The sequence below is a fragment of the Pseudomonas fluorescens genome (assembly GCF_000968015.1).
Lineage (GTDB): Bacteria > Pseudomonadota > Gammaproteobacteria > Pseudomonadales > Pseudomonadaceae > Aquipseudomonas > Aquipseudomonas fluorescens_W.
Map to the genome: position 1 here is coordinate 172239 of NZ_LACH01000001.1, position 111390 is coordinate 283628.

Sequence of the window (111390 nt, forward strand, 5' to 3'; positions counted from 1 at the left end):
CCTCGCTCAAATGCACTTCGGCCCGGTAGTAACGACGGTTATTGAGTTCCTTGGAACCCATGCCGCCACGGGCGAAGGACGGCGTGAAGTAGCCGCGCATCTGCACCTGATATATGAACGGATGCTCCTCGCCATGACCGATTTCCAGGCTGACGTTGTCATTGGCTGGGTCAGGCTGAGTGACCACGTTCAAACCCTTCTCGACGAACACCGCCGAGACCTCTTCAATTGCCGGACGCACCGTCGTATCGAGGAAACGATAGACCTCATCCCGTGACGGGAAATGCACGGCCTGACTCAGGCGTTGACGCCAGCCGCCACGCCGCGATCCGGACACCGGCGCCAGGGAATGCAGCTGCGCGATCTGCTTCTGCGACTCCAGGTAGAACGCCTTGTGCAGCCCCCACATCATCAACAGCAAGATCATCGAGAACGGCAACGAGGTCAGCACCACCGCGGACTTCAGCGCATCGATACTGCCGGAGAACAGCAGCGCACTGGTCACCAAAGCAGTCATTGCGCCCCAGAACACTCTCAGCCATTTCGGCCCGTCTTCATCGGGATTGCCGCCCTTGGCGGAAAGTGTCGACAGCACCACCGTGCCAGAGTCAGCAGACGTCACGAAGAACACGAAGCTGATGAACACTGTGACCGCGATGACGGTTTTGCTCCACGGGTAGGTTTCCAGCAGCAGGTAAAGGGTCATCGATGGGTTATCGATGGCCGACATGCCGAGCGCGCTCATGCCGTGATTGAGGACTTGATCGATGGCGCTGTTGCCAAAGATCGACATCCACGCCAGGGTGAAACCGAGCGGAATCAACAGCACGCCGAAGACGAATTCGCGGATGGTCCGGCCACGGGAGATCCGTGCGATGAACAGGCCCACGAACGGCGACCATGCAATCCACCAGGCCCAGTAGAACACCGTCCAACCGCCCAGCCAGTCGCTCGGTTTGTCGTAGGCGTACAGGTCGAAACTCTTCATCGGCAAGGCGCCGAGGTAGTCGCCGATGTTCTGGATCAGGGTGTTGAGCAGGTGCTGGGTCGGGCCGGCAAACAATACGAACAGCAGCAGCGCGCAGGCCAGCAGCATGTTGATGTCGGACATCACGCGTACGCCTTTATCGACGCCAGACACCGCGACGATGATCGCCGCGCCCATCATCAGCGTGATCAGGCCGACCTGAATCCACTGGGTGTGGGCGATGCCGAACAGGTAGTCCAGACCCGAGTTGAGGTGCAACACGCCAAAGCCCATGTCGGCACCGAGGCCGAACACCGTGGCGATGATGCCGAAGCCGTCCACCGCGTAACCAATGGGGCCGTTGATGCGCTTGCCGATCAGCGGATAGAGCGCCGAACGCAGGGCCAGCGGCAGATTATGTCGATAAGCGAAGTAGGCCAGCGCCATGCCGACAAAGGCGAACACGCCCCAGCCGTGCAGGCCCCAGTGCAGAAACAGAATCTGCATCGCCTGACGCGCCGCATCCGCCGTGCCGGCTTCGCCTTGTGGTGGTTGCGCCAAATGGGTCAGCGGTTCGGACACGCAAAAGAAGAACAGCGTGATGCTGATGCCAGCGGCGAACAGCATGCCGGCCCAGGACAGGTAACTGAATTCGGGTTCGTCGTGGTCGGCACCGAGCTTGATCTTGCCGTAGCCGGACAAGGCGGTGACCACCACGAAGACCAGATACAGAGTCATCGCGAGCATGTAGTACCAGCCGACCGTGTTGGCCGCCCAGTTTTGCGCTTGCAGAAGCCAGGCGCCGGCCTGTTCAGGCATGGCGATGACGATGATGCCGAACAGCAAAATAAACGTCGCCGAGAAGTAAAACACCGGCGGATTCATGCGGACCTGGCCGCTGGCGGGGGTGGGCGATGCACTCATGAAAGGTGCACCTCGAGGGGGTAAAACAGGGCAATCAATAACGGACTCGGCAAAGGCAAGCCTCCTGTTGTGAGCGGGCAGCAAACCGACGGTTTAACTTGAATGAGCGTTCAAGTTAAACATGAATAGGGTGCTAAGGACTAATCGCAAGGCTCGGCGGTACTGTTCGTACGCTAGCTCAAGGATGGGTATGACGCGGGGTTTGGGGGATTCGTTCAGTGGGAAATTAGCTAAATGCCAGTATTCGTGTTCGCCTTAAAACCAATCGCGAGCAAGCTCGCTCCCACATGGTTTTCTGTCGTTCACACATTTTGTGTTCGCCGCAGATCCACTGTGGGGGCGAGCTTGCTCGCGATGAGGCCCACTCAGTCAGCCAGGATTTTGAAACTTACTTCTGCGTCCCGTCATCATGCTGCAGATTCGCCTGAGTCAGGTTGCTCCCCGCCGGCACGCTGCGGGTCAGCCAGACATTACCGCCAATGGTCGAGCCCTTGCCGATGGTGATCCGCCCCAGAATCGTCGCACCGGCATAAATCACCACGTCATCCTCGACAATCGGATGTCGCGGTTGCCCCTTCTGCAACTGACCGTCTTCATCCGCCGGGAAGCGCTTGGCGCCCAACGTCACGGCCTGATAAATCCGCACACGTTCGCCGATGATGGCGGTCTCGCCGATCACCACACCCGTCCCGTGATCGATGAAGAAGCTGCGGCCAATCTGCGCGCCAGGGTGAATGTCGATGCCGGTGGCCGAGTGCGCGATCTCCGCGCTGATCCGTGCCAGCAGCGGCAATCCGGCCCTGTACAAATGATGGGCCAGGCGATGGTGAATCACCGCCAGAATCCCCGGATAGCACAGCAACACTTCATCGACACTGCGAGCCGCCGGATCGCCGTGATAGGCCGCCAGCACGTCGGTGTCGAGCAGACTGCGCAGCCCCGGCAATGCGAGGGCGAAGTCCTGAATGATCTGAATAGTCTTGGCTTCGACTTCAGTGTCGGCCTGGGCACTGTGGCGAGCGGCGTAGCGCAATTCGAGTCGCGCCTGAGCCAGCAACGCGTTCAATGCAACGTCCAGCGTGTGGCCGACGTAGAAGTCTTCACTCTCCTCACGCAAATCCACCGGCCCCAGGCGCATCGGGAACAACGCGCCACAGAGGGCTTCGAGAATCTCTGCCATGGCCGCTCGGGAAGGCAACTCACGGCCGCCCTGTTCGGTGCTGGCGCGGCCATTTTGTAGCCGCCACTGATCACGCGCCGTGCGCAGTTGGCTGACGATGGTCTGCAGTTGCCAATGACTGGAACGCTCGCTCACGGTAAAAACTCCTCACGGGCGGCCGGACTGTCTGGCCGCGTTAACCGCGATTACTTTACGGCATGGTCTGGAAGCCGAATTAAGAACCGATTGTGCTGTGCTCAGCACTTTTGGGCATAAGGCGATTGGCAGTTGCCCCGCTAAATAGGCGTGCCTATAGTCCTGTCATCTCCCTCCGCCAGTACGGACCCCATGATCAAACAACAGCTTGCCCGCTTTAACCGCCTCGACCTGCTCGGTCATCCTACCGCCCTGGAAAAACTCGAACGCCTGTCGGCCTGGTTGGGCCGTGATGTGTACGTCAAGCGTGATGACTTGACGCCGCTGGCGATGGGCGGCAACAAGCTGCGCAAGCTCGAATACCTGGCGGCCGATGCACTGGCACAAGGCGCCGACACCTTGATTACTGCTGGCGCGCTTCAGTCCAACCACGTGCGCCAGACTGCCGCCATTGCGGCCAAGCTTGGTCTGGGCTGCGTTGCGTTGCTGGAAAACCCTCTCGGCACCGACGACGCTAACTATGTCGGCAACGGTAATCGGCTGTTGCTGGACCTGTTCGATGCCAAGGTCGAGTTGGTGGAGAACCTCGATAATGCCGACGAGCAATTGCAGGCTCTGGCCGACCGTCTGCGCAACAACGGCAAGAAGCCGTATCTGGTGCCGATTGGTGGCTCGAACGCCTTGGGTGCTTTGGGTTATGTGCGTGCCGGGCTGGAATTGGCCGAGCAGATCAAGGACACCGGGCTGACATTCGCGGCCGTAGTTTTGGCCTCGGGCAGCGCCGGGACCCATAGCGGTCTGGCGTTGGCGTTGAGTGAAGCACTGCCGGATTTGCCAGTGATTGGTGTCACGGTGTCTCGCAGTGATGAAGACCAGCGCCCGAAAGTCCAAGGTCTCGCCGAACGCACTGCCGAGCTATTGGGCGTGAGCCTGCCAGCGAGTTTCAAGGTCGAGTTGTGGGACGAGTATTTCGGCCCGCGCTACGGTGAACCGAATGCCGGGACGTTGGCCGCCGTGAAGCTGGTGGCGAGTCAGGAAGGTTTGCTGCTGGACCCGGTTTACACCGGCAAGGCCATGGCGGGTTTGCTCGATGGCATCGGCCGCCAGCGCTTCAATGACGGCCCGATCATCTTCCTGCATACCGGTGGGGCGCCGGCGTTGTTTGCCTATAAAGATTTTCTGTAAGCGGTCAAACGAAGATCAAAAGATCGCAGCCTTCGGCAGCTCCTACTGGTGTCCGCCGATTCCCCTGTAGGAGCTGCCGAAGGCTGCGATGTTTTCAACAGACACCGCATATCTCTAAAAAGAATAACAAAACTAATATTTAGTATTTTCCTATCTAACAACACCATCATATAGTCACGCCGCAGGCGAATTTGCAGCGAGACGCATACGATGCTTTAGGGCAGGATATTGCAGTCGTTCAAATCCCGAATTTGCCAACATTCCTAAAAGCGTCTTCATAAGAAAACACAGGGGCTTGTCATGAATTTTTCCGCACTACGACGAAATCTGCTGGTAGGTTCGCTGGGTCTGGCGCTGAGCGCCGGCCTGTTGGGGCAAGCGGTTGCCGGTGAGCAGCTGCAAAAAATCAAAGACGCTGGCGTGATCAACGTTGGCCTGGAAGGCACTTACCCACCGTTCAGTTTCGTCGACGCCGACGGCAAACTGGCCGGCTTCGAAGTCGAGTTCTCCGAAGCCCTGGCCAAAGAGCTGGGCGTGAAGGTCAAACTGCAACCGACCAAATGGGACGGCATCCTCGCGGCGCTGGAATCCAAACGTCTGGACGCCGTGATCAACCAGGTGACCATTTCCGAAGAGCGCAAGAAGAAGTATGACTTCTCCGAGCCGTACACCATTTCCGGGATTCAGGCACTGACCCTGACCAAGAACAAAGACACCATCAAGACCGCCGCCGATCTGGCCGGTAAGAAAGTAGGCGTAGGTCTTGGCACCAACTATGAGCAGTGGGTGAAAGAGAATGTGCCTAAGGCTGACATCCGCACCTACGAAGATGACCCGACCAAGTTCCAGGATCTGCGCGTCGGCCGCATCGACGCCATTCTGATCGACCGCCTCGCCGCGCTGGAATACGCCAAGAAGGCCAAGGACACTGCCGCCGCTGGCGAAGCCTTCTCCCGCCAGGAAGCCGGTATCGCCCTGCGCAAAGGCGAGCCTGAGTTGCTGGCAGCAGTGAACAAGGCCATCGACAAGCTGCGTGCCGACGGTACGCTGAAAAAGCTTTCGGAAAAATACTTCAGCGCTGACGTCACTCAATAATGGAAGAAGCTTTCCAACTCGCGCTGGATTCCGCGCCCTTCCTGCTGAAGGGCGCGTACTACACGGTGATCTTGAGCCTGGGCGGGATGTTCTTCGGCCTGGTGATGGGCTTCGGCCTGGCATTGATGCGCCTGTCGCGCTTCAAACTGGTGAGCTGGATTGCCCGCATCTACGTGTCGTTCTTTCGCGGCACGCCGTTGCTGGTGCAACTGTTCGTGATCTATTACGGCTTGCCGCAATTGGGCATCGAACTTGATCCGCTACCGGCGGCCCTGATCGGCTTCTCGCTGAACATGGCGGCTTATGCCTGCGAAATCCTCCGCGCCGCGATCAGCTCCATCGAGCGCGGTCAGTGGGAAGCCGCCGCGAGTATCGGCATGACCCGCGCGCAGACCCTGCGCCGGGCCATCCTGCCGCAAGCGATGCGCACGGCTCTGCCACCGCTGGGCAACAGCTTCATTTCGCTGGTGAAGGACACCGCGCTGGCAGCCACTATTCAGGTGCCGGAACTGTTCCGTCAGGCGCAGCTGATTACCGCCCGTACCTTTGAAATTTTCACCATGTACCTTGCCGCCGCGCTGATCTACTGGATTCTGGCCACGGTGCTTTCGCACCTGCAGAACCAGTTGGAAGCACGGGTCAATCGGCACGACCTGGAGTCCTGACCCAATGATTGTCGTGGAAAAACTGACAAAGCAGTTCAAGGGTCAAGTGGTGCTCAACGGCATCGATCTGCAAGTGAAGGAAGGCGAGGTCGTGGCGATCATCGGGCCTAGCGGCTCGGGTAAAACCACGTTCCTGCGCTGCCTGAATTTTCTGGAAGAACCCACCAGCGGCCGGATCAAGGTCGGTGACATCGAGATCGATGGCAGTCGTCCGTTGAACCAGCAGCAAGGCCTGGTGCGACGTTTGCGCCAACACGTGGGCTTCGTGTTCCAGAACTTCAATCTGTTCCCTCATCGCACCGCCCTGGAAAACGTTATCGAAGGCCCGATCATCGTAAAGAAGATCCCGCACGCCGAAGCCGTTGCCCTGGGTAAAAAGCTGTTGGCCCGGGTGGGTCTGGCGGGCAAGGAAGACGCTTACCCGCGACGCCTGTCCGGTGGTCAGCAACAGCGTGTGGCGATTGCCCGCGCGCTGGCGATGGAGCCGGAAGTGATTCTGTTCGACGAACCCACCTCAGCCCTCGATCCGGAGCTGGTGGGTGAAGTGCTGGCGACCATCCGCAGCCTCGCCGAAGAGCGACGCACCATGGTCATCGTCACCCACGAAATGGGCTTTGCCCGGGACGTGGCGAACCGCGTGGTGTTCTTTGACAAGGGTGTGATCGTTGAACAAGGCGAAGCCAAGGCGCTGTTTGCCAACCCGAAAGAAGAGCGGACGAAGCAGTTCCTCAGCAAGTTCCTCAATAACGCTCACCACTGAAACATCGCCTCACTACTTGTTAACTTCCATGGATGGAAGTGACAACTATCCCCACTAAGAAAATACTTCGCCACGCTCTCTTCTCTTATTCATCCATCCGAACAATAGATAATTTTTTATTGCTGCGTGCGGTACATATATATGTCCTGCAACAGAATAACCTCGCCTAAAATCCGCCAAACCCAGCGCCCTCACCGAACCGGCCTTCGCCGTCAGCAACGCACTAAAAGCCCGTAAAACAACGTCAAGTTCGACAGAGCGGTGCAGCTTATTAACTTCAATGCGTAGGATTTTTCTGAATAGCACTAGATCCAACACTTAACTAGCCTGCTCTATTGACACCTATTCAAGCGCACTCTTATCTAGTCTCAACAGGCGTTTACCCTTGCACTCACTCATTATTTAATCCCGCAAATAGTGCACAGTTTTGTTGCTCGATAATTCACGCCTTTCGAACTTTCAGAAACGGACTTTCGCTGCAAGGCTTCAAGGAGAACCCCCATGACAAGCACTTCGAACAAACCCGAACTTGCGGCCCCGACCCTGGCGCAATCTCACAAGACCTGCATCAACATCACCTCGGCGGCGCACCTGTTGATCGATGTGGCGCCTTACTCCGGCATGGACGAAGGCGACCTGATCGAACTGTTCTGGGACAACTGCTACGTGGCCTCCAGAGTGCTGACGGCCGACGATGTCGGTCAACCGGCCCAACTGCGTGTACCCGAGAGCTTCATCGCCAATGGCACCTCACGCATTCACTACCGGATCATGCAGATCGGGCAAGGGCCAACCCTTTCAGCCGCCAGACGGGTGCAAATCAAACTCGATTGCCCCGGCGGCCAACCGTCGGCGCTGTGCGGTGACGAAAACCAGCGTCTGGAGCCGGTGAATATCCCCGAGACCATTCGCCGTCAGGGAGTCAATCCGAACCAGATCAAGCGTGGCGTTCCGTTGACCATCGAACCTTATCTGAACATGGCCGCCGACGACGAAATCACCCTGCGCTGGGGCGATGTGCGCATGGATCTGCCACGACTCAAGGCCGGCGATGTCGGCCAGCCGATCCAGGTCTGGGTGCCGCCGGCGATCATTCTCGAAGCCGGCGAAGACCTGCGGCTGGAAGTGACTTACTGCATCCTCGACCGGGTGGGTAACAACTCTCGCTGGGCACCACCGCGCAAGCTGAAGATCGGTTGCGCCAATCCGTATTTGAAGGCCCGGCCAAGGGAGATACTCATGGTCGCCGAACCCCGCAAGGAGTGAAAACACCGCCCACAGGGGCCGCGCTCAGCCTATTGAAGCCCCTTCTATGCATATTCCTAAAAGTTAGTTTATTTATTTTTTATACACGTTTAGGGTATATGCACCGGACCACCGGACATTCTTGTTTTCGTTCGTCGCAACCATCGCGACGTTTCCATGAGATGTGAGGTAGGTATGGTCCGGAACACAATCACCCCAGTGCAGATCGCCAGGGCATTGCGTGCAGCCAAGGAGCGGCACTGATGTCCAGTCTGGCAGATGCAATCGTCCAGAGTGATCTGGACATCGCCCCGTTGTTGTTGCCCGCGCAGGTCTTGCGCAACGACGCACAAGCCATCAAGGCCGCCCATGAGCTGGCGCAAGTCGCCCGCCTACAAGCAGCCAAACGCGACCAGCAGCGCAAGCTGCCGTGGTCGGAAATCGAACAGTTCACCCGTAGCGGCCTGGGCAGCATTGCCATCCCGCGCGAGTACGGTGGCCCGCAGGTTTCATTCGTCACCGTTGCCGAGGTCTTCGCGATCATTTCCGCGGCCGACCCGGCACTGGGACAGATCCCGCAGAACCAGTTCGGCATTCTCAACCTGGTACTCGGCAGCGCCACTGAATCGCAGAAAAAACAGCTGTTCAAAAGCGTACTCGACGGCTGGCGGATCGGTAACGCAGGACCTGAACGCGGCACCAAAAACACCCTCGAACTCAAGGCACGAATCACCGCCAGCGGCGACGGCTTCGTCCTCAGCGGGCAGAAGTTCTATTCCACCGGCGCCCTGTTCGCCCACTGGGTCGCGGTCAAGGCGCTGAACGACGATGGCAAGCAGGTTCTGGCCTTCGTCCGCCGCGGTACACCGGGCCTGCGCATCGTGGATGACTGGTCGGGCTTCGGCCAACGCACCACCGCCAGCGGCACCATTTTGCTCAACAACGTGCAGGTCGACGCCGAGCTGGTGGTGGATAACTGGAAGATCAATGACAACCCGAACATTCAGGGTGCCGTGTCGCAGCTGATTCAAGCCGCCATTGACGCCGGCATTGCCCGGGGCGCCATCGACGACGCCATCGCGTTCGTGAAAACCCGTGCACGGCCGTGGATCGACGCCAAGGTCGAACGGGCCAGCGACGACCTCTATGTGATCGCCGACATCGGCAAGCTGAAGATCGAACTGCACGCCGCCGAAGCGCTGCTGCGCAAGGCCGGGCAAGTGCTCGATCAGGTCAACGCCGTACCGCTCACCGCCGAGTCCGCCGCCCGCGCCTCGATTGCCGTGGCCGAAGCCAAAGTCCTGACCACCGAGATCTCGCTGCTGGCCAGCGAAAAGCTTTTCGAACTGGCTGGCAGCCGCGCCACCATCGCCGAATTCAACCTCGACCGCCATTGGCGCAACGCCCGCGTGCACACGCTGCACGACCCGGTGCGCTGGAAATATCACGCCGTCGGCACCTATCACCTGAACGGCACGCTGCCCGCCCGGCATTCCTGGATTTAACGACCAGAACACTTTTGACCAGATCTCTGGAGAAACACATGACTCTTTCTCACCACGTCGCGGTCATAACCAGCGATGAGCAAGCCCTGATCGTCGCCAGTGACCTGGCCGAAGATTTCAAACGCGACAGCGCCCTGCGCGACCGCGAACGCCGTTTACCACACCCGGAACTGGAAGTGTTTTCCCGCTCGGGTCTTTGGGGCATCAGCGTGCCAAAAGAATACGGCGGCGCTGGCGTTTCCAACGTCACGCTGGCCAAGGTGATCGCGCTGATCGCCCAGGCTGACGGCTCCCTCGGCCAGATCCCGCAGAACCATTTCTACGCGCTCGAAGTGTTGCGGGTGAATGGCAGCGAAGAGCAGAAAAAACGCCTGTACGCGGAAGTGCTGGCGGGCCAGCGCTTCGGCAATGCCTTGGCAGAACTGGGCACCAAAACCGCCCACGACCGCGTCACCAGCCTGAGCCGCGACGGTGACGGCTATCGCATCAACGGCCGCAAGTTCTACGCCACGGGGGCGATTTATGCCCAGCGCATTCCGACGTCGGTCGTGGATGAACACGGCGTGCAGCAACTAGCGTTCGTCCCGCGCAACAGCAAAGGCCTGACGGTGATCGACGACTGGAGCGGCTTCGGCCAGCGCACCACCGGCAGCGGTTCGGTGGTGTTTGAAGATGTCTACGTCGCCGCCGAAGACGTGATCCCGTTTCAGAGCGCGTTCGAGCGCCCGACCACCGTCGGCCCGCTCGCGCAGATTCTTCATGCCGCTATCGACACCGGTATCGCCCGCGCCGCTTATGAAGATGCGCTGCATTTCGTGCGCACCAAGACCCGGCCGTGGATCGATTCCGGCAACGACAAAGCCACCGAAGACCCACTGACCCTCAAGAGCTTCGGCCACTTGAGCATTCGTTTGCACGCCGCCGAAGCCTTGCTGGAACGCTCCGGTGAATTCCTCGACAAGGCTCAGACCACGACCAACGCAGAGACCGTCGCCGCCGCGTCGATTGCCGTCGCCGAAGCCCGCGCCATCAGCACCGAGATTTCCCTCGCCGCGGGCAGCACGCTGTTTGAACTGGCCGGCAGCCAGGCAACCCTGATCGAACATGGCCTGGACCGTCACTGGCGCAACGCTCGGGTACACACGCTGCACGACCCGGTGCGCTGGAAGTATCACGCGGTCGGCAATTACTACCTCAACGATGAAAACCCGCCATTGCGGGGGACGATCTGATGGCCGATGCCAAAAAGAAGATCCTGCTCAACGCGTTCAACATGAACTGCATCGGGCACATCAACCATGGTCTGTGGACGCATCCACGGGATAACTCCACTCAGTACAAAACGATCGAATACTGGACCGAACTGGCGCAATTGCTGGAGCGTGGGCTGTTCGACGGTCTCTTCATCGCTGACATCGTCGGCGTGTACGACGTCTATCAAAACTCGGTAGACGTGCCGCTCAAAGAGTCGATCCAACTTCCGGTCAACGACCCGCTACTGCTGGTTTCGGCCATGGCCGCAGTGACAAAAAACCTTGGCTTCGGCCTCACCGCCAACCTGACTTACGAACCGCCGTATCTGTTCGCACGACGCATGTCCACGCTCGATCACCTGAGTCGCGGCCGGGTCGGCTGGAACATCGTCACCGGCTACCTCGACAGCGCCGCCAAGGCCATGGGTTTGAGCGAACAGGTAGAACACGACCGTCGTTACGACCAGGCCGATGAATACCTGCAAGTGCTCTACAAACTCTGGGAAGGCAGTTGGGAAAACGGCGCGGTGCTTAACGATCCGCAGCAGCGGATCTACGCGCAGCCCGAGAAAGTGCACAAGGTCGAGCACAAGGGCGAGTTCTATCAGGTCGAGGGTTATCACCTCTGCGAGCCCTCGCCGCAGCGCACGCCGGTGCTGTTCCAGGCCGGCAGTTCGGATCGCGGTTTGCTGTTCGCCGGGCGACATGCCGAGTGCGTGTTCATCAGCGGCCAGAACAAACCGGCGACCAAGGTTCAAGTGGACAAGGTGCGCGCCAGTGCCGTCGAGGCCGGGCGCAACCCCGAGGACATCAAGGTGTTCATGGGTTTGAACGTGATTGTCGGCGCCACCGAAGAGCTGGCTTGGGCCAAGCACGCCGAGTACTTGAGCTACGCCAGTGCTGAGGCTGGCGTGGCGCATTTCTCGGCCTCCACCGGGATCGATTTCTCCGAGTACGAAATCGACGAGCCGATCCAGTACGTAAAGAGCAACGCTATCCAGTCCGCCACCAAGAATCTGCAAAACAACGACTGGACCCGCCGCAAATTACTCGAGCAACACGCCCTCGGTGGTCGCTACATCACCGTGGTGGGTTCGCCTGAGCAAGTCGCTGACGAGCTGGAATCGTGGATCGCGGAAACCGGTCTGGATGGCTTCAATTTGACGCGGATTGTTACGCCGGAAAGCTATGTGGATTTCATCGATTTGGTAATTCCGGAGTTGCAACGCCGAGGGTCGTACAAGACCGCCTACGACAGTGGCAGCCTGCGGGAAAAACTGTTTCACGGGGAGGCGCATTTGCCTGAGCAACATACCGGATCCGCGTTCCGCCGCTAAAAGCATCGCGAGCAAGCTCGCTCCCACAGGGGTTGTGTGAACACCCGAGATCCAATGTGGGAGCGAGCTTGCTCGCGATGAGGCCCTACCAAACACCACAAATCTAATGCACTGACTGGAATAAATATCATGACCAAGAACTACCTCTCTCACCCAGTCAAAGCACTGGCCCTGGCCCTCGGCCTTTTCAGCTCCATCACCTTCGCCGCCGACACGCCGCTGAAAGTCGGCACCACCGCCGCTTTCGCCATTCCCCTGGAAGCCGCCGTCGAAGAAGCCAAGAAACAAGGCTTGCAGGTCGACCTGGTGGAGTTCAGCGACTGGATCGCGCCCAATGTCAGCCTCGCTGCCGGGGACATCGACGTGAACTACTTCCAGCACGTCCCATTCCTGGAAAACGCCAAGGCCGCCGCCGGTTTTGACCTGGTGCCGTTCGCGCCGGGGATCATCAACAACGTCGGCCTCTACTCGAAGAAATACAAAAGCTTCGACGAGCTGCCGGAAGGCGCCAGCGTGGCGATCGCCAACGACCCGATCAACAGCGGTCGTGGTTTGCAACTGTTGGCCAAGGCCGGGCTGATCACGCTTAAACCAGGTGTCGGCTACAAGGCCACCGAAGAAGACATCATCGCCAACCCGAAAAAAATCAAAATCCTTCAGGTCGAAGCCGTGCAACTGGTACGCGCTTATGACGACGCCGATCTGGTCCAGGGTTACCCGGCCTACATTCGCCTGTCGAAGACCTTCGATGCCGGCTCCGCCCTGCTGTTCGACGGCCTCGACCACAAGGAATACGTGATCCAGTTCGTGATCCAGCCGAAAAGCAAAACCGACCCGCGCCTGATCAAATTCGTCGACATCTATCAACATTCGCCGGCCGTTCGTGCCGCGCTGGATAAGGCCCACGGCAAGCTCTACCAAGCCGGTTGGGAAAGCTGAATATGACGGCAGCCACCCAACTGCGACTGGAAATTCCAGAGCCTCATAACGCCATACAAACCGAACTGCACCCGGACCTGAATCGCGCCCACGTGCGCTTCATCGGTCTGGGCAAAACCTACAACGGCCAGCAAGGTCCGGTCGCCGCGCTGCACGGCATCGACCTGGCGATCCAGCGCGGCGAGGTGTTCGGCATCATCGGCCGCAGCGGCGCCGGCAAGTCGTCGCTGATCCGCACCATCAACCGCTTGGAACAACCGAGCACGGGGCGCGTGCTGATCGATCAGGTCGACATCGGCGAGTTCGATGAAGACCGCCTGGTGGCGCTGCGTCGGCGCATCGGCATGATCTTCCAGCACTTCAACCTGATGTCGGCCAAGACGGTTTGGCAGAACGTCGAGTTGCCGTTGAAAGTCGCCGGCGTGCCCAAGGAAAAACGCGAGCAGAAAGTCCGCGAATTGCTGGAACTGGTGGGCCTGCAAGAGAAACACAAGGCCTACCCGGCGCAGCTTTCCGGCGGGCAGAAACAGCGCGTCGGCATCGCCCGCGCCTTGGTGCATGACCCAGCGATCCTGCTGTGCGACGAAGCCACTTCGGCGCTGGACCCGGAAACCACACAATCGATCCTCGGCCTGCTGCGCGAGATCAATCAACGCCTGGGCCTGACCATCGTGCTGATCACCCACGAGATGGCGGTGATTCGCGATATCTGTGATCGGGTCGTCGTGCTGGAACACGGGAGAATCGTCGAACAAGGACCGGTCTGGGAAGTCTTTGGCAACCCGCAGCACGAGGTCAGCAAAACCTTGCTGGCGCCGTTACAACACGGATTGCCAGAAGAACTGCAAAGCCGCTTGCAGGCACATCCACAGTCTTCGGACGCCGCTGTTGTGCTGCGTTTGCAGTTCACCGGCAGCACCAGCGACGAGCCCGACCTGGCCGCGTTGTTCAGCGCCCTCGGTGGTCGCGTGCGTTTGCTGCAAGGTGGCGTGGAACGGATTCAGGGCCATGCCCTCGGGCAATTGCTGCTGGCGGTGACCGATTCGCCCCTCGGCGCAGAGGAATTGCGTCAACGCGCCGGCCACTGGGCGCAACAGGTGGAGGTGCTGGGCTATGTGGTTTGATCGCTTGCTGCAAGGCTTCATCGACACCTTCCTGATGGTCGGCGTGTCGTCATTGATCGCGCTGCTGGCGGGCATTCCGCTGGCGGTGATTCTGGTCACCAGCTCCAAGGGCGGTATCTACGAAGCACCGGCGCTGAACCGCGCGCTGGGTGCGTTCGTGAACCTGTTCCGCTCGATTCCGTTTCTGATTCTGATGGTGGCGCTGATTCCGTTTACGCGGCTGATCGTCGGCACCACGTATGGCGTTTGGGCGGCCGTGGTGCCACTGACCATTGCTGCTACACCGTTCTTTGCGCGCATTGCCGAAGTCAGTCTGCGGGAGGTCGATCACGGGTTGATCGAAGCGGCGCAGGCGATGGGTTGCCGGCGTTGGCATATCGTTTGGCATGTGTTGTTGCCTGAGGCATTGCCGGGGATTGTCGGTGGTTTCACGATTACGTTGGTGACGATGATCAACTCGTCGGCCATGGCCGGGGCGATTGGTGCCGGTGGGTTGGGCGACATCGCTTATCGGTACGGATATCAGCGGTTTGATAGCCAGATCATGTTGACGGTGATTGTGTTGCTGGTGGTGTTGGTGGCGGCGATTCAGTTGGGCGGGGATCGGTTGGCTCGGGGATTGAACAAGCGTTGAGTCTGGCTCAAGCCTTTGGGCGTCAGTGATATTGCTATCGCGAGCAAGCTCGCTCCCACATTGGATCTCGGGTGTTCACACAATCCCTGTGGGAGCGAGCTTGCTCGCGATGGCTGCGAAGCAGCCACCGGCGCCTTGGCGTATATTCGGCAAACTCACATTGCCTGCGCAGCCGACCATGAAACAGACCCCCACCGACCTTGAGCAGATCACCTCCACCACTCTGAGCCATTACAACTCAGTGGCTGAGAGTTTTCGCGAAGGGACTCGCGATCATGATGTCAGCCAGAACATTGATGCGCTGCTGCGGCATATTCAGGGGGAGGCACCGTTCGACATTCTCGACTTTGGCTGTGGGCCGGGTCGTGATTTGCAAACCTTCACGCGCATGGGCCACACCGCTGTCGGGCTTGATGGCTCGGAGAAGTTTGCGCAGATGGCACGCGAAGACAGTGGTTGTGAGGTCTGGCAGCAAGATTTTCTGAAGCTGGATTTGCCGGCTGAGCGCTTTGACGGGATCTTCGCCAATGCGGTGTTGTTTCATATTCCGCGTCAGGAACTGCCTCGGGTGTTGAAGGAATTGCGCGGGGCTTTGAAGCCAGGTGGCGTGTTGTTCAGTTCCAATCCGCGTGGCGAGAATCAGGAAGGGTGGAATGGGCCGCGTTATGGGGCGTACCACGATCTTGAGACGTGGCAGCAATTGCTGACGGCAGCGGGGTTTGTAGAGTTGGAGCATTACTACCGGCCGGCGGGGCTGCCTCGGGAGCAGCAGCCTTGGTTGGCGAGTGTTTGGCGTAAGCCTGTGTAGCCCATTCGGCCGCCATCGTCGGAACGCCGCCCGGAGCAAGCTCGCTCCCACAGAGAACCGCGTCCGTCTGGACAACTCAGTCAACTGTGGGAGCGAGCTTGCTCGCGATGAGCGCGTAGCGCTCGCCTTACTGCACCTCTTTCTTCGGCTCGCGGATTTTGTACCAGGCCACATAAAGCGCCGGCAAAAACAGCAACGTCAGCAACGTCGCAATAATAATCCCGCCAATCATCGCGTAGGCCATCGGCCCCCAGAACACTTCCCGGGCGATCGGGATCATCCCCAGGCTCGCCGCCGCAGCCGTCAGCAGAATCGGCCGGCGACGATGCTCCGTGGCTTGCACCACCGCATCCCACGGTGCATGACCGTCCTTCTCCAAGGCATCGATCTGCGTCACCAGAATCACCGAGTTGCGGATGATGATGCCGATCAGCGCCAGAATCCCCAGGATCGCCACAAAGCCCATCGGCGTGCCCGTCGGGATCAACGCTATCACCACGCCAATCAGCCCGAGTGGCGCGACGCTGGCCACCAGGAACAGCTTCTGCACGCTGTGCAGCTGGATCATCAGGAAGGTCGCCATCAAAAACAGCATCAACGGCACAACCTTGGCAATCGGCCCCTGGGCCTTGCCGCTTTCTTCGACGGTGCCGCCAGTGGCGACCTGGTAACCCACCGGCAAACTGGCGGCGAATTTGTCGATGTCGGGCTGGAGTTGTTTCACCAGATCGGTCGGCTGAATTTCGTCGCGCACCGCAGCCTTGATGGTGATGGTCGGTTTGCGGTCGCGGCGCCAGACCAGCGGTTGCTCAAGTTCATAGCGCACGGAGGCGAAAGCCAGCAGCGGAATCGAGGTGCCGCCCGGCGTGACGATCTGCAAATTCTGCAGGGTTTCCGGGGTGCCGCGTTCGGCGTCTTCCGCACGCCCCACCACGTCGATCAGGTAGATATCGTCATCGACCTGAGTCACTGGCGCACCGACCACGATGCTGTTCATCAGGTTGGCCACGTCTTCCGACGACAGTCCCAATTGCCGTGCCTTGTCCTGTGCGATGTCGATGCGCAGGACTTTGCCCGGTTCGTTCCAGTCGTAAATGATTTCGCCGATGTGAGTGTTTTTATCCAGTTCGGTGGCCAGGGCGATGGCGTGCTTGCGCACTTGATCGATGTCCTTGCCACTGACCCGGTACTGAATCGGCCGCCCTACCGGCGGGCCCATTTCCAGCGCCTGGACGTAGCTGCCGATGCCGACAAAATCTTTGCGCAACCTCTCACGCAAACGTTGACTCAGGGCCTCACGCGATTCCAGCCCCTTGCTGACGATCACCAGTTGCGCGTAGTACGGGTTCTGAAGTTGCTGGTCGAGGGGCAGGTAGAAACGGATCGCACCTTCGCCGATGTAGGTGCTCCAGCGCACGATGTCCGGGTCGCCCTTGAGCGTCGCCTCGAGCTTGTCCACCGCCTTGCGGGTTTCGGCGATCGAGGCGTTTTGCGGCAGGTTCAGGTCGACGAGAATTTCCGGGCGGTCCGAGGACGGGAAGAACTGGTTCTGCACGAACTGCATGGAAAACACCGACGCCACAAACAGTGCAACGGTGATGCCGATCGCCCACCAGCGATTGCGCATGGCCCAAAGCAAGCCGTAATTGAACGCCCGACCGATGCGCCCCGGTTCTGCATCGTGAGGTTTCACGTTGGCGCTGAGGATGTGCACGCCGATCACCGGGGCGAACAGCACCGCGACAACCCACGACACGATCATGGCCACCGCAATCACCGCGAACAGCGTGAAGGTGTACTCGCCGGCCGAGCTGGCGTTCAGGCCGATGGGCACGAAACCGGCCACCGTCACCAACGTACCGGTCAACATCGGGAACGCGGTCGAGGTGTAGGCGAACGTGGCCGCCTGCTCCTTGGTCTCGCCCATTTCCAGGCGCGTGACCATCATCTCGACGGTGATCATCGCGTCATCCACCAGCAGCCCGAGCGCAATGATCAGCGCACCGAGGGAAATCCGCTGCATGGTGATGCCGCTGTATTCCATGAAGACGAAGACCATCGCCAGCACCAGCGGAATCGAGCACGCCACCACCAGACCGGCGCGCACACCGAGGCTGATGAAGCTGACGATCAGCACGATCACCACCGCTTCGAACAGTGCGCTGGTAAAACCGCCGACGGCTTTTTCCACTACTTCAGCCTGATCGGAAACGTTGTGCACGCCGACGCCCACCGGCAGATCGGCGGTCAGGTCGGTCATGCGCTGGTGCAGCGCCTTGCCGAATGCCTGAATGTTGCCGCCCTTCTTCATCGCAATGGCGAGGCCGATGGCCGGATGGCCGTTAAAGCGGAACTCCGGTGTCGCTGGGTCAACGTAGCCACGACTGATTTCGGCGACGTCGGCCAAGCGGTAGAAACGGTCGTTGAGTCGCAGGTTGACGTTTTCCAGGTCCTTCTCAGAGGCAAACTGCCCCGTCGTACGCACGGAAATCCGCTCGGGACCGGCCTCGATCACCCCGGCCGGCGTCACCGCGTTTTGCGATTGCAGGCTCTGCACCACCTGGCGCTGATCGATGCCCAGCGCCGCCAGTTTGCGGGTGGAGAAGTTCAGGTAGAGGACTTCATCCTGCTCGCCGACCATCTCGACCTTGCCCAGCCCCGGCACTTCGCGGATCTCGGCGCGGACCTGCTCGACGTAATCGCGCAATTGGCGCATCGACAAACCGTCGGCGGTAAAGGCGTACACCGAACCGAACACATCGCCGAACTCATCGTTGAATCCCGGTCCTTGCAGGCCTTGGGGAAAGTCGCCGCGAATGTCGTTGATCTTCTTGCGCACCTGGTACCAGATTTCCGGAATGTCCTTGGCGCTGGTGGTATCACGCAAGTTAACGAAAACCGTCGACTCGCCGGGGCGGGTGTAGCTTTTCACGTAGTCGAGAGAGTCGAGTTCTTCGAGTTTTTTCTCGATCCGGTCAGTGACCTGCTTGAGGGTTTCCTCCTGGGTCGCGCCCGGCCAGCGGGTCTGGATCACCATGGTTTTGATGGTGAACGACGGGTCTTCCTCGCGGCCAAGGTTCAGGTACGAGAACACGCCCATCAGCAGCGCGACGAACATCAAATACCAGACAAACGACTGATGCTTGAGGGCCCATTCGGATAAGTTGAAACTCCCTTTCATTGCGGGCTGTCCTCATCGATTTTTACTTTTTGCCCCGGTTTCAGGCTATTCACGCCGGCACTGACCACTCGCTCGCCGGACTTCACGCCGTTGGCCAGGACCATCGTTGAATCCGTGCGGCTGATCAGGCTGACGTCTCGCGGGGAAACGGTTTGGGTCTGCGGGTCAATGACCCAGATCCGCGATTTGCCATCGACCTCCTGGAGCGCGGTCAGGGGCAGTTCGATACGCGGTTTGATCGTGGAGCTGAGGGTCACGCTGATCGCCGTGCCCAGGCGAAACCCCGGCGGCGTTTCGGCCAGTGTCAGGCGGGCGCGACGGGTACGGGTGGCGCTTTGGGCTTGAGGTTCGATTTCGCGAACGATGGCAGTGGTGGTGATGCTCGGCTCGAGCTGGACGGCCACCTGAAACACCACGTCTTCCGGCAATTGGTCGACCAGGGTGTCCGGCAGGTCGATCACCGCTTCCTTGATGTCCGGCTGCGCCAGGGTCACCACTTGCTGGCCGGCGCTGACGACTTGCCCGGCTTCAGCATTCCACGCGGTGACGATGGCTTTGTGGTCGGCGCGCAGTTCGACATAGTTGAGCTGGTCCTTGGCCTGATCGACCGCAGCCTTCGCTTGATCGAGAGAGGCCTGGGTGGTTTTGAGATCGGTTTGTGCGACGTCGAGTTGCGCCTGGGCACCCACGCCACGATCGAACAACTCTTGCTGGCGCCGGGCGTTGGCTTGGGCGTTGATGAGTTGCGCCTGGACGTTGGCCAGATCGCCCTGAGCGGAACGCAACTGGTTCTGTTGATCGGTGGGGTCGAGCGTGGCGAGCAACGCACCTTTATCAACTTCGGCACCGACATCAACGTTACGGCTGGCAATGCGCCCCGGCACCCGGAACCCAACATTGCTTTCATAACGGGCCTGGATGCTGCCGGCGAAGCGGCCCAGATTTTCTTCGTCCAGGGACTGGACCTTGATGGACAACACCGGGCGCACTGGCTCCGGCGGCGGTTCTTTTTTCGAGCAGGCCACCAGCATCACACCGGCACAAACCAGTAACAGACGCTTCATGGCTGGGCTCCCTCGGCTAAGTCCTTGTAGGTGTTTTCGGCGATTTCCACCTTCACGCCGGGGTGCAGCAACTGGCCGCCGGCGATGACGACTTTTTCGCCCCCCTTCAGACCGGCGCTGATGATCACTTTGCCGGTCAGGTAGCGACCGACAGTGACGGTGTGCAGCTGTGCCTTGCCTTCATCGTCCACCAGCCACACGGCCGGGTCGCTGAGATTTTTCGTCAGCGCCGACCAAGGCAGTTCGACCGCCGACTTGCCCGGCGTCTTGGCCGTGGCACTTACCACCGAACCGAGCTGCATGCCTTCCGGTAGTCCGTTGAGAGTGACTTTGACCTGCACCGTGCCAGTCTGCGCAGAGACGGCCGGGGTGATTTCCCGAACGGTGCCGGTGGTTTTGATCTCAGGTTTGTCGAGCAGGCTGACGACCACCGTTTTACCCTCCGGCGGCTCTGTCAGCAGCGATTCGTAGACGTTGAACACCGCATCGCGCTCACCGTCCCGGGCCAGGCTGAAAATCGGCACGGTGGCCTGCACCACCTGGCCGACCTCGGCCTGACGTGCGGTAATCACCCCCGGTGCGTCGGCGACCAACGCGGTGTAGTTCAGTTGTTCACGGGCGTTGGCCAATTGCGCCTGGGCCGCCGTCAGGGCGCTTTGGCTGCTGCGCAAGGCGGCTTGGGCGGAATCGTATTCGCTTTGGCTGGTGTAGCCCTTGGGCAGGAGTTTTTGCTGGCGAACAAACGCGGCGGCGGTCTGTTTGACTCGGGCCTGTTCGGCAACAACCTGCGCCTGAGCCGAGTCGACGCTGGTTTGCAGGTCCTTGGGATCGAGCTTGGCCAGCACTTGTTTAGCCGAAACCCGATCACCGACATCGACTGTACGCTGGATGATCTTGCCGGCAACGCGGAACGACAGGTCGGTCTGGACCCGCGCCTGAACATCACCGGTCAGGGTCACCGTCGCCGCGTAATCCGCAGGTTTTACCTCTTGCACGAATACCCGCGGACGGTCCTTTTCGACCGGTTTTTTATCGCCACAGGCGCTCAGCAGGACAAGGAGGCTCAGGCCAACCACTGTTTTCAATCCGGGACCCACCATGCAGACTCCTTTGCGTTGCACGTTCGTGCCAATGGCGATACGACTGTGAGCTTAGAACAGGGTTCCAAGGGTGCACCTCAGGGTTTGAAATAAAGCCTGGCGCACGATGACGTCGACAATAAAGCAGAATCGCGCACCCTGCAGCAGGAGGATCCGGAGTGCAATTGCATTGTGCTGGAGAGGAATCTGGGCCAAACCGGGGCAGCGGATACTGGATGAGCCGGCGTGGTATTGGCCGGACTAATCAGCGCCTGTTAAACCGAATCGCGAGCAGGCTCGCTCCCACAGTTGACCGAGTTGTCCCGGCGGACGCGGTCTAATGTGGGAGCGAGCCTGCTCGCGAAGGCGGCCGAGAGATCACTACGAAGATCAGGGAATCACCCCTGCCTCCCACAGCTGACCGAGTTGTCCCGGCGGACGCGGTCTAATGTGGGAGCGAGCCTGCTCGCGATGGCGGCCGAGAGATCACTACAAAGGTCAGATAATCACCCCTGCCTCCCACAGCTGACCGAGTTGTCCCGGCGGACGCGGTCTAATGTGGGAGCGAGCTTGCTCGCGATGGCGATCGGAAAGTCACTGCAAAGGTCAGGGAATCACCCCTGCCACTTCCCACCCTCGACAATCACGCTCTCAGGCTTGGTGTCATCGCTCAGTTCTTTACGCACATATTGGTCATACAGTTTGAGCAGAAACTTCTCTTCACCCAGTTTCGCCAACTCGACATTCACCCAATCACGCAGTTCGATATTGCCCTTCTTCACCGCCGGCGCAATCGGTGCTTCAGCGCCCAACGTCTGGGTCAGCACGCGGTAGCCAGGGTTCTGTTTCGCCCAGCTGAACAGCACCAGATTGTCCTGCGCATACGCATCGCCGCGCCCATTGGCCAACGCTTGCAGAGATTCGGAGTTTTTCTCGAACTTCAGCAGTTTCCAGTCAGGGTGGTTCTTGGTCAGCCAGATATCGGCCGTAGTGCCAGTGGTGACAATGGTGGTGCGGGTCGCCAGGTCATCAAGGTTTTTCACCGAACTGGCCTGCGGCACCAACGCCTGCACCGCCACCTTGAGGTTCGGATTGGTGAATTCCACCGCTTCCTTACGTTCCGGGGTAACGGTCATGTTGGCCAGAATCAAATCGACCTTGTCGCTTTGCAGGAACGGAATCCGGCTGGCCGGTTCTACCGCGACGAACTCGACCTTGTTCTCATCGCCCAGCAGATCTTTGGCGAATTGACGGCCTATGTCGGTATCGAAACCGACATAACGCCCGGCTTCATTGACGAAACCAAACGGCGGTTTATCGGTGAAGACACCGACGATCAACTTGTCCCGGGCTTTGATTTTTTCCAGATAACTGGCACTGGTGGCCGCCGGTTTGGTGGGTTCTTCGGTTTTGTTGCAACCGGCCAGCAACGCGAGGCCGAGCAGCGGGAGTAGCAGCAGAGACGACTTGGCAGTTTTCATAGCAGTTCCAGTTCCTTTGTTTGAGTCGTTTTGGGTAGTGCGGCGACGTAGGAGAACTTCTCCAGGAACTGCTGCGCTCGTGCGGTTTGCGGGTTCGTAAAGAACATCTCGGGAGGGTTTTGCTCAAGGATTCGCCCGGCATCCATGAACACAATGCGGTCAGCCACGGCGCGGGCGAAGGCCATTTCGTGGGTGACGATCAACAGGGTCATGCCCTCGCGGGCCAGGCCCTGAATGACTTCCAACACTTCCTTGACCATTTCCGGGTCGAGGGCGGCGGTGACTTCATCGAACAACATGACTTTCGGGTTCATGCACAGCGAACGGACGATGGCGATGCGTTGCTGCTGGCCACCCGAGAGCTGACGCGGGAAGGCATCGCGCTTGTCCGAAAGGCCCACGCGCTCAAGCAACGCTTCGGCCTGGGCACAGGCCTCGCGGCGGTCGCGCTTCTGCACTTTGAGCGGGCCGAGCAGCAGGTTGTCGAGCACGCTCATGTGCGGGAACAGGTGGTAACTCTGGAATACCATGCCGATCTGCTGCCGCACTTCGCGCCAGTCGGTGCCCTTGTCCAGCAACTCGCGACCGGCAAAATTCAAGCTGCCGCTGTGGGCCACTTCAAGACCGTTGAGGCAGCGCAGCAAGGTGCTTTTGCCGCAGCCGCTGGGGCCGAGGATGACGATCACTTCGCCTGACTTCACTTGCAGGTCGATGCCGTTAAGCACCTGCTGCTCGCCGAAAAACTTGTTGAAACCCTTGAACTCGATCAATGCGCTCATGCTTGCGTCCAGCGCCGCTCCAGCACGCGCGAGGCGGCCGAGAGCGGGTAGCAGATGAAAAAGAAAAACAGGAACAGTGCGCCGTAGATCAGTACCGATTCGTAAGTGCGTTCGATGATCTGCTGACCGACCTTTATCACGTCGACCACGCCGATCAGCACCGCCAGCGAGCTGGTTTTGATGATCCGCGTGTAGACATTGATGGTCGGCGGTGTCATGCGCTTCAGCGCTTGTGGCAGCAGCACGTAACCGTAGAGTTGCGGGCCGTCCAGGCCAATCGACAACCCCGCCTCACGCTGCCCGCGCGGCAATGAATGCAACGCGCCGCGCACCACTTCCCCGACTTCGCTGGCGCCCCACAGCGACAACACCAGCACTGCGCACCAGAAGCTCGGAATGCTCAGGCCGAAGAAAATCGGCAGACCGAAGAACAGCAAATACAGCCATACCAGCACCGGAATTGCGCGGAACAACTCCAGATAAACGCGCAGGATTGCGTTCAGCCATGTCGAATTCAGCGTGCGCAGCACACCGTAAAGCACGCCGCCAACGGTGCTGATGGCGATGCTCAGAAAAGAGATCGATAAGGTTTGCGCAGCGCCCTTGCCCAATTGCGGCAACGACACCCAGAGCAATTCAAGACCCGAACTGGCCATGCTGGAGCCTCCTTTCCAGACGGCTGAGCAGCAGCGACAGCGGTAAGAACAGCAGCACGCAAATCAGCGTCAGCACGGCGAGCATTTCGTAGGTTTTGTAATAGAGCGCGATGTAGCTTTTGGTGGTGTAGAGAATCTCCGGCACCGCCACCGCCGAGACCACGGTGGTTTCCTTGAGCAGGAAAATGAAATTGGCAAACAGCGACGGCAGGCTGAGGATGCCGGCTTGCGGCAGGATCACGTAGCGCAGCAATTGCCCGTGGGACAGGCCGATGGAGCGCCCGGACTCGAGCTGCGCCTGAGGCACCGCGTCGACGCCGGCACGCAGCACTTCGGTGAGGTAGGCGCCGCCGAGGAAGGTCATGGTGATGATCGCCGCCGCAAAGCCCGAGACCTTGATGCCCAGCGCTGGCAAGGCGAAGTAGACTAAGAACAGTTGAATCAACAGCGGGGTGTTGCGCGCAAGTTCCACATACAGCCCGACCAGACGCTGCAAGTAAGGCGTGCGGAATACCAGAATCGTCGCGTTGATCAGCGCCACCAGCAACGACGTGCCGATAGCGATAAAGCCGACCTGCAGCGTCACGCCCACGGCTTTAAGAAACGCCGGCAAGGTGCTGAGGATAAATGCGTAATCGAAGTTCATTGAACATCCTGGACGCCGCAGGGTAAGCGACGGTGGTGCAGTCCATGGGCAGTGGATAACTACCCGGCAGACACCGACTTTAAAGATATAAAAAGAAGAATTTAAATACCGTTAAAGCATATTGATATCACGCAAAAAACTATCTTCCGAGTTTGCTGTGGCAGCGGAAGACGACTATTTTTCTTTGCGCTGTAGGACGGATCTTTTTTTCAAATTACCCCTCCAAGGACGAACCGATTTTGGCCAGACTCCCCCGGCCGAACCATCACAAGGAAGAGAAAATGGCTGACGTAAAAGTGCCACAGCGGCTGGATCCGCAGGACATCGTGAAGTTGTTGATGGCGTTGCGCAGGGCGTTGAATACGCGGGGGTAGTTAGAACCTGCCCTCACCCTCACCCTCTCCCAAGGGGCGAGGGGACTGACCGATGTGTTTGTTCGAAATTCTGCGACCTGCAAGTTCAAGTCGAACTCAGGACTTGAAAGGCATGAAGATCTGCTCCCTTTCCCCCTCTCCCCCGTGGGGAGAGGGCTGGGGTGAGGGGTGGTTCTATAGCCGAACTCACATTCCAATTAATTCCCAACACCCAATAAAAAAACGCCGACGCTTTTACCAGCCGTCGGCGTTTGAAACCTTGAAGGGGTTTACCTCGCGAATCAGAACGCCGGCAGTACCGCGCCGCTGTACTTCTTGGCGATGAATGCTTTCACTTCAGGACTGGTCAAGGCCTTGGCCAGTTTCTGGATGGCAACGCTGTCCTTGTTGTCCGGACGAGCCACCAGGAAGTTCACGTAAGGCGAATCTGCACCTTCGATCACCAGCGCGTCTTTAGCCGGGTTCAGACCGGCTTCCAGCGCGTAGTTGGTGTTGATCATGTCCAGGTCGACCTGGTCCAGAACACGCGGCAACATGGCCGATTCCAGTTCCTTGAACTTGAAGTTGTGCGGGTTCTTGGCGATGTCTTTCGGGGTGGCCAGAGCGTTTTTCGGGTCTTTCAACTCGATCAGGCCAGCCTTCTGCAGCAGGATCAGGGCACGACCGCTGTTGCTGCCTTCGTTCGGGATAGCGATGGTTGCGCCGTCTTTCAGCTCAGCCAGGGTTTTGACTTTCTTCGAGTAGCCGCCGAACGGTTCGACGTGCACGCCGATCACCGTCACAAGGTTAGTGCCTTTGCCTTCATTGAAGCTCTTCAGGTACGGCAGGGTCTGGAAGTAGTTGGCGTCCAGACGCTTCTGGTCAACTTGCACGTTCGGCTGAACGTAGTCGGTGAAGACTTTGATTTCCAGATCCACGCCTTCTTTGGCGAGGGTTGGTTTGATCAGTTCCAGAATCTCGGCGTGTGGAACCGGGGTCGCCGCAACCACCAGTTTCTCGCCAGCCTGAGCCAGGCCCGCGGTCAGGGCAGCCGCCAATGCGGTGAACAACAGAACCTTTTTCATGCAGTGTCCTTATCGAAAATCACGGTCGTCATCGACGACGGCTTGTTTAGTACGAGTGCCAGTGAAGTGCTATCGCTGGCGTGACGCGGACAATACCGGGATTTTTTATTCCCGAACAATATCTTTTATTCACTTTCATATTCCATTTTGTTCATACAGCACCACGAACAATGTAGGAGCTGCCGCAGGCTACGATCTTTTGATCTTGGCGAATGCTCAAGCCACCGAAGATCAAGATCAAAAGATCGCAGGCTGCGCCAGCTCCTACAAAATCGCAGCGTCCTTGAGCAGTTGTTTCAAGGCTACTTTTTCGACGGCAGAACCGCTGGTGAGAACCTGCTTCAGTTGCCGTTCGATCTGCACCAGTGAGCTGGGCGCCTCGGGCAGGTTCAAATGCTCCGGCAAAATCTCATCGCCGGTGCTGACCAACAACGCAAAGTGAATGACGTTTTCCAGCTCCCGGGTGTTGCCCGGCCAACTGTGTTGCTCTAACAAATGCTGCGCGGCTTCGCTGATCAGCGGCACCGGCAGGTCCAGGCGTTGGCTATAGATACCGAGGAAATATTCGGACAGCGACAGAATATCGCCCACCCGTTCACGCAAGGCCGGCAGTTCCAGCTGGCCTTCGCTGAGGTAGTGGTAGAGCCGCTCATTGAATTTTCCGGCGGCCACCGCTTGGGCCAGGTCGATACTGGTAGCGGCGACCAGGCGCACGTCCACCGGGCTTGGTTGGTGAGCGCCGACACGAGTGACTTCGTGGTTTTCCAGCGCCGCGAGCAATTTGATCTGGATCGGCAGCGGCAAGTCGCCGATCTCATCCAGGTAGAGCGTCCCGCCGTTGGCAGAACCGAACCAACCCGCGCGACTGCTGGCCGAACCGCTGTAACTGCCGGCGGCGTAACCGAACAATTCAGCATCGGCGTAGGTCGGACTGATCGCGCCGCAGTTGACCGAGACGAACAACCCGCCGCGATCACTCGCACGATGGATGTGCCGCGCGAGCAACTCCTTGCCGCTGCCGGTTTCGCCACGGATCAACACCGAGATCGAGCGCGGCGCCAATAGCTCCAGCTCCTGGCGTAACTGACGGGAACGCGGATCGACAAACACCAGCGCCTTGGCGCGAATGCTGAGGGGGCTTTTTTCTGCGTCGGGAAAGGTCAGCAGCGGCTGGCCGAAGGTTTCAAAACTCATGGCAGACTCCCGCCCAAAGCCGCCGGCAGACGGGGGGCGTTTAACAAGAAAAAGGTTCAAGCACGTCGCAGGGCGTGGTGTTCCATTCGGTTTTGCAGGCGATAGAGATAGGCAAAACCCTGCTCCCAGCGTTGGTGACCGGACTTCACGTTGATGTGTCCGGCACCCGACAAAATCCCCGCCTCAGCGCCCCAGTGACGAGCCAGTTCCAATGCACGCGGTGTGCTCACGGCACTGTCGTTGTCGGAGCTGACAACCTGGCTCGGGAACGGCAGCAGGTTTGTCGGAATCGGGGCGAAATTGCGCAGGGCCGGTGCGCAGGCCGCACGCTCGACGTCTGCCGGGGCGACCAGCAAGGCGCCGCGAACCTGACGTAAAAACTGCACGGGCGCGGTGGCAGCCCAATGCGCGACAGTGATGCAACCCAGGCTATGGGCGATCAGGATCACCGGCGTGTTGTCGGCGGCAATCGCCTCGGCCAGTGCAGCGACCCAGTCTTCACGACGCGGCGTCAGCCAGTCGGCCTGCTCCACCCGCGCGCTATTCGGCAGGCTGTTCTGCCAATGGCTTTGCCAATGATCTTCTGGCGATCCTTGCCAGCCCGGCACAATCAGATAGCGAATTGATTCGTTGCGCATGGGGGGAACTCTCCTGCTGCGTGTCTGTTCCTGAGCAAGTATAGGGAGGAGAGTTATATTCGTTAAGGAATAAGAAGCTATTTATTAAGATCTATATCGAATATGAAAATATCCTGCGGGAGTACGCCTGTGTGGCGAGGGGATTTATCCCCGTTCGGCTGCGAAGCAGTCGTGCGCGGTGTGTCTGGTAAACCGCGGTTGTCCATTTCGGGGCCGCTTCGCAGCCCAACGGGGATAAATCCCCTCGCCACACAGGCTCCCACAAAGGGATTTGTGTTTTGCCTGAGGCATAAAAAAGGGACCGCACCCTGCCAAGGAGACGGCCCCGGAAACTCAAAACTGTTAGCGCGATGATTGACTGAAACGGTTATCCAATAAAGAAATATTTAATTACTTTATTAGGCCGAAATCGCATATATCGATCACTCCTTGCGTCACAACTTAGCGCCCCTTTGGGTCAAATTGATGACCAACGTCTTGAGTTTCCGAGTGCATCGATCAAGCCTGAGCGGCACGAACCTCCTGCGCCTCTGCTGTTTCCTTTCGCACAAACCGATTCGCCCGCCCAAACGTCCCGAAATCATTGAACCGCACGCCCATGTCTCGCATCACCTTATGCGCCACCGGCACGGTCATCTGACGGATGTAAAACGGTTCCTTGACCACAAAGTGATGGATGCCGTGACTGCTGCCGAAGTTGAAGCAGAACGCCTGCAACGGCCACATCCACCACGGGTTCAGCACTTGGGTCTGCTGGATTACATTGCCCGGCTCAACGTCACCGTAGTAGTGCATGTTCGAGCTGACGAAATGCAGGCAAAAGGTACGTAACACGTTCGGGCCGATGATCACCACGGCAGCGATATCGATGACGTGCATCACCGACAACGTGGTCGCTGACCATTCGATCGACGTTCCCATCAGATAGGCGATGCCATTGGCTGCATGGAAGCCCAGGAACATGTACCAAGCGCCCCAATGCACCAGCGCCAGTGGCGCGTAGACCTTCAGCGCGCGCTTGATGATGCTGATCTTGTGAGCCCAGGTCTTGGCCCGCAGCATACGAATGAATGCTGACATTACGTTGTCGCCGACCATCAACAGCCGCGCAAAACCCCAGGGCTCACCGTTGGTGATGGCGCGCTCTTCCATGTCGGTTTCCGTGCCGGAGACTTTGTGGTGATTGAGGTGCAGATGTCGACGAATCCACGGATTGATCGTGCTTGGCCGCGCCAGCCACACCAGTCCCATCATCAGGTTGTGCGGCACGCGCTGTTTGCGGAAGTACATGCTATGAATCAGGTCGTGTTCCAGCTCGTGAGTCAGCGAGGCAAAAAATGCGTTGAGCAACAGGCACATCCACCAAGCCATGTGCCCAGTCATGTAGAGCGTCGCCGAGCCAATCATGCCGACCAGCGCGAAGGCCAGAATGCCTGCGCCCAAGGCGTCCTGATGGTTGAGAATCGGGTAGCGCTGACGCAGTTCGACCCCCTTGGCCAGCACCACTTGGCGAATATGCGCTGATCGCTGAGTTGCATTCAGTCGCTGGGGACTTGCAGAAGTACCGTGCATGCTTCCATCCTCTGGTTATTGATGTTTGCATCCTGCCTTGTGAACCCTCGCAAAGCGGTAGCCGTGAACGCCAACCTGTTGACCGGAAGCGCCAATCAGCATGACTGAACCGACCTCCCTCGCCAGCTGGACCCGCGCCCTGCGCAAGCAACTCGATGCCCTGGGCCTCGACAGCACCGCCCTGTGCCAACAGGCGGGGCTCGACCCGCAACTGATGGACGACCCGAACGCCCGTTACCCGTTGTCCGGCACTACGCGCCTGTGGGAAATCGCGGTGCAGGTCAGCGGTGATCCGGCGATTGGTTTGCGCGTATCGCGCTTCGTCAGCCCCACCACGTTTCACGCGCTCGGTTATGCGTTGGTGGCCAGTGGCAGTCTGCGAGAAGTGTTCGAGCGTATCGTGCGTTATCACCAGGTGGTCAGCGATGCCCTGGATCTGGAACTGACTCGCGCCGAGGACCGCTACCGTTTCCGCCTGAAAATCCCCCCAGGCAATCCGGCCCCGGCCTTCGAAGCCATCGACGCCTTCACGGCAATTTACGTACGCACCTGCCGCAATCGCCTGGGCCGCGATTACGCCCCGCTGGCGGTGTACCTGCGCCGCCCGGAACCGGCGGACCCGCATCAATGGCACAAAGTCTTCCGCTCACCGGTGTACTTCGCCGCCGATGAAGACCGACTGGAATTCGCCGTCGTGGACTTCGACAGTCACTTGGACGACGCCAACCCGGAACTGGCCGAGCACAACGAAACAGTGCTCAAACGCACCCTCGCCCAACTCAAACCCCTGACCTGGGAACGCAAGGTTCGCGACGCCATTGAGGAGCAATTGCCGGAAGGCGAGCCCAGCGCCGAACACATCGCCCAGGCCCTGCACCTGAGTTTGCGCAGCCTGCAACGGCATCTGGCGGACGAGGGTTGCCGGTTCGATACGTTGCTCAACGAAAGCCGCGAGAATCTGGCGCTGCTGCACCTGCGCGATCCGCAATGCTCATTGAGCGAGATCAGCTACCTGCTGGGATTTGCGGACACGAGCAGCTTCAGCCGCGCGTTCAAGCGCTGGACCGGGATGACACCGGGGCAGTTTCGGGATGGGTTGCGGTAAAGGATCCAGGAGGTGTGGTGTCTGGTCTGGCCTCATCGCGAGCAAGCTCACTCCCACATTTTGAAATGCATTCCCCTGTGGGAGCGAGCTTGCTCGCGATGAGGCCAGACCAGACACCACAGAAACACCTCAGCGCCCCCGATCCCGCCGCAACAACTTGCGCACTCGCTTCACCAACTCGCTCACGGCAAAAGGCTTGAGCAGGTAATCATCCTCATGCAACTCCAGGTCGCGCAGGCGATCCTCGATGCCGTCCCTGGTGGTCAGGAACAGCACCGGCGTATCACCGAGCTTGCGGATCTGCTGCAACAACTGCCAACCGTTGAGCCCGGGCAGCATCACGTCGAGGATGATCAGCTCGTATTCGCCAGACTCGATGAAACGACGGCCGTCCATACCGTTGACCGCCACATCGACTGAGTAACTTGCCTCGCTCAGGCCTTTAGCCAGGAGTTTGGCGGTCTCAGGTTCGTCTTCCACTAACAGCACACGCATGGCACACCTCGATTATCGTCATCACAGGCTAGGCGCCTTCGCGTCCAAAGCCCACCCCTAACGCCGGGTTTTAGATAATCGCCAACATCCGCAATCGCTCCGCATCCAGAATCTCGATCTCGCCGTACTTGAGATTCACAATCCCCTGCCCCTGCAAGTCCTTGAGAATCTGGTTGGTGGTCTGACGCGACAGCGACAGCATCGACGCCAATTGCTCCTGGGGCAGTTGCAGCACCCGTCGCGGCGGGTCGATTTCGCCGTAACCCTCGGCGATCATCAGCAAGCGATGAGCCAGTCGAGCGGCGGCTGGCATCAGGCTCAGATGTTCGAGATTGACGAAGGTCAGGCGCAATTTCTGGCTCATCAGCAATGCCAGTTGCCGCCAGTACACCGGTTGTTCATCAAGCAACGTCAGCAGCACGGTTTGCGAGATGTGCAACAGGACGCAATGACCCAGACCGAACGCATCATGAGTGCGCGGCTGGCCATCAAACAGGCAGATTTCGCCGAACCAGTGGGGCGACTCCACCAGGCTCAACAGCGCCTCCTTGCCCTGCTCGCTCACGGCGCCGATGCGCACCGAACCTTCGAGCACCGCGTACAGCCCGCACGGTGGATCGCCGCGCTTGAACAGCCGCTGGCCTGGCGACAACCGCCGCACTTTGGCGGCGGCCAGCAGACTATCCTGTAAAGGAACAGGTAAATGGCTGAACCACTGCCCTTTATCCAGCCGCGAACGCCAAACCTGCATGTCCATGAAAACTCCTGGAGATTGTCGCCTGCCTGACAGAGCGAAATGTGGACCCGGGGCATGATCCATCACCCAACAGGAGGAACAACAATGAAAAGCCTCGTCGACCATCTCAGTCAATACGCCGCCTACCACCGTGATCCGCGCAATATTGCCAGCCACTTTATCGGTATTCCGCTGATTGTGGTGGCCGTGGCGGTTTTGCTGTCGCGGCCGCAATGGGCCGGGGGCTGGGTTTCGCCGGCGGCGCTGGTCGCGCTGGCGTCGGCGTGGTTTTACCTGCGCCTGGAGTTGCGCCTCGGGGTGTTGATGACCGTGTTGCTCGGCCTGTGCATTTGGGCGGGTCAGGTTCTTGCGCAGCAAAGCACGCTGGTCTGGCTGGCGAGCGGCATCGGGATGTTTGTGGTGGGTTGGGCGATTCAGTTTGTCGGTCATCACTACGAAGGACGCAAACCGGCGTTTGTCGATGATGTGACAGGGTTGATTGTCGGGCCGTTGTTTGTGGTGGTTGAGTTGGCGTTTTTGCTGGGGTTGCGGCGGGATCTGAAAGAGCAGATCGAGGCGCGGGTTGGGGGTGTGCGAATCAATCCGAATCGCGTTGCGGCATAAGACGCCATCGCGAGCAAGCTCGCTCCCACAGGGGATTTGTGAACGACGCAAATCACTGTGGGAGCGGGCTTGCTCGCGAAGCTTTTGCTTTAGATGTTGGCGAGCTTCTGCCAGACCTTGGGCTTGAAGAACAGCGTCTCGCCCTTCGCCAATCCGATCAGGCTGTCGTGATCTTTTACCACTTCAGCTTCGATCAATTCGCTCTGGCCTTCGACCTTCAGCGTCACCCGTGTCGTCGCGCCCAACGGACGAATATCCCGCACCTCGGCCGCGTGGTGATCCTCCAGCTCATGACGCGAAAGCGACACTTCGTGAGGACGGAACAGCACATGGTTGTCTTCACCCAGATGCAGCCGGTTCGAATCGCCCAGGAAGTGATAAACGAAATCGCTGGCCGGGTTTTCGTAGACGTCGCCCGGTGAGCCGATCTGCTCGATCACACCCTTGTTCATCACCACGATGCGGTCAGCGACTTCCATCGCTTCTTCCTGGTCGTGAGTCACAAACACCGAGGTCAGGTTGATGTCTTCGTGCAGCCGCGCCAACCAGCGACGCAGCTCTTTACGGACCTTGGCGTCGAGGGCGCCGAAGGGTTCGTCGAGCAGCAGGACTTTCGGTTCAACCGCCAAGGCACGAGCCAAGGCAATACGTTGACGCTGGCCGCCGGAGAGTTGTTCCGGGTAGCGATCCGACAGCCAATCCAGTTGCACCATGTTGAGCAGTTCGTGGACTTTTACCGCGATCTGGCTTTCGCTCGGGCGCTGGTTTTTCGGCTTCATGCGCAGGCCGAACGCGACGTTGTCGAACACCGTCATGTGGCGGAACAGCGCGTAGTGCTGGAACACGAAACCGACGTTGCGATCACGCACATCATGGCCTGAGACGTCTTCACCGTGGAACACGATGCTGCCCTTATCCGGGGTTTCCAGACCGGCGATGATCCGCAGCAGGGTGGTCTTGCCGCAGCCGGACGGGCCAAGCAGCGCCACGAGTTCGCCGCTTTGAATGTCCAGGCTGATGTTGTCCAGCGCCTTGAACGCGTGAAAATTCTTGCTGACGTTACGCACTTCGATCGACATGACTTATTCCTCCGCGGCGCTGGCGCGCAGGCGGTTAATACGGTTTTCGCTCCACTGCTTGAGCAGCAGGATGAAGAGCGCCAGGATCAGCAACAGGCTCGCCACGGCGAACGCGGCCACGTGGTTGTATTCGTTGTAGAGGATCTCGACGTGCAGCGGCAGGGTGTTGGTCACCCCGCGAATGTGCCCGGAAACCACCGATACCGCACCGAACTCACCCATGGCCCGCGCCGTACACAGCACCACGCCGTAGATCAGGCCCCATTTGATGTTGGGAACGGTGACGTGCCAGAACATCTGCCAGCCATTGGCCCCGAGCAGGCGCGCGGCCTCTTCTTCCTGCGTGCCTTGCTCCTGCATCAGCGGGATCAGTTCGCGCGCCACGAACGGCACGGTGACGAAGATCGTCGCCAGCACGATGCCCGGCAAGGCGAAGACGATCTGGATGTCATGGTCCTGCAACCACGGACCAAACAGACCCTGAGCACCGAACATCAGCACGTAGACCAGACCGGCGATTACCGGCGACACCGAAAACGGCAGGTCGATCAGCGTGACCAACATACTCTTGCCGCGGAACGAGTATTTGCTCACGCACCATGCAGCGCTGACACCGAACACCAGGTTCAGTGGCACCGAAATCAGCACGGCGATCAGCGTGAGTTTCAGGGCCGACAAGGCGTCGGGTTCGAAGATCGCGGTGAAGAACGCACCGAGGCCATTTTTCAGCCCCTGGGACACCACGATGAACAGTGGCAACAACAGGAACAACGCAAAAATCAGCCAGCCAAGGCTGATCAGGATTCGCCGCGAAGTGGCACTACCACGGCGGGCAGCGTTGGCCGAGGAAGCGGCGCTAATAGACGATTGGGACATTTTTGCGCCTCCTTATGGGGTTTCGATACGCCGCTGCAGCAAGTTGATCAGCAGCAACAGGACGAAGGAAACCACCAGCATCAGTACACCAATGGACGTGGCGCCGGTGTAATCGTACTGGTCGAGTTTGACCATGATCAGCAGCGGCAGGATCTCGGTTTTCATCGGCATGTTGCCGGCGATGAAAATCACCGAACCGTACTCGCCGACCCCGCGGGCAAAGGCCAACGCGAAACCGGTCAGCCACGCTGGCAACAACGCGGGCACCAGAATATGGCGAAAAACCTGCAACGGTTTTGCACCCAGGCACGCCGCCGCTTCTTCCACTTCACGCGGGATATCAGCCAATACTGGCTGTACGGTACGTACTACGAATGGAAGTGTCACAAAAGTGAGGGCAAGGGTGATGCCGAGGGGGGTGTACGCGATCTTGAAACCCAGATCCGCTGCAAACTGACCCACCAAACCGGTGGGGGTGTACAACGCAGTCAGCGCGATACCGGCCACCGCAGTGGGCAACGCGAAGGGCAAGTCGATCATCGCGTCGATGACTTTGCGTCCCGGGAAGGTATAACGCACCAGCACCCAGGCCAGCAGCGTGCCGATCATGCCGTTGATGATCGCGGCATAGAGCGCGGTGCCGAAGCTGAGCTTCAACGCCGCCAGCACCCGTGGCGCCGAGATAATCGCCCAGAACTGGTCCCAGGTGAGTTGAGCGGCATGCACGAACATCGCCGCCAGTGGAATGAGCACAATCAGGCTGAGGTACACCAAGGTGTAGCCCAGCGTCAGCCCGAAGCCGGGTATGACGGGGGAGATACGACGCGACATAAAAGTCCTTGGTTGAGAACGCGCAAAGCCTCGAATCGGAATTCGAGGCTCGTTGATGGCTTATTTCAGGTTATTGCGCCTGATAAATCTGGTCGAACACACCACCGTCGTTGAAGAATTTCGGTTGAGCGGTTTTCCAACCGCCGAAGTCGTTGTCGATGGTCACCAGGTCCAGTGTCGGGAACTGTTTCGCGTACTTGGCGGCAACATCCTTGTCACGTGGACGATAGAAGTTTTTTGCCGCGATTTCCTGGCCGGCCGGGCTGTACAGGTGTTTGAGGTACGCTTCGGCGATCTCGGTGTTGCCCTTTTTCTCGGCGTTTTTGTCGACCACGGCTACCGGAGGTTCGGCGAGGATCGACAGCGAAGGCACGACGATGTCGAACTTGTCAGCGCCGCCGTCTTCCTTCAGGGCCAGGAAAGCTTCGTTTTCCCAGGCCAGCAACACGTCGCCCTGACCGTTGTTAACGAAGGTAATGGTCGAACCGCGAGCACCGGTGTCCAGTACAGGAACGTGCTTGAACAGGGTTTGCACGTATTCCTTGGCTTTCGCTTCGTTACCGCCATTGGCTTTCAGGCCATAGGCCCACGCCGCGAGGAAGTTCCAACGCGCACCGCCGGAGGTTTTCGGGTTCGGGGTGATGACTTCCACGCCGTTCTTGGTCAGGTCGCCCCAGTCCTTGATGCCTTTAGGGTTGCCCTTGCGCACCAGGAACACGATGGTCGAGGTGTAAGGCGTGCTCGCTTCCGGCAGACGCGTCTGCCAATCCGCTGGCAGGGTCTTGCCGAGTTTGGCGATTTCGTCGATGTCACCGGCCAGGGCCAGGGTCACCACGTCGGCACGCAAACCGTCGATCACTGCCCGACCCTGCTTGCCCGAACCACCGTGGGACTGCTGGATTTTCACACTGTCGCCAGCGTGGTCTTTCTGCCAGAACTTGACGAATTCAGCGTTGTAGTCCTGATACAGCTCGCGAGTCGGGTCGTACGACACGTTAAGCAGTTCGTAATCCTTGGCAACCGCGGAACCAGCAAAAAGGGCACTGGCCAGGGCGGCCAAAGCGAAATGACGAATCGACGACATGGTGAAAGCTCCTGGAATTCTGTTTGTAATGGCTTTTTATGGTCTGGAATCGGGGTTGCCTGTCAAAGATCGCAGCCTTCGGCAGCTCCTACACAAAGCCCCCCGTAGGAGCTGCCGCAGGCTGCGATCTTTTGATCTTTGTTTCAGCTCGGTTTGTTGCCTGGGTTCTGCAACCGGAATTTCTCTTTGCGTTCGATCTGGACCACCTGGGCGTTGTGCACGGTGATTTCCACTGCGCCAAAACGCAGATCGCGCAAGGCGCTCTGGATCTCACGCAAAATGGTTGCTTCGTCCTGGCCGTCAACGCTACGTAGGGATGCGCTCATGGTGCTGCTCCTTCAACTAGAGGTTGCCTGGCAGTGGGGAGACTGCTTGCGGCGTGAGACCAATAGTAGATAAGCGCTGATATTCTTAAAAAGACTATTTAAGAATTTTAATATAACCAAAAGCTGATAAAGGACTGGAGGCAGGGACGCAGAGCGTCCTGGGCGGCATTCCCATGCAGAGCGTAACGATCAGTGCTGAAGAATTAAGGGAGCACGCTTCCAATCCACCTGCCCGGCCGGCACCGGACGTCCAAACCAGTACCCCTGCCCCAGATCGCAGCCATGTTCGAGCAGGAAACCCGCCTGCTCGACCTGCTCGATCCCCTCGGCATGAACTTGCATCCCCATGCTCTGGGCCAGCGCGATGATCACCCGCACAATCGCCGCGTCATCCTCATCCCACGGCAACCCGGCAACGAAGCCCTGATCGATCTTGAGTTTCTGTACCGGCATTCGCTTGAGGCGCAGTAACGACGAATAGCCTGTACCGAAGTCATCGATGGCCAGCCGCACACCTAATTCACGCAACCTGTGCATCTGTTCCAGCGCGACTTCCGGGTCATCCATCACAGCGCTCTCGGTGACTTCCAGCTCCAGACAGGCAGGATCCAGCCCGGTTTCGTGCAGCACCTTCGCCACCTGCCCAAACAGCTCACGGCGGGCGAACAAACGAGAAGAAACATTCACCGCGACAAACGACAACACCACCCCGGCCTGCTGCCACTGGCACATCTGCTCACACGCCTGGCGCATCACCCAGGCATCAATTTCGGCGATCAGTCCGGTGCGCTCGGCAATGGGAATGAATTCTGCCGGCGACACCAACCCTCGCTGCGGATGCTCCCAGCGCACCAATGCCTCGACGCCGATCAGGCGGCTGGTCTTGAGGTCGTGAACCGGCTGGTAATAAACCCGTAACTCCTGCTGCTCCAGCGCACGGCGCAATTCGAATGCAGTCTCGACCCGTTGCTGGGCATGGGCGGTCAGTTCTTCGGTATAGAGGGCATAGCCGTTGCGGCCGGCACCCTTGGCCTTGAACAGCGCCGAGTCGGAGTTGCGCAACAGCTGCTCGGCACTCAAGGCGTCGCCGGGGAACAGGCTGATGCCGACGCTGATATTGACGAACAACTGATGCCCGTCGATCTGGAACGGCTCTTTGAGGCCATCGATGATCCGCTGAGCCAGCGCCGCCGCGTGCACCATTTGCGGACAGCTTTCAGCCAGCACGGCGAACTCGTCACCGCCAAGGCGCGCCAGCGTGATTCCCGGACCGACCATCGCTTTCAAACGCTCGGCCACGCCCTTGAGCAACTGGTCCCCAACACTATGCCCGAGGCTGTCGTTGATCATCTTGAAGTGATCAAGATCGAGCATCAGCAACGCGCAGCCGCGCTTGTGGATCTGCGCCGACGCCAGGGCCTGCTCGGTGCGGTCGGAGAACAGCAAGCGGTTGGGCAGATCGGTCAGCGGATCGTAGTGAGCCAGATGCGTCAGCTCATGTTCGGAGTTCTTGATTGCGCTGATGTCGGAAAACACGGCCACGTAATGGCTGCGCCGCCCCCTCTCGTCGTCAATGATGCGGATGGTTTGCCATTGCGGATAGATCTCGCCACTTTTGCGGCGGTTCCAGATTTCCCCGCTCCACTCGCCGGTGCTGTTGAGTGCCGCAAACATCGCCTGGTAGAAAGCCTGCGGATGATGACCGGACTTGAACAGACTGGGACGCTGGCCGAGCACCTCCTCGCTCTGATAACCGGTGATTGCCATGAAGGCCCGGTTTACATGGACGATCAACCCGTTGTTGTCGGTGACCAGCACCCCTTCACGCGTGCAATCGAACACCGCGGCCGCCTGACGCAGACGCTCGTGGTCTTCATTGCGCTCACGCAATTTTGCGCCGATCCCCAGGCAACGAAACAATCGCGCCCGCGCGAGAAAAATCAAACCGGCACTGAATACCACCCAGGCATAACCGTTGATCAGTTGCCATCGCATTAGCTCAGCAGAGCTATCGAAGAAACTGTTCAATAAATGACCGCTGAACAGCAGCCAACCTACAGAAACCAGAAGATAAAGCAGTGCTGCACGCAAAGCATCGCGATAGGTGGCAGACATTCGGCAGTCCATGTCCCTTCAAAATGGATGGAATTGTAGTTTAAAGAAACATCCAGCCACTCTTATCTGAAAGGGCGACTGGTTTTATCTGTGGGCTAAGTGATAATGCAACGGCTGTTTTTTTCTTTATCGAGGGCCCTATAGCCTATGTGGTACGAAGGTTTTCTCGGCTTGTCGCCCTGGTCACTGGTGGCAGTCACCCTGCTGATGACCCACGTGACGATCATCGGCGTCACGGTCTATCTGCATCGTTATTCAGCCCATCGCTCACTTGAGCTGAATGCTGGCCTGAAACATTTCTTCCGCTTCTGGCTGTGGCTGACCACGGCACAGAACACCCGCGAGTGGACCGCTATCCACCGCAAGCACCACGCCAAATGCGAAACCGTCGATGACCCGCACAGCCCGGTCATCAAGGGCCTGTCTACCGTTCTGCGCAAAGGCGCCGAACTGTACCGTGCCGAGGCGGAAAACCCCGAGACCCTGCGCATCTACGGCAAGAACTGCCCCGAAGACTGGATCGAACGCAACCTGTACAGCCGTTTTCCGCTGCTGGGCGTGGCTATCATGGGCGTCATCGACCTGCTGCTGTTCGGCACCATCGGCATCACCATCTGGGCTATCCAGATGATGTGGATCCCGGTCTGGGCCGCCGGCGTGGTCAATGGCCTGGGCCATGCCATCGGCTACCGCAACTTCGAATGCCGCGATGCGGCGACCAACCTGGTGCCGTGGGGCATCCTGATCGGCGGCGAAGAACTGCATAACAACCATCACACCTACCCTAATTCGGCAAAACTGTCGGTGAAGAAGTGGGAATTCGATCTCGGCTGGGCCTGGATCCAGGTCTTCAGCTTCCTGCGCCTGGCCAAGGTTCAGCGGGTCGCGCCCATCGCCCATCGGGTCGAAGGCAAAGGCAACCTGGACATGGACACCGCCATGGCGATCCTCAACAACCGCTTCCAGATCATGGCCCAGTACCGCAAACTGGTGATCGCACCGCTGGTCAAACAAGAGCTGGAAAAGGTCGATCACTCGGTCCGTCACCAGTTCCACCGCGCCAAGCGCCTGCTCTCGCGGGAAACCAGCCTGCTGGATGACAAACACCACATTCGCATCCAGACCATGCTCGAGCACAGTCAGGCGCTGAAGGTAATTTACGAGAAACGCCTGGCCTTGCAGCAGATCTGGGTCAAGACAAGCTCAAATGGTCACGACATGCTGGCCGCCATCAAGGATTGGGTACACGAAGCCGAAGCCAGCGGGATTCAATCCCTGCGCGACTTCGCCGATCAGTTGAAAACCTACTCCCTGCGCCCCACCGCCACAGTCTGACTGTGGCGAGGGAGCTAGCTCCCGCTCGACTGCGCAGCAGTCGCAAAACCTGACGACGCGTTCTTTCACTGAAAAACGCGTCGCCAGTACCGCCCGGCGGGAGCAAGCTCCCTCACCACATAAGGCGGGAACTAAGCTCCAAATCCCCTATCTCAAAAGACACTTCGCCATCAAGGCGGGCTCTGGTATTGCCGCTTTCGAACCTCGAGCGGCACACGCCCTTTGAGATTTTGTGTCGATGCTCAATAAAAGCCTACAAGACTCATCCCTCCCGCAGTGGCCCGAAGCCGCGCAAACCCTGCTGGCCCTGATGCATGCACAAGGCGAAGTGGCGCGCCTGAGCGAACGTGAACAACTGTTCAGCGCTCTGCTGGTGAGCGTCAACGCGGTGCTTTGGGCCTTTGACTGGGAATCCCGTCGGGTGCTCTATGTCAGCCCCGCGTATGAACGGATTTTCGGCCGCTCCGCTGGCTTGTTGCTGTCCGACTACAACCAATGGCGCGACAGCATTTACCCCGACGATCTGGACTATGCCGAACGCAGCCTGGCCGAAGTACTGGTCAAAGGCGACGACGAAGACCGCGAGTACCGAATCATTGCCGCCGACGGCCAGGTCCGCTGGCTCAGTGACAAGTGCTTCATCAACCGTCAGGCCGAGCCGGGGCAACCAGTGATCATCGTCGGCATTGCCGAAGACATTACTGACAAGAAGCAGATGGAAACCGAGCTGCAACGCCTGGCCACCACCGACGTGCTGACCCAGAGCAGCAACCGCCGACACTTCTTCGACTGCGCCCACCGTGAATTCGAACAGGCACGGCACCAAGGCACGCCGCTGGCCTTCCTGCTGCTGGACATCGATGACTTCAAAGTAATCAACGATACCTACGGCCACCAGGAAGGCGACAACGTGCTGCAACGAATCGCTGAGAGCGGTCGTGCGGTGTTGCGTCGCGGTGATGTGTTCGGGCGAGTTGGCGGTGAGGAATTCGCAGCAGTGTTTCCCGGCTGTGCGCCAGACATGGCCATGAAAGTAGCCGAGCGCCTGCAACGGGAGATTCAGCGCTTAAGTTTCAGTCATGGCGACCAGACGTTCGGCATCACCGTCAGTCAGGGCCTGACCAGCCTCACCGACGAGGACGAAAGCGTCGACAGCCTGTTTGCCCGCGCGGATGCGGCGATGTACAAAGCCAAACACCAGGGCAAGAACCGCATCATTTCCGGCTAATGGGCCCGACACATAACCAATGTGGGAGCGAGCTTGCTCGCGATAGCGGACTGTCAGCCAACATCAATGTTGAATGTCAGTACGTCATCGCGAGCAAGCTCGCTCCCACAGGTTTTGAGTGATGCCTATTTCTTGCGCAAGCGCATCAGCTCTGGCAATCCGATTTTGAGCAACCGCGCAGTCCGGCTCTTCGCCAGGTCCTCAATGCCCTCATGCTCGGTCAGTCGCGCCAGTTGCGCAGCCATGTTCATCACCAGCGCTTCGCGGGAGTAAACCCCGCCACCGAGCTGGTAGACCGCCGCAATCAGCTCTCGTAGCTCCAGCGGCAGGCGCCAGCGAGTGCGAAGCGCCGAACCATAAGCCGCGCCGAATTCGGCCAGCGCCTCGCCAACCTCCTCCCATTCATCCAGCTCACCGCCGGCCTGCTTCCATTCCTGCAAACACCGCAACAGCGCAAGGTCGCCGAGGCGATGCAGCATACCGGCGCAATAACAGCGCTCCTGATCCAGATCCAGCAAGCGCGCCAAGGTCCGGCCATACTCGGCGGTGCGCAGCGACAGCTCCCAATAGCGCTCGGCATAGTCGGCCAAACACGGATCGCTGAGGCGGGCACTGCGTTTGAGGGCCAGCCCCAGAATCAGGTTCATGCTTTGCCCGGTGCCGAGGCGGTGCAGCGCCTGGGACAGGGTCTGCACCGTAGCACCCAGATGATGGGCGGCACTGTTGGCGGCGGCGATCAGCACGGCGGTGACCTGCGGATCGGTGCGGATCTCGTCCTCCAGCACCGTCAAGTCGAGGCCGTTGGGATTGAGGCTGCGTTTGACCGCCAACTGCACGTCAGTCATCAGCGGCGCACCGTCCGCAGACTCACGACGACGCTCCAGGTACGCCGACAAGGTGATACCCGGCGCCAATGACGGCGTCTCGCAAGACAGCTCTTCACCGGCGTTCAGCAGCAAGTCCTGCAGGCGGTGGGTCAGGCTTTCCATGTTCAGGGGTTTGGTCAGGTAAGCCGCAGGCGCCAGGGGCAAGACTTCGCGCACACTGGCGCTGTCGTTGCGGCTGCTCATCAGAATGAACGGCAGGGGTGGATTGCGCTTGCGTTGGCGAACATTGCGCAAGACATTCAAACCATCGACGCCGGGCAGCTCCCAGTCGACGATCACCAGGTCGTAAGGATTTTCCGCCAACAGATGCAGCGCTTCCTGACCATCGGCACACAGATCCAGCCGCGCGTCGCAGCGTACATTCAACAAAACCTGCTGGAGCAGGTCGCGGGACCAGGGGTCGGCCTCGGCAATCAGCACTCGCGGTGCAGCGGGTAACACCACAGCAGTCATTTACACACTCCAAAGTAGTGCTTGCACCTTAGTCAATGCCGGCCATTCGATACAGCGCATTTGCCATCTATGTGTTCCGGGGGCACAAAAAAACCCGCCGAAGCGGGTTTTTTTGTCGATCAGTTCACAAATCGATCAAACCTTGGAGATCACAGCTCGGAGAAGCACTCTTCGATGATCGCCAGCCCTTTGTCCAGCTGCTCGTCCGGCGAAGTCAGCGGTACCAGGACGCGCAGAACGTTGCCGTAAGTGCCGCAGGACAGCAGGATCAGACCCTTGTCGCGAGCCTTGGCCACAACAGCGGCTACCGCTGGAGCGTTCGGCTTGTGGCTGTCGCCGTCTACGAACAGCTCGACCGCGATCATCGCGCCCAGGGCACGGACTTCGCCGATTACCGGGTACTTGGCCTGGATGGCTTTGAGGCCAGTGACCAGACGCTCGCCGACAGCCTTGCAGCGGTCCAGCAGGTGCTCTTCTTCGAACACTTCCATCACGGCCAGAGCCGCGGCGCAAGCGATCGGGCTACCGGCGTAAGTACCGCCCAGGCCACCTGGAGCAATGGAGTCCATGTATTCGGCCTTGCCGCAAACACCGGCCAACGGGAAGCCGCCAGCGATGGATTTGGCGAAGGTGGTCAGGTCGGCAGCAACGCCCATCTGTTCCATGGCGAAGAAAGTGCCGGTACGACCAGCGCCAGTTTGTACTTCGTCAGCGATCAGCAGGATGCCGTGCTGGTCGCACAGAGCGCGCAGACGCTTCATGAACTCTTTAGGCGCAACGTAGAAACCACCTTCGCCCTGAACCGGCTCGATGATGATTGCAGCGATGTCACGCGGCTCGGCGTCGTTCTTGAAGATGCGTTCGATGCTGGCGATCGAATCGTCAATGCTCACACCGTGCAGTTCGTTCGGGTACAGCGCGCGAAAGATGCCGCCTGGCATCAGGCCCATGCCGGCCGAGTAAGGCACGACTTTACCGGTCAGGCCCAGGGTCATCATGGTGCGGCCGTGGTAAGCGCCGGTGAACGCGATTACGCCGGCACGGCCAGTGGCGGCACGTGCGATCTTGATGGAGTTTTCCACGGCTTCGGAGCCGGTGGTCACCAGCAAGGTTTTCTTGGCGAAATCACCTGGCACCTTGGCGTTGATTTTTTCGCACACTTCTACGTACGGTTCGTAAGCCAGTACCTGGAAGCACGTGTGGGTCAGCTTGTTCAGCTGCTCGGTCACGGCGGCGATGATTTTCGGGTGCACGTGGCCGGTGTTCAGCACGGCGATACCGCCGGCGAAGTCGATGAACTCGCGACCTTCAACGTCGGTCACGGTGGCGTTCTTCGCGGACTCGGCGAAGATCGGGTGAATCTGGCCAACACCGCGTGGTACAGCGGCTTCGCGGCGTTTCATCAGGGATGCGTTAGTCTTGCTCATAAAGTCCTCATTCACCGCTCATCGGGCGGCGTGGTTCAAGGAAAATGCGGCGGGGAGGCAACTACGGCAGCATGCGATGATCGACTGCCACAGCTTTCCCGGCCACAGAGAAAATTCCGTTTGTTGCACGCAAAGGGACAGCGCTCTCGTGCCCTTTGCGTTTGAAGCAATGCCCAGCCGAGCTTAGATGCCCAGGCAGAGGTATTTGATTTCCAGGTAATCTTCGATGCCGTACTTGGAGCCTTCACGGCCCAGGCCAGACGCCTTGATGCCGCCGAACGGCGCGACTTCGTTGGAGATCAACCCGGTGTTGACGCCGACCATGCCGTATTCCAGGGCTTCAGCCACACGGAACACACGACCCAGGTCGCGAGCATAGAAGTACGAAGCCAGACCGAACTCGGTGTCGTTGGACATCGCGATCACTTCGGCTTCGTCTTTGAAGCGGAACAGCGGCGCCAATGGACCGAAGGTTTCTTCCTTGGCCACGGCAGCGTTCTTCGGCACGTTGGTCAGGATGGTCGGCTCGAAGAAGTTGCCTTCCATGACCTTGCCACCTGCCAGAACGGTTGCGCCTTTGCTGATCGCGTCAGCAATGTGTTCTTGAACCTTGGCCACGGCTTTTCCGTCGATCAGCGGGCCAGTGGTGGTGCCTTCTTCCAGACCGTTACCGATCTTGAGTTTGGCCACGGCCACTTTCAGCTTCTCGGCGAACGCGTCGTAGACCGAATCCTGAATGTACAGACGGTTGGCGCAGACGCAGGTCTGGCCGTTGTTGCGGTACTTGGAAATGATCGCGCCTTCGACGGCCTTATCCAGGTCCGCGTCGTCGAACACGATGAACGGCGCGTTGCCGCCCAGTTCCAGGGACACTTTCTTGATGTCCTTGGCGCATTCAGCCATCAGCTGACGACCGATTTCGGTCGAGCCGGTGAAGGACAGTTTGCGCACGATCGGGTTGCTGGTCAGCTCGCTGCCGATGTCGCCGGCGCTGCCGGAAACAACGCTGAACACACCGGCAGGAATGCCGGCACGCTGAGCCAGTTCAGCCAAAGCGAATGCGGAAAACGGAGTTTGCGAAGCAGGCTTGAGCACCATGGTGCAACCGGCGGCCAGGGCCGGGCCGGCTTTACGGGTGATCATCGCGGCCGGGAAGTTCCACGGGGTGATTGCAGCGGTCACGCCGATTGGCTGCTTGATCACGATCAGGCGCTTGTCTGGCTGGTGACCCGGAATCACGTCACCGTAAACGCGCTTGGCTTCTTCAGCGAACCACTCGATAAAGGAAGCGGCGTAAACGATTTCGCCCTTGGCTTCGGCCAATGGCTTGCCTTGTTCGAGGGTCATCAGGCGAGCCAGGTCGTCCTGGTTCTCGATGATCAGTTCGAACCAGCGACGCAACTTGTTCGCACGGTCCTTGGCGGTCAGTGCACGCCAGGCCGGCAGCGCTTTGTCAGCGGCTTCGATTGCACGGCGGGTTTCGGCAGCGCCCATTTTCGGCACGGTGCCCAGAATTTCGCCCGTTGCCGGGTTGGTGACGTTGATCGTCTGACCATTGTCCGCATCAACCCAAGCGCCATCGATGAAGGCTTGTTGGCGGAACAACTGGGTGTCTTTAAGCTGCATGTCGGCTTTCCTTAACAGCACCGCGGCAAGCGCGGAGCGAATTATGATTGTAGAAAGGCGCCTTATAGGCTGCCGTCAGGGAAATCATTCACCGGGCTGAAGCACATAAATAGCGCACTGATTGAAACTCGTGCGGTTCAGCACCCAGACAAGAGCGTTTGAAATCTCAAACGAATCCTAGGATCAAAGGGGGTAAAGGACAATAGCCTGTTCGAAAAAAAGAACGAAAACGCCGCATTTGCCTAATTTTTCTGATCAACGTAGCAACCGCAGGTTACGCTTTGGAAAAACGCAGGCGATTCAGCAGCATGGACGCCCGCAGTGCATATGAGTATCATGGCGCCCGCATCGCACCAGTAGCTCAGCTGGATAGAGTACTGCCCTCCGAAGGCAGTGGTCGTGGGTTCGAATCCCGCCTGGTGCACCATACGTAGAAACGAGAAAGCCTCAGACCGCAGGGTCTGGGGCTTTTTTGCATTCTGGATTCAGCAATTGCTGTCGATGCCTGAAACACCTACGTTATCCTGCGTTTCCCTTAATGTGTTCAATATGGCGATCAATGCCAAACCGCGTACGTACCGGTACGATCGATTACTAAGGAAGTGACATGGCCAAAATGTGGATGATCCGTGGCGAGTCTGGCCGGTTATATGATGATTTCCGTGAGCGCGGTGTCGCCGCAATTGGATGGTCACAACTCGCTCCACTGGCAAAACCAGGTATGACGCGCAAGGAAGTCACTCGCCTTTACCAAGATATTGAGCCCAACATCAAACCCGGCACTGCTATTTCAGGCGCCTCGCAGGTATGGCGCTTCATCAATGAAATTCAGCCAGGTGATTGGGTGGTGACTTACTCACCCGCCAACCGTACCTATTTAGTGGGCAAAATCACGGGGGACTTCAAACACAATCCTGACTTGGCCGATCTTGGAATGTCATTGACACGCCCGGTGCAATGGCAAGCTCAGGAAGTCGACCGCGACAGCCTGAGTACTGCCAGTAAGAACAGTCTCGGCTCCACGCTTACTGTCTTTGTTGTCCCTGACTTTGCTCTCCAAGAGCTGAAGGCGATGGCCGCTGGAGACAAACCGCCCGCGTTACCGCCCGTTGAAGAAGAATACCCCGACAGCGATCCTCTGGCGGGCATGGAAAGCTTGGCTCTCGAGCGTATCAAGGACCTTATAAACGCGTTGCCTTGGGATGATATGCAGCATTTAGTCGCTGGCATCTTGCGTGCGATGGGCTACAAAACTCAGGTCTCCCCGGCCGGCCCTGATCGCGGGAAAGACATCATTGCGTCTCCAGATGGATTCGGTTTTGAAAACCCGCGGATCATCGTTGAGGTCAAACACCGCAAAGAACAGATGGGCAGCCAACAAATCCGCAGTTTTCTCGGAGGTCGGCACAAGGATGATCGCGGGCTGTATGTCAGTACCGGTGGCTTCAGCAAGGATGCGTACTACGAAGCCGAACGAGCCAATGTGCCGCTCACGCTTTGGACGCTGGATAACCTCGTACGCGCTTTGATTGAGCATTATGGTCAGACAGATTCGGAGACTAAGAGATTGATTCCCCTAAAGTTTACTTACTTGCCTCTATAAGCTTTCGTTACAACGAGTCCGACATTCTCCAAGAGGTTTTGCATGGATGGAATGAAAGCAAATTGAAATACAGCGTAGCCCAGTGGCGAGCCGAACTGGCAGAAACGCACCAGCACAGCTTTCTTATCCCCACCGGATTTGGCAACCGAACCAGTGGAGGAAAAATGACGCTCCCAGGTTTCGAACCATCGATTTAAATCAAAAGAAATGAGGCTGCCACTTGGTGGCGAGGGTGATGCGCCAATGACGCAAGGCTATCCAAAACCGTGGCAGAGCTATCAGAAACAACTTGAATTGCTAATGGCCCGTGGGATGGTTGTGACTGATCAACCCAAAGCGTTGGAGTACCTGGAACGCATCGGCTACTACCGCCTCAGCGGTTATTGGTTTGCCTTTCGCGAACGTACCGAGCTCTGCTGCCCAATCAATCAGCAAGGCAGTAAAAAACCATCCAAGACAAAACCGACTCGCTTCCCGCTTGATGATTTCAAGCCTGGGACTACGTTCCAGAATGCCGTCGACCTATACGTCTTCGATAAGAAGCTGCGGCTATTGATCCTGGATGCCTTGGAGCGCATTGAAATTGCTTTACGGGTGGACATATCCCACGGACTTGGCAAACACGAAAAGTTTGCTTACCTGAGGCCCGAGCTGTTCCACGAAAGCTTTTCTAAACAGTTGGACGGCAAAACTGGTCTGACTAAACATCATGTCTGGCTTGGCAAACACGCTGCGTTGATCAATCGCTCGAACGAAGACTTTATTCGCCACAACAAGGAAAAATATGGCCTTCCGTTAGCGGTCTGGGTGGCGTGCGAGGTTTGGGATTTCGGTACGCTTTCGACGCTTTATGCCGGTATGACTGAGGCGGATCAAGATGATATCTCGCAAGAGTACGGCATCAGCAATGGCAGGGTCTTCGCCAGTTGGCTCCGAAGCCTGAACTATCTACGCAACGTGTGCGCCCATCACAGTCGTCTGTGGAACCGAAACATCGTTGACCAACCGAAGCTGCCACCGATAGACCAAGCGTCGACATTGTCCGCGTTCCATGATGACCCACACCGTCGAGCTCGTCCGTTCATGCTTTTTTGCATCACTCAGCACCTGATGAAGGTCATCAATCCATCATCGAGCTGGGGAAAACGCTTGAAGGCACTGCTGCTAAATGACTTCCCCAATCTGACCCATCTGGATCTCAACCTTGACGGGATGGGAATCGACCAAGACTGGCAGAAACGCGACTGGTAAGGTGGAAAAATCCAGGCAATAAAAAACCCCTGAGCAGTCTCAGCGCCGAAGCGCATCAACCGACAGGGGCCGTGTTGTGGGCGATTATAAGGATTGAGAACGTCTCGTCAACTACGTTACGGCAGCAATATTAGGACGTGAAACATCACGGCTAGCTGCAATGGCTTCAATAATTTCGGAAGTTTGTAACCGATCAAGCTGTGAGCCCATGTCATGGTCGGGAACGGTTTTAATGCGGTTTTTCACTCTGTCGTCCAATCAAACTCGTCGTACTCATCATCCTCTTCGTCCTCGACCTCTTCATCATCAAGGACGTCTTCCTCAAACGCTTCCTCTGCCTGCTTCGCCAGCAGAAACTCCTTACGACTCTCAGTAACAGCTCGCCGTAATTCCTGACCCTTCACCGGGCAGTTGAGCATTTGGGCGATGCGGTCGATTTTTTTCGCCATGGCTACCTCCAACGCATCGGCTATGAGTCGATAGTGCGCGCTTTCGGGTGCCGATGCCAAATGGCTGACCGCTCTGCCTCTCAGTTTTTCTGCAAATCCTTGAGTCTGGCCGTGAGATTTTCCTTGGGAAAACGTTTGTGCAATGTCGCCATCAGGTCAGCGGCCGCTTGAGCCTGACCCGCCTTTTGCAGGCGGATCACTTCCCTTAATTGATCGTCGATAAACTTTGCCGGCGCTATCGCCGGGCGTTTGCTGACCTTCGCTTCGTTAGCCATTTCAGCGCTGATCGATTCGCTCTGCGCGGGGGCAGCAAAATCGGCCATTGGGGCCGCAAGCTCTGGCGCGGACATGGCGCCGGCCGGGGCAGCCAGAGAACGCGCAACCGATGACGGTGCTTCTTTTTTGGCGACCGGTGCAGACGCCTTAGGTGCAGGCGCGAAGTCGTAACTCGGCGGTTGCTCCTCCGTGCGTTGCACCAGTGCAAGCATCAGGGCCACACCGACGAGGCTGGCGAATGCGACTTGCCAACGGGGTTTCTGGCAGGCCTGGACCCAGCGTTTCCACAGACTTGGCTTCTGCACAGGGACTTCACGGTGTGCGGCCGCCAGGAGGAACGCGTCGAGATGGGCCGGTGGTTCGCTGATCGCGTGTTCACGATAGTGCTTCAACACTTCGTCTTCTGGCGTAGGACGGGCGTCAGTCATGTCAGTACCTCCTCGGCCAGCAGCCGACGCAGTTTTTGCTGGGCGTAGCGCAAACGGCTTTTGACGGTTTCCAGCGGTGTTTCGGTGAGGGTGGCGATCTGCGGCAGGTCGAGATCGCCATGGGCGCGCAGCAGGAACACTTCGCGCTGGTCAGCGGGCAGGTTTTGCAGGGCCGCTTCGAGGCGCTGGTTGTCGCGGCTAAGGCTCAGCAGTTGTTCGGGATCGGCCGTGTCATCGCTCAGCGCATGGATCTGTTCGTCATAGCTGTCGTGCAAGGGGTTGTGGATTCCGTGTTTGCGCCAGTGATCGATCAGGCGGTTGCGGGCAATCTGGTAGAGCCAGGTACGAAAATTCGCCCGACCTTGTGGCTGACTGGTGCTGCGGATCAGGCTCAACCAAGTGTCCTGGTAAACCTCTTCGGCCAGTTCGGACTTGCCGCTCAGGCCGAGCAGGAATCGGTAGAGCCCTTGGCGATGACGGGCGTACAGAATCTCGAACGCCGGCCCGTCGCCTGCGCGATAACGGGCCAGCAGCGATTCGTCGCTCGGTTCAGGAGCAGACATGTCAGTTGTAGCCTCCCTTAAGCGGCTCACTATTGGATGCGGTCGTGGCTCGCAGGCTCTGCGCCAACTCCACCATTTGCACGAACTCTGCACGCAGACCAAATCGATCTTCGCCGCGCGCACCGCGAGCCAAAGCCTCGGTGTCCTTCAGGCTGAAATCGCCGGTATAGCGCCCATCCTTGAGTTGCTGGGAAAACGCCGCCACGGCCGCCGCAAATCGCAGGTCGTCGCTGGCTTTGCCTTCCGAACCACCCGCAATGGGTCGTTCGATCAAGCGACTATTCCCACCTTCCGGCGGCTGATAACGCACACGCAGCATCGCCAGTTCCCCGTTTGTACCGGATGCCACCGACTCCGACTTTCCATACCGCAACGGCTCCAACCAACCCTTCTCGCCCTTGGGCACAATTTCGTACAACGCCGTCACCGTATGTCCTGCGCCGATTTCACCGGCATCGACCTTGTCGTTACTGAAATCCTCACGCTTCAACGCACGATTTTCATACCCCAACAGCCGATATTCGCTGACCTGCGCCGGGTTGAACTCCACTTGCAGCTTCACGTTTTTCGCCACGACCGCGAGGGTAGAACCGAGCTGATCCACCAGCACCTTGCGCGCCTCGCGCAGGTTGTCGATGTAGGCATAGTTGCCGTCGCCGGCATCGGCCAACTGTTCCATCAGGTGTTCATTGTAGTTATCCACACCAAAACCCAATGTGGTCAGGGAAACGCCGGTCTTGCGCTTATCCACAGCCAATTGCTTGAGGCTGTCGAAGTCGCTGATGCCGACGTTGAAGTCACCGTCGGTGGCCAGCAGGATGCGGTTGATGCCCTTGGGGATAAACGCCTGCTGCGCCATTTGATAGGCCAGTTCGATGCCTGACGCCCCAGCGGTGGAGCCGCCAGCGGTTAATTGATCGATGGCTGTACGAATTTTCGCTTTGTCGCGTCCGGAGGTCGGCTCCAGCACCACACGCGATTCGCCGGCATAAACGACCAATGAAACCCGGTCCTGCTCGCGCAATTGATCGACCAGCAATTTCAGGGTGCTTTTGACCAGCGGCAAACCTTCGCGTCGGTCCATCGAGCCGGACACGTCCACCAGAAACACCAGGTTCGCCGGGGCCAGTTCCGCAACCGCGCGGTCCGAGGCCTTGATGCCAATGCGCAGCAATCGGGTATGCGGGTTCCACGGCGACGGCGCCAGCTCTGTGGTCACGCCGAAGGGGGAGCCATCGGTGGGCAATGCGTAATCGTAGGGGAAATAATTGACCATCTCCTCCAATCGCACCGCACCTTCCGGTGGCAGGCGCCCCTGATTGAGCAAGCGGCGGACGTTGGCGTAAGCGCCGGTATCGACGTCGGCGCTGAAGGTCGAGACGGGCGCTTCGGCCACGCTGTGAATCGGATTATCCGCCAGCGCTTGATACTGCTCCCGCTGCTCATCCCGATATCCCTGTGGAGATGCCTCGCCCGCAGGCATCGGCGCATAGCTCGCCATCGGTGCCGGACGTACGCTGCGCTTGGCCATCGAAGTGTCTGCCATAACCGCCTCGCTACGCACCATGACTTCAGCCGGCAGCGCACCTTGAGCCGGTGACGGAGCCGAGGCGGAATCAGGCTTGGATGAAACGCCGCAACCGGCAATGGCCAGCAGCAACCCGGCGGCGAAACCCTGGGCGGCCGGGCGGAGGAAATGCAGAGGGAGGGACATGGGGGCTGACCTCAGGAGGAAATTGGTCCATTCATCCTCTGAGACGAGCCCCTTTTCAGGTTCGGGTTAAACCGGCCGAAAAAAACTTCAGCGGTGATAACGCCGCACCACACTGCTGTTTTTCAGCACATGGCCTTTTATTTTTTCCAGTAGCTGCGCGCGCGTCAGGCCGGCGGGCAAAGCTTCCGGCGCCAGGTCCAGGGCATAGAGCTGGATGATGTAGTGGTGCGCGCTGTCGCCGACCGGCGGGCAAGGGCCGACATAACCGGCGGTGCCTTTGCTGTTGGTGCCACTGACGCCTTCAAGGGCGGATTTTGCGCCGACGCCAGCGGCAATCTGATGCGTCGCGGCTTTGATGCCGTAATGCACCCAGTGATCGACGCCTTGGCCTTTTTGACCGTCAGGATCGTGCATGACGATGGCGTAACTGAGGGTGCCCGGCGGGCCGGCGTTCCAATTCAAGGCCGGTGACTGGTTGTGCCCACCACAATTGGGCGCATCGCTGGCGGCAGCCGAGGTGAACAGTCGATCGTCGGTGACACCTGGGATGTTCAGGGTAAAGCGCTCCTGGGCCTGCGCCGGAAATTGCACGCAAAGGGCGACTGCAACGGCCGCCAGCCAAGGGTTCAGAGAGGTCAATCGGGTCATACCGGAGCACCTTGTGCGGGTGGGGCCGTCGTCGGCGTGCAAACTATAGCCGGACCGTTCATTCGGTGGCAGCGGGAATTGGCTGAACCTCCATATAAGCGCCAAACTCTTTAGTGAAACGCTTGCCTGGAGAGTGATCATGGCACTGCACCGCGTCGCCCGTTTCGCCGATGTGTCCGAAAACCGGGGCCTTGAGGTCCAGATCGCAGACACGAAAATTGTCCTGTTGCGGGTGGGCGATCAACTACGCGCCTTTCAGGGCGAATGCCCCCATGCCGGGGCGCCGCTGGCCGAAGGCGCTCTGTGCGACGGACGTTTGATCTGCCCGTGGCACAAGGCTGTTTATCGGATCGAAGACGGTGCGCTGTGCGAACCACCGGCCCTGGACAGCCTCAAGCGCTATCCGCTGGAAGTGCGCGGTGACGAGGTCTGGGTCGACGATCAGCCGATGTCCGACGCTCATACCCCACCGGCCGACGACGCGCGAACGTTTGTGATCATCGGTGCCGGTGCGGCAGGCACCGCGTGCGCGGCAGCGTTGCGCGAAAAGGGCTTCGGTGGCCGGGTGCTGTTGATCGACCGTGAAACCGACGCCGGGTACGACCGCACGGTCTTGAGCAAATTCGTGATTGCTGGGGAGATGCCGCCGGAAGAAGTCCCGCCACTGCGTGATGAAAACTTTTACCGCGAACAGCGCATTGAGCGAATAAACGCTGAAGTGACGAGCCTGGACGCCGCGAACAAAACGTTGCACCTGTCTGATGGTCAATCGCTGAGCTACGACGCTGCGCTGCTCGCCACCGGTGGCACACCCAATCCGCTTACGCTGCCTGGCGCCGACCTGCCGCAGGTGTTCGTGCTGCGGTCGAAGGATCAGGCGCAGCGGATTCTGGGCTCGGCAAAACCGGGCCAACGGGCGGTGATCATCGGCGACAGCTTTATTGCCATGGAATCCGCGTCCTCCCTGCGTCAATACGGTCTGGACGTCACCGTTCTGGCCCGCCACGCAATACCTTTTGCCAAACAGTTTGGCGACGCCGTCGGCAAATCGATTCGTGCCCTGCACGAGGCCAACGGCGTGGTGTTTCATACGGATGGCAACGCAACGCGCGTCGAAGGAACGACCAAGGTTGAAGCGGTGCGCCTGGACAACGGTCAACGTTTACCGGCGGATCTGGTGTTGGTCGGCATTGGCGTCAGCCCGGCAACCGCATTTACCGGCCTTCCCCTGGAAAAGGACCAATCGCTGAAGGTCGACGGCGGGATGCGCGTGACCGATGGGCTTTGGGCGGCCGGCGATATCGCGACCTTCCCGCTCAACGGCCAGCCCCAACGAATCGAACATTGGCGCCTGGCACAGCAGCAGGCACGGATCGCAGCGATGAACATGCTCGGCGGCGACGAGCATTACCTCGACGTGCCCTATTTCTGGACCTGGCACTTCGGTAAAAACTACGACTACCTCGGCCACGCCGCGACCTGGGATGAGGTCGAGTTCAAAGGTGACCCTGACCATCCTCCCTTTATCGGCCTGTTCGGCAAGGACGGGTTGGTGGTCGCCGCAGTGGCTTGCGATGAAGAGCGTGCGATAGCGCTGCTCGCCGAACGGATGAAACAGCCGTTGTCGGTGGACGAGGCGTGGCGGCTGATTCGGGACCTGAATTAACGGGATGTGGGAGTCCTTCGGCCTCCAGCGGGAGCAAGCTCCCTCGCCACAAGCCAGACAGCAAAACGCCCGGCGTCTGCGTTGCGCAGAGGCCGGGCGTCGGTCTGTAAACCCTGGCTTTACTCGACGGCGACATTCCCGCCGAATTTGCTCATGACAAACCCGACAAACTCTTCGACGGTCATCTTCTGGCCGTTGAATTCCACCTGATTATTGGCGTAGTGCAGTTTAGCGACGATGTTGTTGTCTTCCAGTTTTGCCAACTGCGTACCGACTGCCATGCTGCCAAACATGTCGGCGGTGGCAGTGGCCTGATCGGCGATGAGCTTGGCGTCGGTCTGACCGTCGATTTGCGACTGCACGCTCAGTAAGTCAACGAGCATTGGCTTGGACACTTTCACGTTGACGTCCAGCAGCGCGATCAGTTGTTGGGTCAACTGGTCTGGCGGCAGGTCCATGGATTGAGGTTTGGTCAGGTCGAGCACCAGGTTGGCGCGGCTTTCGCCATTGGGGGTGTTGAACGACAGATTCTCCAGGGCAACCTGCGGGCCGGCGGCCAGCAGTTTCTCCAGGCCGGTTTTGACCTGCGCCTCTTCGGCCGGGGTCAGGACCAGCTCTGGCGCCGGTTCACCGGCAGCGACGGCCTCAGCAGCGGCCCGCTCGTACGGCTGCAGTTTGGTCTGGTAAATCTGCATCAGCGACATTGTTGCCGGGATGTCGAGGTTCTTCAGGCTCATGGCCATCTGCGCAGAGCCGACAGCCTTACCGTTCAGGCTCACCTCACCCACCTTGTAATCGGCACGCCCCGAAGCGCTGGTACCGGATTCTTCGGTCTGGTTCTTCATTTCAAATTTCTTGAAACCCAAGACCGACTGCTTGGCGCCGAAGGTGGTCTTGCTGTCGGTCAGCTCGACGGTGTTCTCGCCGGTGTAATAGCCGTAGGTACTTTTTGTCAGGTTACTGGCCAGGGTCAGGCCGTTCAGTTCGACCTTCACCGGCGTCTGATCTTCAGCCAACGTGCTCAGGGTCAGGCTGTCCATGTAACCGTCGGCCTTGACCTTCTGCGCTTGAGCGCTGGCGGCGACATCGAGGTTCAGCCCGGAGAATTTCAGGTTGGACTTGTCGTCAAGCGCCACGTCCAGCGGCAGCAATTGCAGGGTGCCGTTGGTGGCATTGTCGTAGCCGATGTTGACCACACCCGTGAGTGGGGACTTGTCCTTGGCAGCGGCGAACCACTTCTCGGTGTTAGGCGTTCTTTCCAGTTCGTAGTGACTGGTGGCCAGGACCGGCAGCCACTTCAACGACATCAGGCGCGAAAACGGCAGCGGACCGTGTTCGATGTGATCGACAAACAGCAACTCCACCGGGGCCTCGCCGAACATCTCGCCCTCGCCCTTGAGGCGGTAGTGTGCGGTGCTGCTGAACACATGACGCTCCAGCGACACCAGCTCCAGCGACGCCGTGCCGTTGGAACCGACCAGCGCGGCTTGCAGCTCTTTGTTGGCGTCGGCGATCGAGGCGTTCAGCACACCGTCGAGTTTGGTGCCGGTGTACCAGGCACCGCCGGCGCTGATTGCACCGATGGCAACGACGATTCCAAGAAGCACGCCTGCTGATTTATTCATGAATGACCCGATCAATGTCCGTTGTTTGAAGTGTGGTCGTCTTCCCTGAACCCATGACGGGTTACGGTCACGACTGCGTTAAAAGTGCGATGGAGATTAGCATCAGGCGCACGGGGCGGCCCAATGATTAAAGGTTAAAGAGTGTCTATGGACCGTACGCAGGGGCTGAGAGTTTCGGCGGATATAAAATCGCCATCGCGAGCAAGCTCGCTCCCACAGGTTTAGCGCAATTCCTGTGGGAGCGAGCTTGCTCCGGGCGGCGATCCGACGATGGCGTCAGTCCTGCCAACACAGCATCAGGAATACTGAACCTCGATCTCATCAAGCTGATGATCAAAGCTCTTGAGCCGTGCGGTCCACGTATAGACCAGCACTTCGAAGTCGCGATTGATCACCGCCGTGCCGCTTGGGGATTCCGAGCGCGGGTCGCAGAAGTCCAGTTGGTAACGTTCGCGGGCCATGGCGGTGGCGACATCGGAGAGTTCCCTGGCGTTATTGAGCCAGTGCCAGCCGTCGTCGGACACTTGCTTGTCCAGCGCCTGACATTGTTTTTTCAGGGTTTCGAGGCTTTTTTCCAGCGGCGTGCCGGTGAGTTCGCCCATGACTTCCTGGAACGTGCGCCCCGGTTGCCAGTAACTGCCCCAGAAATACCGATCGAACACCGTTTCGACACGGCGCAGCGCGACCTTGGTGTCCCAGATGAGCACCAGGGTCTTGCCTTGTTCGAGCTGTCTTTTTTTGATGCGCTGACCCTGGACCGAAGCCCAGGCCACCACCACGATTGCCATCACGGCAATCAGTGCCGCGGCGCTGTCGAGGAACACCAGCGCCTTGTCGATCTGGTTGGCCAGCATGATGCCGTAGAAATAAGTGGCCGATAGCAACACCAATGCCGCTATAGCGCACCAGAAGCCGGGAGCATAAGGGTTTTTCATTATTGGAATCCCCATGACCAACGCGAGCCTTGATTGATGAGTTCGACGCGCGACCTCATCAAGTCAAAGCATAGCAACGGCCTCAGGGTTTGCCGGAGTTCGTGCCTTGCGTTCGTCCGCTTTCCCACCCGCCACCCAAGGCCAGGAACAAATCGATCTGGCTCATGGCAACCTGCGTGCTGGCGGAAGCCAGTTGCGCCCGCACGTCGGTGTAGGTGCGGGTCGCTTGCAGGTCCGCCAGGAACGATGCGCGGCCGGCCTGGAAGAAGCGGTGGGTCTGGTCTGCCGCCAGTTGCGCCGATTGCTCGGCGTCGGCCAGTGCGTCGCGACGTTGTAACAACGCGGAGTACTGGGCCAGGCCGGTTTGGGTCTCGCGGATGGCGTTGAGCACTACGCCATCGAAATGCGCCAGCGCGCCTTGGGTCGTTGCTTCGGCCTCGCGGATTCGCGCCCGGGAGCCGTTGGACGGCACGGTCCAGGTCAGCAACGGCCCGAAGCCCCAGCGATTGGTCGCCGGCTTGCCGAGGTTTTCCAGGATGCCGACGGTCCCCACGGTCGCGCCGATGCTGATGTCCGGGTACAGCTCGCCAGTAGCGATGCCGATGCCGGCGGTCGCGGCGGCCAGTCGTCGCTCGGCCTGCCGCACATCGGGACGGCGCTTGAGCAACGTCGCGCCGTCACCGACCGGCAACAATTGCGCAATCTTCGGCAGTTCCGCGCAGTCGCTGGTGCCTGGCGGCAATTGATCGACAGGTTTGGCCAGCAGCATCGACAACCGGAACAACCCGGCCTGACGGGCCGCCTCATAACGCGGCATGTCGGCGCGCAAGGATTTGAATTGGGTTTGCGAGCGGGTGACCTGGGTTTCATCGCCACGCCCGGCGTCGCGCAGACGCTGGATCAGCGTGGTGCTCTGAGCTTGCAAGTCGAGGGAATGCTGGGCGATTCCCTGCTCTTCGTTGGCCGCGCAGACTTGGGTGTAGGCCCGAACGACATCGGCTACCAAGGTAATTCTCGCGGTATCGGCCGCAGCTTGCGTCGCATCGGCATTGGCCTTGGCCGCCTCGATGCCGCGCTGCAAAGTGCCGAATAAATCGAACTGATACGAGGTGGTAATGCCAATGTCGCCGACGTTGGCCACCGGCACTTTCTCCGGTAGCAGGAATGCTTCGCCGGACTCCTGCAAACGCTGGGCGCCCATCTTCACCCCGCCGCTCCAGCCACCTGCCGCTTGAGCTTCATCGACCTGCGCGCGCGCCCGGGAAAGGTTCGCCGCCGCCACGCGTAAATCAGTGTTGGAGGCCATGGCCTGCTCGACCAATTGATCGAGGCGCGGGTCCTGATACAAGCGCCACCAATCGCTGGGCACCGGTGCCGAGACGACATTTTTGCCGTTCACCGCCAAGTCGCCCTGCAAGTCTTCACGGTGTACGGCGGCCTCGTCCGGCAAGTGATAATCCGGCCCGACCACCTGGCAGGCCGACAGCAACAGGCCTAATCCGGCGATAGCCAAACCCGAGACCCTGCTCATTTCGCGGACTCCTGCTGGTGGTCATCCATAATAGAAACCGTCGCCGTGCGACCGGCGATCATGCGGAAATCCGCCGGCACGTCATCGAATGCAATCCGCACCGGAATCCGCTGCGCCAGCCGCACCCAGCTGAACGCTGGATTGACGTTGGGCAGCAAGTTACTGCCGCTGCTGCGGTCGCGGTCTTCGATGCCGGCGACGATGCTTTCCACATGCCCGCGCAGGCGAGCGCGGTCGCCGATCACCCGAATATCGACGCTCTGGCCGACATGAATGCCGTCCAGTTTGGTTTCTTCAAAATAACCGTCGATGTGGAATGAATTGCTGTCCACCACCGATAACACCGGACGCCCGGCGGTGACGAATTCCTGGTTGCGCGGTGCACGGTCGTTGACGTAACCGTCCACTGGGCTGCGAATGGTCGAGCGGTCGAGGTTGAGCTGGGCGCTGTCCACCGCCACCTGGGCTTCCATCAGCGCCACTTCGGCGCGGGCCACCCGGGACTGGCTCTCTTCCAGCTGCTCGCCCGGCACCAGATTGCCGAGGCCACGGTTACGCTTGGCTTCGCGTTGCGCCTGCGCCAGGGTTTCCTGACGGTCGGCGACCGCCGCCTTGGCCTGACGCAGGGCCAGTTTGAAACGATCCTGATCAATGCTGAACAGCACCTGGCCACGTTTCACTAATTGGTTGTCGCGCACGTCGACCCGCTGGATCAACCCGGACACGTCCGGCGCGATCTGCACAATGTCGGCACGGATGTGGCCGTCCCGGGTCCAGGGCGCGAACATGTAATACATCACCATGCGCCAGACCACGACAACGGCGAAGGTCACGATCAGCAGGGTCAGCACCACGCGACCGATGGTCAAAAAAGGTTTTTTCATGTCATCAGGTATCGACTGAGTGAGTCCACGGCGCCGAGCAGCAAAGCGTAGAGAGCCACGTTAAACAATGCCCGGTGCCAGACCAGACGGTAAAAGTGCAGACGCGTCAGCAACCCGTGCACCAGCAGGAACAACACGTACGTAATGCCCATCAGCACCAGCAGCGTGGGCAAGAACACCCCGCTGATATCCAGATCACCGATCATAAAGGCGCTCCATCGATGCCATGGGGAAGCGGTTCTTCGAGCTCGCCGGCGACGACGAATTCCACCCCTGGCAGCAACGACAGACGCAGGCCGCTCAAGGCGTGCAGCAGATGCAGGCGCGCACCTTCATCGCACTCCGTGTTGAGGGCACGGCGGGTGCGATCCAGGGTCATCAGCAACGGACTCGGCGCCGGCAACCGCTCGCCAGCCTTTAGGCAGGCCTTGAAATACTCGCCGACCTCGGCCACCACCTGGTGCAGCAGCACTTGCGGTGCGCCGAGGACTCGCGGTGTATAGGCGAGCAAATCCAGCAGGTTCAGCGCCACGCGCACTTCCCTCAGGGCGATGCCGGTGTCCTGGCCGGTCATGGCCAGGCGCGGCAAGTGCTGCATCAGGCGATCGAGCATCTGCACACCCAAGTGCCGGTGCTCAGACAACGTGGCCGGTTCGGTGAGGCTGACAATGTCGCGCCAGCTGAAACGGGTCAGGCGCTTGGCCGCCAGTTCGGCGCCGAACGGCCGGGCGATCAGGGTCCAGACAAACGCGAACAACAAGCCCACGGGACCGGCCAGGTTGGAGTTGGCGAAACTGAGGAAATCCGCGTCGTAGACGCCCTGAATGCTGATGAAGGACGAGGTGTTGACGAGGGTCAGCAGCATGCCCAGATAGAACTGCGGCTTGACCGTCAGGGTGCCGATGCAAATGAACGGCACGGCAAACGCCAACACCAGCATCGGGAAATCATGCAGGTTGGGCAGAACCAGAAACAGATAAAGACTGGCGAACAACACCGACATCGCCGTCCAGAAAAAGAATCGGTAGATCTGCGGTGCCGGGTCGTCCATCGACGCGAAAAAGCTGCACGCCACTGCCGCCAGAATCACTGCGGCGCCACCGTCGGTCCAGCCGAGCAGAATCCACAGCACCGAAGCGACGATGATGGCGGTGACGGTGGACGCCGCCGAATAGAGCATCAGCCCACGGTCGAGAAACGGCGACAGCCGACCAAGCCGCCAGTGCCGATAGACCGCGCGCCAGCTGTCCTGGCTTTCGCACTGGATGGCGTACTGCAGACTGCGACAGTCCTGCCACACATCGATCCACTCGCCGAGGCGATACAGGGCGTTCGAAAACAGCAACTGCTTGCGATCATCCAACGCTTCGGCGGACGGTTGAAGGGCTTCGAGTTGATCTTTCAGCGCTTGCCAGCGGGCGAGGTCGGCGTCTTTGTGGCCGAGCCATTCGGTGGTCGCGGCCAACAGCGGCGCGAACTTATCCACAAGCTCGGGCGTGCGCCGCTCAAGGGCATAGAGCGCGTCGTCGAGGGCGTCGATCACTGGCAGCAGGTGAATCATGCGACCGCGCAGTTCCTTGGTGTTGCGCACCGTTTGCGGCCGTGCGCCTTCGTGGGGCAACTGACCGATCATCAATTCCAGCGTATTGAAGGTCGCGACCATCGACGAACGTAGCGCACTGACTTCGTCCGGCTGCACGTTGCGGCTGAGGAAACGCAGGCTGTAAGTCGAAGCATCAGCAAACCATTTGTTCACTGAATCGTTGAACACCGGCGCCAGCCGCCGAGGCCAGAACATGGCGCCGACCACCGCGGCCACGGCGATGCCGAGGAAGATTTCTTCCGTCCGCGCCTCTGCGATGTCCCACACCGCCAAGGGGTTATTCACCACCGGCAGGGCAATCAGCGGCAAGGTATAACCGGCGAGCATCAGGGCGTAACTGTTAGCCGTGCGCAGGTGCAGCGACAGAAACAGCAAAATCCCTGTCCACAGCGCAATGACCACCACCAGTACATAGGGGCTCTGGACAAACATCGGCACGAAAAAAACCGCGGCGGCGGCACCGAGAAGGGTGCCGACTGCGCGGTACAGCGCCTTGGAACTGGTAGGGCCGACAAACGGACTGGAAACGATGTAGACCGTGGCCATCGCCCAATAAGGCCGGGGCATTTGCATGAGCATGGCGATGTACAACGCGATCATCGATGCCGCGAACGTTCGCACACCGTAGAACCAGTCCCGCGCCGGGGGCATGCCGGTAAAAAATCCGCTCAAGGGTTGATCACCGGTAAATGATTGGCCGATTCAAAAGCCCTCAGAACCCGCAACGCCGCTTCCAGATCATTCTGATCGATCCCTTCGAGCACTTCATGGCGCAAGCGCACCAGCTCGATTTCGACGGCTTGCACCAATTCACGACCGGTCTCGGTCAGGCTCAGGCATTTGGCGCGACGGTCATGGGCGTCTTCGGTACGGCACACGTAGCCGGCATGACACAGCTGATCCAGCAGGCGCACTAGCGATGGGCTCTCCATCCCGGCCGCCTGGGCTACCGTCACCTGCCGCACACCCTCGCCCAAACGCCCGATCATCAACAGCGGGGCGGCGCAGGCTTCGGAGATTCCATAGTTGACCAGCGTGGTCTGGCAGATCTTCCGCCAATGCCTGGCGGCCACCACCATGGAGCTGCTGATGTTCATCTGGAGAGCGTCGAGGTTGTTCGGCACGAGGGAATGCACACACTGTTAGTTTGCTAACTATCAATATGGCATTTGCGGGGAAAGTTGGTCAAGTTTTGAAACAATTCTCAGGCGGACGGACAGCTTTTTTACGATCCATCAGGACGCCTGATTGAAATCGCCTAGACGTACCAGCATCGCTTCATAAAGATCTGCCGAAACCAGATAGGCCTTGATCTTATTGTTTTCCAGCACCGCAATAGGTCCGGCTTGCGCTTCGCGTACTGTAGCTCCTGCGTTTTTCGCGAGCTCAGAGATGCTGATGACTCTTTCTGCCAAAACACGTTGCATGACTCGGTCTCATGGTCGGACTCAACGCCATGAAAGCTACTTCAGCTCAGGTAATACCTTTCAGAAAAGCTGTGACAAGGTTTTGCGCTCAGATTTTTTACACCCCCCGCCCCTTCCTCAACAGCACATCCAACTGATCCACCACCTCAGCCCAATCGGCGTCATCCAGAATATCGTCGCGCAAAAACTGCGCTTGGCTCTGGCTCCAGAAGAACGCATCCGCCAGGTGCAATTCGGGTTTGAGCGGTGAATGGGTGGCGATGAATTTGTCGATGCTTTCGGCGTCATCAGGCAGGCCGAGTTGTTTGAACAGGTTGGGGAGGCTGTGGGTTGGGGATTCCATGGTGGGCTCCTTTGTAATGCTTGAAATGGAGGGTGACTGCTTCGCAGTCAATCGCGAGCAAGCTCGCTCCCACAGGAATCGCGTACCCCTGTGGGAGCGAGCTTGCTCGCGATGGCGGTGTTACTGACACCGAAAAGCTACTGACTCAACTCGCACACTTCAGCATGCGGCACCATTTTCAGGAATTCCGGCACGCTCATGTGCACCAGGTTGTTGTGGTTACCAGCCTCCAGGTAGATGTCTTTTTGCCGGGTCAGCAGTGGGTCGATGACCATGTCCAGGCCATAGGATTCGCCCAGCGCAGGCACCGCGCCGCGTTCGCAGTCCTGGAACAGATGCGCCAGGGTGCTTTCCCGGGTGATCTGCCATTCGCCACTGCCGCGTACTTTGCTCAGGTCCAGGTGACGGCTCGCTGGCAGCACAGCCATCAGGTAATGGCCGTGGTGGTCGTCGAGGATCACCGATTTGGCCACCCGTTCGGCAGGAATACCCGCGACCCGCGCCGTTTCAAGGCTGCTGGCCGAGTGCGGATGGGTGACGACGTCAAATTCGCATTGAGCCTTGTTCAGGCTGTCCTGCACAGTTCTTGCCATACGCATGATGCACCTCGGAGTCCGCAACAACGTTTCGCGGACGATGGTTAAACCTTTTCTCTCCACTAAAAGTCTAGGCCCGCTGGCGCCATCGCGCGGGAAATCTGCCCGCCGGAACAACGTCAACAACTGATCAAAATTCGTACAATTCAGAGCTCAGCTAGACTGTATAAAGAACCATCAATGACTCTCCCGGAGGGTCAAGTGAACACTCGTTGTTGTGCAGTTGCGCTGCTGTTGGCCTTGAGCGGTTCGGTATTCGCGGCGGACACCGTCGTCCTGCTGGTGCCCAACCCCATCGGGATCTGGCTGATCACGTTCGGCATCGCGTTTCTGGTCGCCGAAGCGGCCCTGCCCAATTACGGCGTGATCGGTCTGGGCGGCATTGTGATGTTCGTGATCGGTGCGGTGATTCTGACCAACACCGAGGTGCCGGTTCCGTTGATGATCGGCCTGGGACTGATCAGTGCCCTGTTGCTGATTTTCCTGCTGATCCACGCCCTGAAAACCCGACCGCGCGAAAACGTCAGTGGCGATGCAGGACTGGTGGGTAGTGTGACCCCGGTGATGTCGCTGGCCGGCAATGCCTACAACGGTTGGGTGCACCTGCAAGGAGAAAAGTGGCAAGTACTCAGCGCCACGCCGCTGCAACCCGGGCAACGGGTCCGGGTGGTGGCACGCAAGGGATTATTGCTGGAAGTGGCCGCGGCTGACGCGGCGCCAGGTGGAGAATAACCATGGGCCTGCAACTGGGTTTTGCCGCGCTGCTGTTACTGGTGATTGCACTGGCGGGGTCGACCTTCCGCATCCTGCGCGAATACGAGCGCGGAGTGGTCTTCCAGCTCGGACGCTTCTGGCAGGTCAAAGGCCCTGGCCTGATCCTGCTGATTCCGGTAGTGCAGCAAATGGTTCGCGTCGACTTGCGTACCGTGGTCCTCGACGTTCCGCCGCAAGACGTGATCACCCGCGACAACGTCTCGGTCAAGGTCAACGCGGTGCTGTATTTCCGCGTCCTCGATCCGCAAAAGGCGATCATCCAGGTCGAAGACTTTCTCATGGCCACCAGCCAATTGGCTCAAACCACGTTGCGAGCCGTGCTCGGTAAACATGAACTCGATGAATTGCTGGCCGAACGTGAGCGGTTGAACATCGACATCCAGCAAGTGCTCGATGCCCAGACCGACGCCTGGGGCATCAAGGTCGCCAACGTCGAGATCAAGCACGTGGACCTCAACGAATCGATGATCCGCGCCATCGCCAAACAGGCCGAAGCCGAACGGGAGCGCCGGGCCAAGGTGATCCACGCTGAAGGCGAATTGCAGGCCTCGGAAAAACTCATGCAGGCCGCCGAAATGCTTGGGCGCCAGCCTGGGGCCATGCAGTTGCGGTATATGCAGACATTGAGTTCGATTGCCGGGGACAAGAGTTCGACGATTGTCTTTCCGCTGCCGATCGAGTTGCTCAAGGGGATGGCGGATTTGTCGTCCAAATCCTGATAGCCCCAAAAGATCGCAGCCTTCGGCAGCTCCTACATGGGCGCGGCGTACACCTGTAGGAGCTGCCGAAGGCTGCGATCTTTTGACCTTCCCCACAGACACCAACGTCCGGTAACCCCGTCGGAGATTTCCTTCAAGTTGTAGTGGTGTTGGTGAACTTGTTCCGGCCCAAACCTAGGTCTAGTCTGGCTTTGTCACTGAATAATCGGTGACACGGACGTGCAAGTCCGACGAAACTGTTTAGGTCGCAATTGCCATGGCTCATTGCTTTATGGCGGCTGCGCGCAGGAGATCCTCGGATCTGCTGGGTGTCCTAAACAGTCCCGGTCTTGCACACCTGCGCACGGCCGCCACCCTATTCGCGTGCAAGCGAACGGTGACGGCCCCCACTTACTGTTTAGGATCTTTTATATATGCACAAAATTACTCCGAATCCTCCAGAGAACTCTGGAACCGATTCCGAAAATTCCCTCGAAGACGAAAAACTCAAAGAAGCCGCCGACCGCGCCTTCACCCACTACTTCCCCCCGACCACCGAAAAACCGCCCAAACACCGCAAAGGCAACCTCTTCACCGTCGCCCCCGATGTCAAGACCGAATCCCTTCTGGCCAACGCCTCCGAAGACTTGCTGTCCATCAGCGCCATCGCTGCCAATCTGGCGGACGATGTGGACGGGACACGGCGCTCGGTAGCCTTGGCGCTCAGTCGCATGGCCGATGGCGTGCAGTTGCTCGTCGAGCGAGCGCTGGATCATTGGGAGGAGTCGGAGGTTATGCAGGCTCGGGTCAAGGTTTAGCCAGGTAGATTTGTGTTGAATTGACCACCGCTTTCGCGAGCAGGCTCACTCCTACAGGGGAATGCATTCCAAATGTAGGAGCGAGCCTGCTCGCGATGGCGTCAGTACAGTCAATGAATGAATCAGCGATTATCACGGCGATCTTTTTCCAATGCCTCATAAGGCACTCGCGCCCAACGCTCCACACGTTCGTGCAACAGCACTGAGGCCTCGCGGCGCTTGCTATCACTGTCCCCGACAAACACATCTGACGGCTGCTTGGCATGCTGCCCCACCGCCGCAAATACTTGCTCACGCTGCACATCATCCAACCCAAAAAACTCAGCCAACCGCCCCGCCATCGCCCCCGGCAATTCGCTGTAATTCACCGCCAACCCACCAAATTCCCGACAGTACGCCAACCCCGATTCCAGCAACCTTCCCAACCGACGGGCGATGTAATCCTCGCGGCCATCAAATGGCAGCTCATCAATCATCCCCGGCACCATGTGCATGCCCGGGCGACGCAGATGCGAAACAGCAATTTCCAGCGGATCACGGTACAAAAACAACCACGGTGTCTTGGGAAAACACTCGCGCAACAGAGGCAGTTCAGCGATGTTCCAGGCATCGAGCTTGATCACCAGTCGCTGCTCGACGCCGAGCCGACGCTGGCCATAGGCGGACAACAACCCTTTAATGGCGGCACGCCTTTCGGCTAACGGCAAATCACTGCGCAGCAAAGCATCCAACGGCGGTGGCTCACTGATGACGATGTGGCTGTCGAGTCGGGCGAGCATCTGACTGACCAGGGTCGAACCGCAGCGGGACGCATGAAAAATGAAGGCACTGGGCGTCAGTCCAGGACTGCACACCTGCCAGTCAGTGAGCGCCGACAACGGCGTTTCCCGGCGAAATGCCTGATTGAACGGTAGCCTCAACGCGTCCTCCACCGCATCGCGAAAAAACGGTTGATGCAGCCGCGTGTCGCCGAACCAGCACCAGTCAACCCGCCACTGACCTGCGACCGGCCAGACGCGAATCGGCAACCACCCCTCGAGATTCAGGCGCTCCATTGTTCGTTCCATCGACGCCGACCGTCGCGCATCGCCGCACGCAGTTGTTCGCGGGTAAATGGCAAACCCCGCTCGGCCCCCAGTTCCAGCGCGCGGGCGATAAACGCTTCGCTGTCCTGCATACCCTGCAAGGTTTTACTCAGTTGTGGATCGCTTTCCACCAGCGCGTTGAACTGCGCAAAAAATCCATGACCGACATCAGGACGCGGCGTCGTCGCCAGCCCGTCAGATATCGCCTGATCCAGCCAGGCACCGGGCCGGCAATCAAGCACCAGATGAATGCGCGCTTGAGTATCACGATTGTCCACACGATGAGGTCGTGACAGGTCGAGAAACCAGCACTCACCGGCAGCCATCGGCATGCGCTGGCCGTCCAGCATAAAGTCCACGTGAGGCGCGCTGACTAGCGGGATATGCAGGCGCAGATCAGCGTCTGGCCCGCCAAGGTCGTAGTCGCGATGCTCGTGAATCTGCCCACCCGGACCCAGCCGCAATAGCCGCGCGCAGACGATGTCCAGTGGCAGATCGCGCAATCCTTGCTGCCATCGGACATCCCGCAACCACGGCGCGCGCAACAACGGTTCACCGCGCCCGGGCGACAATTCAGTCAACGCATCCGCCGCCGAAATCAGCGCGACACCGCTCCATTCCCCTGCGTAGTAAGCGCTATTGAAATGAGCCTGCCACGCGTCGTCGCCAATCGCCGCCAGCGCCTGCAACAGCAGCGGCAAATCCACCATCACCGGCAAGCGCGAGAACGCCGGTCGGTTCATCGCTTCGGCAACACCGCACACTCGCCGAGCCAGGTCAGCAAGTGATCGAGACAAGCCTCAACCGACTGCACGCCGGTATCGAGCACCAGGGAGGCGGACGGCGGCGGTTCATACGGCGCAGACACACCTGTAAATCCTGGCAAATCACCCCGTCGTGCTCGGGCGTAATGACCTTTCGGGTCGCGCTGCTCGCACACCGACAGGGAAGCGCTGCACCAGACCTCGCGGTAATCCTCGCCCAGTCGCCGGGCAAACACCTCACGCAACTCCACCAGCGGCGTGATCATCGCCAGGATGACGATCTGCCCGTTCTCCACCAGCAGCGCCGCGACTTCGCTGGCGCGACGGATGTTCTCCAGGCGATCGCTGTCGGCAAAACCGAGATCGCGATTGAGCCCGACCCGCAGCCCGTCGCCATCGAGCACGATGCTCTGCACGCCGTGCTCGAACAGTTCGGCGTGCAGCGCCTGGGCCAGGGTCGATTTGCCCGCCGCCGGCAAACCGGTCAGCAAAATCGCCGTGCCGCGATGGCCGTTACGGACCTCTCGTTGTTCGCGGCTGATGCTCGCCGTCGGTGCCAGCAGGTTATTGGACCTGGGCATGGGTCACCGGCGTCGTGATATTACCGGCCGCCCACGCTGCTTCGCGGGTGGCCAATGCGGTGGCAATGGATTGCACTTCGGTGGATTGCACCTGATCCGGCAGCGGATCGAGCCCCGCACTGGCAAAAATCTGGCCGTAAGCGTTACGCAGATCGGCGTACGACAGGTCGCGACGCAAATCGGCCTGCAAGGTGTTCAGTTCGCCCTGGATCAAGTCCAGTTCACCCAGACTGGCCGCCTGATAACGGTTGCGCAGCTGGCCAACGATCTGTCCGTCAATGTCCGACAGTTGCTGATTGGTCTTGAACTGCCGCAACGCCTCGCGGTAGTTGGCGTTGGCCACATAAAGTTGCGCCAGCACCGCGATCGACATGGCCTGACGGCGCGCTGCGGCGACTTCTTCGCCGGCCTTGGCAACGTTGATCGCCGCCGGTGCGGAGATCACGTTGAACAGGTTCCACGTCACTTTCACGCCGTAGTCGGCCCAGCCCTGCTCCACCAGGAACGAGTTGCTGTCGTAATGCCCGCCGGCCGAGAACTCCAGCCCCGGCAGCAGCCGCAACATGGCTTTGCGGGTTTCGGCCGCGCTGATGCGGCTTTGGTAATCCTGTTCGCGCAGCTCGGGACGACTGGTCAGGGCTTCCTGTTCCAGGCTGGCGAGGTCAACTTTCAATTCCGGAATGACATAGTCGTCCTGGGTCGCCAAGGTCAGGTCGGTGCCCAGCGGCAGATTGATCAGGGTCGCCAGTTCGGTTTTCGCCAGCGACAGCGCACGACGCTGTTCTTCCAGTTGGCGAGTGGCTTCGATCAGCGAGCGTTGATAACCCAGTGCCTGAATCGGATCGCCGATTCGCTGCTGGCTCATGCTTTGGCTGTTGCCGCGCGCGGTGTCGACCCGGGCCATGAGGCTGTCGATCTGTTTGAGCAAACGCTCGGCGGCCATGGCTCGCCAATAGGCCGAGCGCACGTCCTGAACGATGGTGTTGATCACCTTGCGCCGACGTTCCTGAACGATCAGTCGCTGGTCGCCCTGTTGCTTGGCGCTGATGTAGCTGACGCCAAAATCGAGCACGTTCCAGACCATGGTCAGGTCAGCGACGTCACGGTCGCGGTCCTGAGAGGTCGATGGCTCCAAAGACTGAGTGCCGGTCCGTACGCTCTGGCTGCTGGAGGCGTTGACGTTGTTGCGGCCGACGTACCCGGCGTCCAGCGCCATGCGCGGCAACATGTCGAAACTGGCGAGGTCGAGTTGGCGCTTGGCCAGGGCCTCTTCCATGATTTTGAGCCGGCCTTCGAGGTTGTACTTCACCGCGCGGGCCATGGCTTGATGCAGGGTCAGCGGACCGCTGAGGGGCTCCTGATCCTTGTACATGTTCTGCAGGTCGCTCCTGGCGCGCTGTTCGCTGACCCTGCGTTCAATCGGTTCACTGGTGACTGCACATCCGCTTATCGCAAGCGCCAGCAGGCTGGCGCCGAACAACATGTGACTTCTATTCATCCTTGACTGCCCCTGGGTACTGCATTGTTTTAAGGGTTTTTCATGCCTGCATTTCGCTGATGCCGCCTTGCTTCAACGCCGCGGCCAGGGTGTCGACCTGCCGTTGCTCGGTGTCTTTGATCTGTTGCAATTGCTGGTTCAATGTCAACGCGCCAAACACGCCGCGCAGCCCTTGGGAAACATCTCCGCCCTTGATCGAATGACTGCCGAAAGAATTCAGCTCACCTCGCTCGCTGCCGGTGTCCTGATTGAACAGGCTCGACAGCGTGCTGGTGCTGAACACCCCGCCATCGCCACCACCAACACCGAGGAACCCCTGGCCAGAGCCTTCGCCACCGCTGTCGCTGCTGCTGAATACCTGTGCGATGAAGCTGGGCGCCAGCGCGCCGTGGTTTATGAAAATGTCGCCCAGCGGCCGGATGCCATTGCCGATCACGCGGCTTTCGAACAATGGGATGAAGGTCAGCGGTGAGCCGAGATCACCGGTGGGTGGGGCAAAGATGATCGGTTGCAGTGGTACGTTGGGCTGATCGGATACGGTCACCGGTGGTGGGACCCGGGCCAGCGGGTCGGGCGTCACGACCACGGCAGGCGTCTGCACCGGCACGGTGTCGATGGTGTAGTTATTGGACACCGCCACACCAATGCCGGTATTGCCCGAACCGTCGCTGACGTTGCTGGTGTCCAGCGCGATGAAGTTGCTCGGGTCGGTGATGCTCGCAGTCGGCGTGAAGGTCGCCGTCCAGGTCTTGCCGCCATCGCTGCTGGTCAGGTTGGTCAATTCGCCGTTGGTGACGCTGAGGTCCGACAGATCGAAATCGCTTACCACTTCGCTGAAGGTGATCGTCACCAGCGTGGTCTGGCCGATGCTCAGGTTCGGGTTGGCAACGACGATTATGGCGGTCGGCCGAGTCGCATCGAGCGCGTAATTGTTGGAGATCGCGATTGTCGCGCCGAGGTTGCCAGCAGCGTCGGCCACGTTGCCGGTGTCGAGCAGGATCAGGTTGGAGGTGTCGTTGATGTTGGCTGTCGGGGTCAGCGTGGCGGTCCAGGTCTTGCCACCATCGCTGCTGAGCAGGTTGGACAAGGTGCCATTGGCAACGCTGAGGTCCGACAGGTCGAAACCTGAGACCGTCTCGGTGAAGGTGATGGTGACCGTGGTCGTCTCGCCGATGCCCAAGCGGTTATCCGCCACCACAATGGTCGCCGTCGGCCGCGCCGTGTCGATGGCGTAGTTATTGGAATCGGTTACGCCCACGCCACTGTTGCCCGAAGCGTTGGTCACACCACTGTTGTCCAGGCTGATCAGGTTGCTGGTATCGGTCACATTGATGGTGGGCGTGAAGGTGGCGGTCCAGGTAACGCCGCCATCGCTGGACGACACGTTGCTCAGCGTGCCGTTGGCAATGGTCAGGTCCGCGTTGGTGAAACCGCTCACCGCTTCGCTGAAGGTGATAGTCACCCCTGAGGTTTCACCGGCCTTGAGGGCATTGTCGGCCACCACGATGGTTGCGGTCGGCACCTGGGTCTCCACCACATAGTTGGCGGAGTTGGTCGTGCCTGAGCCCGCGTTTCCGGCCAGGTCCAAGACGCCGGTGTTGTTCAGGGTGATGAGATTGGTGGCGTCGGTCACGCCGATGGTCGGGGTAAACGTCCCGGTCCAGGTGATACCGCCGTCGCTGCTGCTGACATTGCTTAACGTACCGTTGGCGACGCCCAAATCGCTGTTGTCGAAACCGCTCACCGCCTCGCTGAAGGTGATGGTCACCAGCGAGGTTTCGCCCGGTTTCAGGGTTGTATCGCTCAACACGATGGTCGCGGTCGGGCGCTGGCTGTCGATAGCGTAATTGTTGGAGTCGGTGGTGCCGCTGCCGGCGTTGCCCGACAGGTCCGCGACTCCGGTGTTGTCCAGAGTGATCAGGTTGGTCGTGTCGGTGATGCCGGCGGTTGGCGTGAAGGTCGCCGTCCAGGTAATGCCGCCGTCGCTGCTGCTCACCGCAGCCAACGTGCCGTTGGCGATGGTCAAATCCGAGTTGGTGAAACCGCTCACCGCCTCGCTGAAGGTGATGGTCACCTGGCTGGTCTGGCCAACGCCCAGCGCTGCATCAGCCACTACGATGGTCGCGGTTGGACGCTGTGTGTCGATGGCGTAGTTGTTCGAGTCGGTTGTACCGCTGCCGGCATTGCCCGAGGCGTTTTGCACACCCGTGTTGTCCAGGGTGATCAGGTTGCTGGTGTCGGTGATGGCGTTGGTTGGGGTGAATGTTGCCGTCCAGGTGATGCCGCCATCGCCACTGCTGACGGCGCTCAAGGTGCCGTTGGCGATGGTCAGGTCGGCATTGCTGAAACCGCTGACGGCTTCGCTGAAGGTAATAGTGACCAGCGACGTTTCACCGACGCTCAGCGCATTGTCGGCGACGACGATGGTGGCTGTCGGCAGCACGGTGTCGATGGTGAAGTTCGCCGAATGGGTGACGCCGCTGCCCGCGTTGCCGGCAATGTCGACCACGCCGCCATTGTTCAGGCTGATCAGGTTAGTGGTGTCCCTGACGCCGACCGTCGGCGTGAAGGTCGCGGTCCATGTGATGCCGCCGTCGCTGCTGCTGACCGCGCTCAAGGTGCCGTTAGGAATGCTCAAGTCACTGTTGTCGAAACCGCTGACCGCCTCGCTGAACGTGATGGTTACCAACGACGTTTCGCCGGCGCTTAGCGTGCTGTCGGCGACCACAATCGTGGCGGTCGGACGCAGGCTGTCGATCACGTAGTTGTTGGAATCGGTGGTACCCGAGCCAGTGTTACTGGCCGCGTCCGCAATGCCGGTGTTGTCCAGCGTGATGATATTGGTCGTATCGTTGATGCTCGCCGCCGGCGTGAAAGTCGCGGTGTAGGTGATGTTATCGCTGGTGCTCAGGCCGCTCAGGGTGCCGTTATCGACAGTGAAGTCGGCAAGGGTTAAACCGGTCACCGCTTCGCTGAAAGTGATGGTCACCAGCGAGGTTTGGCCAAGCGCCAGTGTTGGATCCGCGACGACGATGGTCGCGGTTGGTCGCACGGTATCTATGGCGTAGTTGTTGGAATCGGTAGTGCCGCTGCCGGCGTTGCCCGAAGCATTTTGCACACCGCTGTTGTCCAGACTGATCAGGTTGGTCGTATCGGTGATGCTGGCAGTCGGCGTGAAGGTCGCTATCCAGGTGATGCCGCCGTCGCTGCTGCTCACCGCCGTCAACGTGCCGTTGGCGATGGTCAGGTCGGCGTTGCTGAAGCCAGTCACCGCTTCAGAGAACGTAATGGTTACCAGCGATGTTTCGCCGACTTTCAGCGCGTTATCGGCGACCACGATAGTGGCGGTCGGCAGCACGGTATCGACGGTGTAGTTGCCGGAGTTGGTAGTGCCACTGCCCGTGTTGCCAGCCAAGTCCGCCACACCGGTATTGTTCAGGGTGATGACGTTGCTTGAGTCATTCACGCCAACGGTGGGCGTGAAGGTCGCGGTCCAGGTGATGCCGCCGTCGCTGCTGCTCACGGCCGTCAAGGTGCCGTTGGCGATGGTCAGGTCAGCGTTAGTGAAACCGCTGACCGCCTCTGAGAACGTAATGGTCACCAGCGAGGTTTCGCCGGCACTCAGGGTCGGGTCGGCCACAACGATGGTCGCCGTAGGGCGAACCGTGTCGATCACATAGTTATTGGAATCGGTTGTACCGCTACCGGCATTGCCCGCCAGGTCCGCGATCCCGGTGTTGTCCAGAGTGATCAGGTTGGTCGTGTCGTTGATGCTGGCGCTCGGGGTAAAGGTTGCCGTCCAGGTGATGCCGCCGTCGCTGCTGCTCACCGCCGTCAATGTGCCGTTGGCGATGGTCAAATCGGCGTTGGTGAAACCGCTGACCGCTTCACTGAAGGTGATGGTCACCAGCGAGGTTTCGCCGATTTTCAATGCAGTGTCCGCCACCACGACCGTGGCCGTCGGGCGCACGGTGTCGATGGCGTAGTTGTTGGAATCGGTGGTGCCGCTGCCCACGTTACCGCTGCTGGTGGCCTGCACGCCGCTGTTGTCCAGGGTGATCAGGTTGGTCGTATCGGTGATGCTGGCAGTTGGCGTGAAAGTCGCCGTCCAGGTAATGCCGCCGTCGCTGCTGCTCACCGCGGTCAATGTGCCGTTGGCGATGGTCAGGTCGGCGTTGGTTAAACCGGTCACGGCCTCTGAGAAGGTGATGGTTACGAGGGATGTTTCGCCGATTTTCAGCGCGCTGTCGGCAACCACGATGGTGGCGGTCGGCGGTACGGTGTCGATCGTGTAGTTGCCCGAGTTGGTGGTGCCGCTACCCGAGTTGCCGGACACGTCCGCCACACCGGTATTGTTCAGGGTGATGACGTTGCTTGAGTCATTCACGCCAACGGTGGGCGTGAAGGTCGCCGTCCAGGTGATGCCACCGTCGCTGCTGCTCACCGCCGTCAATGTGCCGTTGGCGATGGACAAATCCGCGTTGGTGAAACCGCTGACCGCTTCGCTGAAGGTGATCGTCACCAGCGAGGTTTCACCCGCTGTCAGGGCGCTATCGGCCAACACAATCGTGGCGGTCGGGCGCACGGTGTCGATGGCATAGTTATTGGAATCGGTGGTGCCGCTACCGGCGTTGCCCGACAGGTCCGCGATCCCGGTGTTGTCCAGGGTGATCAGGTTGGTCGTGTCGTTGATGCTCGCGGAAGGCGTGAACGTGGCGGTCCAGGTGATCCCGCCGTCGCTGCTGCTCACCGCCGTCATGGTGCCGTTGGCAATCGTCAGGTCCGCATTAGTGAACCCGCTGACCGCTTCGCTGAAGGTGATGGTCACCAGCGAGGTTTCGCCGATTTTCAATGCCGCGTCCGCTACCACGATGCTTGCTGTTGGCCGCACGGTGTCGATCGCGTAGTTGTTCGAATCCGTAGTGCCGCTGCCCGCGTTGCCGGACTGATCGCTGACCCCGGTGTTATCCAGAGTGATCAGGTTGGTCGTGTCAGTGATGCTGGCGGTTGGCGTGAAGGTCGCGGTCCAGGTGATGCCGCCGTCACTGCTACTCACGGCCGTCAAGGTGCCGTTGGCGATGGTCAGGTCCGCGTTGGTGAAACTGGTCACTGCCTCGGCAAATGTAATGGTCACCAGCGAGGTTTCGCCGATTTTCAGCGCAGTGTCGGCCACGACGATGGTTGCGGTCGGACGTACTGTGTCGATCACATAGTTGTTCGAATCGGTGGTGCCAGTGCCGGTGTTGCCCGACAGGTCCGCGATCCCGGTGTTGTCCAGGGTGATCAGGTTGGTCGTGTCGTTGATGCTCGCGGAAGGCGTGAACGTGGCGGTCCAGGTGATGCCGCCGTCGCTGCTGCTCACGGCCGTCAACGTGCCGTTGGCGATGGTCAAATCCGCGTTGGTGAACCCGCTGACCGCTTCGCTGAAGGTGAATGTCACCAGCGAGGTATCGCCGATTTTCAGCGCATTGTCCGCCACCACAATGGTCGCCGTTGGCCGCACGGTGTCGATGGCATAGTTGTTCGAATCGGTGGTGCCGCTGCCGGTGTTGCCCACCAGGTCGCTGACCCCGGTGTTGTCCAGGGTGATCAGGTTGGTCGTATCGGTGATGCTGGCAGTCGGGGTCAAGGTTCCCGTCCAGGTGATGCCGCCATCGCTGCTGCTCACGGCGGTCAAGGTGCCGTTGGCGATAGTCAGGTCCGCATTAGTGAACCCGCTGACCGCTTCGCTGAAGGTGAATGTCACCAGCGAGGTTTCGCCGATTTTCAACGCATTGTCCGCCACGACAATTGTGGCGGTCGGGCGCGCGGTGTCGACGACGTAGTTATTGGAGTTGGTGGTACCGACGCCGGCAGTGCCCAGACCGTTTATCACTCCGGTGTTGTCCAGGGTAATGAAATTGGTCGTATCGGAAATACTGGCAGTCGGCGTGAACGTTGCCGTCCAGGTGATGCCGCCATCGCTGCTGCTGACGGCACTCAAGGTGCCGTTGGCGATGGTCAGGTCGGCGTTGGTGAAACCGGTCACGGCCTCGGAGAAGGTGATCGTCACTAAAGACGTTTCGCCGATGCTCAGTGTGGTGTCGGCGACCACAATGGTCGCGGTCGGCGGCGGCGAATACGCAGTGTTGAGTACACCGCCGTCGTTGTAGATGGTCGCGAAGGAGGTCGGCGAGGTGCCGGTTGTACCTCCGCCCTGCGCGGTACCGCCTGCACCACTGGCCGCGGCATTACCGGCCAGCGCGGCGAAATTGGCGGCCGTCATCAGCAGTGTGCCTTTGTTCCAGATCGCGCCGACGCCCCGGCCGCCGATGCCGCCATTGCTGGCATTGCTGCCTTGGCCACCGCCACCGCCACCGCCACCACCGGCGCCGATGTTGTTGCTGATGGTCGAAGTGCCGATGATGGTGATGGTGCCGCTGCTGGCGTTGTAGATCCCGCCCACCGCGTTGCCGCCGGCGCCACCCACCTTGTCCCAACCGGCCCCGCCGCCACCGCCACCAATGGAAATCGTGCCGTTGGTGGCCGTCGAACCGTTACCGCCGTTGCTGTAATAGGAAACGCCCACCCCACCGGCGCCGCCAGTGGTGGTACCGCCGCGACCGCCCATGTGGGTCGCGTCATAACCGCCGCCGTAACCGCCGACACCGCCGCTGCCCGCCTGGCCGCCCAACGTGCCGGTACCCGGGCCTGCCGAACCGCCATGCCCGCCGCCCTGGCCGCCCAGACCGCCGCCACCGCCACCGCCGCCGCCGTAAAAAGCGCCCGTGACACCGCCGCCACCACCGCCACCGGAAGCACCGTTGGAGGTCACGGTCACGTTGTTCAGGGTCAAGTTCCCTGCGTTGAAGATCCCCCCGGCCATCGCCCCGGTGGCACCGTAACCACCGTTGCCGCCAGTACCCGACACCAGGCCTCGGGTGATCAACAGGCCATCAAGGGTCACGGTTTTGCCCGCCGCGATTTCAATCACTCGGGTCTTGTACTGACCATCAAGAATCACTTCAGCCGCGCCGTCATTGTTCAGGTCGCCATCGACGGTGATGTTCTTGTTGATCAGCAGTTCGGACGTCAGCTGCACCGTCATGCCGGTGCTGAAGGTGACGATATCGCCGTTCTGCGCCGAGGCGATGGCGGCCCGTAATGAGCCAACCCCGGTGTTGGCATTGTTGGTGGCGGTCCAGGTCGCCAGGCCCCATTGATATTCACTCATGGCCATAGTCGAGAGGACGTTGGCGCTTTCGATGTTGCCGGTGACGATCTCCAGATTCCAATCGCCACCGATCCCGGTCCGATTGCTCGAAGCGGCCACATCGCGGCCGGTCAATTGCGCCAGCGAGTCGACAAAATTCAAGCCACGCTCACCTTCGGCGGTGTAGCAGCCGTAGATCATGATGTCGCCGCCGACATTCATGTCCTTGCCGATTTCCGCCAGCACGGCGCTGCGGGCCGCAACGTTGTCGGCCGATAGATAGCTGTCGCCCAGCCATAGATCGCCTGCGTTGCCATGGGCAATGATCTGCACCGAACTGATGCCCTGATGGTGATCGAGGTAGTCGGCAATCTGCTGCAAACCGTCCCTGCTCGCATCCAGCTGAACCACTTGAGTACCAGGCGCCACACCCTTGAGCAGGCTGTCGGCGTCCTTGACCCGGGAATCGACGAACACCACGCTCTGCCCCGGCACGGCAACGGGCGCCGTCGCAGGCGTCGCATCGGCCTGGCCGTGGGTGTCTTTGCTGGCCACCGCTTGATCGGCCGTCGGCGTTTTGGCCGCATCGGCGGTGGGATGGCTGTCAGGCTGAGCGGCATCCGCCACCGTAGCCGCGACCGCGCCGTCGAACAGCATGCGCGGCTCCAGGGACATGATCATTGGCGAGGCCAGCGCCCGTGCGCCTTCGGTAACTCGCGACTTGCCGTTGCTCCACCACATGCTGCTCACCCGGACTCGAACTTTCGTGACGCGAAAATGAAAATGCCGCGATCAACTGATCGCGGCATCGGCTTTCATACGAATGACATTGGCGGCGCTGGCTGAGCCATCGAGCCAAAAGGACAATTCTGCGTATTGCTTGAACAAATCAGGTGGCAGGATCGTGCGCCGCGATTGCAGCTCGACTTTGGGTTTGACCCTGTGCAGGCCGGAGACGCCGAGGGCTTGATCGAACTCCGGCGCGTCGTAGGCGAGGTTGTCAAAGTCATGCTCGAACCAGGGTTCGCCGATGAAGTCGTAGACCAGCCGCATGACCCGATCAGGGGCCTGGGTCAGCAAGTCGTAATCGACAATCAACAACGAATCGGCGTGCTCGCCGTAATAGGCTTCCTTGAGCGCGGCCCAGGCAAACCCCACCAGGCGATTGCGTTGCGCCAGGGTTTCGCAACGGCTGTAGACCGTATTGCGCTCGACCCCGTCGCCGAACAGCTTGGTGTTTTCAAAGGGGTTGGCGCGATATAAACGCTCGATGCTGTCCATGACCCAGGCGACATTGCGCACGCAGGCAATGACCTTGGCTTGAGGGAACAGGTCGCTGATGGCCGGCAGGCGCGAACTCCATAACCGATTGGTGTCGAACACCACCGGTTTGTCGGCCTTGTCGGCGTAAAAGGAATCGAACAGACCGCGAAGCAAACGGCGGCGCAGATCGGTATCGATCACCGCACCGAACTCGCTGCCGGCGCTGCACTGCTCCAGAACACCGGAAAACAGGGCGCCAACGGGGCTGGTCATGCCGGCATGAAAGCGCGGGTTCTGCAAAAGAATCGCAGAAAGCAGGGTCGAGCCTGAGCGCGGCAAGCCGGAAATAAAATGGAAGTGTGACAATCCCTTCACCCTAGTCATAAGTCCTTTATGTATGACGGAGCGTAGACCATGAACAGGCTTACGGGTAATGGTGTTTTGATATCAAATCGAATCTAAATCGTCTGAAAAACGAGATTTTGGTTACAGGCTCAATGCAACACGAACAAACGCGCGTTGGCGCCTCCCGCCTGCGTTACGCCAACGTTTTGCCAGCCTGCGGGCAACGGCGCGAATTCGTTCGGCAAATCGATCGTGCCGATCAACCACACCCGGCCGGTGCCTTTGGGCAAATTACCGAGGCTGTCGAGGTAAATATCCTGAGACACCAGCGTGCCGAAACCATAAGCATTCGGCCGGCTCGACGCTCCATTGGCCAACGGCGGCGTGTACAGCAGCGGTTTGGCGTCAGTGCGGTTGTAATAGACGTAACTGAGGTACCAGAGCATGTCGCTGGTGACGATCCGGTCACCGGCAACGAAGTGCTGGTTTACGTAGTCGACCATGACGCTGATTTGATCGTTGGTATCGACCGTGGCGTTGTTGTTCAGGCCCACCAGTTCGACGCCGATAAACAACACCAGCACCGTCACGGCCAACACCCGGAAGACGGCGTACAGGCGATCAATGGCCAATGCGGCAATCATCGGCAAGCCGAGGGCGTACGCGGTGAGGTAACGTTCGATGAACACTGGCGAGATGAACGACGCCGAAAACACCAGAAATATCGGCAAAATGGTGTAGATCACCACCAATGCACTGCCACGAATAACACTGCGATCCCGCGCCAGCGCCACCCACACCAACGCCAGCGACGCCAAGGGTAACGTGATGAAAATCCATGTGGGCAGGTTCTCGCCATCGTCCTGGATCAGGAACGACCAGATCATCGAAGGCAACGAGCCGAACGTGACCGGTGTCTCCCACCCCACATCGCCATTGGCTTTGAGTTGATCCATGTGTTGAATCAGATCGATCAGGCTGGGCACCCACGGCAAGTACACCAACACGATCGCCATGTTCGCCACCCACCAGCCGGGCTGCTGGATATGCCGCAAGCGATAGCCGGGCTGTACGCGGATCAGCCCCAGATACAGCCAGTGACACAGCACGCACAGGGCGGTGAAGTAATGGGTGTAGAACGCCGCGCTCATCAGCAGTGCATAAAACACCAGATAGCGCTTACGTGCCGGGCGTTTGATCCAGTAAACCAGGGCGATCGTGGCTCCGATCAGCCACAGTCCCAGCAACGAATACATGCGCACTTCCTGGCTGTAACGAACGGCGGTAGGCAGCAGCGCCAACAGGACGCCGGCCAACAACGCGGCGCGGCGAGTGGCGAGCAAGTCCACCAGCCAGACGCCCAGCACCACGGTGGCAATCCCTGGTAGCGCGCTCAGGCTTCGAATCGAAAAAATGCCATTGCCGAACAGTTCGATCCAGCCATGCAGCAGCATGAAATACAGCGGCGGGTGCACATCATGGGCGGCATGCACCCAGATCTCGCTCAACGAATATTGGCTCAACAGCAGGCTGGAACCTTCGTCGCCCCAAATAGCCGCCGCCGTCAGGTCGTAGAAACGCACCAGCGCGGCCAAGGCCAGGATCGGCAACAGCCAGTGCTCCCGCGCCCATCGCAGCATTCGCTGAACTATCGCCCAGACGCCGGGTGCCTCGTGCGGACCTTGGGTGCCGTCAAGCGGTGTTTCTCTGTGCGCCTCCATTGCCTCCCCTCAAGACTGCCGGTGAAAAACCTTGATGCTTGCAATCACTGTAGGACAGCGACAGCGCCGTCGTCGATGCTGGCTTTACGACCAACGACATTCGGCAATCTGGCGGATCAACTACGCTCTGGCGTGGCGTGATCCAGCCACGGAGATGAATGGAGTCGGCTGTACGCAACGATGTGCCCGCACGGGCAATCTGCGTGGCGCGCCAGACAACTAACCTGAGGGATAAGGAACTATGGAAGTATTCATGGGCACTGTTCAGTCTTTTGCCTTTAACTTCGCCCCTAACGGCTGGGCCCTGTGTAACGGCCAGACACTGGGGATCTCGCAATACCAGGCGCTGTTCTCACTGCTGGGAACCTACTATGGAGGCAATGGCACCACCAACTTCATGCTACCCAACCTGCAAGGCCGAATGCCGATAGCACAGGGCAATGGGCTGAACCTGACCCCGCGCGTCATCGGTGAATTCTCCGGGACCGAGAACGTCACAGCCACCATCACCAACCTGCCCAACCACACCCACGCCTTGTCCGGGCTCACGGCCAGCACCACCTTGCAACTGGCCAGCCCGGCGAGCAACCCGGCCACCAACCCGACCGCGACCAACTCGTACATCGGTGCCTCGGGCGGCGGTCCGGGTTCGGCGACCATCTACTCCGACGCGCAAGGCGCTGCGGCCGTGCCACTCAAAGGCGTGGCCACCACGGTCACGGGAGAAATCTCGTCCGCCGGTAATGGCCTGCCCATGGAAACGATGAACCCGTTCCTGGTGCTCAACTTCAGCATCGCCTTGAACGGGTTATTCCCTTCGCGCAACTGAGGTTCGGCCGGGGGATTCAATCCCCCGGCCACTTTCAATTTTGGAGTGACGCCATGCTGCAACAGGTGCAAAGCCAACACTTTCAGGCGCTGCTGGGCAAGACCGGGAGGCTGCGGCTGCCGGATGGCACTGAATTGCCGATCCATATCGACAGCCTTGAAGAAACACCCCGCTCGCGGATGCCCAAGAGCGAGCGGATGCCGTTCAGTGTCGAGTTCAACAGCCTGCAGCCTACAGTGTTTGTCGATGGGTTGTGCGCGTTGGAACTGCCGGAACTGGGTCAGGTGGAAAACATCTTCGTCTCCCGGGTGCCGGCCATGGGACGTGACCCGGACTTGGGATATTTCTACATCGCCTTCAACTGAACACACCGAAATCCAATGTGGGAGTGAGCCTGCTCGCGATAGCGGAGTGTCATTCACCTAAAATGTTGAATGATCCACCGCTATCGTCGGAACGCCGCCCGGAGCAGGCTCGCTCCTACAGGGGGAGCGGTAGTGGATTCAGCTATGCGGATACCACACCAATCGCTCCGCCGCCGGGTTTCGCTCTTCAACCTGAAACCCCAGCGCCAGGTAATGCTGGCGAGCATGGGGATTGTTGGTCCAGACCACCGTGGCCACCGGGCAGCGCACCTGTTGTGCGGCCTTTTGCACACCATGCAGCACCTTGCGCCCATAACCCTGGCCGCGCGCCTGCGGAATGAACGCCAGGTACAACACACGAATTTCATTAGGGCCAAAATCAGTGGTCAGCGCGCCGATGGCCGTGTCGAGTTTTTCCACCACGTAATGCATCGCGTTGGGGTAACGCTCACCCAAACCTTGCTCCTGCACCTGAAATTGCTGGGCGACCACCTGTTCAACCACTTCCCGCTCATCGTCGATCCATTGCAGGTCCGGTCGCGCCGCCTGGTAAAGGCGCTGCAAAAAAGGCCCATCGCTGATCCGCGATGGCCGCACCACCAAACCATCCGCCGCCACTGATTCGCTATTCGCCATCGCTTGCTCTCCCTAGAAACCGCTTTCCCTGACACCCAGTGCCGCCATGCGCCGCCAGGCGACGCCCAGCAATGACTCGCCGTGCCCTTGCAACACCACGACACCCCGCAAGGGTTGCATCGGCGTCGGCACCTCTTCGAGGGTGCTCAACCGCGCCCCGTATTGCCCCTGCACCGGCTCGGCCCGTTGGTGCGGATCCCGGCGCACGGCAATCGGCCCGTGGTGATCGGACGTCAGCGCCTCCTGATCGACATACGCCGCGCCGTTGGTGTCGATTTCGGTCAATTTAACGGCGATCGCCGGGTGCATCGGATCATCGGCGATGAACCGTCCGGTGGCGCCCGGTGCCACGCGCCACAGTTCGGCTTCGGCCAGATAACCGCGCAACCGCGCGCCGTCTTCGACCACCCGCGCCAGCGGTTCTTTGATCGACAACCAGCGACCGACCGCCAACTGCGGCAACAGATCGCGCACCTTGCCGGCGTGGGGCGCCCGCAGCAGCAGGCGCTCACGCTGGGCGGCCAGGCCTCGGTATTCGGCGACCGCTTCGGCCAGGCGCTGTTCGACGATCCCGGCGTCGGCGGCGGTTTCACTGCGGCTGGCCTGACGACGCATCTGCAACTGCTGGATCTGGATTTCACGTCGGACGATAGCCTGACGCGAATCCAGGTCCGGGGATTCCAGCTCAATCAAAACCTGGCCCTGGGCAACCGCTTCACCATCGTGAACATTCACCGTTTTGACTCGCGCCGCGACTGGCGCGTGCAAGGCACTGGCGCGGCCAGCCTCCAGCATCGTCGGCAACTCAACGGCGCTGCGCCACGGCACGACCAGCATCAGCAACAGCCCAAACAAGGCCAGGCCACTGAGCAGCACCCGAGGCGCATGCGCCTGTTCGCGGCGAGTCCACCATTGCCGCCATTCACTCATGATCGGCAGGAAGATGAACCACACCAGCTCCACCAGCATCAGGAAAATCCCCAACACTTTGAAGAACAGGTGGTAGACCGCCAACGCAATCCCGAAAAACAACGCCGCACGCCACAGCCACGAGCCGTAACCCCAGATCAGCAAACGCCGTTGCATCTTCGGCGACCAGGGCTCCGGCGCCGGCGCGCCGTAACCGAATAAAAACTCACGCAAGCGCCAGCGACAAAGGGCAAACGCTCGCCCTTGAAGGTTGTCGACTTCCCAATAGTCGCTGAGCAAAAAATAGCCATCAAAACGCATGAACGGGTTGAGGTTGATCACCAGTGTGGTCATCCAGGTGGCGCTGGCGAGCATGAACGCCGCCGTGCGTCCGGGACCGTCGGGCAGCAGCGACCAGGCGAGCAGCGCGATGCTCGCTAAAAGCAATTCCGCCAGCACGCCACCAGCGCCAATCAGCAGCCGCGCGCGGCGATCATTGACCCGCCAGGCGTCGCTGACGTCGGTGTAAAACATCGGCAGCAACACCATGAACGCCACGCCCATGCTCTGCACCCGACAACCGGCGCGCTTGGCCATGAAGGCATGACCAAATTCATGACAGAGCTTGGCAAAGAACAGCGCCACGCCAAACGCCAGCGCGCCGCCGAGGCTGAACAAATGCGGGAAGGTCGCGATAAAGCGCTGCCAGTCCCGGGACACCAGAAACACGCCGAGCCCCAGGGTTGCCGGCAATCCGTAGCGCAACGCGCGCGGACCGAAGCGCTCCAGCCATGGCCAGGCACGATTGAGAAAAGCGTCCGGGCGCCACAGCGGAATGCGGAAAAACAGGTATTGGTGCAGCAAGATCTGCCATATCGATTGACGTTGAGCGGCCGCTTTGAGGCTGTAACTGGCGCGCTGTTGCGGATCAAGGGCGGAGATCAGGTCGTGGCTGCGCAAAAAGCCCAGTAATTGCTCAAGCTCCGCGCCATCCAGCGGCAAACCTGGCTCGCGGTTGGCTGCACGCAACACTTGCTCGGGATCACCCAAGGACCAATGCCGCAGCAGGCGCATCGCCGCCACGCCGAGTTTGAAATAGCGACCGCGCACCGGGTCGGCGAGGGTCCAGCGCGGCGAGCCATCGAGCGCCGGTGATGCAGGCGTCAGCTGCAAGTCTGCGCGCAGGTTTGGCAGGCTCATCTAAAGGCCCACACTCTGGCGCAAACCGGCCAGTGGTCGACGCAACAGGTACAACGCCAATGGCGCACGGTCGCCGAAAATTTTGGCGGTTCCGCGCAGGCCGATGCGCGGCGGGGCACCCTCGAAATTCGCATCCAGACGATAAGCCAACTGCCCGGCCGCAGTCGGTTGCGCCTCATAGGCCGAGCGTTCGAGTTTGGCCAGATGCCGTTGCAATGGATCGCTGTCGAGGAACAGCGCGACTTGCGCGCCCGGCTCCAGCGCAATCGCATCGCCCACCGCCAGTTCGATGCGCAACTCAGCCTGGGTCGGGTCGGCGATTTCCATCAGCCGCTCGCCCGTCTGCACCGGTTTACCGGTCCAGCGCTCCGCGTCGGCGAACACCGCAATGCCTCCGCGCTCAGCGCGCACTTCGCTGCGTTTGAGCAGTTCGCGGGCGTAATCCCGCTCAGCACGTTTTTGCTCGACTCGCGCGGCCAGCAGATCGATTTTCGAGCTCGATTCGGCGTCGGCGAACGAGCGCTGGGAATTGGCCTTCAGCTCAGCTTCAGCAACGCCCAAGGCGCGCTCGGCCACATCGGCCTGGGCCCTGAGCGTGGTGCTTTCAAAGCGCAACAACAGGTCGCCGGCTTTCACCGTCTGATTGGGTTTGACCAGAAACTCGGCAATCACCCCGTCCAGCGGCGCCGCAACGACTCGGCCGCCCAGCGGAACAACTTCGGCCGGTGCAAGCACCGATTGCCGCACCGGAATGAGCAGCCCGAGCAACACCACCGCGACCAACGCCACCTGACGTTTTCGCGTCCAGCGCAGTCGCCACGGTTTGCGCGGTTGCAGCGCCAGCCAGGCATGGCTGTAGGTGTCACCCAATTGCGACAGCAGCACTTGCTCGGAAGGATTCCACGGCAGGTCCCGCGCCAGCCACAGACCGCCAAACACCTCACCTTGGTGATCGATCAGCGGCAGCCAGAACACCTGAGCCGCTGAAAGACTCTGCCAGTCCGCCTGAATCGATTCGCTGAGAACATTCGCCGGAACCACCCGCGCCTGTTTCAGCACCTCGAGCTTGAACAACTGCGCCACGGCCTGCTCGACAAACGCCACGAACGGCGCATTCGGCTCCACCGCACTGACGCCCGTCACGGCCTGCACCTTGCCGGCAATCAACAGCGCCGCGTGGCGAAAGCCGAACAGCGCCTGACCGTCATTGACCAGGCTGTAGGCCAATTGCGAAGGCGTGCGAGCGGCGCGGGTCAGGCGTTCGAGATCCAGAAACCTTGCGAACACCTGTTCGGCACCGCCCATTACCGGGGCGTTCACTTGAACTCCACGAAGCGTGCCGTGCCACTCATGCCTGCCAGCAAACCGTTGGCGTTGGGAAGCGTCGCCACCAGCAGCAAGGTCTGACTGCCTTCGTCAATCCGTGCACCGAGACGTTTGACCGTGGCATCCAGAGGCTGACCGGTTTCATCGGGAACAAAGCGGAAGGTCTGGCCAGGCTTGAGCCGGGCCATCCAGCGCGACGGCACCAGCAAATGAATTTCCAGGGTGCGGTTATCGACCACGTCCAGTAACGGCGTGCCGGCAGCGACGCTTTCATAACGCTTGACCTTGCGCTCGACGACCTGGCCATCGAACGGCGCCAGCACGCTGCAACGCTTGACCTGGACCTGATAAACCTGGGATTGCGCCTGAGTCTCGCTGACTTTGGCCTCGGCCCGCGCCACTTCAAAACGCCCGACCGAATTCAACGCCGCCAGTTGCCTGTTGTGGGACAGCTCTTCGCCGGCACCACGGTTGGCAGCCTGGGCCGCGTTGAGCTGAGCCTGATAAGCCGAGCAATCAAAACGCGCCAGGGTGTCACCCTTCTTGAACGACTCGCCCTCACTGAACGGCAACTCGACAATACGCCCGGACAACTCACTGGCCAGCACCGCCTGATCCCGGGCTCGCAGCACGCCACGGGCCTCACTGCTGGCATTTGCACTGCCGCTGCTGTCCAGCAGCGGATCATCGGGCGCAGGCGTTTGCGCCTGTACCACGCACGTTACAAAGGTCAATCCAATAACCCACACACGAACACGCCGCATAACCGTTACTCCCTGACGGATGAGCGGAGTCTATGACAGCGTGGGTGGGCGTCAAGCGGATGGGCGTCATTGGATAGAAATGTAATGTTTCAAAAAGGACAAAATTTTCAGAGTGCTCGTTTGTTCTTACGCTCATTGGGTTTGGGTAATAAATCTCACACGAAAAGGGGAATGCCCACTCAGTCAAAACTGAACGCGGCGATAGATACCTTGCGTCTCTACACCCCCCATCGTCATAGCTCCCTTGCGTCGCAACAATCATTAACAGATGAAGCCAATAGCGCCTTGACTATCGACCTGGCAACTATCCAAAACTGGCCTGCCGGTGCTGGAATAGATCCAGTCGAGTAAAGCCCTGATCAGTCGATGGTTGACGTGCGTGACGCACTCAATTTAGGATCTGCGCACTACTCAACCCCGTACGCAGAGATTCAGTTCTCTGGCAGTTGGGGTGAAAAAACCGGCTTCGGCCGGTTTTTTCGTTTCTGAGGATTGGATTTGTGCGCACTGCGTTCTTCGTTGATGGCTACAACGTGTTCTACGGGTTACTAGCTGACACACCTTATAAATGGTTAAACCTGCCGCAGCTGTTGGCTTATATCGCTCACATTGAAAACCCTCAAAGCTCTGTGGCCTCAATCGACTACTTCACCTCGTCGGTTAAACCAGAACTGGCTACTCGTGGCATCGCTTCCAAGGAAGCTCAAGATACTTACGTCCGCGCCCTGAAGGCTCACAATGTTGCCGTTCACTATGGTCGCCACCAACTCGAACCTGCACGCGCACCGCGCTTCATCAACAAAAGAATCGGTGCCTCGCGTCAAGATACAACCCCTATCTGGAAACTCGAAGAAAAGGAAACTGACGTCCATTTCGCCATAAGCATGTATCGCACGGCGGCCAGACAAGCCAATGCCACCGTTGCTGAAAGCATCCAACAACTCGTTCTGGTATCCGGAGATACTGATATGGCCCCCGCGCTCAGGGCGATCCGAGAAGACTTTCCCCAAATAACCGTAGGTATCGTCCTTCCATACAGGACAGGGTTCAAACGAACCCCTCCCGGTTCTTTGAAAGAACACTCTCACTGGATGCGACGAGTCATCTCCGCAGAAGAGCTGCAGTCGCACCAGTTTCCAGACAAGGTACCTGCCCGTAAGAAGCCGGCCATCAAACCGGATTACTGGTAACCCCATTTGCCACTGGATAAACCGACTCCCACCCCCCACCCAACGCTTTGTACAACCCGACCATCGCCAGCGACACCCCGGTCGAGCTCTCCACAAACTGCTCCTGAGTTGCCAACAGCGCGCCTTGCACCGTCAGCACGTTAACGAAATCCACCACCCCTTCCACATATTGCTGTTGCGCGGTGCGCAGGGCGATCTGGTTTTGGCGGACGGCTTCGGCAAGGCTGTCGCGACGCAGTTGGCTGGCGTTGTAGGCGGTCAGTTGATCGTCGATTTCATGCCAGGCGCGCAGCACGGTTTGCTGGTAGGCGATGGCGGCTTCCTGTTGTTGGGCTTCGCGCAAGTGCAGCACGCCGCGCAGGCGACCGCCGTCAAACAGCGGCAAGCTGAATTGCGGGCCAATACCGAAAGACCGCGAGCCCCAGGAGCCGAAATCACTGAGCTGCATGGCTTGCGATCCGATGTTGCCCGACAGGGTGATCCGCGGATAGAAATCACCCTTGGCCACACCGATGCTCGCGGTTGCGGCATGCAGGCGGGCTTCGGCCTGGCGGATGTCCGGGCGGCGTTCAGCCAGTTGCGACGGCAGGCCGATAGCGACCTCACGCGGGGTTTGTGGCACCGGGGCGTCTGTGGATAACTCGGCAGAGAGCGCTTGCGGGGGCTCGCCCATCAGCAGGCTCAAGGCGTTGATCAGTTGCGACTGGCGCTGCTCCAGCGCGGGCAGGCGCGACTCGATAGCCGCTACTTGGGCGGCGGCTTCGGCGACATCCAGGTCGGTGGCGACACCGTCGGCCAGGCGCAGCTGCGAGAGTTTCAGGCTGTGGCGGGCGACGTCGAGGTTCTCCTCGGTGACGGCGCGCGTACTTTGCACACCGCGCAGCTGAATGTAGTCCTGAGCGGTTTCGGCGAGCACCGACAGCAGCACGCCGCGTCGGTCGTTTTCCGCGACTTCCAGGGTGGCATCGGCGGCTTCGGTTTCACGGCGCACACGGCCCCAGAAATCCAGTTCCCAGGATGCGGAGAAGCCTGCGTCCCACAGGTTGTACGCCGAGTCACCGTTGTGTCCCGACGGATCGTTCAAGCCTTCGCCGCTGTTGCGTTTACGCCCGTAGCTGCCAGTGGCGGCGGTATTCGGGTAACGGTCGGCGGTGATCAACTGACGCACAGCCCGGCTCTGCTGCAAGCGGCTGCTGGCGAGTTTCAGGTCGAGGTTGTCGGTCAAGGTGCGTTGAGTCAGGGCCGAGAGTTTCGGGTCGTGAAAAACTTCCCACCAGCGTTCGTCCATGGTGTCGGCGATGGCTTGGCTGGCGGCGGACTTGGATGGTTTCGACCATTCGGTGATTTGCGGTGCCTGTGGTTTCTGAAAGTCCGGGCCGACGGTGCAGGCTGAAAGACCCATGACGAGCAAGGCACAAAGGGTGAGTTGAGGCTGGCGGCCTCTTCGCGAGCAAGCTCGCTCCCACAGGGGATCTCCATTTGTGCAGAGATTGTGTGCATTGAACCGATTTAATGTGGGAGCGAGCTTGCTCGCGATGACGTCAGAACAGTCGACCAAGATCTTCATCGTTGAACAACCTCATGCTTATCGGCACGGGCAGTATCAATACTCGCCTCAACCGACATCCCCACGCGCAATCGCTCCGCCAATGGCTGACCCGGATCGAGGACGATTTTCACCGGAATCCGCTGCACCACCTTGGTGAAGTTGCCGGTGGCGTTGTCCGGTTTGACCGAGGCGAACGTCACACCCGTGGCCGGTGCGATGCTCTCGACGCGGCCGCTCAGGGCCTGGCCGCCGAGGCTGTCGACACGCACTTGCACGCCCTGCCCCGGCTGCACGTCGGTGAGTTGGGTCTCCTGAAAATTGGCGACCACATAGGCCTGCGCGAGCGGCACCACCGCGAGGATCTTGCTCCCCGGCGTGACATAGGCGCCGACCCGAACGGCGCGCTCGCCGACCATACCGTCCTGAGGTGCGACGATGCGCGTGTAGGACAGCTCGTAGCTGGCCATTTCCAGCGCCGCTTGCGCCCGTTTCAATCCTCCTTCCGCTGCGTCACGCTGGGCGGTGAGGATTTCCACCTGCTTGCGCTCCGCCGCCAGCACCGCCGTCACATTAGCCAGCCGCGCGGTGGCCTGATCGATGCGGGTCCGTGCTTGTTGGGCATTCTGCACCGTGCCTGCGCCGACCCCGGCGAGATGGTTGTAGCGATTCAGTTCATGCTCGGCGAAGGCCATTTCCGCCTTGGCCGACACCACGGAGGCCTGGGCTTGAGCAATCACCGAAGCCTGGCGTTCAAGGGTCGCACGGGCATTTTGCAGTTGCGCCCTGGCCACCAGCGTTTCGGCGGCTGCCGCTTGGGCGGCGGCACGCAGATCACGGTCATCAATCAACGCCAGTAACTGTCCGGCCTTGACCTGCTGGTTGTCCTCCACCAGCACTTCCTTGATGAACCCGGCCACGCGCGGCACCACCAGCGTGAAGTCCGCCGAAACAAAGGCGTCATTGGTGTTCTGCTGCGTGCGCTTGCCGAACAGGCCGGGCGCCAGCAAATAAACCAGCACACCGAGCGCCACTACCGCGGCGACGCCGACAGCCACTTTTTGCTTTGATTGAGTCGTCATAAAAACCTTCTGTTTCAGTGAAGCATTCAAGTCGGCGCGCGCGGCGGATAGACCCGCGTCGGCAGCCAGAAAATCAGCAGGATCAGCGCCAGTGCGACGCCGGCCATGCACAGATAAAGATCCGATGCCGTCAGCACCACCGCCTGCTCATGCAGCCGGTGGGCAAGGCCTGCGCTGTCGCTGTCGACCAGGGGTGAGTTGCCGAGGTTGTCCACCAGCATCACCGAGTGGAAATGCAGCCTTGAGGTGGTCAACGCCTCCAGTACGCCGGTGGCGACCACCGCCGCCAGGCCTTTTACGGTGTTGAACCAGGCCGAAGCGAAGGGCCCTTCCATCGGGCTGATGCTGCCGGTGGAGAGCATCAACAGCGGCAGCACCGCCATCGGCTGACCGAAAATTTGCAGCAGTTGCAGCACATAGAAGTCGTCGCGTATCCACACCGACGTCAGCTGCGACCCACCGATGCAGGACAGCGTCAGCATGCTCAGACCAATCCCCAGCACCCAGCGGCAATCGACCCAACGCAGGTTGCACAGTGCCGCCACCAACGGCAGCGCGATCAACTGCGGCAGCGCCGCCAGCAACATGATCGGCGCGGTCTGAACCGGGCGATAACCCTGCACCTGCGCCAGGTAACTGGACGGAATGATGATCACCGCCAGCAGCACCACCAACACCCCGGCCAGGGTCAGCAAAGCGAACGACAGGTTGCGAATGCCGAGCATTTGCATCTTGAAAAACGGCATCGGCTGCGACCATTCGTTGATCAGGAACAGCACCAACAGCAGTAATCCACCACCGAGTAATCCGCAGATCAGGCTCGACTCGAACCAGTCCAGCCGATTGCCTTGCAAAATGCCGATCACCAGCATGCAGATCGCCGGAAACCCCAGCAGCAAGCCGCGCCAGTTGAATTGCTTCAAGCGCTCCAGGCGCAACGGGTCCTGGGGCAAGCCATACGCCACCGCCACCATGGCGATCAGGCACGGTGCGATGATTTGCCAGAAGGTCCATTGCCACCCGACGTGTTCGGTCCACAACCCGGCCAGTGGCGTGCCGAGCCCCGGGCCGAACGTCGCCGTCAGGGCGTAACCGGCCAGACCATAAAGCTTCACGTTGGCCGGCAAAAAGCGCAGCGCGACGGTCATCAGCATCGGCGGCAATGCGCCGCCCGCCAGGCCTTGCAAGGTACGCATGACCAGCAGGCTTTCGTAGTTTGGAGCGAACGGGCACAGCACGCCCAACAGGGTGAATGCGCTGATGGCGCAGAGGGTGAACCGTCGCAGCGAGAACGTCACCGAGCACCACGGCGCGAAAGCCATGGCCGCCACCGAGGTCGCGGTGTAACTGGCGACCAGCCAGGTGCCTTCGTCATAGCCGATCGCCAATGCGCCGCGGATGTCGGCGAGGGCAACCTTGGTCACCATCTCGTTCAGGCCCGACACCAGCACCGCCAACAACACGCCCACCAGACCGATGATGATCCGCGGACCAAAGACCGGTGGCGTGACGGCAGCCGGGCTGGCCGCGGCGAGAGGTGCCGTGACCGTGAGGGAAGTCATGACTGCAAGCTCCGGGGTTTGAATACCGAAGCATTTTAAGAAGCGCGGGACCTTACGAAAATTGACTTATTGGCAGCTTATAAGTGCATCAGGCGCAATGATCCGTCATAGATCAAAAGATCGCAGCCTTCGGCAGCTCCTACAGATGTACGCGAAACCGTGTAGGAGCTGCCGAAGGCTGCGATCTTTTGATCTTCAAGGTTGTGCGGCCAGCCACGTCTCGTCACAACAGGCTTTTAGGGTTTCGCGCAGCCAGCGATGGGCCGGATCCTTGTCGAAACGTGGGTGCCAGGACTGGGTCAGCATAATGGTCGGCAGCGGAATCGGCAGCGTGAAGGAACGCAGCTTCAGGCCCAGGCGCTGGACGCTCAGCAATGCCTCCTTGGGCACCGGCAGAATCAAATCGGAATCAGGCAAGGCAAACATCGCCGCATGGAAACTCGGCGCAATCACCGCCACCCGCCGCTCCAGTCCCAAGGCGTTGAGCGCGGTATCGATCGGGCCGCGGGCGATGCCGCGACGGGACATGCTGATATGGGAAAACCCGGCGTAACGCTCGGCCGTGATCTCTTCGTCGAACAGCGGATGGTCTTCGCGAACCAGGCCGACGAAATGAGTAGAGAACAGATTCTGAATCTTCACTTCCGGGGTCAACGGCCGAGTATTGCTGATGCTCAGATCAATCCGCCCTTCGCGCAGCGCCTCATCATCGCCATCGCCTTCCGGCACAAAACGCAGTTCGCAGTGCGGCGCCTGACGATCCAGGGTGTCGAACAGTTTTCCGCCGTAAACGCCGACAAAAAAGTCATTGGCCCGAATGTTGAACCGACGGCGCAACGTGCCCAGGTCCACCGCATCCGCCGAGCGAAACAACAGCGCGGCCTGTTCCACCACGTCACGCACCTGCTCGCGCAACGCCAGCGCCTTTGGCGTGGGCACCAGGCCACGACCGGCGCGCACCAGGATCGGATCGCCGATGGCCTCGCGAATGCGCGTCAGCGTCCGGCTCATGGCCGCCGGGCTGAGGTTCATGCGTCGCGCGGCGCCCACCACGCTGCCCTCGTCGAGCAAGGCATCGAGGGCGACCAACAGGTTCATGTCCGGAAGTTGCATGCTGAGCACTCGTGTCTGATCTGGGTTGATTCAGACGCAATGCTAGCAAACATTCCCAAACCATGCGTTTGCAGGTCCGGCCCCATCGCGAGCAAGCTCGCTCCCACATGATTTTTTGCCATGCATAAAATTTGTAACCCCTGAAGATCCCCTGTGGGAGCGAGCTTGCTCGCGATGGGGCCGGACCTGCCACCGCAGAACTTAGCGCTGCATCCCCCAACGCTTCACCGTGACCCGCTCCAATGTGCTGAACACCAGGTTTTCCACCAGCAAGCCGATCAGGATCACGACCGCCAACCCGGCAAATACTTTGTCGGTGTACAGCTCATTGCGGTTCTGGAAGATGTACCAGCCCAAGCCGCCCTTGCCACTGGTGGCACCGAACACCAATTCAGCGGCGATCAGCGTGCGCCAGGCGAAGGCCCAGCCAATTTTCAGCCCGGCGAGAATCGATGGCAGTGCTGCCGGGATCAGGATGAACAGCACGAAGCGCATGCCTTTGAGGCCGTAATTGCGCCCGGCCATGCGCAGGGTTTCCGAGACGCCGAGAAACCCGGCATAGGTGTTCAAGGCCAGCGCCCAGAGCACCGAATGCACCAACACGAAAATCAGACTGTTCTGCCCAAGGCCAAACCACAGCAACGCCAGCGGCAGCAGCGCAATGGCCGGCAGCGGGTTGAACATCGAGGTCAACGTACTTAACAGGTCGCGACCGAACTGCGTCGACACCGCCAGTGTGGTCAGGGCAAACGCCAGCACGATGCCGATCAGGTAACCCTTGAGCAACACCACCAGCGAAATCCACACCTTGCCCAGCAACTCGCCACTGAGCAAACCGTCGTACAGCGCGCTCCCGGTTTGCAGAAAACTCGGCAGCAGCAGGTCGTTGTTCTGAACACGGGCAACCACTTCCCACAGGACCGCGAGCAAAATCAGGATCAGGCTTTTACGTAACCAGCCTTGTTGCCAGAGTCGTTGACCGAGCGGTAATTCCCGTTCCAGCGGCACACTCGTCAGCGGCTGCAACACGGTTTCAAACTCTTCACGCGGGGATGATAAAAGGCTCATCGGGCACTCCTCTCAATGGCTCAATAAGCGATGCGGATGTCGGAGAAATCCAGCTCACGCCCGGTTTCCGGGGACTGACCTTCATCGAACAACAACCGATGAATGCGTCGTGCAGATTCCTGGAACGCCACGCCACCTAGGCTGTGCAAGTCATATTGATGGCTGTGGACTTCCGCCCGCACTCGCCCCGGATGGGGTGACAGCAGCAGAATCCGGTTGCCCACCACCAACGCTTCCTCGATGGAGTGCGTGACGAACAGCAGCGTGAAACGCACCTCTTCCCAGAGCAGCAGCAATTCCTCCTGCATCTTGCGGCGGGTCAGGGCATCAAGGGCGGCGAAGGGTTCGTCCATCAAGAGGATTTTCGGTTGCATGGCCAACGCCCGCGCAATCGCCACACGGGCTTTCATGCCGCCGGACAAGGTATGCGGGTAGGCATCGGCAAACGCCGCCAGACCAACCTTGTCCAGATAGTGCAGCGCTCGCTCCTCGGCCTCTTTGCGCTTGAGGGTTTTCGAGGCAAGCAGCGGAAACATCACGTTCTGTTTGACGGTTTTCCACGGTGGCAGTTGATCGAATTCCTGGAACACTACAATCCGGTCCGGCCCTGGGGCATGAACGGTTTGCCCCTGAAGACGGATTTCCCCTTCACACGGCTGGATGAACCCGCCGACCGCCTTGAGCAGCGTTGATTTGCCGCAACCGGACGGACCGAGCAGCACAAAGCGGTCTGCCGGATCGATTTCAAAACTGACCTGGTGCGTCGCTCGAACCACCCGCTGAGGCGTGCGGTATTCGAGGCTGACGTTGTCGACCGATAGCAGCGCCTGGGCTGCCGCGATCGGTTTGCTGACCGTGTGGCCTTGCAAAGGGGCGTTCATCTCGGTCAGCTCCCTTGCAGCGGTTTGGCGTCCTGGAAGAAGTAGTCCTTCCACGAGTCCGGTTTGTTTTTGATCGCGCCGACGCGGTAGAGGAATTCGGCCAGTGGGTAAGTGTTTTTCGGCGTGACGCTGAATTCGAACTGCGGGCTATCGATGATTTTCAGCAGCGCGGCACGGTCGATTTTGGCCTTGGTGACGCGAATGTACGTGTCCGCCGCCGCGCCTTTATCGTTCTGGGCAAACTCGGCCGCCTCAGTCAGCGCCTGGACGAACGCTTTATAGGTTTTCGGGTTCTCGTCGCGGAATTTCTCGGTGGCGAACAGCACCGTCGGCGAGTTCGGACCGAGCACGTCATTGGAGTTCAGCACAACGTGGACGTTAGGGTTGGCCAGCTCTTGATCCTGGAACGGCGGGTTGGAAAAGTGCCCGGTCAACTCGGTGCCGCCGGCAATCAGCGCCGCTGTAGCGTCGGGGTGCGGAACGGCGATGGTGTACTTGTCGAGGCGATTGAATTCCTTGTCGCCCCACTGCTTGGCGGCCGCGTATTGCAGGATGCGCGACTGCACCGACACGCCGACCGCCGGCACCGCGATGCGGTCCTTCTCGGTGAAGTCAGCGATGGTTTTGACCTTGGGATTGTTGCTCACCAGGTAGTACGGGAAGTTGCCGAGGGAGGCGACGGCTTTGACGTTTTGCTTGCCGTGAGTACGGTCCCAGATGGTCAGCAGCGGACCGACACCCGCACCGGCGATATCAATCGAACCGGAGAGCAATGCATCGTTGACCGCTGCACCACCGGAGAGCTGGGTCCAGTCGACCTTGATGTCGATGCCTTCCTGCTTGCCGTACTTCTCGATCAGGTTCTGATCACGCACGACGTTAAGCAGCAGGTAAACGATGCCGAACTGCTCGGCGATGCGAATTTCACCTTCGGCGTGGGCCACGGTCGGCGCCACCAGGCTGCCGGCGATCAGGCTGAAACCCAGGCCGATGGCCGCGGCCAGCGGTGCAAATGGAAGACGTTTGGACATGAGAGTTTCTCCGGCAAATCAGAAAGGCGCGTCGCCCTGGATGGTGGTGCGATACAACTTGCGGCGCAGGTGGCTTGGGCATCCGGCGGCGAGATGAATCAGCGAACGGTTGTCCCAGAACACCAGGTCGTGGGCCTGCCATTGATGGCGGTAGATGTTTTGCGGCAGCACGCTGTGGGCGTAGAGCTCGTCGAGCAGTTGCTTGCTCTCGTCTTCCGGCAAACCAACGATGCGGGTGGTGAAACCCTCGCTGACGAACAACGCCTTACGGCCGTTTTCCGGGTGAGTGCGGACGATCGGGTGGACGACTTCTGCGACCTGAGCCAATTGTTCCGGCGTCAGCGTCGGACGCCAGTTGCCTTCGAATTTGGTCTCGCTGTAGCGCGCGGTGTAAGAGTGCGCGGCCGAGCGGCCTTCGACGGCTTTGCGCAGCGCTTCGGGCAGGTTGTCCCAGGCTTTGTGCATGTCGGCGAACAGCGTGTCGCCGCCTTCGGACGGCAGCTCCTGAGCGTGCAGCATTGAACCCAGGCTTGGCAGTCCTTTATAGGAAAGATCGGAATGCCAGAACTTGCCGGCGTCGCCAAGGCCGATGGATTGGCCGTTTTCGATGATGTTGGAAACGATGAGAATTTCCGGATGCCCGGCCAGCAGGAATTGCTTGAGCACATGAATCTGCAACACGCCGAAACGGCGGCTGAAGGCGATGTGCTGCTCGGGGGTAATGCGCTGGTCGCGAAACACCACGACGTGATGATCCAGGTGCGCGCGGTGGATGCGGGCGAAGTCCTGATCATTGATCGGGCGGGACAGGTCGAGGCCGATGATTTCGGCACCGACGGCGCCACTGAACGGGCGGATGCCGAAGGTTTGCGGCGCGATGTTCGCGGCGCTTGGGGAAGCCGTTGCTGCAGACATAAATCACTCCCACGCACGGCACGCTCAAGGGCGCGCGCGTCGATCAAGAAACTCACGGAGGTCCCGTGTTGGTTCGTGTCGTGCGGCGCGCCGATTGGTCGGCAGGTACGCAGGGGAGTGACTTTATAGATATAAGAACTGAAATTTAAATACCGTTAGCGAATAACGATATGGCTTTTGGAATAAGTTGTCCTTGAGGCCGCCATCGCGAGCAAGCTCGCTCCCACATTGGATCTGTGTCGATCACATAACCCCTGTGGGAGCGAGCTTGCTCGCGATGAGGCCCTCAGCCTCGGCAGAAAACTACCGCTCGTGCAAAGCTTCGGCCCGGGCGCGAATGATCGGCTTGAGCAGATAGCTCAGCACCGTCTTCTTGCCAGTAATGATATCCACCGAAGCCACCATCCCCGGGATGATCAACAACGGCTTTTCATCCGTCCCCAAGTGGCTGCGATCAGTGCGCAGCTTGATGATGTAGTAAGTGGTTTTCTTGTCTTCGTCGGTGATGGTGTCAGCACCGATCTGCTCAAGTTTGGCCTTCAGCCCACCATAAATGGTGTAGTCATACGCCGTGAACTTCACCGTTGCCTCTTGTCCCGGATGCAGGAAGGCGATGTCTTGCGGGCGAACTTTCGCCTCTACCAGCAAGGTGTCGTCCAGCGGCACAATTTCCACCAGGTCGCTGCCCGGCTGGATCACGCCGCCGATTGTATTGACCAGCAGCTTGTTGACGATACCGCGCACCGGCGATGTCACCAGCGTCCGGCTGACCCGGTCTTCCAGCGCCTTGCCGGTGGCCTGGGCCTTGTTCAGATCCGTGCGTGCTTCGTTGAGTTGAGTCAGCGCTTCGCTACGGAACTTGCCGCGGGTCTCGTCGATCTTGCGCTGCACTTCCTTGATCGCCGATTGGGCGCGCGGAATGGCAAGAGTGGTCGCGTCCAGTTGCCCGCGGGTTTCAACCTCGGCGCGCTTGAGCCGCAGTACTTCAACCGGCGATACCGCGCCCTGGGCCACCAACGGCTCGGACATGTTGATTTCCTGACGCTGCAGCGCGAGACCGCTACGGTATTGCGACTGCTTGGAAGTGAACTCGCGCAGCTCTTGCTGACGCTGGATCAACTGCTCCTCCAAACCACCGATTTCATCGTGTAGCTGCTGACGGCGGCTGATGTATAGCGACTCCTCGCTGGCTGCCTGACCGGGCACGGCCTTCAGCACGTCAGCGGGGAAGTTCAGCGGACGGTCATCGACTTCCGCGCTCAAGCGTTCGACTCGCAGCAGCATCGACAGCCGATCGGCTTCGGTTTCGCCGACGTTGGAGGCGAATCGCGTGTCGTCCAGGCGAATCAGCGGCGCGCCGGCTTCGACGATCTGCCCTTCGGTCACGTACAACTCGGAGACGATACCGCCCTCCAGGTTCTGGATTTTCTGGATCTTTGACGACGGAATGGCTTTGCCGTCGCCCTTGGTGACTTCGTCGATCACGGCGAAGTTGGCCCAGAGCATCAGGAACACGAAGAAGCCGATGATCGCCCAGATGGTCAGCCGCACCACACGCGGGGCGTCCTCGATCAGCGCTTTGTTGACCTCGGGAAGTGGCTGGCCATGCAGCGACTCGGAGCCTTTGAAATAACGGCCGATCGAATTCTTGAAACCCGACTTAAGCAACACTGATCTGCCCCTTCTTCAACGCTTCCATCACGGCGGCTTTCGGGCCGTCGGCGAGAATCTGCCCGCGGTCGATGACGATCAGACGATCCACCAGCGACAACAGCGAAGCCCGGTGCGTAACCAGCACCACGGTTTTGTTTTCAACCACCGCTGCGAGGCGTTGCTTGAGGCGTTCTTCACCGGTGTTGTCCATGGCGCTGGTCGGTTCGTCGAGCAGCAGGATCGGCGGGTTGAGCAGCAACGCACGGGCCAGGGCGACGTTCTGGCGCTGACCGCCAGACAGGTTCTGCCCACGCTCGCCGACTTGCAGCTCATAACCCTGTGGGTGCAGACGGGCGAATTCGTGGACGCCGGCCAACTCGGCCGCTTGCAGCACCATTTCGTCTTCGACATAGCGCGCGCCCGACACCAGGTTGTCGCGCAGGGTGCCGGCCAGCAGCTGGATGTCCTGAGCCACGTAGCCAATGTTGTGGCGCAATTCGCTGACGTCGATCTGACGGATATCGACGCCATCCACCAACAGGGCGCCGTCGTCCGGCTGGTAGAGACCTACGAGCAGTTTGGCCAGAGAGCTTTTCCCCGAGCCGCTGCGCCCGATGATGCCGATCTTCTCGCCGGGCTTGATGATCAGGTTGATGTTCTTCAGCGCCGCGTTCTGTTGGTTCGGGTAGGTGAAGTTCATCTGCCGGCATTCGATGGCGCCTTGCAGCACCTTGCGACTCAGTGGACGTTCCTCGAAGTTGCGCTCTTGCGGCAACTCCATCATCTGATCGACCGAGGTCATGGTCACCCGCGCTTGCTGGTAACGCGTCAGCAGGCCGGACAGCGAGGCCAGCGGGCTGAGCGCGCGACCGCTGAGCATGTAGCAGGCGATCAAGCCGCCCATGCTCAGGTGACCGTCGATGATCTGGTACACGCCGAAGACGATCATGATCACGCCGGCCAGTTGCTGGATCAGCAAGGTGATGTTCATCGCCAGACCGGAGAGCATTTTCACCCGCAGTTCGAGGCGGCTGAGGGTGCCGATGGTCTGCTCCCACTGATATTGGCGTTCGCTTTCGGCGTTGTTGACCTTCACCGCATCGAGACCGGCGAGGGTTTCGATCAGGCTCGACTGCCGCTCGGCGCCCAGCGCCATGGTCCGCTCCATGGTCGCCACCAGCGGTTTCTGCAGCGCATAGCCAATCAGCAAGGCAATCGGGAACGCCAGCACCGGAATCCACACCAGATGCCCGCCAAGAATCGCGATGACCATGAAGATCAGCAGCGTAAACGGCAGGTCGATCAAACTGGTGAGGGTCAGCGAAGCGAGGAAGTCCCGCAGGCTCTGAAACTCATGGATGTTCTGGGCAAAGCTGCCGACCCGGGCCGGGCGGTACTTCATGGCCATGCCGACGATGCGCTCGAACAACGTGGCCGAGATGATCAGGTCGGTTTTCTTCCCGGCCAGGTCCAGGCAGAGACTGCGCAGGCTCTTGAGAATCAGGTCGAACAGGTAAGCCCCGGTGATGCCGATGGCCAACACCCACAGGGTCGATTCGGCCTGGTTCGGCACGACGCGGTCGTAGACGTTCATCACGAACAGCGGCGCGGCCATGGCAATGATGTTGATCAGGAAACTCGCGGCGATGGCGTCGGCGTACAGCCAGCGCGACCGCTTGAGGGTGTCGCGGAACCACGAGCGCGCGCGGGGGATCAGCGTGCCGTGATTGACGTCGAATTTGTGCTGGGGTTGAGCGAAGAATACTTTGCCGATGTAGTCATCGGCCAGCAGTTCGCGGCTGACGACACTTTCGCCACCGTCGCTTTCACTGGTCAGCAGGCGCGCCTGGTCTTCACCTAGCCAACCGAGCAGGACGGCACTGCGACCGTCCTTGAGCAGCAACAGTGCCGGCATGGCAATCGCCGGGATCTGTTCCAGTTTGCGTACCAGCACCCGCCCTTGCAGGCCGGCGCGAGCGGCTGCGCGCGGGAGCAATTCAACGCTCAGGCGCTGCTTGGGCAACGGCAGGCCGGTGGTCAACATCGCGGCGCTGGCCGGTTTCTGATGCAGGGTGCAAAGAGCCAGCAAGCCGTCCAGTAGTGGATCGTCGTGCAGCGCGCGTGGATCATGAATGAGTTGAACTCGACTGACTTCTGATTCCACGCTCGGCACTCTTGGCTAACAATTGAACAATGAAGGTTCTGCTCAATTCAAACCGGGCAGTTGAACCTTGGGCTTCACGTCGTTTTGCACAACGGATGCCAACGGTGCGACCACTCCCTGGCTCTTGAGCAACTCGCCCATGGTCGCCTTGATTCGGTACTGAGTAAATAACTGAATGTTCTTGATCTCCGCCAGGCGACGAGAAGCCGAGAACAGCTCGTTTTCACTGTCGAGCAGGTCGAGCAAGGTACGCTCGCCGAGGCTGAACTGCTTCTGGTACGCGGTGCGCACACTGGTGCTGTGATCGACATATTGCTGGGCGATCGGCACCTGGGCATTGGCGTTGTTCAAGGCATTCCAGGCCAGACCCAGCTCTTCGTTCAACACGCGCAAGGCGTTGTTGCGAATATCCAGTGCCTGGTTGGACAGGTAGGACTTGGCTTCCAGATCAGCCTTGTTGCTGCCACCGGCATACAGATTGAAGCGCATGCGCAACATGGCCTGCCATTCATTGCTGTGACCGTTCTGGCCGTCGAGATCGTTGTCGGCGGTGCGGCCTAATTCGGCATCGAAGCGCGGGTAGAAGCTCGACTTGGCGGCGTCGTACTGTTTCTCGGCAGCGGCGATGTCGGATTCGGCGGAACGCAGGATCGGGCTGTTTTCCAGCATCTGCGCCCGGGCTTCATTCAGGTTGGCCGGCAACAGCGCCATGAAATCGGAAGGACGCTCCAACTGATCGGGCATCTGGCCAACGGCGCTGAGGAAGTTGGTCTCGGCGTCAGCCAGGTTGGTTTGCTCGGTGATCAGGTTGTTGCGGGCCTGAGCCATCCGCGCTTCGGCCTGATCGAGGTCGGCGCCGCTGCCCACGCCGCGCTGGGTGCGCAGTTTGATCTGATCGAAAATTCGTTCGTGGCTCTTCAGGTTCTCGGTCGCCAAGCGCACGAATTCGCGGCGGGTCAATACGTCGAGATACACCTGCGCAACGGTAAGCGCAGTGCGTTCGGACGTGCCCAGCAACGAGTAGGCGCGGGAATTAACGGTGGCTTGTTGACGCCCCACTTCACTCGACGTCGCAAACCCGTCAAAAACCATTTGCGACAACCGCACGCTCGACTCGCTGCGATTCAGGTTTTCCCAGTGATTGTTGTTGCCGGCGGCACGCGTGGTGACGTTATCAGTGCCTTCGCGACCATAACCGCCCAGCAGATCAACCCGTGGGAGGTATCCACCTTTTGCTGCCTTTAACTGATAATCCGCGGCCAATCGGCTGTTAACGCCTGCCTGGATTTCCGGATGGACATCCAGTGCCTGTTGCATGGCTTCCGGAAGGGTCTGCGCCTGAACAAAACCGGCGGCAAGGACAAAGGGTAAAGCCGTGAGCAGGTGCAAACGCATTGTTGGAATTTCCCGGAATTGCTTGTCTTGAATCACTGCAGAACGTGCCGCTGCATCGGATGATGACAACCGGAATGACCGCTTGTCGGAAAGTTGGATTTTGGAACTGCATCACACTCTACGGGGCAGGTCGGCACCGAAATATCAATGTGACATTACGGAGGCGAGTGTTTAGGATGACCGGCAGAAGGTCAATAGTTTGGCATAAAGTTTATAGCGAAAAAATATAGCCAATTTGTTGACGAATAACCGCGTCAAAGTTGTGCCTCTAATACCTTGAAAGTACGTCCAGACTGGTTTGGCAAACACGCCGCCAGGTCCATGGAAGTCAACTGAATGCGACACCCGGAGAGTCTTCAATGAGCAGTGTTGTGGCCATCGTCAAAAGCATTGTCGGTCAGGTTTTCGCGGTGTCCCCAGAGGGCGTGCGCCGCGTGCTCGTTGAAGGCGACCGCTTGTTTGTCGGCGATCAGGTAGACACTGGCGCGGCAGGTGCTGTCACGCTCGAACTGGCTGACGGCCGGACCCTGGACCTGGGCCGCGACACTCAGTGGAGCGGCAGCGATCCGGACTCCAGCACTGACCTTGCACAAGCCACTGCACAAGCCGCGCCGTCGGTTGAAGAGCTGCAGCAAGCCATCGTTGCCGGTGCCGACCCGACCACCGATCTTGAAGCCACTGCGGCCGGCCCTACCGTTATGAGCGGAGGCGGCTCTACCGGTGGCGGTCACAGCTTCGTGGCTCTGGAGGCAACCGCTGGCCGGGTCGACCCGACCATTGGTTTCCCGACCGCTGGCATCAGCACTGCCACGTTGGCTGAACAGAACACCCTCGGTGGTCAGTCGGCCAATACCAGCGCCAACGTGCAGCGCGAATCGACCCTGACCTTGAGCGCCACGCCGACCATTACCGAGGCCGGCGGCGTACTGGTTTACACCGCCACGCTGACCCAGGCTCCGCTGACCGACCTGACCATTACCCTGTCCAATGGCTCGGTGATCGTGATCCAGGCCGGCCAGTTGACCGGTACCGTCAACGTCCCGCTCGTGCCGAACGACACTGTCTATAGCGACCCGACCCAGATCAACGTGACCGTCACTGGCACTACGGGCGGCAGTGGCATCATCGTCACCCCGCCGACAACCCCGGCCGTGACCCAGGTCACTGACACCGTCGATACCACCACGGTCACCTTGACCGCCGGCACCAACGTTACCGAAGGCGGCCAGATAACCTACACCGCGACATTGACCAACCCGGCGCAAACGCCGGTCACCATCACGTTGTCCAACGGCTCGATCATCACCATCGACGCTGGCAAGACCACCGGCACCGTGAACGTCGACACCCCGGCCAATGACGTTTATCAGAACGACAGCACCGTCAGCACCACGATCACTGGCGCCACCGGCGGCAACTTTGAGAACCTGGTGCCAAACCCGGCGCCGGCCGTGACCACCATTACCGACTCGCCGGACACCACCACCGTCACACTGACGGCGGGATCTACAGTCACCGAAGGCGGCCAGATCACCTACACCGCGACCCTGACCAATCCTGCTCAAACGCCGGTCACTGTCACCTTGTCCAACGGCTCGACCATCACCATCGAAGCCGGCAAAACCACCGGTTCCGTGAACGTCGACACCCCGGCCAATGATGTTTATCAGAACGGCAGCACCGTCAGCACCACCATCACCGGGACCACCGGTGGCAATTTCGAGCAACTGACCCCGAGCACCGAGCCGGCACTGACCACCATTACCGACTCGAAAGACAATACCGGCCTGAGCCTCACCGCCACCGGCACCGTCGTCGAAGGCGGTCAGATCACCTACACCGCCACTTTGACCAACCCGGCCGGCACGCCGATGACCGTGACGTTGAGCAATGGCTCGGTCATCACCATCGACGCGGGCAAGACCACCGGCAGCGTGACCGTCGGCACCCCGGCCAATGACGTTTATCAGAACGGCAGCACCGTCAGCACCACCATCACCGGGACCACCGGTGGCAATTTCGAGCAGCTGACCCCGAGCACCGAGCCGGCGCAGACCACCATTACCGACTCGAAAGACAACACCGGCCTGAGCCTCACCGCCACCGGCACCGTCGTCGAAGGCGGTCAGATCACTTACACCGCCACTTTGACCAACCCGGCCGGCGCGCCGATGACCGTGACCTTGAGCAATGGCTCGGTCATCACCATCGAAGCGGGCAAGACCACCGGTAGCGTAACCGTCGATACCGCAGCCAATGACGTCTACAACAATGGCAGCACCGTCAGCACCACCATCACCGGGACCACCGGCGGTAATTTCGAGCAGCTGACCCCGAGCACCGAGCCGGCGCTGACCACTATCACTGACTCCAAGGATGACACCGGCCTGAGCCTGTCGGCGTCCACCGTAGTGGCCGAGGGCGGTTCGATCGTTTACACCGCGAACCTGACCCACGCGGCCGGCACTCCGGTCACTGTCACCCTGAGCAACGGCGCAGTGATCACCATCGCGGCCAACGCCACCAGCGGTTCCGTCACCGTCGACGCGCCGAAAGACGATGTCTACATTGACGCCGGCAAGGTCAGCGCCACGATCAGCACCGCCACCGGCGGTAACTTCGAGAACCTGGTGCCGAGCACGGTTCCGGCAGTGACCGAAGTGACCGATACGATCAATACTTCGACGGTCAGTCTGACGGCCAACGGCTCTGTGACTGAAGGCGGGACCGTGGTTTACACCGCATCCGTCACCGCGCCAGTGACCGACTCACCGGTGGTTGTGGCCTTGTCCAACGGCCAGACCATCACCATTCCGGTCGGCTCGAGCAGCGCCAGCGTGAACTTCATTGCGCCGAACGATGCACTGGCCGGTGGCGGTTCGCTGAGCGTCAAGATCGACGACGCCAAGGGCGGTAACTACGAGAAGCTGGAAGTCGACAGCAAGCCGGCGAATACCTCGATTACCGATACGGCCGACACCACCACCGTTAGCCTGACCGCTACAGATTCCGTGGCGGAAGGCGGCTCGATCGTCTACACCGCCACCCTGACCAACGCTGCCGGCACGCCAGTGACCGTGACGTTGAGCAACGGCGCGGTGATCACCATCGCCGCAAACGCCACCAGCGGTTCCGTCACCGTCGATGCACCAAAAGACGATGCTTACATCGACGCCGGCAAGGTCAGCACCACGATCACTACGGCCACCGGTGGCAACTTTGAAAACCTGGTCAAAAGCCCGGCTGCAGCCGTCACCACCGTCACCGACACCCTCGACACCTCGACCGTCACCCTGACCGCCACCAGCAGCGTGGCCGAGGGCGGCACCGTGGTTTACACCGCCTCGGTCGGCGCACCGGTGACCGGCTCGCCGGTGGTGGTGACCTTGTCCAACGGTCAGACCATCACCATTGGCGTTGGCCAAAGCAGCGGCACGGTCAATGCCGTGGTCTCGAACGATGTGCTCAGCGGCCACGCGCCGTTGACCAATTCGATCACCAAAGTCAGCGGGGGCAACTACGAAAACCTGGTCGCCGATAAAACCCCGGTCAGCACCAGCGTGACCGACACCGTCGACACCACCACCTTGTCGCTGAGCGCCACCGGCAACGTCAAAGAAGGCGGCCAGATCACCTACACCGCCACCCTGACCCATGCGGCCGGCACCCCGGTGACCGTGACGTTGAGCAACGGCGCGACCATCACCATCGATGCCGGTAAAACCACCGGCACCGTGAAAGTCGACGCACCCAAAGACGACGTCTACAAGGACGCCGGCAAACTGGAAGTCACCATCCAGGACGCCGCTGGCGGCAACTTTGAAAACCTGGTCACCAGCCCGACCCCGGCCGTGACCAACGTGGCCGACACAGTCAACACCACGCACCTGACCCTCAGCGCTGAAAAATCGGTGCTCGAAGGCTCGAACATCACCTACACCGCGACCCTCACCAACGCCGCGCAAACGCCGGTGACCGTCAAGCTGAGCAACGGCGAGACCATCACCATCGACGCCGGCAAAACCACCGGTTCGGTCACCATCGCGGCGCCAAGCGATGACGTCTATAAAGACGCCGGCAAGCTCACCGTGACCATGACGGATGCCAACGGCGGCAACTTCGAAAAACTCGACATCAGCAAAGCGTCAGTGACCACCACCGTCAATGACACGGTCGACTCCACGTCCCTGTCGCTGTCGGCCAGCCATACCGTCAGCGAAGGTGGCCAGATCACCTACACCGCGACCCTGAGCAACCCGACAGACACGGCCATGACCGTGAAGTTGAGCAACGGCGCCGTGATCACCATCGCCGCCGGCGCCACCACCGGTTCGGTCGACTTCGCTGCACCGGCCAACACCCCGTACATCGACGGCGGCAAAGTCCAGGCTACGATTGCCAGCCAGAGCGGCGGCAACTTCGAAAAAGTCGTCACCGACCATTCGCCGGCGGTTACCACCGTCACCGATTCTGCAGATACCACCGGCCTAAGCCTGAGCGCCACCGGCTCGGTCGCCGAGGGCGGTTCGATCGTCTACACCGCGACCCTGACCAATGCCGCTGGCTCCGCCATGACCGTGACGTTGAATAACGGCGCGGTGATCCACATTGCCAAGGGCGCCACCACCGGTTCGGTGAACTTCGCTGCGCCGAAGGATGACGTCTACAAAGACGCTGGCAAAGTCGAAGCCAGCATCACCAAGACTGCCGGCGGCAACTTCGAGAACCTGGTGGCCGACAAGACACCAGCGGTTACCGACGTGACCGACACCCTCAATACGTCGACAGTCAGTCTGACGGCCAACAGCACTGTGGCTGAAGGCGGCACCGTGGTGTACACCGCTTCGGTCAACGCGCCAGTGACCGGTTCGCCGGTTGTCGTGACCTTGTCCAACGGCCAGAGCATTACCATTCCGGTCGGCGCCAGCAGCGCCAGCGTGAAATACACCGCACCGAACGACGCACTGGCTGGCGGCGGTTCGCTGAGCGTGAAAATCGAAGGCACCACCGGTGGCAACTACGAAAACCTGGTGGCGGATAAAACCCCGGCAGTCACGTCGGTGACCGACGTCAAAGACACCACCATCCTGAGCCTGAGTGCTACAGATTCAGTGGCGGAAGGCGGTTCGATTGTCTACACCGCGACGCTGACCCACGCTGCCGGCACACCGGTCACCGTGAACCTGTCGAACGGCGCCGTGATCACCATCGCCGCCAACGCTACCAGCGGTTCCGTGACCGTCAAGGCACCTGCCGATGACGTCTACAAAGATGCCGGCAAAGTTGAAGCGACCATCAAGGACGCCAGCGGCGGCAACTTCGAAAACCTGGTGACCAGTCCGGCTGCAGCAGTCACTGCGGTGACTGACACCCTCGATACTTCGACGGTCAGTCTGACGGCCAACGGCACTGTGGCCGAAGGCGGTACCGTGGTTTACACCGCGTCCGTGTCTGCTGAGGTCACCGGTTCGCCGGTGGTTGTGACCCTTTCCAACGGTCAAACCATCACCATTCCGGTTGGCGCCAGCAGCGCCAGCGTGAACTTCACAGCACCGAACGATGCGTTGGCTGGCGGAGGTTTGCTGAGCGTCAAAATCGACGACGCGAAGGGCGGCAATTACGAGAAGCTGGAAGTTAACGACAAGTCGGCGGACACCTCGATTACCGATACGGTGGACACCACGACGGTTAGCCTGACGGCTACCAATTCGGTCGCTGAAGGCGGCTCGATCGTTTACACCGCGAACCTGACCCACGCTGCCGGCACACCGGTCACCGTGAACCTGTCGAACGGCGCCGTAATCACCATCGCCGCCAACGCTACCAGCGGTTCCGTCACCGTCAAGGCACCTGACGATGACGTCTACAAAGACGCCGGCAAAGTCGAAGCGACCATCAAGGACGCCAGCGGCGGCAACTTCGAAAGCCTGGTCACCAGCCCGGCGGCGGCAGTCACTGAGGTGACTGACACCCTCAATACTTCGACAGTCAGTCTGACGGCCAACGGCACTGTGGCCGAAGGCGGGACCGTGGTTTACACCGCGTCCGTCACCGCGCCGGTGACTGATTCGCCCGTGGTTGTGACCCTCTCGAACGGCCAGACCATCACCATCCCGGTTGGCGCCAGCAGCGCCAGCGTGAACTTCACCGCGCCGAATGACGCCTTGGCTGGCGGCGGTTCCCTGAGCGTCAAGATCGACGACGCCAAGGGCGGCAATTACGAGAAGCTGGAAGTTAGCAGCAAGTCGGCGGACACCTCGGTGACTGACTCTGCCGATACCACCACCCTCAGCCTCAGCGCGACTGACTCGGTCGCCGAAGGTGGTTCGATTGTTTACACCGCCACCCTGACCAACGCGGCCGGCACTCCGGTGACCGTCACCTTGAGCAACGGCGCGGTCATTACCATCGCTGCTAACGCGACCAGCGGCTCCGTCACCGTCAAGGCACCTGCCGATGACGTCTATAAAGACGCCGGCAAAGTCGAAGCGACCATCAAAGGCGCCAGCGGCGGCAACTTCGAAAACCTGGTCACCAGCCCGGCAGCGGCGGTCACGGAAGTGACTGACACCCTCAATACGTCGACGGTCAGCCTGAAGGCAACGCCCACCGCAGCCGAAGGCGGCAACGTGGTGTACACCGCTTCCGTGACCTCGAAAGTCACCGGCAAGGACGTGGTCGTCACCCTGGCCAATGGTGAAAAAATCACCATCCCGGTCGGTGAAAGCACGGCCTCGATCACCGTTAAAGCCCCGAATGATGCATTGGTCGGCCACGAGCCGCTGACCAACGCCATCAAGGATGTAACCGGCGGCAATTACGAGAATCTGGTCGCCGACAAGACCCCGACCTCAACCGCCATCAGCGACACCCTGGACACCACCAAAGTGACCATGACCGCCAGCGGTCAGGTGCTTGAAGGCGGCAACATCACCTACACCGCCAACCTGACGAATGCGGCCGGCACCGACATGACGGTCAAGTTGAGCAACGGCGAAAGCATCGTGATCAAGGCCGGCGACAAGTCGGGCTCCATTACCGTTCCTGCACCGGCCGATGACGTCTACAAGGACGGCAGTAAAATCACTGTCCGCATCGACAGCACCAGCGGCGGCGACTTCGAGAAGCTCGACGTCAACAAAGCCGCGCACAACACGACCGTCAAAGATACGATCGACACCACCACGCTGAAACTCAGCGCAGATGTGGGCACCGTCAGCGAAGGTGGTCAGATCAACTACACCGCGACACTGAACCACCCAGCGGACACGGCGATGACCGTGACCTTGAGCAATGGTCTGGTGATCAACATCAAGGCTGGCGAGTCCAGCGGCTCTGCGTCTTACACCGTACCGAACAACGTCTACACTGGCGCAGCGGACGTCCAAACCTCGATCAAGGAAACCACCGGCGGCAACTTCGAAAAACTGGACACCGATCCCTCTGCCGTCGTCACCAAAGTCACCGACACGGCTGACACCACCAACCTGACCTTGAGCGCTAGCGGCTCGGTGCAGGAAGGCGGCCAGATCGTCTACACCGCGACCCTGTCCCAGGCCGCCGGCAGCAACATGACCGTGAAGCTGAGCAACGGCGCGACCATCACCATCCTCAAGGATGCGGTGTCCGGCCATGTCAGCGTTGCCGCACCGAAAGACGACGTCTACAAAGACGCGGGCAAAGTCGAAGCGACCATCAAGGAAACCACCGGCGGCAACTTCGAAAACCTGGTCACCAGCCCCGCAACTGCGGTCACGGAAGTGACTGACACCATCAACACTTCAACGGTCAGCCTGAGCGCCAACGGCACTGTGGCTGAAGGCGGCACCGTGGTTTACACCGCATCCGTCACCGCACCAGTGACCGACTCACCGTTGGTTGTGACCTTGTCCAACGGCCAGACCATCACCATTCCGGTCGGCTCAAGCAGCGCCAGCGTGAACTTCATCGCGCCAAACGATGCCCTGGCTGGCGGCGGCTCCCTGAGCGTGAAGATTGACGACGCCAAGGGCGGTAACTACGAGAAGCTGGAAGTTAACGGCAAGCCGGCGAATACCTCGATTACCGATACGGCTGACACCACGACGGTTAGCCTCAGCGCGACGGAGTCGGTCGCTGAAGGTGGTTCGATCGTTTACACCGCGAACCTGACCCACGCTGCTGGCACGCCAGTGACCGTCACCCTCAGCAACGGTGCCGTGATCACCATCGCCGCCGACGCTACCAGCGGTTCCGTCACCGTCGCCGCGCCGAAGGACGATGCTTACATCGACGCCGGCAAGCTCAGCGCCACGATCACCACCGCTACCGGCGGCAATTTCGAAAACCTGGTCAAAAGCCCCGCAGCTGCGGTCACGGAAGTGACTGACACCATCAACACCTCGACAGTCAGCCTGACCGCCAACGGCACTGTGGCCGAAGGCGGCACGGTGGTTTACACCGCTTCCGTGTCTGCTGAAGTCACTGGTTCGCCGGTGGTCGTGACCTTGTCCAACGGCCAGACCATCACCATTCCGGTCGGTTCGAGCAGCGCCAGCGTGAACTTTGTTGCGCCGAACGATGCCCTGGCTGGCGGCGGCTCCTTAAGCGTCAAGATTGATGATGCGAAGGGCGGTAACTTCGAAAAACTGAGCATCGACGGCAAACCGGCGGACACCGCTGTCAGCGATACCGTGGACACCACCAAAGTGACCATGACTGCCAGCGATTACGTGGTCGAAGGCGGCACGATCACTTACACCGTCAACCTCAGCAACGCCGCCGGCACTGACATGACGGTCAAGCTGAGCAACGGCGAGAACGTGGTGATCAAGGCCGGCGACAAGTCGGGCTCCATTACCATTCCTGCACCGGCCGATGATGTCTACCAGGACGGCAGCAAGATCACCGTTGGCATCGCCAGCACCGACGGCGGCAACTTTGAGAAGCTCGACGTCAGCAAGACCACTCACACCACCACCGTCAATGACACCACTGACACCACCACACTGAAGCTCAGTGCTGATGTGAGCACCGTCGGCGAAGGTGGTCAGATCACCTACACCGCGACCCTGAGCCATCCGGCCGACACGGCGATGACCGTGACCCTGAACAACGGTCTGGTGATCAACATCAAGGCCGGCGAGTCCAGCGGTTCGGTGCCGTATACCGTGCCGAATGACATCTACACCGGCGCCTCGCCCGTCAGGGCAGCGATAGCGGACAGTGCTGGCGGCAACTTCGAAAAACTGGACACCGATCGCTCGGCCGTCGTCACCCAAGTGACCGACACCGCTGACACCACCAGCCTGACCTTGAGCGCTACCGGCTCGGTTCAGGAAGGTGGGCAGATCGTCTACACCGCGACGCTGTCCCATGCCGCCGGCAGCGACATGACCGTGAAGCTGAGCAACGGCGCGACCATCACCATCTTGAAAGACGCCGTCTCCGGGCAGATCAGCGTGGCTGCGCCGAAAGATGACGTGTACCTGGATGCAGGCAAAGTCACCGCCAGCATCGATCAAGTCAGCGGCGGCAAATTTGAAAGCCTGGTGCCGGACAAGTCTGCGGTGTCTACGAACATCACCGACACCATCGACGCCACCACCGTGAAGCTGACCGCCTCGCCGAGCGTGAACGAGAACGGCACCATCACCTACACCGCGACCCTGACCGACGCCAATGGCAAACTGGTCACGGCGCAGAAAGATCCGGTCACCGTCACCCTCGACAGCGGCAAAACCATCACCATCGCCGTCGGCGAAAGCATCGGCACCTTGTCGGTGGCAGC

Annotated in this window: 87 protein-coding genes and 1 tRNA gene (1 of these 88 cut by a window edge); 27 read left to right on the top strand and 61 right to left on the bottom strand. The window is 59.9% G+C overall.

What is annotated here, in order from left to right; translation table 11 throughout:
- Positions 1–1852, bottom strand: the 5' portion of a protein-coding gene (gene betT, locus VD17_RS00795; RefSeq protein ID WP_185753082.1) for a choline transporter BetT. 104 nt of this gene lie to the left of the window's left edge; 1852 of the gene's 1956 nt are visible here — the first part of the coding sequence; its start codon is at positions 1850–1852; its stop codon lies beyond the left edge, outside the window.
- A 427-nt stretch (positions 1853–2279) separates the two neighbouring features.
- Positions 2280–3206 (bottom strand): serine O-acetyltransferase EpsC, encoded by a 927-nt coding sequence (gene epsC, locus VD17_RS00800; RefSeq protein ID WP_033058482.1) that lies wholly within the window; start codon positions 3204–3206, stop codon positions 2280–2282.
- Positions 3207–3398: 192 nt separating this feature from the next.
- On the opposite strand from epsC, the gene VD17_RS00805 reads away from it, so the two are divergent.
- The 12 genes from VD17_RS00805 (at position 3399) to VD17_RS00860 (ending at position 15756) form a co-directional block, all read left to right on the top strand.
- Positions 3399–4391 (top strand): D-cysteine desulfhydrase, encoded by a 993-nt coding sequence (locus tag VD17_RS00805; RefSeq protein WP_046052254.1) that lies wholly within the window; start codon positions 3399–3401, stop codon positions 4389–4391.
- A gap of 300 nt (positions 4392–4691) precedes the next feature.
- The gene (gene tcyJ, locus VD17_RS00810) at positions 4692–5486 is read left to right on the top strand and encodes a cystine ABC transporter substrate-binding protein (RefSeq protein ID WP_046052255.1); all 795 of its coding nucleotides are present in this window, start codon (positions 4692–4694) and stop codon (positions 5484–5486) included.
- The gene (gene tcyL, locus VD17_RS00815) at positions 5486–6151 is read left to right on the top strand and encodes a cystine ABC transporter permease (RefSeq protein ID WP_033058489.1); all 666 of its coding nucleotides are present in this window, start codon (positions 5486–5488) and stop codon (positions 6149–6151) included. The genes tcyJ and tcyL overlap by 1 nt, the downstream gene beginning before the upstream one ends.
- Positions 6152–6155: 4 nt before the next feature.
- Positions 6156–6911, top strand: coding sequence for an L-cystine ABC transporter ATP-binding protein TcyN (tcyN, locus tag VD17_RS00820; RefSeq protein ID WP_046052256.1), 756 nt, complete (start codon positions 6156–6158; stop codon positions 6909–6911).
- A 501-nt stretch (positions 6912–7412) separates the two neighbouring features.
- A complete protein-coding gene (locus VD17_RS00825; RefSeq protein WP_046052257.1) occupies positions 7413–8177 on the top strand; it encodes a hypothetical protein in 765 nt (254 codons plus the stop codon).
- 242 nt (positions 8178–8419) lie between these two features.
- Complete coding sequence (locus tag VD17_RS00830; protein ID WP_046052258.1) at positions 8420–9661, top strand: SfnB family sulfur acquisition oxidoreductase; 1242 nt, start codon at positions 8420–8422, stop codon at positions 9659–9661.
- A gap of 38 nt (positions 9662–9699) precedes the next feature.
- On the top strand, positions 9700–10893 hold the full coding sequence (locus tag VD17_RS00835) for an SfnB family sulfur acquisition oxidoreductase (protein WP_046052259.1): 1194 nt from the start codon (positions 9700–9702) through the stop codon (positions 10891–10893).
- Positions 10893–12251, top strand: a complete 1359-nt coding sequence (locus tag VD17_RS00840) for an LLM class flavin-dependent oxidoreductase (RefSeq protein ID WP_046052260.1) — start codon at positions 10893–10895, stop codon at positions 12249–12251. The genes VD17_RS00835 and VD17_RS00840 overlap by 1 nt, the downstream gene beginning before the upstream one ends.
- 129 nt (positions 12252–12380) lie before the next feature.
- Positions 12381–13190, top strand: a complete 810-nt coding sequence (locus tag VD17_RS00845; RefSeq protein WP_046052261.1) for a MetQ/NlpA family ABC transporter substrate-binding protein — start codon at positions 12381–12383, stop codon at positions 13188–13190.
- Positions 13191–13192: 2 nt separating this feature from the next.
- Positions 13193–14314, top strand: coding sequence for a methionine ABC transporter ATP-binding protein (locus tag VD17_RS00850; protein WP_046052262.1), 1122 nt, complete (start codon positions 13193–13195; stop codon positions 14312–14314).
- Positions 14304–14948, top strand: coding sequence for a methionine ABC transporter permease (locus VD17_RS00855; protein ID WP_033058513.1), 645 nt, complete (start codon positions 14304–14306; stop codon positions 14946–14948). The genes VD17_RS00850 and VD17_RS00855 overlap by 11 nt, the downstream gene beginning before the upstream one ends.
- Before the next feature lie 178 nt (positions 14949–15126).
- Entirely contained in the window at positions 15127–15756 is a 630-nt protein-coding gene (locus VD17_RS00860; protein WP_046052331.1) for a class I SAM-dependent methyltransferase, read from the top strand.
- Between the two features lie 127 nt (positions 15757–15883).
- Here VD17_RS00860 and VD17_RS00865 read toward each other — a convergent pair whose 3' ends face one another.
- The 11 genes from VD17_RS00865 to VD17_RS00915 all read right to left on the bottom strand — a co-directional run bounded on the left by VD17_RS00865 (position 15884) and on the right by VD17_RS00915 (position 29484).
- A complete protein-coding gene (locus VD17_RS00865) occupies positions 15884–18937 on the bottom strand; it encodes an efflux RND transporter permease subunit (protein ID WP_046052263.1) in 3054 nt (1017 codons plus the stop codon).
- Positions 18934–20001: an efflux RND transporter periplasmic adaptor subunit gene (locus tag VD17_RS00870; RefSeq protein ID WP_046052264.1), complete on the bottom strand. Its 1068-nt coding sequence runs from the start codon at positions 19999–20001 to the stop codon at positions 18934–18936. The genes VD17_RS00865 and VD17_RS00870 overlap by 4 nt, the downstream gene beginning before the upstream one ends.
- On the bottom strand, positions 19998–21101 hold the full coding sequence (locus tag VD17_RS00875) for an efflux RND transporter periplasmic adaptor subunit (protein ID WP_046052265.1): 1104 nt from the start codon (positions 21099–21101) through the stop codon (positions 19998–20000). Before VD17_RS00875 ends, VD17_RS00870 begins: the two co-directional genes overlap by 4 nt.
- Before the next feature lie 593 nt (positions 21102–21694).
- Positions 21695–22561: a transporter substrate-binding domain-containing protein gene (locus VD17_RS00880; RefSeq protein ID WP_046052266.1), complete on the bottom strand. Its 867-nt coding sequence runs from the start codon at positions 22559–22561 to the stop codon at positions 21695–21697.
- Positions 22558–23340, bottom strand: coding sequence for an amino acid ABC transporter ATP-binding protein (locus VD17_RS00885; protein ID WP_046052267.1), 783 nt, complete (start codon positions 23338–23340; stop codon positions 22558–22560). Before VD17_RS00885 ends, VD17_RS00880 begins: the two co-directional genes overlap by 4 nt.
- The gene (locus VD17_RS00890; RefSeq protein ID WP_033058534.1) at positions 23337–23996 is read right to left on the bottom strand and encodes an amino acid ABC transporter permease; all 660 of its coding nucleotides are present in this window, start codon (positions 23994–23996) and stop codon (positions 23337–23339) included. Before VD17_RS00890 ends, VD17_RS00885 begins: the two co-directional genes overlap by 4 nt.
- Positions 23977–24642 (bottom strand): amino acid ABC transporter permease, encoded by a 666-nt coding sequence (locus VD17_RS00895; protein WP_046052268.1) that lies wholly within the window; start codon positions 24640–24642, stop codon positions 23977–23979. Before VD17_RS00895 ends, VD17_RS00890 begins: the two co-directional genes overlap by 20 nt.
- 655 nt (positions 24643–25297) lie before the next feature.
- Positions 25298–26080, bottom strand: coding sequence for a MetQ/NlpA family ABC transporter substrate-binding protein (locus tag VD17_RS00900; RefSeq protein WP_046052269.1), 783 nt, complete (start codon positions 26078–26080; stop codon positions 25298–25300).
- Positions 26081–26344: 264 nt separating this feature from the next.
- Entirely contained in the window at positions 26345–27274 is a 930-nt protein-coding gene (locus VD17_RS00905; RefSeq protein ID WP_046052270.1) for a sigma 54-interacting transcriptional regulator, read from the bottom strand.
- Between the two features lie 56 nt (positions 27275–27330).
- Entirely contained in the window at positions 27331–27912 is a 582-nt protein-coding gene (locus tag VD17_RS00910) for an alpha/beta hydrolase (RefSeq protein WP_046052271.1), read from the bottom strand.
- 498 nt (positions 27913–28410) lie between these two features.
- Positions 28411–29484, bottom strand: a complete 1074-nt coding sequence (locus VD17_RS00915; protein WP_046052272.1) for a fatty acid desaturase — start codon at positions 29482–29484, stop codon at positions 28411–28413.
- Positions 29485–29584: 100 nt separating this feature from the next.
- Between VD17_RS00915 and VD17_RS00920 the strand changes: the two genes are divergently transcribed.
- Entirely contained in the window at positions 29585–30589 is a 1005-nt protein-coding gene (locus tag VD17_RS00920; protein WP_046052273.1) for an AraC family transcriptional regulator, read from the top strand.
- A 129-nt stretch (positions 30590–30718) separates the two neighbouring features.
- Here VD17_RS00920 and VD17_RS00925 read toward each other — a convergent pair whose 3' ends face one another.
- Together VD17_RS00925 and VD17_RS00930 are read right to left on the bottom strand one after the other, a co-directional pair.
- Positions 30719–31084, bottom strand: a complete 366-nt coding sequence (locus VD17_RS00925; protein ID WP_046052274.1) for a response regulator — start codon at positions 31082–31084, stop codon at positions 30719–30721.
- Positions 31085–31154: 70 nt separating this feature from the next.
- A complete protein-coding gene (locus VD17_RS00930) occupies positions 31155–31841 on the bottom strand; it encodes a Crp/Fnr family transcriptional regulator (protein ID WP_046052275.1) in 687 nt (228 codons plus the stop codon).
- Between the two features lie 84 nt (positions 31842–31925).
- Between VD17_RS00930 and VD17_RS00935 the strand changes: the two genes are divergently transcribed.
- A complete protein-coding gene (locus VD17_RS00935; RefSeq protein ID WP_046052276.1) occupies positions 31926–32444 on the top strand; it encodes an Mpo1 family 2-hydroxy fatty acid dioxygenase in 519 nt (172 codons plus the stop codon).
- Positions 32445–32533: 89 nt separating this feature from the next.
- Here the strand turns inward: VD17_RS00935 and VD17_RS00940 are convergent, their stop codons facing one another.
- From VD17_RS00940 to dibA, 6 genes are all read right to left on the bottom strand, one after another.
- Positions 32534–33523, bottom strand: coding sequence for a sulfate/molybdate ABC transporter ATP-binding protein (locus VD17_RS00940; protein ID WP_046052277.1), 990 nt, complete (start codon positions 33521–33523; stop codon positions 32534–32536).
- Positions 33524–33526: 3 nt separating this feature from the next.
- The gene (gene cysW / locus VD17_RS00945) at positions 33527–34399 is read right to left on the bottom strand and encodes a sulfate ABC transporter permease subunit CysW (RefSeq protein ID WP_033058554.1); all 873 of its coding nucleotides are present in this window, start codon (positions 34397–34399) and stop codon (positions 33527–33529) included.
- A gap of 12 nt (positions 34400–34411) precedes the next feature.
- On the bottom strand, positions 34412–35230 hold the full coding sequence (gene cysT, locus VD17_RS00950; protein ID WP_046052278.1) for a sulfate ABC transporter permease subunit CysT: 819 nt from the start codon (positions 35228–35230) through the stop codon (positions 34412–34414).
- A gap of 70 nt (positions 35231–35300) precedes the next feature.
- Positions 35301–36314 (bottom strand): sulfate ABC transporter substrate-binding protein, encoded by a 1014-nt coding sequence (locus VD17_RS00955; protein ID WP_046052279.1) that lies wholly within the window; start codon positions 36312–36314, stop codon positions 35301–35303.
- A gap of 143 nt (positions 36315–36457) precedes the next feature.
- Positions 36458–36640: a sulfur starvation response protein OscA gene (gene oscA / locus VD17_RS00960; RefSeq protein ID WP_007941032.1), complete on the bottom strand. Its 183-nt coding sequence runs from the start codon at positions 36638–36640 to the stop codon at positions 36458–36460.
- Positions 36641–36829: 189 nt separating this feature from the next.
- Positions 36830–38755, bottom strand: a complete 1926-nt coding sequence (gene dibA / locus VD17_RS00965) for a phosphodiesterase DibA (RefSeq protein ID WP_046052280.1) — start codon at positions 38753–38755, stop codon at positions 36830–36832.
- 147 nt (positions 38756–38902) lie between these two features.
- On the opposite strand from dibA, the gene desA reads away from it, so the two are divergent.
- Together desA and VD17_RS00975 are read left to right on the top strand one after the other, a co-directional pair.
- Positions 38903–40090, top strand: a complete 1188-nt coding sequence (desA, locus tag VD17_RS00970) for a delta-9 fatty acid desaturase DesA (RefSeq protein ID WP_046052281.1) — start codon at positions 38903–38905, stop codon at positions 40088–40090.
- 238 nt (positions 40091–40328) lie between these two features.
- Entirely contained in the window at positions 40329–41318 is a 990-nt protein-coding gene (locus VD17_RS00975) for a GGDEF domain-containing protein (RefSeq protein WP_046052282.1), read from the top strand.
- A gap of 125 nt (positions 41319–41443) precedes the next feature.
- Here the strand turns inward: VD17_RS00975 and VD17_RS00980 are convergent, their stop codons facing one another.
- From VD17_RS00980 to gabD, 3 genes are all read right to left on the bottom strand, one after another.
- A complete protein-coding gene (locus VD17_RS00980) occupies positions 41444–42658 on the bottom strand; it encodes a response regulator (protein ID WP_046052283.1) in 1215 nt (404 codons plus the stop codon).
- A gap of 149 nt (positions 42659–42807) precedes the next feature.
- Complete coding sequence (gene gabT / locus VD17_RS00985; protein WP_046052284.1) at positions 42808–44085, bottom strand: 4-aminobutyrate--2-oxoglutarate transaminase; 1278 nt, start codon at positions 44083–44085, stop codon at positions 42808–42810.
- 183 nt (positions 44086–44268) lie between these two features.
- Entirely contained in the window at positions 44269–45711 is a 1443-nt protein-coding gene (gene gabD / locus VD17_RS00990; protein ID WP_046052285.1) for an NADP-dependent succinate-semialdehyde dehydrogenase, read from the bottom strand.
- 350 nt (positions 45712–46061) lie between these two features.
- Here gabD and VD17_RS00995 point away from each other — a divergent pair.
- The 3 genes from VD17_RS00995 (at position 46062) to VD17_RS01005 (ending at position 48565) form a co-directional block, all read left to right on the top strand.
- Positions 46062–46138 (top strand) — tRNA-Arg (locus VD17_RS00995).
- A 180-nt stretch (positions 46139–46318) separates the two neighbouring features.
- Positions 46319–47314: a restriction endonuclease gene (locus VD17_RS01000; RefSeq protein WP_046052286.1), complete on the top strand. Its 996-nt coding sequence runs from the start codon at positions 46319–46321 to the stop codon at positions 47312–47314.
- 243 nt (positions 47315–47557) lie between these two features.
- Positions 47558–48565 (top strand): Abi family protein, encoded by a 1008-nt coding sequence (locus VD17_RS01005; RefSeq protein WP_046052287.1) that lies wholly within the window; start codon positions 47558–47560, stop codon positions 48563–48565.
- Positions 48566–48807: 242 nt separating this feature from the next.
- On the opposite strand, the gene VD17_RS01010 is transcribed toward VD17_RS01005, so the two are convergent.
- The 5 genes from VD17_RS01010 to VD17_RS01030 all read right to left on the bottom strand — a co-directional run bounded on the left by VD17_RS01010 (position 48808) and on the right by VD17_RS01030 (position 52643).
- Positions 48808–49074 carry a hypothetical protein gene (locus VD17_RS01010; RefSeq protein ID WP_259674522.1) on the bottom strand — a complete coding sequence of 89 codons (267 nt, stop codon included), beginning with the start codon at positions 49072–49074 and terminating at the stop codon, positions 48808–48810.
- Positions 49075–49094: 20 nt separating this feature from the next.
- Complete coding sequence (locus VD17_RS01015) at positions 49095–49718, bottom strand: hypothetical protein (RefSeq protein WP_046052289.1); 624 nt, start codon at positions 49716–49718, stop codon at positions 49095–49097.
- Complete coding sequence (locus VD17_RS01020; RefSeq protein ID WP_046052290.1) at positions 49715–50281, bottom strand: RNA polymerase sigma factor; 567 nt, start codon at positions 50279–50281, stop codon at positions 49715–49717. The genes VD17_RS01015 and VD17_RS01020 overlap by 4 nt, the downstream gene beginning before the upstream one ends.
- 1 nt (position 50282) lies before the next feature.
- The gene (locus VD17_RS01025) at positions 50283–51995 is read right to left on the bottom strand and encodes a vWA domain-containing protein (RefSeq protein WP_046052291.1); all 1713 of its coding nucleotides are present in this window, start codon (positions 51993–51995) and stop codon (positions 50283–50285) included.
- An 87-nt stretch (positions 51996–52082) separates the two neighbouring features.
- Positions 52083–52643, bottom strand: a complete 561-nt coding sequence (locus tag VD17_RS01030; RefSeq protein ID WP_046052292.1) for a YbhB/YbcL family Raf kinase inhibitor-like protein — start codon at positions 52641–52643, stop codon at positions 52083–52085.
- Between the two features lie 139 nt (positions 52644–52782).
- Here VD17_RS01030 and VD17_RS01035 point away from each other — a divergent pair, with 139 nt between their 5' ends.
- Positions 52783–54309, top strand: coding sequence for an apoptosis inducing factor family protein (locus tag VD17_RS01035; protein WP_046052293.1), 1527 nt, complete (start codon positions 52783–52785; stop codon positions 54307–54309).
- Between the two features lie 119 nt (positions 54310–54428).
- Here VD17_RS01035 and VD17_RS01040 read toward each other — a convergent pair whose 3' ends face one another.
- The 10 genes from VD17_RS01040 to VD17_RS01085 form a co-directional block, all read right to left on the bottom strand.
- Positions 54429–55934: a YdgA family protein gene (locus VD17_RS01040; RefSeq protein ID WP_046052294.1), complete on the bottom strand. Its 1506-nt coding sequence runs from the start codon at positions 55932–55934 to the stop codon at positions 54429–54431.
- Between the two features lie 296 nt (positions 55935–56230).
- Complete coding sequence (locus VD17_RS01045) at positions 56231–56869, bottom strand: hypothetical protein (protein ID WP_046052295.1); 639 nt, start codon at positions 56867–56869, stop codon at positions 56231–56233.
- Between the two features lie 82 nt (positions 56870–56951).
- The gene (locus tag VD17_RS01050; protein WP_046052296.1) at positions 56952–58400 is read right to left on the bottom strand and encodes an efflux transporter outer membrane subunit; all 1449 of its coding nucleotides are present in this window, start codon (positions 58398–58400) and stop codon (positions 56952–56954) included.
- Entirely contained in the window at positions 58397–59284 is an 888-nt protein-coding gene (locus tag VD17_RS01055) for an efflux RND transporter periplasmic adaptor subunit (RefSeq protein WP_046052297.1), read from the bottom strand. Before VD17_RS01055 ends, VD17_RS01050 begins: the two co-directional genes overlap by 4 nt.
- Positions 59281–59490 carry a DUF1656 domain-containing protein gene (locus VD17_RS01060; protein ID WP_008148151.1) on the bottom strand — a complete coding sequence of 70 codons (210 nt, stop codon included), beginning with the start codon at positions 59488–59490 and terminating at the stop codon, positions 59281–59283. The genes VD17_RS01055 and VD17_RS01060 overlap by 4 nt, the downstream gene beginning before the upstream one ends.
- Positions 59487–61559, bottom strand: a complete 2073-nt coding sequence (locus VD17_RS01065) for an FUSC family protein (protein WP_046052298.1) — start codon at positions 61557–61559, stop codon at positions 59487–59489. The genes VD17_RS01060 and VD17_RS01065 overlap by 4 nt, the downstream gene beginning before the upstream one ends.
- Positions 61556–61984 carry a MarR family winged helix-turn-helix transcriptional regulator gene (locus tag VD17_RS01070; RefSeq protein WP_046052299.1) on the bottom strand — a complete coding sequence of 143 codons (429 nt, stop codon included), beginning with the start codon at positions 61982–61984 and terminating at the stop codon, positions 61556–61558. The genes VD17_RS01065 and VD17_RS01070 overlap by 4 nt, the downstream gene beginning before the upstream one ends.
- A 138-nt stretch (positions 61985–62122) precedes the next feature.
- A complete protein-coding gene (locus VD17_RS01075; protein ID WP_046052300.1) occupies positions 62123–62314 on the bottom strand; it encodes a type II toxin-antitoxin system Phd/YefM family antitoxin in 192 nt (63 codons plus the stop codon).
- 97 nt (positions 62315–62411) lie between these two features.
- Positions 62412–62657 (bottom strand): DUF2789 domain-containing protein, encoded by a 246-nt coding sequence (locus VD17_RS01080; RefSeq protein WP_046052301.1) that lies wholly within the window; start codon positions 62655–62657, stop codon positions 62412–62414.
- Between the two features lie 137 nt (positions 62658–62794).
- Positions 62795–63256 (bottom strand): aminoacyl-tRNA deacylase, encoded by a 462-nt coding sequence (locus VD17_RS01085; protein ID WP_033058638.1) that lies wholly within the window; start codon positions 63254–63256, stop codon positions 62795–62797.
- 198 nt (positions 63257–63454) lie between these two features.
- Between VD17_RS01085 and VD17_RS01090 the strand changes: the two genes are divergently transcribed.
- The 3 genes from VD17_RS01090 (at position 63455) to VD17_RS01100 (ending at position 65543) form a co-directional block, all read left to right on the top strand.
- On the top strand, positions 63455–63985 hold the full coding sequence (locus VD17_RS01090) for an NfeD family protein (RefSeq protein WP_046052332.1): 531 nt from the start codon (positions 63455–63457) through the stop codon (positions 63983–63985).
- 2 nt (positions 63986–63987) lie between these two features.
- Entirely contained in the window at positions 63988–64746 is a 759-nt protein-coding gene (locus tag VD17_RS01095) for a slipin family protein (protein WP_008148132.1), read from the top strand.
- 413 nt (positions 64747–65159) lie between these two features.
- Positions 65160–65543: a DUF6124 family protein gene (locus tag VD17_RS01100; RefSeq protein ID WP_046052302.1), complete on the top strand. Its 384-nt coding sequence runs from the start codon at positions 65160–65162 to the stop codon at positions 65541–65543.
- Between the two features lie 122 nt (positions 65544–65665).
- Here VD17_RS01100 and VD17_RS01105 read toward each other — a convergent pair whose 3' ends face one another.
- The 7 genes from VD17_RS01105 to VD17_RS01135 form a co-directional block, all read right to left on the bottom strand.
- Positions 65666–66598, bottom strand: a complete 933-nt coding sequence (locus VD17_RS01105; RefSeq protein ID WP_046052303.1) for an aspartyl beta-hydroxylase — start codon at positions 66596–66598, stop codon at positions 65666–65668.
- On the bottom strand, positions 66586–67371 hold the full coding sequence (locus VD17_RS01110; RefSeq protein WP_046052304.1) for an aspartyl/asparaginyl beta-hydroxylase domain-containing protein: 786 nt from the start codon (positions 67369–67371) through the stop codon (positions 66586–66588). Before VD17_RS01110 ends, VD17_RS01105 begins: the two co-directional genes overlap by 13 nt.
- Complete coding sequence (gene cysC / locus VD17_RS01115) at positions 67368–67973, bottom strand: adenylyl-sulfate kinase (RefSeq protein ID WP_046052305.1); 606 nt, start codon at positions 67971–67973, stop codon at positions 67368–67370. Before cysC ends, VD17_RS01110 begins: the two co-directional genes overlap by 4 nt.
- Positions 67957–69471, bottom strand: a complete 1515-nt coding sequence (locus VD17_RS01120; protein ID WP_046052306.1) for a TolC family protein — start codon at positions 69469–69471, stop codon at positions 67957–67959. Before VD17_RS01120 ends, cysC begins: the two co-directional genes overlap by 17 nt.
- A gap of 40 nt (positions 69472–69511) precedes the next feature.
- Entirely contained in the window at positions 69512–77404 is a 7893-nt protein-coding gene (locus VD17_RS01125; RefSeq protein WP_259674523.1) for an Ig-like domain-containing protein, read from the bottom strand.
- A 51-nt stretch (positions 77405–77455) separates the two neighbouring features.
- A complete protein-coding gene (locus VD17_RS01130) occupies positions 77456–78301 on the bottom strand; it encodes a sulfotransferase family protein (protein WP_046052307.1) in 846 nt (281 codons plus the stop codon).
- Positions 78302–78420: 119 nt separating this feature from the next.
- Positions 78421–79992, bottom strand: coding sequence for a glycosyltransferase family 39 protein (locus VD17_RS01135; RefSeq protein WP_046052308.1), 1572 nt, complete (start codon positions 79990–79992; stop codon positions 78421–78423).
- A 241-nt stretch (positions 79993–80233) separates the two neighbouring features.
- On the opposite strand from VD17_RS01135, the gene VD17_RS01140 reads away from it, so the two are divergent.
- Together VD17_RS01140 and VD17_RS01145 are read left to right on the top strand one after the other, a co-directional pair.
- Positions 80234–80821, top strand: coding sequence for a phage tail protein (locus VD17_RS01140; RefSeq protein WP_033058653.1), 588 nt, complete (start codon positions 80234–80236; stop codon positions 80819–80821).
- A gap of 53 nt (positions 80822–80874) precedes the next feature.
- A complete protein-coding gene (locus tag VD17_RS01145) occupies positions 80875–81186 on the top strand; it encodes a DUF6916 family protein (protein ID WP_046052309.1) in 312 nt (103 codons plus the stop codon).
- A gap of 138 nt (positions 81187–81324) precedes the next feature.
- Here the strand turns inward: VD17_RS01145 and VD17_RS01150 are convergent, their stop codons facing one another.
- From VD17_RS01150 to VD17_RS01165, 4 genes are read right to left on the bottom strand one after another with little or no spacing between them, the layout of a single operon-like run.
- Complete coding sequence (locus VD17_RS01150) at positions 81325–81822, bottom strand: GNAT family N-acetyltransferase (protein WP_046052310.1); 498 nt, start codon at positions 81820–81822, stop codon at positions 81325–81327.
- Positions 81823–81834: 12 nt separating this feature from the next.
- A complete protein-coding gene (locus VD17_RS01155) occupies positions 81835–83931 on the bottom strand; it encodes an efflux RND transporter periplasmic adaptor subunit (protein ID WP_046052311.1) in 2097 nt (698 codons plus the stop codon).
- On the bottom strand, positions 83932–85251 hold the full coding sequence (locus tag VD17_RS01160) for an efflux RND transporter periplasmic adaptor subunit (protein WP_046052312.1): 1320 nt from the start codon (positions 85249–85251) through the stop codon (positions 83932–83934).
- Entirely contained in the window at positions 85248–86021 is a 774-nt protein-coding gene (locus tag VD17_RS01165; protein ID WP_046052313.1) for an efflux RND transporter periplasmic adaptor subunit, read from the bottom strand. Before VD17_RS01165 ends, VD17_RS01160 begins: the two co-directional genes overlap by 4 nt.
- A 500-nt stretch (positions 86022–86521) precedes the next feature.
- On the opposite strand from VD17_RS01165, the gene VD17_RS01170 reads away from it, so the two are divergent.
- Positions 86522–87211, top strand: coding sequence for an NYN domain-containing protein (locus VD17_RS01170; RefSeq protein WP_046052314.1), 690 nt, complete (start codon positions 86522–86524; stop codon positions 87209–87211).
- Here the strand turns inward: VD17_RS01170 and VD17_RS01175 are convergent.
- The 11 genes from VD17_RS01175 to VD17_RS01225 form a co-directional block, all read right to left on the bottom strand.
- Positions 87192–88778, bottom strand: coding sequence for an efflux transporter outer membrane subunit (locus VD17_RS01175; RefSeq protein WP_046052315.1), 1587 nt, complete (start codon positions 88776–88778; stop codon positions 87192–87194). The two genes, VD17_RS01170 and VD17_RS01175, sit on opposite strands and share 20 nt — an antisense overlap.
- Positions 88775–89839: an HlyD family secretion protein gene (locus VD17_RS01180; protein WP_046052316.1), complete on the bottom strand. Its 1065-nt coding sequence runs from the start codon at positions 89837–89839 to the stop codon at positions 88775–88777. Before VD17_RS01180 ends, VD17_RS01175 begins: the two co-directional genes overlap by 4 nt.
- 26 nt (positions 89840–89865) lie before the next feature.
- Positions 89866–91401 carry an MFS transporter gene (locus VD17_RS01185; RefSeq protein ID WP_046052317.1) on the bottom strand — a complete coding sequence of 512 codons (1536 nt, stop codon included), beginning with the start codon at positions 91399–91401 and terminating at the stop codon, positions 89866–89868.
- Between the two features lie 195 nt (positions 91402–91596).
- Entirely contained in the window at positions 91597–92514 is a 918-nt protein-coding gene (locus tag VD17_RS01190; protein WP_046052318.1) for a LysR family transcriptional regulator, read from the bottom strand.
- A gap of 201 nt (positions 92515–92715) precedes the next feature.
- Positions 92716–93582 carry an ABC transporter permease gene (locus VD17_RS01195; protein ID WP_033058673.1) on the bottom strand — a complete coding sequence of 289 codons (867 nt, stop codon included), beginning with the start codon at positions 93580–93582 and terminating at the stop codon, positions 92716–92718.
- 20 nt (positions 93583–93602) lie between these two features.
- Entirely contained in the window at positions 93603–94463 is an 861-nt protein-coding gene (locus tag VD17_RS01200; RefSeq protein ID WP_046052319.1) for an ABC transporter ATP-binding protein, read from the bottom strand.
- Positions 94464–94468: 5 nt separating this feature from the next.
- Positions 94469–95494 (bottom strand): ABC transporter substrate-binding protein, encoded by a 1026-nt coding sequence (locus VD17_RS01205; protein ID WP_046052320.1) that lies wholly within the window; start codon positions 95492–95494, stop codon positions 94469–94471.
- An 18-nt stretch (positions 95495–95512) separates the two neighbouring features.
- Positions 95513–96409 (bottom strand): TauD/TfdA dioxygenase family protein, encoded by an 897-nt coding sequence (locus VD17_RS01210; protein ID WP_046052321.1) that lies wholly within the window; start codon positions 96407–96409, stop codon positions 95513–95515.
- A gap of 303 nt (positions 96410–96712) precedes the next feature.
- Positions 96713–98080, bottom strand: coding sequence for an HlyD family type I secretion periplasmic adaptor subunit (locus VD17_RS01215; RefSeq protein WP_046052322.1), 1368 nt, complete (start codon positions 98078–98080; stop codon positions 96713–96715).
- Positions 98070–100226: a type I secretion system permease/ATPase gene (locus VD17_RS01220; protein ID WP_046052323.1), complete on the bottom strand. Its 2157-nt coding sequence runs from the start codon at positions 100224–100226 to the stop codon at positions 98070–98072. The genes VD17_RS01215 and VD17_RS01220 overlap by 11 nt, the downstream gene beginning before the upstream one ends.
- A gap of 42 nt (positions 100227–100268) precedes the next feature.
- Positions 100269–101621 (bottom strand): TolC family outer membrane protein, encoded by a 1353-nt coding sequence (locus VD17_RS01225; protein WP_046052324.1) that lies wholly within the window; start codon positions 101619–101621, stop codon positions 100269–100271.
- 359 nt (positions 101622–101980) lie between these two features.
- Between VD17_RS01225 and VD17_RS01230 the strand changes: the two genes are divergently transcribed.
- The coding region (locus VD17_RS01230; RefSeq protein WP_046052325.1) for a retention module-containing protein at positions 101981–111390 on the top strand (9410 nt) is incomplete at its 3' end.

Bases quoted from the DNA above. Each gene is read 5' to 3' on its own strand.
- VD17_RS00805 (WP_046052254.1), top strand. From the start codon at position 3,399: ATGATCAAACAACAGCTTGCCCGCTTTAACCGCCTCGACCTGCTCGGT.
- tcyJ (WP_046052255.1), top strand. From the start codon at position 4,692: ATGAATTTTTCCGCACTACGACGAAATCTGCTGGTAGGTTCGCTGGGT.
- tcyL (WP_033058489.1), top strand. From the start codon at position 5,486: ATGGAAGAAGCTTTCCAACTCGCGCTGGATTCCGCGCCCTTCCTGCTG.
- tcyN (WP_046052256.1), top strand. From the start codon at position 6,156: ATGATTGTCGTGGAAAAACTGACAAAGCAGTTCAAGGGTCAAGTGGTG.
- VD17_RS00825 (WP_046052257.1), top strand. From the start codon at position 7,413: ATGACAAGCACTTCGAACAAACCCGAACTTGCGGCCCCGACCCTGGCG.
- VD17_RS00830 (WP_046052258.1), top strand. From the start codon at position 8,420: ATGTCCAGTCTGGCAGATGCAATCGTCCAGAGTGATCTGGACATCGCC.
- VD17_RS00835 (WP_046052259.1), top strand. From the start codon at position 9,700: ATGACTCTTTCTCACCACGTCGCGGTCATAACCAGCGATGAGCAAGCC.
- VD17_RS00840 (WP_046052260.1), top strand. From the start codon at position 10,893: ATGGCCGATGCCAAAAAGAAGATCCTGCTCAACGCGTTCAACATGAAC.
- VD17_RS00845 (WP_046052261.1), top strand. From the start codon at position 12,381: ATGACCAAGAACTACCTCTCTCACCCAGTCAAAGCACTGGCCCTGGCC.
- VD17_RS00850 (WP_046052262.1), top strand. From the start codon at position 13,193: ATGACGGCAGCCACCCAACTGCGACTGGAAATTCCAGAGCCTCATAAC.
- VD17_RS00855 (WP_033058513.1), top strand. From the start codon at position 14,304: ATGTGGTTTGATCGCTTGCTGCAAGGCTTCATCGACACCTTCCTGATG.
- VD17_RS00860 (WP_046052331.1), top strand. From the start codon at position 15,127: ATGAAACAGACCCCCACCGACCTTGAGCAGATCACCTCCACCACTCTG.
- VD17_RS00865 (WP_046052263.1), bottom strand. From the start codon at position 18,937: ATGAAAGGGAGTTTCAACTTATCCGAATGGGCCCTCAAGCATCAGTCG.
- VD17_RS00870 (WP_046052264.1), bottom strand. From the start codon at position 20,001: ATGAAGCGTCTGTTACTGGTTTGTGCCGGTGTGATGCTGGTGGCCTGC.
- VD17_RS00875 (WP_046052265.1), bottom strand. From the start codon at position 21,101: ATGGTGGGTCCCGGATTGAAAACAGTGGTTGGCCTGAGCCTCCTTGTC.
- VD17_RS00880 (WP_046052266.1), bottom strand. From the start codon at position 22,561: ATGAAAACTGCCAAGTCGTCTCTGCTGCTACTCCCGCTGCTCGGCCTC.
- VD17_RS00885 (WP_046052267.1), bottom strand. From the start codon at position 23,340: ATGAGCGCATTGATCGAGTTCAAGGGTTTCAACAAGTTTTTCGGCGAG.
- VD17_RS00890 (WP_033058534.1), bottom strand. From the start codon at position 23,996: ATGGCCAGTTCGGGTCTTGAATTGCTCTGGGTGTCGTTGCCGCAATTG.
- VD17_RS00895 (WP_046052268.1), bottom strand. From the start codon at position 24,642: ATGAACTTCGATTACGCATTTATCCTCAGCACCTTGCCGGCGTTTCTT.
- VD17_RS00900 (WP_046052269.1), bottom strand. From the start codon at position 26,080: ATGAAAAAGGTTCTGTTGTTCACCGCATTGGCGGCTGCCCTGACCGCG.
- VD17_RS00905 (WP_046052270.1), bottom strand. From the start codon at position 27,274: ATGAGTTTTGAAACCTTCGGCCAGCCGCTGCTGACCTTTCCCGACGCA.
- VD17_RS00910 (WP_046052271.1), bottom strand. From the start codon at position 27,912: ATGCGCAACGAATCAATTCGCTATCTGATTGTGCCGGGCTGGCAAGGA.
- VD17_RS00915 (WP_046052272.1), bottom strand. From the start codon at position 29,484: ATGCACGGTACTTCTGCAAGTCCCCAGCGACTGAATGCAACTCAGCGA.
- VD17_RS00920 (WP_046052273.1), top strand. From the start codon at position 29,585: ATGACTGAACCGACCTCCCTCGCCAGCTGGACCCGCGCCCTGCGCAAG.
- VD17_RS00925 (WP_046052274.1), bottom strand. From the start codon at position 31,084: ATGCGTGTGCTGTTAGTGGAAGACGAACCTGAGACCGCCAAACTCCTG.
- VD17_RS00930 (WP_046052275.1), bottom strand. From the start codon at position 31,841: ATGGACATGCAGGTTTGGCGTTCGCGGCTGGATAAAGGGCAGTGGTTC.
- VD17_RS00935 (WP_046052276.1), top strand. From the start codon at position 31,926: ATGAAAAGCCTCGTCGACCATCTCAGTCAATACGCCGCCTACCACCGT.
- VD17_RS00940 (WP_046052277.1), bottom strand. From the start codon at position 33,523: ATGTCGATCGAAGTGCGTAACGTCAGCAAGAATTTTCACGCGTTCAAG.
- cysW (WP_033058554.1), bottom strand. From the start codon at position 34,399: ATGTCCCAATCGTCTATTAGCGCCGCTTCCTCGGCCAACGCTGCCCGC.
- cysT (WP_046052278.1), bottom strand. From the start codon at position 35,230: ATGTCGCGTCGTATCTCCCCCGTCATACCCGGCTTCGGGCTGACGCTG.
- VD17_RS00955 (WP_046052279.1), bottom strand. From the start codon at position 36,314: ATGTCGTCGATTCGTCATTTCGCTTTGGCCGCCCTGGCCAGTGCCCTT.
- oscA (WP_007941032.1), bottom strand. From the start codon at position 36,640: ATGAGCGCATCCCTACGTAGCGTTGACGGCCAGGACGAAGCAACCATT.
- dibA (WP_046052280.1), bottom strand. From the start codon at position 38,755: ATGTCTGCCACCTATCGCGATGCTTTGCGTGCAGCACTGCTTTATCTT.
- desA (WP_046052281.1), top strand. From the start codon at position 38,903: ATGTGGTACGAAGGTTTTCTCGGCTTGTCGCCCTGGTCACTGGTGGCA.
- VD17_RS00975 (WP_046052282.1), top strand. From the start codon at position 40,329: ATGCTCAATAAAAGCCTACAAGACTCATCCCTCCCGCAGTGGCCCGAA.
- VD17_RS00980 (WP_046052283.1), bottom strand. From the start codon at position 42,658: ATGACTGCTGTGGTGTTACCCGCTGCACCGCGAGTGCTGATTGCCGAG.
- gabT (WP_046052284.1), bottom strand. From the start codon at position 44,085: ATGAGCAAGACTAACGCATCCCTGATGAAACGCCGCGAAGCCGCTGTA.
- gabD (WP_046052285.1), bottom strand. From the start codon at position 45,711: ATGCAGCTTAAAGACACCCAGTTGTTCCGCCAACAAGCCTTCATCGAT.
- VD17_RS01000 (WP_046052286.1), top strand. From the start codon at position 46,319: ATGGCCAAAATGTGGATGATCCGTGGCGAGTCTGGCCGGTTATATGAT.
- VD17_RS01005 (WP_046052287.1), top strand. From the start codon at position 47,558: ATGACGCAAGGCTATCCAAAACCGTGGCAGAGCTATCAGAAACAACTT.
- VD17_RS01015 (WP_046052289.1), bottom strand. From the start codon at position 49,718: ATGACTGACGCCCGTCCTACGCCAGAAGACGAAGTGTTGAAGCACTAT.
- VD17_RS01020 (WP_046052290.1), bottom strand. From the start codon at position 50,281: ATGTCTGCTCCTGAACCGAGCGACGAATCGCTGCTGGCCCGTTATCGC.
- VD17_RS01025 (WP_046052291.1), bottom strand. From the start codon at position 51,995: ATGTCCCTCCCTCTGCATTTCCTCCGCCCGGCCGCCCAGGGTTTCGCC.
- VD17_RS01030 (WP_046052292.1), bottom strand. From the start codon at position 52,643: ATGACCCGATTGACCTCTCTGAACCCTTGGCTGGCGGCCGTTGCAGTC.
- VD17_RS01035 (WP_046052293.1), top strand. From the start codon at position 52,783: ATGGCACTGCACCGCGTCGCCCGTTTCGCCGATGTGTCCGAAAACCGG.
- VD17_RS01040 (WP_046052294.1), bottom strand. From the start codon at position 55,934: ATGAATAAATCAGCAGGCGTGCTTCTTGGAATCGTCGTTGCCATCGGT.
- VD17_RS01045 (WP_046052295.1), bottom strand. From the start codon at position 56,869: ATGAAAAACCCTTATGCTCCCGGCTTCTGGTGCGCTATAGCGGCATTG.
- VD17_RS01050 (WP_046052296.1), bottom strand. From the start codon at position 58,400: ATGAGCAGGGTCTCGGGTTTGGCTATCGCCGGATTAGGCCTGTTGCTG.
- VD17_RS01055 (WP_046052297.1), bottom strand. From the start codon at position 59,284: ATGAAAAAACCTTTTTTGACCATCGGTCGCGTGGTGCTGACCCTGCTG.
- VD17_RS01060 (WP_008148151.1), bottom strand. From the start codon at position 59,490: ATGATCGGTGATCTGGATATCAGCGGGGTGTTCTTGCCCACGCTGCTG.
- VD17_RS01070 (WP_046052299.1), bottom strand. From the start codon at position 61,984: ATGAACATCAGCAGCTCCATGGTGGTGGCCGCCAGGCATTGGCGGAAG.
- VD17_RS01075 (WP_046052300.1), bottom strand. From the start codon at position 62,314: ATGCAACGTGTTTTGGCAGAAAGAGTCATCAGCATCTCTGAGCTCGCG.
- VD17_RS01080 (WP_046052301.1), bottom strand. From the start codon at position 62,657: ATGGAATCCCCAACCCACAGCCTCCCCAACCTGTTCAAACAACTCGGC.
- VD17_RS01085 (WP_033058638.1), bottom strand. From the start codon at position 63,256: ATGCGTATGGCAAGAACTGTGCAGGACAGCCTGAACAAGGCTCAATGC.
- VD17_RS01095 (WP_008148132.1), top strand. From the start codon at position 63,988: ATGGGCCTGCAACTGGGTTTTGCCGCGCTGCTGTTACTGGTGATTGCA.
- VD17_RS01100 (WP_046052302.1), top strand. From the start codon at position 65,160: ATGCACAAAATTACTCCGAATCCTCCAGAGAACTCTGGAACCGATTCC.
- VD17_RS01105 (WP_046052303.1), bottom strand. From the start codon at position 66,598: ATGGAGCGCCTGAATCTCGAGGGGTGGTTGCCGATTCGCGTCTGGCCG.
- VD17_RS01110 (WP_046052304.1), bottom strand. From the start codon at position 67,371: ATGAACCGACCGGCGTTCTCGCGCTTGCCGGTGATGGTGGATTTGCCG.
- cysC (WP_046052305.1), bottom strand. From the start codon at position 67,973: ATGCCCAGGTCCAATAACCTGCTGGCACCGACGGCGAGCATCAGCCGC.
- VD17_RS01120 (WP_046052306.1), bottom strand. From the start codon at position 69,471: ATGAATAGAAGTCACATGTTGTTCGGCGCCAGCCTGCTGGCGCTTGCG.
- VD17_RS01125 (WP_259674523.1), bottom strand. From the start codon at position 77,404: ATGTGGTGGAGCAACGGCAAGTCGCGAGTTACCGAAGGCGCACGGGCG.
- VD17_RS01135 (WP_046052308.1), bottom strand. From the start codon at position 79,992: ATGGAGGCGCACAGAGAAACACCGCTTGACGGCACCCAAGGTCCGCAC.
- VD17_RS01140 (WP_033058653.1), top strand. From the start codon at position 80,234: ATGGAAGTATTCATGGGCACTGTTCAGTCTTTTGCCTTTAACTTCGCC.
- VD17_RS01145 (WP_046052309.1), top strand. From the start codon at position 80,875: ATGCTGCAACAGGTGCAAAGCCAACACTTTCAGGCGCTGCTGGGCAAG.
- VD17_RS01150 (WP_046052310.1), bottom strand. From the start codon at position 81,822: ATGGCGAATAGCGAATCAGTGGCGGCGGATGGTTTGGTGGTGCGGCCA.
- VD17_RS01155 (WP_046052311.1), bottom strand. From the start codon at position 83,931: ATGAGCCTGCCAAACCTGCGCGCAGACTTGCAGCTGACGCCTGCATCA.
- VD17_RS01165 (WP_046052313.1), bottom strand. From the start codon at position 86,021: ATGCGGCGTGTTCGTGTGTGGGTTATTGGATTGACCTTTGTAACGTGC.
- VD17_RS01175 (WP_046052315.1), bottom strand. From the start codon at position 88,778: ATGAAGATCTTGGTCGACTGTTCTGACGTCATCGCGAGCAAGCTCGCT.
- VD17_RS01180 (WP_046052316.1), bottom strand. From the start codon at position 89,839: ATGACGACTCAATCAAAGCAAAAAGTGGCTGTCGGCGTCGCCGCGGTA.
- VD17_RS01185 (WP_046052317.1), bottom strand. From the start codon at position 91,401: ATGACTTCCCTCACGGTCACGGCACCTCTCGCCGCGGCCAGCCCGGCT.
- VD17_RS01190 (WP_046052318.1), bottom strand. From the start codon at position 92,514: ATGCAACTTCCGGACATGAACCTGTTGGTCGCCCTCGATGCCTTGCTC.
- VD17_RS01195 (WP_033058673.1), bottom strand. From the start codon at position 93,582: ATGAGCCTTTTATCATCCCCGCGTGAAGAGTTTGAAACCGTGTTGCAG.
- VD17_RS01200 (WP_046052319.1), bottom strand. From the start codon at position 94,463: ATGAACGCCCCTTTGCAAGGCCACACGGTCAGCAAACCGATCGCGGCA.
- VD17_RS01205 (WP_046052320.1), bottom strand. From the start codon at position 95,494: ATGTCCAAACGTCTTCCATTTGCACCGCTGGCCGCGGCCATCGGCCTG.
- VD17_RS01210 (WP_046052321.1), bottom strand. From the start codon at position 96,409: ATGTCTGCAGCAACGGCTTCCCCAAGCGCCGCGAACATCGCGCCGCAA.
- VD17_RS01225 (WP_046052324.1), bottom strand. From the start codon at position 101,621: ATGCGTTTGCACCTGCTCACGGCTTTACCCTTTGTCCTTGCCGCCGGT.